Here is a 96,775-nt window from a genome sequence, read left to right on the forward strand (position 1 = left end):
TCATCCTCACCCGCCCCGCGGTCGAGGCGGGGGAGCGGCTGGGCTTCCTGCCCGGCACCCTCACCGACAAGATCGACCCCTACCTGCGGCCGCTTTACGACGCGCTGCACGACATGGTCGACAGCGACTCGATGTCGAAGCTCATGGCGGCCGGGACCATCGAGGTCGCGCCGCTGGCCTACATGCGGGGGCGCTCGCTCAACGACGCCTTCATCATCCTCGACGAGGCGCAGAACACCTCGCCCGAGCAGATGAAGATGTTCCTCACCCGGCTGGGCTTCGGCTCCAAGATGGTCGTCACCGGTGACACCACCCAGGTCGACCTCCCGGGCGGCACCCGGTCCGGGTTGCGGGTGGTCCAGGACATCCTGGCCGACGTCGACGACATCCACTTCTCGCACCTGACCAGCCAGGACGTCGTGCGGCACCGGCTGGTCAGCGACATCGTCGACGCCTACGGCCGCTTCGACGACCGGGCGCGCCGCGCCGGCTCCCGGCGCGAGGCACGGGCTACGCCCCGTCCTGGACCCGCGCCGGAAGAGGGCAGCGGATGATCGAGGTCCTCAACGAGTCCGGGGAGATCCCCTCACCGGTCCCGGAGAGCGAGCTGGCCGACCTCGGACGTCACGTCCTGGACCAGCTGCGGGTCAACCCTCGCGTGGAGCTGATCATCACGCTCGTCGACGAGGACACGATGGCCAACCTGCACGAGCGGTGGATGGACCTGCCCGGCCCGACCGACGTCATGAGCTTCCCTATGGACGAGCTGCGTCCGGGAGGTCGCGGGTCGAGCCACGGCGACGGCGAGGGTGAGCCTGGCGGGGTGCTGGGGGACGTGGTGCTCTGCCCGTCGGTCGCCCGGAAGCAGGCGACGCAGGCCGGGCACGCCGTGGGTGACGAGATGCTGCTGCTGACCACGCACGGCATCCTGCACCTGCTCGGCTTCGACCACGCCGAGGAGGCGGAGCGGCGCGAGATGTTCGACCTGCAGCGCACCCTGCTGCTCACCTTCCTGGCCCACCGGGGTCGCACCACCCGGGCGGCGGACGACGACGTGGTGGGCCAGGCGTGACCACGCTGGTCCTGGTGGCACTGGTGACCACCGTGATCGCCTTCCTGCTCACGGCGGGGGAGACAGCCCTGCAGCGCGTGACCCTCCGCCGGGTGGAGCAGCTCCTCGACGAGGGGCGCTCGGGGGCGCGGGCGCTGCTGCGGATCAGCGCCGACCCGGCCCCCTACCTCGCCGTCGCGGCCTTCGTGCGGGTGGCCGCCGAGGCGGCGACCGCCGTCATGGTGACGGTGGCGGTCGACGTGCTCACCGACTCCCACCTGCAGACCGCGCTCGTCGCGATCGCGATCATGTCGGTGCTCACCTTCGTCGTGGTGGGCGTCTCGCCGCGCACCCTCGGCCGGCAGCACACCGAGTCGGTGGCCCTGGTCGCCGCGCCGGTGGTCCGGCTGCTGCGCCTCTTCCTCGGCCCGGTCGCCAAGCTGCTCGTCGTCTTCGGCAACGCCGTGACGCCGGGACGCGGGTATACCGAGGGGCCGTTCGCGACCGAGACCGAGCTGCGCGAGCTCGTCGACCTGGCGGGGGAGTCCTCGGTCATCGAGGACGACGAGCGGGAGATGATCCACTCGATCTTCGAGCTGGGCGACACCGTCGCCCGCGAGGTGATGGTGCCGCGCCCGGACCTCGTGACCATCAAGGCCGAGAAGGTGCTGCGGCAGGCGATGTCGCTGCTGCTGCGCTCCGGGTTCTCCCGGGTGCCCGTGGTCGGCGAGGACACCGACGACGTGCTCGGGATGCTCTACTTCAAGGACGTTGCGCGGGCGGTCAACAGCCGAGCCGCGTCCGCGGACGCCGTGCCGGTCACCGAGGTGATGCGGCCGGTACAGCGGATCCCGGAGATGAAGCGGGTCGACGACCTGCTCAAGGAGATGCAGCAGGGCCGGCAGCACGTCGCCGTGGTCATCGACGAGTACGGCGGCACGGCAGGGTTGATCACCATCGAGGACATCGTCGAGGAGATCGTGGGGGAGATCACCGACGAGTACGACCGCGACAGCGTCGAGGTGGAGGAGGTCGTCGACGAGGACGGGACGACCCGCACCCGCGTCCCGGCGAACCTGCCGGTGGACGACCTCGCCGAGATGTTCGACGTCGAGATCGAGACCGAGGACGTCGACTCGGTGGGTGGGCTGCTCGCGACCGCCATCGGGATGGTGCCCATCCAGGGTGCGGTCGGCGAGTTCGCCGGTCTGGAGCTGACCGCCGAGCGCATGGCCGGTCGTCGGCGGCGGGTGGCGACGGTCCTGGTCCGCCGGGTTCCCGAGCCGGAGGCCATCGACGACGGCCACGACGATGAGGCCGACGAGGACGACGGCAGCGACCGCGCGGCTGCGACCAGGCGTGGCGAGGGTCACGAGGCAGAGGCCGTCCGTCCTCGCGACCGCGACCGCCCTCGACACCGTGATCGCGACAGAGACCGCCACGACGACGAGGTGAGCACCCGTGTCCGCTGAGCAGACGGCATACCGCGCGGGCTTCGCCTCGCTCGTCGGCCGACCCAACGCCGGGAAGTCGACGCTGACCAACGCGCTCGTCGGGAGCAAGGTCGCGATCACCTCCTCCAAGCCGCAGACCACGCGGCACGCGATCCGCGGCATCCGCACCACCGACAGCTCGCAGCTGATCCTCGTCGACACCCCGGGCCTGCACCGCCCGCGCTCGCTGCTGGGGCAGCGGCTCAACGACCTGGTGCGCGAGACCCTGCTGTCGGTGGACGTCATCGGGTTCTGCCTGCCCAGCGACCAGCGGGTCGGACCCGGCGACACCTTCATCGCGCGCGATCTCGCCGACCTGCACCGGGTCCGGAAGGTGCCCGTGATCGCCATCGCGACCAAGGCCGACACGGTGAGCCGGGACCGGCTGGCCGAGCACCTCGTCGCGATCGACGGTCTCGGCGACTGGGACGCGATCATCCCGTGCTCGGCCACCGGCGGCGACCAGGTCGAGGAGGTTGCCGACCTGCTCGCGGCCCACCTGCCGGTCTCGCCCCCGCTCTACCCCGCCGACCAGATCACCGACGAGACGACCGTGGTGCAGATCGCCGAGCTGGTCCGGGAGGCCGCGCTCGAGGGGGTGCGCGACGAGCTCCCGCACAGCCTGGCCGTGCAGGTCGAGGAGATCGTGCCGCGCGAGGACCGCCCGGCGGACTCCCCGCTGTCGGACGTGCGCGTCAACGTCTTCGTCGAGCGGTCCAGCCAGAAGGCGATCATCATCGGCCGTGGCGGCTCACGGCTGCGAGAGGTCGGCACCGAGGCCCGGCGCGGCATCGAGGACCTGCTCGGCCACCGCGTGAACCTCGACCTGCACGTCAAGGTGGCCAAGGACTGGCAGCGCGACCCCAAGGCCCTGGACCGGCTGGGCTTCTGAGCCGGGGTGGGCTCGCACCGGGGTGAGTCGTGCGCTCAGCCCCGCGTGGGGTAGGGCTCGTCCCGCCCCGAAGGGATGAGCCGGGTCTGCTCACCGCAGGCGGTGCAGCGATAGGTGAACCGGACGGTCATGCCGTGCCACTGGTCCTCCACGACAGGGCCCTCGCCGGGGTCGTCGGCGGTGCGCTCGAAGTCGAGGCTGTCGCATCGCGCGCAGCGTGCCCGGTGTGAGGTGCCCACCGATCAGCACCGGTCCGTCGGGTCGGCCTCGCGGGCGAGGGTGGCCCGCGGCGGGCGCGCCGCACGGACGGCGTCACCCTGCTCGGGCGGCACGGCGGGCAGCGTGACCCGGCTGCCGTCGGTGAGACGGACGGCGACGTCGGTGGCCCAGCGTCCACCCTCGGTGTCGATGCTCTCGATGTCCGACCACGGGAGAAGCCGTTCTCGGGTGAGGTATCCGCGCACGAGCAGGCCGTCAGCCGTCGCACGGGTCCGCGGACGCACCTGGGCCAGGGCGAGGAGGACGAGCAGGAGGTTGGCGACCAGCCCCACCACCCTGCTGGGGCCCGGTCCCGCGAGGAGCACCAGGACGACCTGCGTCAGCACGAGCACCACGAGCAGAACCGCCAGCAGGCGCCACCACCTCACCCCCGGGCCGGAGAGGACCTGCCACTCGCTGGCCCCGGTGCTCGGACCCTGCTGCTCGCTGCTCACGCCGTCATCGTGCCCCAGGTCGGCATCCGCCGCGCGGTGCGGCGTCTACCTCGGCCGACCCCGGGACGCGACATCGGCATACCTGCGCCCCTGGTCACGATCCGTGGCAGAGTGACGCCTATGAAGAAGCTCCTGAACGACCCCGCCGACGTGGTCGTCGAGGCGCTGGCGGGGATGGCGGCCGCCCACCCCGACCAGCTGCGCGTCGACCTCGACCACAAGCTCGTGCTCCGCGCCGACGCGCCGGTCTCCGGCAAGGTCGCCCTCGTCTCCGGCGGCGGCTCCGGCCACGAGCCGCTGCACGGCGGCTTCGTCGGTCGCGGCATGCTCTCCGCCGCCTGCGCCGGGGAGGTCTTCACGTCGCCGGTCCCCGACCAGATCCTCGCCGCCACGACCGCCGTCGACGGCGGCGCCGGGGTGCTGCACGTCGTCAAGAACTACACCGGCGACGTCATGAACTTCGAGATGGCCGCCGAGCTGGCCGGCGAGTCCGGCATCCAGGTGGAGGCTGTCGTCACCGACGACGACGTCGCCGTGCAGGACAGCCTCTACACCGCCGGGCGGCGCGGCGTCGGCGTGACGGTGCTGCTGGAGAAGATCGTCGGGGCCGCTGCCGAGGAGGGGCAGGACCTGGCGTCCTGCGCCGCCCTGGCCCGTCGGGTCAACGAGCAGGGACGCTCCATGGGGATCGCGCTGACCTCCTGCACCGTGCCCGCGGCGGGGAAGCCGACCTTCGAGCTCGCCGACGACGAGATGGAGATCGGGATCGGGATCCACGGCGAGCCGGGTCGGTCCACGGAGAAGCTCGCGCCCGCCCGGGACATCGCCGCACGACTGGTCGAGCCGGTGGTCTCGGATCTGTCGCTGGAGCGTGGCGAGCAGGTGATCGCCTTCGTCAACGGCATGGGCGGCACCCCGCTGCTCGAGCTCTACCTCATGTACGGCGAGGTGCAGCGCCTCCTGGACGACGCGGGGATCGAGGTGGCCCGGTCGCTCGTCGGCAACTACATCACCTCGCTGGAGATGGCGGGGTGCTCGGTCACGCTGCTGCGCGCCGACGAGGAGATGACGCGCCTGTGGGACGCTCCTGTGGACACTCCCGGCCTGCGATGGGGAGGATGAGCACATGGCTGACCTGAACTCATTCCAGGCGTGGATCGCCGCCTGCGCCGCAGGCATCGACGAGCGCGCCGACGACCTGACCGAGCTCGACCGTGCCATCGGCGACGCCGACCACGGCAGCAACATGAGGCGCGGCTTCGGCGCCTGTGCCCAGCTCGCCGAGCAGGAGGACTTCACGAGCGTGGACGCCTACCTGAAGAAGGTCGGCATGACGCTCGTGAGCACCGTCGGCGGCGCCTCCGGCCCGCTCTACGGCACCTTCTTCCTGCGTCTCGCCGGGCCGTTGGCCTCCAGCGAGGACATCGGTCCCCGTGAGTTCGGGCAGGCCCTGCGGGCCGGGGTCGAGGGCATCGTGGCGCGCGGCAAGGCCGAGGCGGGCGACAAGACCATGTATGACGCGCTGGCACCCGCGCTGGAGGCCTTCGACGAGACCTCGGCCACCGGCGCCGGGCTGGGGGAGTCGCTGCAGGCGGCCGCCCGGGCCGCCGCAGAGGGCCGGGACGCGACCGAGCCGATGATCGCGCGCAAGGGTCGCGCCTCCTACCTCGGCGAACGCAGCGCCGGACACCAGGACCCCGGCGCCACCAGCGCCACCGTGCTCATCGAGGCCGCCGCGCAGACCCTGTCGTGAGCGTCTCCCGATGATCTCGCTGGTCGTCGTCTCGCACAGCCGCCCCCTGGCGCGGGCGGCGGCGGCGCTCGCCGCGGAGATGAGCTCGGCCGAGGGGCCCGCCGTCGAGGTCGCCGCCGGGCTGGACGAGGACACGACCGGCACCGACGCCCTCGCCATCTCCGAGGCGGTCACCCGTGCCGACGCCGCGAGCGGCGGCGAGGGCGTGCTCGTCCTGCTCGACCTCGGCAGCGCGGTGCTGTCCGGCGAGATGGCCCTCGAGATGCTCGAGCCCGAGGTGGCCGAGCGGGTGCGGCTCAGCGCCGCGCCGCTCGTCGAGGGGCTCATCGCCGCCGTGGTCGCCGCCGGCACCGGGGCGGACCTCGACGCCTGCGCCGCCGAGGCGGTCCGAGGTCTCGACGCGAAGCGCACCCACCTCGCGAGCCCGGCGCGGCGGATCAGACGCCGGGCGACGCCCAGGGCGAGGCCGCGGACGACCCCTGCGAGTGGGGCTGCATCGAGGTGTCGGTGACGGGTGAGCACGGGCTGCACGCTCGCCCGGCCGCACGGCTCGTCACGACGGCCGGAGCCGTGTCGCCGGGGACCCGGGTGCGGGTGCGCAACCAGACGACCGGCACCGGGCCGGTCGACGCGCTCAGCCTGAGCGGGGTGGCGACGCTCGGGGCACAGCAAGGACACGTGCTGCGCGTCGAGGCCACGGGAGAGCAGGCCGAGCAGATCCTCGCGCAGATCGCCGACCTCGCCCGTACCGCCTTCGGGGACGAGCCGGGACCCGCCGAGCCGATGGCCGATGTGGAGACGCCCGCCCCGGCGGTCTCCGAGGAGCCGGGGGTGGCCGGGTCCGGGCTGGAGGCGGCCATGGGGCCGGCCGTGCTCGACCAGACCGTGCCGGAGCCGCGGGACCTGGAGACGGGATCTCCCGCGGAGGAGCGGGGGCGGCTGGGCGAGGCCGTGGACGAGGCATTCGACCGGCTGCGCGAGCTGGCGGGCCACGCCAGGCGCACCTGGGCCAGGGACAGGCGGAAGTCTTCGACGCGCACGCGACCCTGCTGCGCGACCCCGAGCTCAGCGCGGACGCCGACCGGCGCATCGGGGAGGGCCGTCCGGCAGCGCTGGCCTGGCAGGACGCGGTCGACGCCGTGGCGGACAGGTTCGAGCGGCTGCCGGACGCCTACCTGCAGGAGCGGGCGCAGGACGTGCGGAGCATCGGGGAGCGCGTGATGCGTCTCCTGCTGGGGGTCACCGAGCCCGAGTCGCTGGGCGAGGGGATCCTCGTCGTCGACGAGCTGGATCCCGCACTCGCCATCTCGCTGGACGCGGCCGAGATCCAGGGGGTGGTGACCCGACGCGGGGGCGGGCTGGGTCACGGCGTGCTCATCGCGCGGGCCCGTGGCGTCCCGGTGCTCACCGGGGTGGGGGACCGGGCGGCCGTGACAGCGGGCACGATGATCGCCTTCGACGTGCGCTCCGGGCGGCTCGAGATCGACCCGCCGGCCGAGGTCCAGGCGGCCTTCGGCGACATGCTGGACCGGCGCCGCCGCGAGCGCGAGCGCGCCCTGGCCGACGCCCACCTGCCGGCCCTGACCAGGGACGGGGCCAGGGTGGCAGTGAAGGCCAACGTCTCATCGGTGGCCACCGCCCGCCTCGGAGCGGGGCTCGGTGCGCAAGGGTCGGGGCTGGTGCGGACCGAGGCCGTCTTCGCCCAGTGGCACCGGGCGCCGACCGTCGAGCAGCAGGTGGAGGTCTACACCGCCATGGCGGAGGCCTTCGCACCGCACCCGGTGACCGTGCGCACGTGGGACGTCGGCGGCGACAAGCCGCTGGACTTCATCCCCGTCGCCGAGGAGGCCAACCCCTTCCTCGGGGTCCGGGGCATCCGCGCCTTCCGTGACGACCCAGGTCTCCTGCTGGACCAGCTGGAGGCGCTGTGCCGGGTGGCGCGGACCCACCGGATCAACGTGCTCTTCCCCATGGTCACCTCGGTCGACGATGTCGACTGGTCCCGGGCCCGGCTCCAGGAGGCCGCGCGTCGCGTCGGTCTGTCCGCCCCGCCGCACCAGCTCGGGGTCGGCATCATGGTCGAGGTCCCGGCGGTCGCGGTGCGGCTCACGCGGCTCGCCCGGGGGCTGGACTTCGTCTCGATCGGCACCAACGACCTGAGCCAGTACACCCTCGCCGCGGAGCGCGGCAACCCTGCAGTGAGCAGGTGGTCGGACGCGCTGGACCCCGCGCTGCTCCAGCTCGTGCGCTACATCTGCGACCGTGCGCCCCAGGGCGTCGTCGTCAGCGTCTGCGGAGAGCTCGCCAGCGACCCGGACGTCGCCGGGTTGCTCGTCGGCCTCGGGGTGCGCGAGCTCAGCGCCTCGCCGAGCGCGGTGCCCACCGTGAAGGCCCGGCTGCGGACCGTGTCACTGCGGGAGCTGCAGGACCTCGCCGCCGGTGCCGTCGCGGCCCGCGACGCCGCCGCGGTGCGTGAGCTCCTGCTCACCGCTCCCTGAGACCTCTCAGCGGACCCCGCGGGGGCGGAACTGGATGCTGATGCGAGGGCCCACCGGGGTGGTCGTCTTCGGCACACAGTGGTCCCAGGTGCGCTGGCACGACCCGCCCATGACGAGCAGGTCGCCGTGGCCGAGGACGTGCCGGATGCTGGCGCCGCCGCCCCGCGGCCGCAGGAGCAGCGCCCGGGGTGCGCCCAGCGAGACGATCGCGACCATCGTGTCCTGGTCCTTGCTGCGCCCGATCCGGTCCCCGTGCCAGGCCACGCTGTCGCGGCCGTCGCGGTAGAGGCACATCCCTGCCGAGACGAAGGGCTCGCCGAGCTCGTCGGCATACCTCGTGCTGAGGTCCACCCGGGCCCGCTCCAGCACCGGGTCCGGGAGCCGCTCGCCCTCGCGGTAGAAGCGCAGCAGCCGTGGCGTGGTCACTTGCTTGTCCCACATCTGGCGCTCCTCCCCGTGCCACTCCACGCCCGCGGGACCACCGAGCGCGAGCCGGGTGAAGAGCTCGTCGGAGCCGGTCAGCCACCCGGGCCGGACGTCGACCCAGGCGCCGTGGTCGAGCCGGGTGCGCCGCAGCGCCTCCAGCGGGCGGAGGCCGACCTCGTCGACCTGGTCCAGCAGCGAACCCTGCAGCATCATCACCTCAGTATGGAACACGTGTTCGATCTGCGCCAGGGATCGGGCGGTGTGCCGCGCCGACCGCCGCCGGGGGCGTGGTGGGACACTGGGGTATGCCCACCTACCGTGACGCCGCGATCGTGCTGCGCACCTACAAGCTGGGCGAGGCCGACCGGATCGTCATCCTGCTCGGACGCACCCGGGGCCGCATCCGTGCCGTCGCCAAGGGCGTCCGGCGCACGTCGAGCAAGTTCGGCGCGCGGCTCGAGCCGGGGATGGTCGTCGACGTGCAGTGCTACGAGGGCCGCAGCCTCGACACCATCACCCAGGCCGACGGGCTGGCGCCCTACGGCGACACGATCTCCCGCGACTACCCCTCCTGGACCGCGGCCAGCGTCATGCTCGAGACCTGCGAGCAGCTGACGGAGGAGGGCACGCCCGCGCTGCAGCACTTCCGGCTGCTCGCCGGTGGGCTCGCCGCGCTCGCGGGGGGCGAGCACGACCCGCGCCTCGTGCTCGACTCCTACCTGCTGCGTGCGCTGGCGATCGCCGGGTGGCGCGCCAGCTTCGCCGACTGCGCCCGCTGCGGCATGACCGGTCCGCACCGCGCCTTCCACGTGCCCTCGGGCGGGGTCGTGTGCCCGGTCTGCCGGCCACCGGGGTCCACCGCCCCGGCACCGGAGACCCTCGCCCTGCTGGGGGCACTGTTCACCAGCGACTGGACCGTCGCCGACGCCAGCCAGAGCAGGCACCGGGGCGAGGCGAGCGGGCTGGTCGCGGCATACCTGCAGTGGCACCTGGAACGCGGCGTGCGCTCGCTGCGCCACCTGGAGCGGACCCCGTGAGCACGCGGGAGCCGCGGCGGCCCTTCCCGCACCCGTCGGGCGCGACACCGCCCCCCGTCCCGCGCGACCTGGTGCCCCGGCACGTGGCGGTCGTCATGGACGGCAACGGGAGGTGGGCCAACCAGCGCGGCCTCAAGCGCACCCAGGGGCACGAGGCCGGGGAGGCCGCGCTGCTCGACGTCATCGCCGGGGCCATCGAGATCGGCGTCACCTGCATCAGCGCCTACGCCTTCTCCACCGAGAACTGGCGCCGCAGCCCCGACGAGGTGCGCTTCCTCATGGGCTTCAACCGCGCCGTGATCCACCGGCGCCGCGAGGAGCTCGACTCCTGGGGGGTGCGCGTCCTCTGGTCCGGTCGACGGCCGCGGCTGTGGCGCTCGGTCATCTCCGAGCTGGAGTCGGCGGAGCGGCAGACGCGCGACAACGACGTCATCACGCTCAACTTCTGCGTCAACTACGGCGGGCGGGCCGAGCTCGGCGACGCGGTCCGCAGGATCGGCGAGGAGGTCAAGGCCGGCAGGCTCTCGCCGCGCGGCATCGACGAGCGCACGATCGGCCGCTACCTCTACCACCCCGAGGTCCCCGACGTGGACCTCTTCATGCGCAGCTCCGGCGAGCAGCGCACCTCCAACTTCCTGCTGTGGCAGAGCGCCTACGCCGAGATGGTCTTCCAGGACGTGCTCTGGCCGGACTACGACCGGCGCGACCTGTGGGGCGCGATCGAGCAGTATGCCGCGCGCGACCGGCGTTACGGCGGCGCGGTGGATGCCCCCGGCGACTCGGGGTCCTGATCCGCGCGGCCCAGGGAGGCGCGGGGGAGGTCGGGGGCCGGAGGTGGACCGGGGATCCCTCGGCGGGAAGAGGGGTCAGGTCCTCCGGGCGAGGACCAGGTGCTCGGGGGAGTCGGGCGTCGCGGGGGAGCCGTCCCAGTCACCGGTGACCTCGACCACCTCGAAGCCGGCCCGGGTGAGCGAGGCCTCCAGCTCGGCGCGGGTGCGGAAGCGAAGGCTCTCGGGATAGGCGAGGTGGGCCGTCGGCAGGACCGTGTGCCCGGTGTGCGTGACGACCGGACCCCGCGGCTCACCGCTGACCTCGCCGGGCACCTCATCGACCCGCTCGACCTGCACCCACGCCGTCACCTCGCCACCGTCCGGATGCTGGTATGCCGTCCGCGTCGCCTCAGGGGTCCACCGCTCCCAGGCGCGTGCCGCCGGATTCCGGGAGTCGAAGGCGATGTGACCTCCGGGCACGAGGTGCCGGTGCAGGTGCCCGAGCACCTCGTCCCAGCCCTCGTCCGTGGTGAAGTACTGCGTGACGTGCGCCGTCATGACGACGAGGTCGGCAGCCCCGTCCAGGAGAGCGTCGGCATACCCGTGGATCCAGGAGACCGCCTCGGCGCCGGGCTTGGCCCGCGCGACGTCCAGGCCAGCCCGCGCGGGCTCCAGCCCGGTGACCTCGTGCCCGTCCCGCGCCAGCGCGATCGTCAGCGTCCCCGTGCCGCATCCCACGTCGGTGACGCGGCGGGCACCGACGCGTGCCGCGAGGGCGCGGAACCAGTCGTGGTCCCACGTGCCGGAGTTCTCCAGGTCGTAGAGCGCGGCGAGCCGCGGGTCCTCCGGCCACGCGGTCACGTCGAGGCGGCGCAGGTAGCGGCGGCACTGGTGCACCCGGGCGAAGCGCTCCCGCCAGGGCTGCGGGTCTTCGTCCGGCCCGTGGAAGAAGCCCTTGACCGGCGCGCCGAGGTCGAAGGGCGCCTCGAAGCCCTCCTCGCCGTGCGCGTCCGCGTGCTGCTCGTCGCCGCCGCGGTAGACGTGCAGGTAGGTCTCGTCGGCGACGAAGCCGTGCGCGGCATACCAGGAGGTGGCCTCCGGGTCCTCGCGCGTCCAGGCGTCGATCCAGGCGAGGTCGCGCCCCCGCAGCCGGTCCAGTGCCTCGTCCAGGAGCGCCCCGGCGACGCCCGCGCGCTGGTGGTCGGGGTGGACGGCGACGGTGTCGATGGTGGCGACCGATGAGCCCTCGTCCTCCCACAGCTCGACGTCGAGGATGCCGACGACCTCCTCGGGGCCCGGGGTCGTCATCCCCGCCGGCTTGGGTGTCACCGCGACCAGCTGCAGGGACTCGCCCTCGAAGACCGTCCGGTGCGTCTTGACGTCGTCGAAGTAGGACGAGCCGAGGAAAGACAGGGCGCGGCAGCGGAGCCAGGACGGCTCGTCGAGGTCGGCGTAGTCGCGGAGGGTGAAGCCCATGGTGTCGGTGAGGCTAGGTGCCGCCGCGCAAGAGGGCAACGAGTTTCTCTCGTCCGACTGGACGCCGGTGGGTCAACGTCCCGCCGGTTCGTCATCTGAGAGCCTCCTCGAACAGGCTCCGATGTGACGAACCGGCGCAGAGCTGACGAAGCGCTCCCAGTCACGGTCAGGAGCAGTCGCGGCAGGTGCCGAAGATCTCCAGCGTGTGCGCGACGTCGGTGAAGCCGTGCTCGGCGGCGACGCTGTCGGTCCACCGCTCGACGGCCGGACCCTCGACCTCGACGGTCCGCCCGCACGCGCGGCAAACGAGGTGGTGGTGGTGGCCGGTGGAGCACTTGCGGTAGACCGCCTCCCCGTCCCCGGTGCGCAGGACGTCCACGTCGCCGGCGTCGGCCAGGGTGGACAGCGTGCGGTAGACCGTGGCCAGCCCGACCTTGTCGCCAGAGGCCCGCAGCGTGGCGTGCAGGTCCTGCGCGCTGGTGAAGTCCTGGGTCGAGCCCAGGGCGTCGATGACGGCGCTCTGCTGGCGGGTGGGTCGTCGTGGGCTGCTCATCGGTGCACCTCCTCCGGGTCGTCCAGGGTATGCGCGTGGTCCGCGTGCTCGTCGTAGTGGCCCTCGTGCGCCGCGTGCCGGTGGCCGTCGTGGAGGTAGTCGACGTGGTCGCCGTGGGCCACCGACTCGTGGCCGCAGCCCGGGCCGTGCTCGTGCGGGTGCCGTTCGGCGTGCCGGTGACGGGCGGCGGCGAGGGCGCGTCGCGCCGCGCCCGCCGCGACGGCGAGGGCGAAGATCGCGATGGCGAGCAGCACGATCGTGCCGCCGGTGGCGGTGTCCGCGTAGTAGCTCGTGACCACCCCGCCGACCGACGACACCATCCCGAGCACGACACCCCACCAGGTCGCGGCCCGGAAGCTGCCGGAGACCTGCTGCGCGGCGGCGTTGGGGATGATCATGAGCGCGCTGATGAGCAGCAGCCCGATCACCCGCATGGCCACGACGATCGTGACGGCGGTGAGGACCGACAGCGTGATGTTGAGGGCGAGGACGCGCAGCCCGGCGGCGCGGGCATACTCCTCGTCGCCGGCGACCGCGAAGAGCCGCTGCCGCAGGACGGTCACGACCACGACGACGGCGGCGCAGAGCACTGCAAAGAGGCCGAGGTCGGCGCGCGTCGTCGTGGTGATCGCCCCGAAGAGGTAGCCGGTGAGGTTGGCGGTCTGGGTGCCGTCGACGCGGTTGATGATGACCACGCCGGCGGCGATGCCGCCGTAGAACATCAGCGCCAGCGCGATGTCGCCCGACGTGCGGCCGCGCGCACGGACCAGCTCGACGGCGACACCGGCGAGGACCGCGGCCGCCAGGCCGGTCCAGACGGGTGCGCTGTCGGTGATGACGCCGATCGCGACGCCGGCGAGGGCCACGTGCCCCAGCCCGTCACCGATGAGCGACAGCCGGCGCTGCACGAGGAAGATCCCCACCATCGGCGCTGCGAGCCCGACCAGGAGCGCGGCGAGCAGCGCGTTGCGCATGAAGTCCAGGGCCAGCATGTCGCTCATGCCGCCCCCCGTCCCGCCGCGCGGGCCCGCCGCGCCTGGTGCTCGGCATACTCCTGCGGCGTGCCGTCGAAGGTGAGGTGACCGGTGTCGATCTCGACGATGCGGTCGACGACGCCGTGCAGGGCGGCGAGCTCGTGCGTGACGACGAGCATCGTGGTGCCGTCGCGGCCGAGGCGCTGCAGCACCCCGGCGAGCACGGTCTGGCTGGCGCGGTCGACGCCCGCGGTGGGCTCGTCCAGGACGACGACCTCGGGGCGCGCCACGAGGGCGCGGGCGATGAGGACCCGCCGCTGCTGCCCGCCGGAGAGGGTCGCCACGTCGAAGCGTGCCCGGTCCCCGAGCCCGACGGCCTCGAGCGCGCGCTGCACCGCGTCACGGTCGGCGCGACCGGCCGCTCGCCACCAGGGCCGGGAGGCCAGCAGTCCGGTCGCGACGACCTCGGTCACGGTGGCGCGCACCCCGCCGGTGAGGGTATGCCGCTGCGGCACGTAGCCGGGCCGGGTCCGCTCGGAGAGGCGAGACAGCGGTGCGCCGAGGATCTCGACCTGCCCGCCGAGGTGCCGGGAGAGCCCCAGCAGGCCGGTGACGAGGGTGGTCTTGCCGGAGCCGTTGGGCCCGAGGACGGCGACGACCTCGCCGCGGCGGACGGTCAGGTCCACCCCGGAGACGACCGGTGTGCCGTCGTGGCCGAAGGCAGCGCCGGTCAGGGCGAGGACCGGCTCCCTCTCCCCGTTCACGAACAGTCCAGCCCGTCGGACAACACCTGCAGGTTGGCGCGCATGACCGCGAGGTAGTCCTGCCCGGCGGACTCCTCGGTGATGCCCGCCAGCGGGTCGAGGGTCAGCACCTGGGTGCCGGTCTCCTGCGCCACGGTGCGGGCGACCGCATCGTTGAGGATCGGCTCGGCGTAGATGGTCCGCACGTCGAGCTCCTCGACCTGCGCGGTGATCTGAGCCAGCCGGGCGGCGGACGGCTCGGCCTCGGGGGAGAGGCCGGTGATGCCGAGCTGGTGCAGGTCGTAGCGCTGGGCCAGGTAGCCGAAGGCCTCGTGCGTCGTCACGACGTCCCTGCTGGCGCAGTCGGCCAGCCCCTCCACGAACTCCTCGTCGAGGGCCGTCAGCTCGCTGACGAGGGCGGCGGCGTTGGCCTGGTAGTCCTCGGCGTGCGCCGGGTCGACCTCGGCGAACCGATCGGCGACCGTCTCTGCCACGCGCCCGTAGCGCTCCGGGTCGAGCCAGAAGTGCGGGTCCTCCCCGCCGTGGTCGTGGCCCTCGTGCTTTTCCGCGCCGTGCTCGTCGGCCGCGTGCTCCTCGGAGTCCTCGTGCTCGTCGCCGTGCTCGTCCTCCCCGCCGCCGGCGTGCTCCACGTGCTCCTCCTCGGTCTCGTCGAGCGCGAGCAGGTCGGCTGCCGGGGCCACGTCGAGGGCGATGTCCCCGGCCTGGCTGTCCACGGCCTCGTCGACCGCCGCCTGCAGCCCGGCGGAGTAGACCACGAGGTCGGCGCTGCCGAGCGAACCCACGTCGCGCGGGGAGAGCTCGAGGCTGTGCGGATCGACGCCGGGCGGCGTGAGCGACGTCACCGTGGCGTGGTCCCCGGCCACCCGCTCCACGAGGAACTCCACCGGGTAGACGCTCGCGACGACCTGCAGCTCACCGCTCGCGTCACCACCGCTGCTCCCGTCGGTAGCGGCCTCGGTCGCCCCGCAGCCGGACAGCACGAGGGCGAGGGTCACGGTGAGGGCGAGTGCAGGGGTGGGACGCGGCATACCGACAGTCTCACGAGACTGAGAATGATTGTCAAAACGCCAGCGAGCCCGCGCCTCCTGGCGGAGGGCGACCGAACCACCGCGGCCCACCGGCCGCGTCCGGGTGGTCAGCGGGGGACGAGCTGGACCAGGGTGATGGCGAGGAAGAGGAGCAGGACGGCGACCCGCATGAGGCGCTCGACACGGGTCATCCGCGGCCAGGAGAGGTAGAGCAGCCAGCAGACGAAGGCCAGGGCCGAGCCGACCATGACCCACCCCAGGGGACCGCCGAGGATGCCGCCGCCGAGGATGAGCAGCAGCAGCGCGAGGAAGGGCAGCCACACCGGCAGCCGCCCCAGCACCTCCAGCGCCGGCCGGCTGGCCCGCTCGACGTGGAGCCGCACCGGCCCCGGGCCGCGGTCGTCGACCGCGGCCCCCTCGCCGTGCCTGGCCTGGCCACCCTCGCCAGGGCCGGGCGTCGGGTGCGGCTGATCGGGAGTGCTCACCGGACCAGCGTAGTCCGCGGTCGACCCACCGCGGACGGCTCGGGTGGCGTGGGCCGGACGGTCGCCCGCGGCTGCTTAGACTTGGCGGTATGGCTCCCTCCACCGTCGATACCGTCGTGTCCCTGTGCAAGCGTCGAGGCTTCGTCTTCCCCTCCGGGGACATCTACGGCGGCACGCGCTCGGCCTGGGACTACGGCCCCCTCGGTGTGGCGCTGAAGGAGAACATCAAGCGCCAGTGGTGGCGCTCCATGGTCCAGACCCGCGACGACGTGGTCGGCCTGGACTCCTCGATCATCCTGCCCCGCCAGACCTGGGTGGCCTCGGGGCACGTCGGTGAGTTCTCCGACCCGCTCACCGAGTGCCAGTCCTGCCACAAGCGGTTCCGCGTCGACCACATGCAGGAGGCGGTGGCGGAGAAGGCGGCGAAGAAGGGGAAGGACGTGGACCCCGACGACGTCCCGCTGGACGACATCAGCTGCCCCAACTGCGGCAACAAGGCGTGGACCACGCCGCGCGAGTTCAACATGATGCTCAAGACCTACCTCGGGGTCATCGAGGACGAGTCGGGGCTGCACTACCTGCGACCGGAGACCGCGCAGGGCATCTTCGTCAACTTCGCCAACGTGCTCGGCACCTCGCGCAAGAAGCCGCCCTTCGGCATCGCCCAGACCGGCAAGTCCTTCCGCAACGAGATCACGCCGGGCAACTTCATCTTCCGCACCCGCGAGTTCGAGCAGATGGAGATGGAGTTCTTCGTCAAGCCCGGCGAGGACGAGGAGTGGCACCAGTACTGGATCGACGAGCGCACCCGGTGGTACACCGACCTCGGGATCGACAGCGACAACCTGCGCCACTTCGAGCACCCCGCCGAGAAGCTCTCGCACTACTCCAAGCGCACCGTCGACATCGAGTACCGCTTCAACTTCGCCGGCAGCGAGTGGGGCGAGCTCGAGGGCATCGCCAACCGCACCGACTTCGACCTGTCCACGCACGCCGAGCACTCGGGCCAGGAGCTGTCCTACTTCGACCAGGCCAGCGGCGAGCGCTACGTCCCCTACGTCATCGAGCCGGCAGCCGGCCTGTCCCGCTCGCTCATGACCTTCCTCGTGGACGCGTATGCCGAGGACGAGGCCCCGAACACCAAGGGCGGGGTCGACAAGCGCACCGTCCTGCGCCTCGACCCGCGGCTCGCGCCGGTCAAGGTGGCGGTGCTGCCGCTGTCGCGCAACGCCGACCTGACCCCCAAGGCCAAAGACCTCGCGTCGCGGCTGCGGCAGCACTGGATGGTCGACGTCGACGACGCCGGCGCGATCGGCAAGCGCTACCGCCGCCAGGACGAGATCGGCACCCCCTACTGCGTCACCGTCGACTTCGACACCCTCGAGGACCAGGCGGTCACCATCCGCGACCGGGACTCGATGGGCCAGGAGCGTGTCTCCCTGGACCAGGTCGAGTCCTACCTCGCGCAGCGGCTGATCGGCTGCTGAGCCCCGGTGCCCGTGGCGTCCGCGCGAGGAGTTCACGCGCGGAGGCAACCTGCGGGCATACCTGCTGCGTCATGACCCCGTGGGACTGGTTCCTCGCCGGTGACTGATCGCGTCCTCGGCCTGTGGGCTGCTCAGCCGGTGATGAGCGCCACGCCGATGGCCAGCATGACGAGCGCGATGAGCCCGTCGAGGACCTGCCATGAGCGGGGCCGGGACAGCAGCGGGGCGAGGACGCGCGAGCCGAAGCCGAGCAGGCCGAACCACAGGCCGCTCGCGGCGATCAGCCCGGCGTAGTACCACCACCGCCCGTCCGGGCCGTGGGTGTTGGCGATCGAGCCCAGGACGATGACGTCGAGGTAGAGGTGCGGGTTGAGCCAGGTCAGGGCGGCCATCGTGGTGAGCGCCCGGCGCAGCGAGAGCTGGCCACCGCCCGCGCCCGCGACCAGCCCGGCCCCGGGCCGCAGGGCGCGCCACCCGACGTGGAGGCCGTAGCCGATGACGAAGATCCCGCCGCCCCACCGGGCGATGTCGAGGAAGGCCGGCCACTCCTGCACGGCCGCACCGACACCGAGGACCGCCAGGCCGATGAGGACGACGTCCGATGCGGCGCAGAGCACGACCAACGGGCCGACGTGCTGGCGGCGTAGGCCCTGCCGGAGCAGGTAGGCGTTCTGCGCGCCGACCGCGGCGATCAGACCGATGCCGGTGAGCAGGCCGGTGGCGATGAGCGTGACGGTGTCCATGTCTCCACGCTAGGCCCGCCAGTGCCGTGCTCTTGACCAGATCACAGCAAAAGATTCTGCACAACCATTAGTCTTGCTTCACATGGACATCGATCCCGTCGGGCTGCGGACGTTGGCCTCCGTGGTGCGTGAGGGCACCTTCGACCGGGCGGCTCAGCAGCTGCACATCACTCCCTCGGCGGTCTCGCAGCGGATCCGCGCGCTGGAGTCCTCGCTGGGGCAGATCGTGCTCACCCGCACCAAGCCGGCGCGGGCCACGGCGGCCGGGGAGGTGCTCCTCAAGCTGGCCGGTCAGTGGGACCTCCTCGTCGACGAGGCGCTGGGTGAGCTCGTGCCGGAGGCGCGGGAGGGGGTATACCCGCAGGTCGCGGTCGTGGTCAACGCCGACTCCCTCGCCACCTGGCTGCTGCCGGCGCTGGCGCGGGCGCAGCGGGAGCTCGGGATCGTGCTGGAGCTGGTGCGCGAGGACGAGGAGCACGCCTCGGAGCGGGTCCGGGCGGGCAGCGCGCTGGCGGCGGTGACCGCCGACCCGCGCCCGGTCACCGGCTGCAGGCTGGAGCGGCTGGGTGCGATGCGCTACGTCGCGGCCTGCAGCCCGGACTTCCACGCCCGCTGGTTCGCCGACGGGCCGCGGGCCTCCGCGCTCGACGCCGCGCCGATCGTGCGCTTCGACCACAAGGACACGATGCAGCACCGGGTCGCCCGGCGGTGGGCCCGCCGCGGCATCGACCCGCCGGCCCACGTCATCGCGTCGAGCCGGGAGTTCGCCGAGGCGGTGCGCCTCGGGATGGGGTGGGGGCTGATCCCCATGGAGTGGGCCCGGGACTGGCTCGCCGACGGCGACCTGGTGCCGCTCGGCTCTCGGGCCGAGCACGACGTGCCGCTGCACTGGCTGAGCTCACGGTTGCCCTCACGCACCCTGGACGTGCTGACCCGGTGCGTGACGGCGCGGGCCGCGGCCACCCTGGTCCAGCGCTGACCGTCCGACGCCGCGATCCCCTGTGGCCGCCCGGCGGGCTCTCAGCCGGTGATCGAGCCGTCCTCGCCGACGCTCACCGTGACCTCCGGGAGCGCCGCCGCGGCCGGGCCGGCGAGCGGTGCGCCGCTGCCCAGGTCGAAGGTGGAGCCGTGGCAGGGGCAGCTCAGCTCGCCCTCGCCGGGCTCGACGGTGCAGCCCTGGTGGGTGCACACGGTCGAGAAGGCGTGGATCTCGCCCTCGGTCGGCTGCGTGAGGAGCACCGCTTCTCCGGCAGCGGTCGTCGCCGCCAGGGCACCGCCGACCGGCACGTCGGAGACGTTCGCGATCGCCTCGGCACCCTGCTCGGAGGTCTCCCCGGTCTCCGGCCCCGAGCAGGCCGCGAGCGTGGCGACGCCGGCCGCACCCCCGACCGCCAGCACGGCGCGCCGGGTGAGGCACGGGTGGTCGTGGCCGCACCGCGGCCCGGTCGGCTGCCTGGTGGTCATGCCGACACCCAACCGGGCGAACCTGTGGAGGCGCTGTGCGCAGGCCCGGCGGTGACGATGGTCGTCCCGGTGGTGGTGCTGGCGGAGGCGATGCTGCGTCCCCGCGCCGGTCGGGCGATGGGACAATGGGGTCGCCATGACGATCACCGCCCCTGCCCTCCCGCCGCTGCAGATCGGCCCGCACACCATCGACTCGCCCGTGGTGCTGGCACCGATGGCCGGCATCACCAACCGGGCGTTCCGTCAGCTCTGCCGGGAGTACGGCGACCAGGGGCTCGCCGCTGCCGGGTCACCCGACCGGCCCACCCTGTCCGGCTCCGGGTGCCTCTACGTCAGCGAGATGATCACCTCCCGTGCCCTGGTCGAGCGCACTCCGATCTCGATGAAGCTGATCGAGCACGGCGAGGCGGAGACGCCCCGCTCGATCCAGCTCTACGGCGTCGACCCCGGCACCGTCGGGGCCGCGGTGCGGATGCTCGCGGAGGAGGACCGGGCCGACCACGTCGACCTCAACTTCGGGTGTCCGGTGCCCAAGGTGACCCGCAAGGGCGGGGGAGCGGCGCTGCCGTGGAAGGCCGACCTCTTCCGCGGGATCGTCCGCGCCGCAGTGCGCGAGGCGGCGCCGGCGGGCATACCGGTCACCGTCAAGATGCGCGTCGCATCGACGCCGACCACGAGACCTTCCTCGACGCCGGACGCACCGCCGAGCAGGAGGGCGCGGCCGCGGTGGCGCTCCACGCCCGCACCGCCGCGCAGGCCTACTCCGGGCAGGCGGACTGGTCCCGGATCGCCGAGCTCAAGCAGGCCGTCACCTCGATCCCGGTGCTCGGCAACGGCGACATCTGGTCGGCTGACGACGCCCTGGCGATGGTCGAGCAGACCGGCTGCGACGGCGTGGTCGTCGGGCGCGGCTGCCTGGGTCGGCCGTGGCTGTTCACCGACCTCGCGGCCGCCTTCGCCGGCTCGCGGGTGCGGGTGGAGCCCACACTCCGGGAGGTATGCCGGGTGCTGCGCCGGCACGCCGAGCTGCTCGCGGACTTCCACGAGGACGAGGGTCGTGGCTGCCGCGACATCCGCAAGCACATCGCGTGGTACACCAAGGGCTTCCGGGTCGGGGGCGAGCTGCGGCACCGGCTCGGGCTCGTCGACTCTCTCGCCGACCTCGACGAGCTCATCGCCACCCTGGACCTCGACCAGCCCTGGCCGGGGGAGGCCGCCGACGGCCAGCGGGGGCGCGCCGGGTCGCCGCGCGTCGTGGCGCTGCCCGACCGGTGGCTCGAGAGCCGTGAGCTCGACGGGCTCCAGCAGGCCGAGGTCGCGCAGGCCGAGCTGTCGGTCAGCGGGGGCTGAGCGCTTCCACCCTGCGGCACGGCCGGACGGCTCCTACCGTGGGGGACATGGGACAACTTGACGGCAAGAAGGTGGCCTTCCTGGCCACGGACGGATTCGAGGACAGCGAGCTCACCAGCCCGTGGAACGCCGTCGTGGAGGCGGGCGGGAGCGCCCACATGATCGCGCCGGAGGGCGGGTCGATCACCGGGAAGAACGGGCATTCTCAGGACGTGGACGCCGTCGTCGGCGACGCCGACCCCGCGGACTACGACGCGCTCGTGCTGCCCGGCGGCACCGGCAACGCCGACCACCTGCGGATGGAGACCGACGCCGTCGCCTTCGCCCGGCACTTCGGCCAGCAGGCGAAGCCCGTCGCGGTGATCTGCCACGGGGCGTGGATCCTCACCGACGCCGACGTCCTCGACGGGCGGCGGATGACGTCCTTCCCCTCGCTGCAGACCGACCTGCGCAACGCCGGGGCCACGTGGGTCGACGAGGAGGTCGTGGTCGACAGCTGGCTGGTCTCCAGCCGCACCCCGGCCGACCTGGCAGCCTTCAACCGGGAGCTGGTCCAGGCCTTCGGCTCCTGATCAGCGCTCGACCGGGCGCGAGGGGTCGCTGATCCAGTCGCTCCACGAGCCGACGTAGACCGCCGGCCGCGGGCCGACCCCGCGTGCCTCCAGGGCCAGGGCGAGGTGCGCGGCCTGCACCCCCGACCCGCAGTAGACCGCGGTGGGACGGTCGGTGCGCCCGCCTGCCCCGGTCAGTGCGGTGACGACGTGCTCGGCGTCGACGAAGCCCTGCTCACCGACGAGCGAGAGCGCCGGCAGGCTCAGCGCGCCAGGGACGTGGCCGGCGACCGGGTCGATCGTCTCGTTCTCACCGCGGTAGCGGTCGGCGGGCCGGGCATCCAGCAGCTGGCCGCCCGCGGCGAGGTGCTCCTGGACCGCGTCGGCGTCGAGCAGCTCACGGCCGCCGGGTTCCACGACGACGTCGCCCGGCTCGGGCTGGACCGCGCCCCCCTCGACCGGCAGCCCGGCGGCGGTCCACGCGGCGAGCCCACCGTCGAGCACCGCGGCCCGCTCGAGGCCGTAGTAGGCCGCGACCCACCACGCCCGCGCCGCGCCCAGCCCCGGGCCGGCGTCGTAGAACACGACCGGACGGTCGGCGCGGACGCCGGCGGCACGCAGCCCCTCCTGCACCCGCTCCGCCGAGGGCATCGGATGGCGGCCGCCGTGACCGTCGCCGGGGAGCGGGTCGGACAGGACGCCCTCCAGGTCGAGGAAGGCGGCCCCCGGCAGGTGCAGCTCGAGATGGGCCGCCCGGTTGGTCGCGACGCCCGCGCCGAGGCTCCAGCGCACGTCCACGAGCACCGGGCGGTCCGTCTCCGGCCCGACCCGCATGCCCTGCAGCTGCGTGGTCGTGACCAGCGGGCCGGTCATGCCGCCGCCGGCATCGCGTCCAGGGCCGCGCGCAGCGCACCGGCCAGCTCCTGCACCTGCTCGTCGGTCATGACGAAGGCGGGCGAGACCTGGATGGCACCGGCGCCGCACGCGCGGGTCGCCACCCCGTGCCCGCGCACGTCGACGGCGAAGCGCATCGCCGTCGCCGGGTCGGCGAGCTGGATCGCGGCCACGGCACCCAGGCCGGAGCGGACCTCGACGACGTGGTCGTGCCCGGCCAGCGGGGCCAGCTCACGGTGCAGGGTCTGCGCGAGCCGGTCGGCCTCGTCCAGCAGGCCTTCCCGCTCGATGAGGTCGAGGTTGGCCAGGGCCACGGCTGCCGAGGCCGCGTGCCCGGAGTAGGTGTAGCCGTGCCGGAACCAGACCCCGGCCCCCGGCCGGAAGAACGGCTCCCACACGCGGGGTGCGACGAAGACGGCGCCCATCGGGGCATACCCGCTGGTCAGCCCCTTGGCCGTGGCGACCATGTCCGGCTCCAGCCCGAGCGCCGCGCTGGCGAACCACGAGCCGCCGAAACGACCGTAGCCGGTGATGACCTCGTCGGCGACGAAGAGGATGTCGTGCTCGGTGCAGATCTTGCGGACCTCCGCGAGGTAGCCCTCGGGCGGGAGGTAGACCCCGCCGGCGCCGATGATCGGCTCGCAGAAGAAGGCCGCGACCCGGTCGGCGCCCACGCCCTCGATCGTCGACCGCAGGCTCTCCGCGGAGTCCCACTCGACCTGCGCGGTGTCGGGCACCAGCTCGCCGTAGCCCTCGCGGTTGCCCGGGATCCCCGCCAGTGCGGTGCCGGCGTAGTGCATGCCGTGGTAGGCCTTGGAGCGCGAGAGCAGGACGGTCTTGTCCGGGCGGCCCTGCTCGACCCAGTAGCGGCGCGCCATCTTGGCGGCCGTGTCGATGGAGTCCGAGCCGCCGGAGGTGAAGAAGATCTTGCTGCCGGCGACCGGAGCGATGCCCTCCAACCGGTCGGCCAGCGCCACGGTCGTGTCCGGGGCGTAGTCGCCGAAGGTGGAGTATGCCGCAAGGCGGCGCATCTGCTCGGCGGCGGCGTCGGCCAGCTCACCACGGCCGTGGCCGACGTTGGTGAACCACAGCCCCGCCGTCGCGTCGAGGTAGCGCCGGTCGTCCCGGTCGTAGACGTGGACCCCCTCGCCGCGGGTGAGGATCAGCTCGCCGGTCTGCTCGACCGCGCCCATGTCGGAGAACGGATGCCACAAGGTGCCCATGCTCCCGACCCTAGCGCCAGCACCGGACAGGGCCGCTGGGGGCGTGGCAGAGTGAGCACCATGTGCCGCAACATCCGCCCGCTCAACAACTTCGCGCCGCCCGCCACCAGCTCCGAGGTGCAGGCCGCCGCGCTGCAGTACGTCCGCAAGGTCGGCGGCGCGAGCAAGCCCTCGCAGGCCAACGAGCAGGCCTACGCCACGGCGGTCGCCACGATCGCCGCGGCGACGCAGGACCTGCTCGACTCCCTGGTCACGTCGGCGCCGCCGAAGGACCGGGACGAGGAGGCGACCAAGGCACGGGCCCGCGCGGCCAAGCGCTACGCCTCGGCCTGATGGCCTCGCGGGCGGATCGGCTCCGGCACCTGCTCAACTGGGTCAACCTCTCGACGCCGCTCGGTCTCGGCGTCGCCGCCGCGGGTGGTGCCCGGGTCCGTCGTGGTCCCTCCCGGTGCTACCTCGCCGACCACTACCGCTGGTCCTTCCCGGTGGCCGGCGCGTTCACCGTCGGGGACGTCGTCATCAGCCGGCACGACCTCGACGCGCTGCGGGCGCTGCGGCCGGGGCTGCTCGACCACGAGCTGGCGCACAGCCGACAGTGGGCCGCCTGCCTCGGGCTGCCGTTCCTGCCGCTCTACCTCGCCTCGATGGGGTGGTCCTGGCTGCGCACCGGCGACCGCGCGGCGCGCAGCGTCTTCGAGCGCCGGGCCGGGCTGGAGCGGGGCGGCTACGTCGACGTGCCCACGCGGCCGGTCGGCCCGGTGCTGGCGCAGGGCATGCGCTCGCTGCGGGCGGCGGTCACCGGGCGCCGCGGGCTCGACGCCGGTGCCACGGTCGGCAGCGGCGGGCAGCCACGCCGCGGCGGGTGAGGCGCGCGGCATACGCTTCGGGGGTGAGCAGCGAGGGCCAGGGCGGGTATGCCGCGTCCGACCGGGAGCGGTGGCTGGCCGAGGACCCGGCGCAGAAGCGGTCCGACCGGCAGGACTTCGCCCGGGACCGGGCGCGGGTGCTGCACTCGGCGGCGTTGCGCCGGCTGGCGGCGACCACGCAGGTGGTCTCGCCGACCAGCGACGACTTCGTCCGCAACCGCCTCACCCACTCGCTGGAGGTGGCGCAGATCGGGCGGGAGTTCGGCGCGGCCCTCGGGTGCGACGCCGATGTCGTCGACACCGCGTGCCTCGCGCACGACATCGGGCACCCGCCCTTCGGCCACAACGGGGAGGCCGCGCTGGACCGGATCGCCGAGGCTGCCGGGGGCTTCGAGGGGAACGCCCAGTCGTTGCGGGTGCTCACCCGGCTGGAGGCCAAACGCAGCCACGACGACGGTCGTCCCGCCGGGCTCAACCTGACCCGGGCCAGCCTCGACGCCGCGACGAAGTACCCCTGGTCCCGTGGTGCCGGTCCCGAGGGCACGCCGCCCGGCAAGTTCGGCGTCTACCCCGACGACGCGCCCGTCTTCACCTGGGTGCGGTCGGGGGCGCCCACGGGTGAGCCCCACCGCCGGTGCCTCGAGGCGCAGGTCATGGACTGGTCCGACGACGTCGCCTACTGCGTCCACGACGTCGAGGACGCGATCGCCTCGGGCCGCATCGACCCGCGCGCGTTGCGCTCCGCCGACGTGCAGCGGACGGTGGCCGCGCTCGCGCACGACTGGTATGCACCCGACCTCGCCGAGGGTGCGCTCGGCGAGGCGCTGGGGGAGATCCTCGGAACCGGGTGGGTGCCGACCAGCCACACGGGCACCCGCGCCGACCTGGCGGCGCTCAAGGACATGACCTCGCGGCTCATCGGTCACTTCGTGCATACCGTCCAGCTGGCGACGCGCGAGCGCCACGGGCCCGGACCGCTCACCCGGTATGCCGCGGACCTCGTCGTCCCCGACCGGGTGCGCGCCCAGGCGGCCGCGCTCAAGGGTGTGGCGGCTCACTTCGTCATGCTCAGCGAGGAGCGGCGCAGCACCATGGAGCACCAGCAGCAGGTCGTCGCCGAGCTCGTGGAGCACTACGCGACGGACCCGGGGCGGCTGGACCCGTTGCACGCGGAGGCGGTGCGTGCCGCCGAGCAGGCGGGCGAGGACCGGGCACGGCTGCGGGCCGTCGTCGACCAGGTGGCGAGCCTGTCCGACGCGCGGGCGCTGGCCGTCCACGCACGGATGCGGGAGGTCGCATGAGCCTCGTCGAGACCTGGGAGCGACCGGTCGTCGGCGCCCCGATGGCCGGCGGCGTGTCCAGCCCGCTGCTCGCCGCCGCGGTGAGCGACGCCGGCGGGCTCGGGATGCTCGCCGCGGGCTACCGCACGCCCGAGCAGGTGGCGGCCGACCTCGTGCACGTCCGCGACCTCACCGACCGGCCCTTCGGCGTCAACCTGTTCGTGCCGCGACCGCTGGACCGGGCCGCGCTCGAGCCGCGGGTGGACGACTTCGCCGGGCGCATCGCCGGGGAGGCAGCTGCGCTGGGGACCGAGGTGGGCCTCCCGAGCTGGCACGACACCGACCACTGGGAGGCCAAGGTGCACCTGGTGGAGACCCTGGCGCCCCCGGTCGTGTCCTGCACCTTCGGGCTGCCCGGCGCCTCGGTGGTGCAGCGGTGGAAGGGCGCGGGCTGCGAGGTGCACCTCACCGCGACGAGCGTCGCGGAGGCCGTCGCGGCGCAGGCGGCGGGCACCGACGTCCTGGTGCTCCAGGGGAGGGAGGCCGGTGGCCACCGGGGGACGCACGACCCGTCGGTCGAGCCGGAGCCGGTCGACCACCTCGGCCTCCTCGAGGCAGCGCTGCCGCGGCTCGGTGTCCCGGCGGTCGTGGCCGGCGGGGTGACGACGCCCGGTGACGTGCGGCGTGCCCTGGCCGCGGGCGCGGCCGGCGTGCAGGTCGGCACCGCGATCCTGCTGGCGCACGAGTCCGGGGCGTCGAGGACCTACCGGGTGGCGCTGCGGAGTCAGCATCACACCGAGCGGGTGCTCACCCGGGCCTTCACCGGGCGCGTCGCCGGTGCCGTGGCCAACGGCTGGACCCGTGAGTATGCCGATGCCCCCGCCGCCTTCCCGGTCGTGGACCAGCTGACCAAGCCGCTGCGCCGCGCGGCGGCCGAGCAGGGCGACCTCGAGCGCCTCCACGTCTGGGCCGGCTCCGGGTGGCGGGCAGCGCAGGAGCGGCCGGCCGGCGAGATCGTCCGCGAGCTGGCCGGATGACGGACCTGACGGGTCTGCTCCCGGACGGGGTGCGGCTGGGGGATCCGTCGCCGCTGGGCGGGTCGACCCGCTCCGAGGTCACCCGGCATGAGGTGGTGCGGGGACCTGCCGCCTGGGGATCCTCGGTCGTGGTCAAGCGCTTCCTCCCGCAGCCCGAGGGCCGGTCCGCCGCGATGGGCTGGCGCCGGGAGATGGTCGGTCTCCGGCACCTGCGCGGCACCCCCGAGCTGCTCCTCGCCGATGAGGAGGCCCAGGTGCTGGTCATGGAGGACCTCGGGGCAGGGGCCACGCTCGCCGACGCGCTGCTCGGGGCGGACCCCGGGGCGGCCTGGGGGCATACCGTCGCCTGGGCGGGCACGCTCGGCGGCTCCCTGGCGGCCGGGCCGGAGTCGCTGGCCCGCGCGCGCGACGACCTCGGGAGCGCCCTGCTCGCCGAGGACCGCCGGTGGCAGGAGGACTACCCGCGGCGCGGGGTGGAGCACCTGGTCGACGTCGCCGGCCTGCGGTCCGGGCGCGCGGCGGTGGCGCAGGCATTGGACGTCGTCGACGAGCTGCGGCACGACACCGACCGGCACGTGCTGGGGCCCGGGGACGCCTGCCCGGACAACGCGGTGCTCACGCCGTCCGGGGTCCGGCTGCTGGACGTCGAGGGCGCCGGGGTGCGCCACGTGGCCTACGAGGCGGCCTACGCGGCCGAGCCCTTCAGCACCTGCTGGTGCGTCTTCACGCCGCCCGGCGGGCTGACCGAGGCCACCCTGACCGCCTTCACCCGGGAGGCGGAGCGCAGCCTGCCCGGTCTGGCCGCCGACCCCCGCTGGCCGCGGCAGGTGCGTGCGGCGGTGGCGCTCTGGGTGCTCTCCGGCACCCTGTGGCTCCTCGACGGCGCGGTCGCCGACCGCACGATGGCGCCGGAGGGCAGGACCGGCCCGGCCTTCCGGGCGCTGCTGCTGCACCGGTGGGGCTGGGTGGCGCGCGCCTGTGCCGAGGAGCTGCCGGACGTCGCGGCGCTCTGCGAGGAGGCGACGGTGTGGGCGAGGAGGTCGTGGGCGTCCGCGCGCGGCAGGCTGGAGCTGCCCGGCTACCCCGCCTTCGGCGTCGCTCGGTCGCAGCGAGATCCCGCGAACTGAACCATTCGCGGCCCTGGTGCGACATCCTGGTGTGGAGCACGAGAGGAGGCCGCGGTGCTGACGGCGGATCCAGCCTACGGCGAGTTCGTGGCGGCCCGAGGGCCGCGGCTGCGCCGTGCCGCCTACCTGCTCTGCGGTGACGTCGACCTCGCCGAGGACCTGCTGCAGGAGGCCCTCATCGCCCTCGCGGAGAAGTGGGAGAGCGTGGACAACCCGGACGGCTTCGTGCGCCGCGTCATCTACCGCAAGCGGGTCTCGTGGTGGCGCCGCACCCGTCGGGAGGTGGCGGTGGAGCGCCTGCCGGAGCGCGGTATACCTGATGGCGCCGAGGCCCGGGCGCGCGACGACGAGGTGCACGCGGCGCTGCGGACCCTGCCGCCCCGCCAGCGGGCGGCGCTCGTGCTGCGCTATTTCGAGGACCTCACCGAGGCGCAGACGGCGCAGGTCATGGGGGTGCGACCAGGCACGGTGAAGAGCCTGTCGCACCACGCCATCGCCCGGCTGCGCGAGGAGCTGGGCGCGCAGGGGCTCGGGGCGATGCAGGAGAAGGAGAGTCTGGGATGACCGACGAGGTGGACGTCCGGGGCCTGCTCGAGGGTGCGTCGAGGATCGACGGCGACGAGCGGGTCGTCCCGGACGCGCCCTGGGGCGCAGGCCGACGGCGCCGCACCCGCAAGCGGGTGGGCGGCGGGGTCGCGAGCGCGCTGGCGACCGTGGCTGCCGGTGCCCTGGTGTGGCAGACGGGCGTCCTCGGCGGCGGTGACGGGCTCGACGGGGTGGCGGCGGAGTTCCCTCCCGGCGGCACCACCTTCGTCTTCGCCGACGCCGCGACGCCGTCCGCGCAGACCCCCGACCCCGCCGCCCTGTCCGCGGTGACCCCCGTGGACGCCGGCGAGCTGACCGGCACCCGGTGGACCCTGCAGGAGGACCTGTGGCGCGGCGGGGACAGCGCCGAGGTGGTCGGGGCGGACGCCGCGACCGAGCTCGCCTTCCCGGCGGTCGGCGGTGGCTGGGGCGTCTCGGTGGACGGCTGCGGCCAGGCCATGGCCACGGGTGCCCTGCGGCTCGAGCCGGACGGCGCCTTCGCGCCGCAGGAGCTCATGACCACCGACCTCGGCTGCCCGGCGCAGGTGCAGGCGGCGGAGGACTTCTGGATGGAGGCGCTCGCCGGCGGTGGTTCGCTGCACCGGCTCGGCGACGAGCAGGCGGGCCTGCTGCTGCTCACGGTGGTCGCGCCCACGACCGACGAGCCGGTGGCCGCCACGACGCCCGAGCGACCGGCCCCGACCTCGCGCGTACGGACTCCACCAGCCCTGACCCCGACCCGACCGGTGCGGAGCCCGACCCCACCGGCGCAGCGCAGGAGCCGGACCCGCCCGGGCCCACCTCGGTGGAGCCGACGGAGGACCCCGAGGACCCAGCGGACCCCGTCCAGGAGCCGGAGCCGTCGGCGCAGGAACCGTCGCCGCAGGAGACCGAGCCCGTCGCCCCGGTCCCCGTCCCCGGGCCGAAGCCTCCCGTCGTCGACCCGGGCACCGGGGTCGACCCGGGCGGCGGGGCAGGGCCCGAGCTCCCGTGGACCGACCCCGTCGTGCGGACCGAGGGCGGGGGAGGCGTGGCCGCCGGCGGCGCGCTCTACGCCCCGTCGGTGCGGGCCGGTCGCCACGACGGCTTCGACCGCGTCGTCGTGGACCTCACCGGGGCGGGCCCGACGACCGGTCCGGGCTGGGTGGCGTCCTACGAGGCCTCGCCGACCCGCGGCGGGTCAGGTCTGCCGGCGGGGGTGGCGGGGGACAGCGTGCTACAGCTCGTGATCGCGGGCATGGCCTACCCGGCCGAGGGAGACCCGGTCTACGACGGCGGTGACTACGGTCTCGACACCCACTCCCTGGGTGCCGTGGTCGAGGTCATCCGCACCACACCCTTCGAGGGGCAGCTCCAGGTGTTCGTCGGCATGCACGGTGAGCCCCGGCCCTACCGGGTCTTCACCCTCGGCGACCCGTTGCGCCTCGTCGTCGATGTCGACACCGGGGCGGCGGCGACCCCCTGACTGCTCCGAGCCTCGTCGCCAGGCGGGTATGCCGAGGCCCGGGGGCGGCTCAGGAGTCCGGCGCGTCGGGGGTCTGCTCGCCGGCGGCCTCGTCCCGCTGCGCCCACTTCAGCAGCGGCGCGAGGTCGAAGACCGCGTCGTCGATGCCGGCGTGCAGGTCGCCGAGCGCGGCATACCGCTCCGGCATCGTGCGGACCGTGAAGTCGCCTGGCTCGCAGTCGGCGACCTCGTCCCACCGCAGCGGCGCCGAGACCCGCGCGTCGGCTGTCGCCCGCACGGAGTAGGCCGCCGCGATGGTGTGGTCTCGGGCGTTCTGGTTGAAGTCGACGAAGACCTGACGTGGGTCCCGGTCCTTGCGCCACCAGGTCGTCGTCGCGTCGTCGGTGCGCCGCTCCACCTCGCGGGCGAAGGCGAGCGCCGCCCGGCGGACGTCGGCGAAGCCGTGCTCGGGCGGGATCCGCACATACACGTGCAGACCCTTGGAGCCGGTCGTCTTGGGCCATCCGGTCGCGCCCAGCTCGTCCAGCACGTCGTGGGCGACGCCCGCGACCCGGCGCACGGTCGCGAAGTCGCACTCGTCGCCGGGGTCGAGGTCGATCCGCCACTCGTCCGGCTGCTCGACGTGCCCGCGGCGGCTGTTCCAGGGGTGGAACTCCACGCAGCTCATCTGCACCGACCAGACGACCTGCGCCAGCTCGGTGACGCACAGCTCGTCCGCGGTGCGGTTCCAGCGCGGGAAGGTGACGTGCACGGTCTCCATCCACTCCGGGGCGCCGCGCGGCAGCCGCTTCTGGTGCACCCGCTCGCCGCCGATGCCGTCCGGGAAGCGGTGCATCATGCACGGCCGCTCCCGCAGCGCGGTGACGATGCCGTCGCCGACCGCGAGGTAGTAGTGCGCCAGGTCGAGCTTGGTCAGCCCGAGGCCGGGGAAGTAGACCCGGTCGGGGTTGGAGATCCGGACGGTGCGACCGCCCACCTCGACCTCGGTCGCGGGGCTGGTCGCCTTGGGCATGGGCTCAGGCTACGGGCTCGGGGTATGCCGTGCCCGCACCTCCAGGGGTGTCGTGCCCCTGGTCCCTGCGCTCGTCAGGATCGTCCGCCCGCTCCGGCAGCGGAGCGCGCACGAAGAGCGCGAGGACGAGCACGCCGACGGTGATGGCGGTCGCGACCACGAGGCCCGCGCCGATGCCGCCGGAGAGCGCCTCGACCTCGCCCAGGCCGCCGACGCCGAGCTGGTGCGCGCGGGTCTCCATGACGGTCACCACGAGCGCCGTCCCGGCGGCCGCGGCGACCTGCTGCCCGGTGCCGAGCATCGCGCTGCCGTGGCTGTAGAGCCGGTTCGGCAGCGCCCCGAGGCCGGCGGTGAAGCAGGGCGTGAAGATGAAGGCGAGGGACAGGCTGACCAGCACGTGCAGGCCCACCAGGCCCCACCAGGGCACCTGCGTGGCGAGCAGCGCCATCCCCGTCATGCCCGTCGCCAGCCCGATGCCACCGGGGACCACGAGCGGCCGGGGGCCGAACCGGTCGTAGAGCCGGCCGACGGTAGGGCCCAGCAGCCCCATCGCGAGACCGCCTGGCATGAGCATGAGGCCGGAGGCGAGGGTGCTGAAGCCGCGCACCTCCTGGAGCAGGATCGGCAGGAGCAGCATCGCCCCGATGAGCGCCATGAAGGCGAGGCACATGAGGGCGAGCGGCACCGCATAGCGGGTCACCTGGAGCGCGCGCAGGTCGAGGAAGACCAGGGCCTCGTCGCGGCGGGCGAGCCGCAGCTGCCGCCAGGCGAAGACGGCGAGCGCGATGACGCCGACGGTCAGCGAGGTGCCGGGCCCCACCGGACCGGGAGCGCCCTCGCCGAGCGCGCTGAGGCCGTAGACGAGTCCCCCGAAGCCGATCGCGGTGAGCAGTGCGCTCGGCACATCCAGCCGGGCCTCCCGCCCCGGCTCGCTGCCGCGCAGGAGCCGTCCGCCGCCGACGAGCATCGCCGCCGCGATCGGCAGCACGAGGAGGAAGAGCCAGCGCCAGCCGGCGAGCTGCAGGATCAGCCCGGAGACGGGCGGGCCCATCGCCGGGGCCACCGAGATGGCCAGGGTCAGGTTGCCCATGACGCTGCCGCGGCGCTCCGGCGGCACCATCGTCATGATCGTCGTCATGAGCAGCGGCATCATCACCGCGGTGCCGCTGGCCTGGATGACCCGGCCCACGAGCAGGACCGAGAAGGTGGGCGCGAAGGCCGCGGTCGCCGTGCCGAGGATGAAGACGCTCATCGCGAGCAGGAAGGCCGAGCGGATCGACAGCCGCTTCAGCAGCCACCCGGTCATGGGGATGACCACGGCCATCGTCAGCATGAAGCCGGTGGTGAGCCACTGGCCCGCCCCGGCGTCGACGCCGAAGGCCGCCATGAGCGGCGGCAGCGCGTTGATCATCAGCGTCTCGTTGAGGATCACCACGAAGGCGGCCGCCGTGAGCACCCGCAGCACGAGGCGCACCCGCGCGTCGTCCGGCGACGGCGCCTGGGTGGTGGCCTGGACGGACGCGGACATGGAGGTCTCCTGGCGGATCATGGGGGTGGGACAGCCGTGGTCGGGTCAACTCATCGGCGGACGGGGGCATTCCATCCTAGCCGGGCACGGCCCACGTCGTCCCCAGGTTTTCGACCGGCGACGGGGTCGGGGGGCCGGCCGACCTAGACTCGGCAGGACGACGACGGTGAAGGGAGGTGCGCGCGTGCCCCGCATCAAGGACGAGGACGTCAAGGCGGTCAAGGAGCGCGCCTCCATCGAGGAGGTCGTGCGCGAGCACGTGACCCTCCGGACCGCGGGCGTCGGCGCGATGAAGGGGCTGTGCCCCTTCCACGACGAGAAGACCCCGTCGTTCCAGATCCGCACCGCGGTCGGCAGCTACCACTGCTTCGGGTGCGGGGTCGGCGGCGACGTCATCTCCTTCCTCATGGAGATCGACCACCTCACCTTCTCCGAGGCCGTGGAGCGGCTCGCGGACAAGCTGGGGATCACGCTGCGCTACGAGGAGAGCGGACCGGGCGGGCGCGGCCGCGGGGAGCAGGCGCCGGTCGGGCAGCGCACCCGGCTCATGGAGGCGCACCGGGTGGCCGAGGAGTTCTACCACGAGGCGCTGCTGCGCTCGGGCGAGGGACGCAAGGGGCGGGACTTCCTGCGCGACAAGGGTTTCACCGGCGAGCACGCCACCCGCTTCATGGTCGGGTATGCCCCCCGCGAGAGCACCTCCCTGGTCACCCACCTGCGCAGCCGCGGCTTCACCGAGGAGGAGCTGGTCCTCGGGGGACTGGCGAACCGTCGTGGCCGCGGGCTCTCCGACCGGTTCCAGGGCCGGGTGCTCTGGCCGATCCGGGCCATCACCGGCGACACCGTCGGCTTCGGCGCCCGTCGGCTCTACGACGACGACTGGAGCCCGGCGAAGTACCTCAACACCTCCGAGACACCGATCTACAAGAAGACCGGCGTGCTCTACGGCCTCGACCTGGCCAAGAAGCCGATCGCGACCGAGCGGACCGCGGTGGTGGTGGAGGGGTATACCGACGTCATGGCCGCGCACCTGTCCGGTGTGGAGACCGCGGTGGCGACCTGCGGCACGGCCTTCGGCGGTGACCACATCTCCATCCTGCGGCGCATCCTGCGCGACGAGGCCGGGCGGGCGCCGGCCAAGGTGATCTTCACCTTCGACGGCGACGCCGCCGGGCAGAAGGCGGCGATGAAGGCCTTCGAGCAGGACCAGCGCTGGGCGGCCCAGTCCTACGTCGCGGTGGCGGCGGACGGGCAGGACCCCAACGACCTCTGGATCGCGACGAAGGATGCCGAGGGGCAGGAGCAGGGCCGGGCGGTGCGGGACCTGGTGGAGAGCGCCACCCCGCTCTTCGAGTTCGCGGTCCGCACCACCCTCGCGCCCTACGACCTGTCCGAGGCGGCCCAGCGGGTCCAGGCCATGCGTGCCGTCGCCCCGATCCTGGCGCAGATCCGCGACCGCACCCTCCGGCCCGAGGTCGTGCGCGACGTCTCCGGCTGGATGGGGGTCGACCCTGACGTCCTCGCGACCGAGGTGCACCGCGCCCAGAGCCGGCCGGCGCAGGCCGCGCCGCGCACCCCCGCCCCCGACGAGGCCACCCGGGAGGGACCGGAGCAGCCCTCGCTCCCGCAGCCCGACCTGCGCGACCCGGTTCAGGTGGCCGAGCGGCAGCTGGTGCAGGTGGCGCTGCAGTATCCCCTCGCCATCGTCGCCGAGGACATGGACGAGCTCGAGCCCGAGGCGCTGCGCGCGCCGATGCACCGGGCGGTCTGGCACGCGATGCGCGAGGCCGGGGGAGTGCAGGGCGCAGCTCAGCGCAGCGCGCGGTCCTGGGTCGAGGCGGTGCTCGCCGGCACCCCGCCGCCCGTGCACCCGCTGGTGCACGAGCTGTCGGTCGCCATGCTGCCGGACCGGCTGGACCCGGAGACGGGGATGCCGCGCGAGGCCTTCGTCGACTGGCTGGTACTCCGGGTGCGGCTGGCCGGGGTTGAGCAGGAGGTGGCCGATCTGCTCGGCCAGCAGTCGCGGGCGCCGACGGCAGCACCGACAAGCGCAGGTTGGACGAGCGGCTCATGGAGCTGCACCGCGAGCGGGCCCGGCTGCGGGCCAGGATGGAGTGAGACGTGCGGTTCTGGCGCACCAGGCGCATCGGTGAGACGCCGCGTCCCGAGCGCGCGCCGGGCGACCTTCCCGCGCAGGTCCGGCCCGACCTCGCGCCGCGCGAGCAGGTCCTCGCCAGCGCGCAGGAGGACGCGGGAGGCGCCTGGCTGGTGCTCACGACCTTCCGGCTGCTGGAGGTCGGGGAGGACGGTGGGGTGCTGCTGGAGCGGCCGTGGCACGAGGTCGACACCGGAGCGTGGGACCCGGACCTGTGGGCGCTGAGCGTCGCCTTCGTCGACCGGCTGGACGGGCGTCAGTGGGTGCTGCAGCGGCGCACCGGTCCGGGGGCCGTGCCGCAGGTCTTCCGCGAGCGCACCTCGGCCAGCGTCGTCCTGCTGCGCTCGGTCGACCTGGGCCCCCGGCGCGGCGCCCGGGTGACGATCCGCAAGGTCTTGCCGACCCGAGAGCTGGTGGAGCAGGTGCTCTGGGGCCGAGGTGCGGACCAGGAGGACCCCGAGCTGGCGGCGGCGGTCCGGTCGGCCCGCGTCGAGCTGCGCGACCAGGTGGGCCTGCCGCCGGTGCCCTGAGGATTTCGGCGCCCGGGGTGGCTCTTGCTACAGTTTCGGCTGCACGATCCCCTGTAGCTCAATTGGCAGAGCAGCCGGCTGTTAACCGGCAGGTTACTGGTTCGAGTCCAGTCGGGGGAGCGCATTCAAACCCCCTCTGACCAGCAAAAATAGGTTGGAGGGGGTTTCGCGTGGGGGCTACGTGGGAGATGGCCAGCCCCCACAAGACGACGAGGGCGGTCTTGTCAGGGTCCCGTTGGAGGCTGCGTGCGATGCCCGCGGGCCCGCCGCGGCACGCCGAGGAGCCCCTGGCTGTTGCGGACGGCGCCCTGGCCTCGGGCGGCGACCTCGGCGCCTTCACGCTCAGACCGTGTAGTTGAGCGAGGGGAGGGCGCGGCCACTGCACCTACCTCGACACCCCTGCCCATCGCTTCCGGGACGGGCACGACCTGTCTGGGTTGCCGCTGGAGCGGTGCGCCCTCCTGCCGGCGGTGGTCATCGACGCCGCGCCCGGACCCATAGGGGCTGACTCAGTGGCCGGGTAGGACGTCGAGGACGCGGCGGCGCTGTGCGCACCGGATGGGACCGGTACTGGGCCACGGCGCAGTATGGCGACGTCTGGCACCCCCCACCTGACGGAGGACGGCGCGGCACCTCATCGAGGCGGGAGCCCGACTTGTCGGCATCGACTCGGTCACCATCGACAGCTCACTACTGCAGTTCCCCCAAGCGCGCTTCGGACTTGAGCTCGGCGGCGAGACCGCCGCCGGTCGCAGCCTGGGCGAGGGCGCGCCCTAGAGCCGGTGCCTGCTTGAACAGATTGTGACCGGCGACGAAGGAGATGCTGCCTGCCTCCCAGACGGCCACGCCGTCCTCACTCCACGGGAGTTCGGTCACCCAGCAGTGAAGGAAGTCACGCGGCTCCGGGTCGAGGCCGGGCAGTGCTCGCGCTACGTAGTCGTGCGCGCGTTGGTCCAATGACCGAATGGCCGCCGGGTCGATGAACGTGCCGTCGTCGCGGACGCCGACGGTCTGGCTGAGTCCGACCGCATACCGGCTGTTGCCCGGCAGGGGGGCGGCGTAGACGCCGACCTCTCCGAACTCACCACTGCTGTCCTGCAGGCAGGCGACCTGCGCCGGCGGGGCGCTTCTCACGTCGAAGGTCAGCCGCACGTGTGCGGCAAGGCGGACCGGCAACGAGAGGCCGACGCTGCGCGCCAGGCGGGCGGTCTCACGTCCGGCACACACGACCACCTTCGAATGGATGGCAGAGTCGGTGACGCTGCGCACCTCAACCGTCCCATCGGCGCGGTGGTCGATCGAGATCACCTCACCGGTGACGACGGCATCCCCCAGCGCATCCGTGAGTGCCGTGATCGCGGCGCGCGTGCGGATCGCTCCACCTGCCTCGTCGAACATCGCAGGCCCGGAGTACCCCGCGAGCAGCGGCATCCGCTCCGCGAGCTCGTCCGCGTCGATCTCACGTGCCGCCACGCCGACCTTGTCGAGCACTCGCAGCCGTTCGAGCGCGCCGTCGCCGATCGCCACGACGCCGTCTGATGAGACCAGCTCGACGTCGAAGTGCTCGGCCCACTCATCCCATACGGCACGGCTCCCGCGCGCGAAAGTGACGAGTCGCGGGTCGTCGTGGGCATGCCGGAAGATCCGCGACTCGCCTGCGGACTGACCCATCCCGGGCAGACCAGCCTCGTACAACCGCACCGGCACGCCCTGCTCTTGCAGCGCGTACGCCGTCGACAGACCGACGATCCCGCCCCCGATCACTGCTACCTCGGCTGAACGCGTCGTGGCAACGCCGTCGTCAGTTCTTGTCATCGCGGTTCCTCGATCTGTTGGTGATGTGCGATGAGCCGCCAGAGAAGGGGCCGCTGCCACGACGTCAGCGGGCTGTGTCAGCCCGCAGTCACCGCGTGCAGCGACCCCTCCTGTCTGGGCCAGTACTCCCGGTCTGTGGTGTCAGGCGCGGAGCTTGGAGCCCAGCACGTCGAGCTTCTCGATCGTGGGTTCGGAGAACAACGTGCCGGTCTGCTCGCCGAGAGCTACCGCAACAGGGCCGGACAGGTGGGCGTCACGTCCGGCGTCATCGGGGAACACGTCGAAGATGCCAAAGGAGGAGGGCCCGAGGCGGATCGCGAACCACGCGGTGGTCGCCTGCTCGTCCTCGACAAGCGCACGGCCGCTGTCGAGGAACTCCTTCACGTCGTCCTCCTTGCCGGGCACCGCATCAAACCTGACCAGCAATCCCTTGGTCACACTCATAACTTCTCCTCATCCTGTGTCGTGGTGCCCGCGAGTTGGGACACGATCGCCTCGGAGAACGCCGGCAGGTCCTCCGGCGAGCGGCTGGTGATGAGATTCTTGTCGATCACCACGTCCTGGTCGACGACGTCGGCGCCGGCGTTGCGCAGGTCGGTGCGAATGCTCGGGTACGACGTCAGGGTGCGACCCGCGGCCACGCCGGCCTCGATCAACGTCCACGGCCCGTGACAGATCGCCGCCACTGGCTTGCCGCTCTCGACGAAGTCGCGGACGAAGGAAACGGCGCCCTCGTCGACCCGGAGCTGGTCGGGGTTCACCGTGCCGCCGGGAAGCAGCAGGGCGTCGTAGTCGCCCACCGAGGCGTCGGCGACCAGCCCGTCGACGGTGAACGTGCCCGCTTCATCCAGGTCGTTCTTACGGGCCTTGATCTCGCCGTCGTGGATCGAGAGGACCTCGGTCTGAGCGCCCGCGCGGTCCAGTACTTCGCGGGGTTGCTCGAGCTCAACGCGTTCGACGCCGTCGGCGGCGAGGATCGCGACCCTCTTGCCCTGAAGATCTGCTGCCATATCAGTTTGCCTTCTTTCCGTTTGACATGCCGGGCTTGATGACGACCTTGGTCCAACCCTCGGACCTGGAGTCGAAATTCCTGTAGGCGTCGGCAGCCTGATCCAGCGAGATCTCGTGGGAGACGATCCAGGACGGCTTCGCCTTGTCAGCCGCGATGAGGTCTCGCAGCCGGCGGTTGTACCTCTTGACCGGGCACTGACCGTTGCCCATGGTCTGTCCCTTGAACCAGTGGGTGCCGAAGTCGATGGCCGCCTTGCCCTGCTTGGCCAATTCGCCCTTGGCCCCCGGGTCCTCGGGGACGAACACGCCGACGGTGCCGATCCCGCCGGTGAACCGGACCGAGTTGATGAGCATGTTCAAGGTGGCGGCCGGGTCTTCGTTGCCCTCAGGGTCGTGGGCCTGGTAGCCGACACACTCGCAGCCACGGTCGGCTCCGAGCCCCATGGTCTGGTCCAGCACAGCCTGCACGGGGTCGACCTTGGAGTCGTCGATGGCGATCGCTCCGATCTGCTCGGCCAGCGCGAGCCGGTCGGGGTGGCGATCGACCACCATCACCTTCGCGGCGCCCTTGATCGTCGCGGACAGGGCGGCCATCAGTCCCACGGGGCCGGCCCCGGCGATCACGACGCTGTCGCCCGGAATCACGCCGGCCATCTCGGTGGCGTGGTAGCCGGTGGGGAAGATGTCGGAGAGCATGACGTAGTCGTTCTCCTTGTCCTGCGCGTCTTCACCCAGGCGCAGCGCGTTGTGGTCGCCGAAGGGCACCCGGAGCAGTTCTGCCTGCCCGCCGCCGTACGGGCCCATTTCGGCGAAGCCGTAGGCCGCACCGGCGGCCGACGGGTCAGGCTGGGTGGTCAGGCAGTAGTTCGTGAGCCCGCGCTCGCAGTTCTTGCAGAACCCGCACGAGATGTTGAAGGGCAGCACGACCCGGTCGCCCACCTTGACCTTCTCTACTCCGGTGCCGACCTCCACCACCTCCCCCATGTTCTCGTGACCGAACGTCCGGCCCTTCTCGAAGGAGGTCCGGCCCTCGTACATGTGCAGGTCCGAACCGCAGATGTTGGTCGTTGTGACCTTGACCAGCACATCGGTGGGCCGCTCGATCTCCGCGTCCGGAACGTCCGTGACCGCGACATCTTTGGGTCCCTGATAGACGACAGCCTTCATGGCAAATCTCCTATGGTTGTGTGTGGTGACTTTTCGACATCCCTTGCTTTCGGAACGTACCACGAGGAAGTCATGGGCACGGTAGGCCGAAGCCACGGGGGGTGACTTGGGTCGAGTGCACAACTCCCCACACATGCTCCGCCGGTGGGCACAAGGCTGCCCCCGAGAGTGAGTGAGGACCCATGAGTTTCCATGGACTCGAAGTCGATCCCGGGACGCATCTGTGCTGCATGTACCGAGGCGGCGCTCAGGGGGACGAACTGCGAGGTCCCTACGGTGCAGAGGGGCTCCAGGCGGGGCACACGTGCTTGTCGCCGTGAACGACCACAACCCTGATCGGGTCCAGTCCCTGGCGCGTGGGGACTGGCCCAGCCAGCTGATCGTGCGAACGGCGGGGGATCAGGAGTTCACGAAGGACAACGTCGACATCGACGAGATTCTCGCCTGCTGGGACAGGACTGTCCGTACGGCTCTGGACGATCACGGCGCGCCCTTCGTCCGCCTCAGCGCGGAAGCCACCTGGTGGCTCACACAGCTACCGTCCATCGCGGACCTGTTGGGGTCCTGCGACAGCAGGGCCTGCAGTTCGCCGAGCGCACCTACCGCGCCTGGCGCCGGTCCGGGCGCCAGGTCGCGGACCGCTCGGTGCAGGACGCGTGGGTGATGGACACGGTCCGCGAGCTCGCCTGGACCACCGACCCTGCGGGTCGACGCCGGCTCACCCCGGAGGGCCTGTACGGGCGGCCGAAGATGACGGCCCTGGTCGCCCGCAGGATGCCTGCGGTCTCGCCGGGCAGCGTGGACCGGGCGATGCGGGCCCTGGGCCTGTCCGGGATCCGTCGGAGCAAGGGCATCCGGACCACGATCCCGGCCAAGGACGGCGTTCGCGCCGGGGACCTGCTGAACCGCGACTTGACCGCCGCGGCCCCGGACCGGACGTGGGTCATGGACTTCACCTACGTCCGGGCGTGGTCGGGGTGGGTGTACGTCGCATTCGTCGTCGACGTGTACGCCCAGCGCATCATGGCGTGGCACGCCGCCAGCACCAAGGACGTGGACCTGGTCATGACGCCGGTCAGGATGGCGACCTGGCAGCGTGCCCGGGAGGGCCACCCGGTGCTGCCCGGGCAGCTGATCGGCCGCGCCGATGCCGGCAGTCAGACCGGACTCAACCGAGAGCCGGAACCCGTATAGGAGCGACCGCAAAGCTGGGGCGCTTCAGCGCGACGATGGACGCGTCAGCGGACCTGGTCAGGGTGCCGGTACGGGCTACGGGCGTCCGGGTATGTGCAGCGCGCGTCCGGTACATTCCGACCGCACATCTGATGTGTTATGTTCCCGCGCCCTGTGCGGGCGCGGCCGGGGGTCAGCCGCCGGCTCTGGCCTGGGCTCCGAGCGCGGCACCGGCCGCGCGCTGGCCGGCCTGTTCCTCGTCCTGGGTCTGGGCGTCGCCACCGGGGGTGGCGCGGCGCGTGCGCCGCTGGCGGCCCTCGATCCACTCGGCGAGCTTGGTGATCGCGTAGTTGATGAGGATGAAGATGACCGCGGCGACGAGGTAGGCGGCCAGGGTGTTGGCGTTGGCCGAGCCCAGCTGGCGCGTCCGGCTCAGCAGCTCCGGGTAGGTGATGATAGAGCCGAGCGCCGAGTCCTTGGTGATGACGACGATCTGGCTGATCAGCGCGGGGAGCATCGAGGTGAGGGCCTGCGGCACGAGGATTGAGCGGCGCACCTGGGCGGCGGACAGACCGATGGACAGCCCCGCCTCGCGCTGGCCGCCCGGCAGCGAGCCCACGCCGTTGCGGACGATCTCGCAGATGACCGAGGCGTTGTAGAGCACGAGTCCGACGACGACGGCGATGAAGGTCGCGTTGGCCCCGGTGAGCCCCAGGGAGTCCATGAGGCGGACCATCGTGGAGTTCTTCACCAGCATCTGCCACGTGAAGATCATCATGATGAGCACGGGGACGGCCCGGAAGAACTCGACGAAGACGCCGCTGGCCCACCGCACGGGGGCGATGTCCGACATGCGCAGCATGGCCAGGGCGATGCCGAACACCATGGACAGCACGACGGCCACCGCGGCCGCCTGCAGGGTGGCCAGCAGCCCGGGGAGGAGGTAGAAGGTCCAGGTGTTGCTCTCCAGGAACGGCGTCCACTTCGCGGCCTCGAACTGGCCCCTGGTGGCCATCCGGATGAGGACGAGCACCAGCAGGCCCAGGAGCACGAGGGTGCCCAGCACGCCGTAGAGGAGGTGGCGGGCCCGTGCCTTGGGCCCGGGGATGTCGAAGAGGACCTGCTGCGCGCTCATCGCTTCACCGCCAGCTTGGCGGAGAGCCAGCTCGTGCCGAGCCCGACCGGCAGGGTGAGGATGACGAAGCCGATGGCGACGATGAGGAAGATGAGGATGCCGGCGTCCGGGCGGAACTCCATCATGTTGCGCATCTGGTAGGCGATCTCCCGGTTGCCGATGGCCACCGCCACGGTGGTGTTCTTGATGAGGGCGATGAGCACGTTGCCGATGGGGGTGATGCCACCCCGGAACGCCTGGGGCAGGATCACCTCGCGCAGGCTCTGGCCGAAGCCGAGGCCGATGGAGCGAGCGGCCTCGCTCTGGCCCACAGGGATGGTGTTGACCCCGGAGCGGATCGCCTCGCAGATGAACGCCGCGTGGTAGACGGTCAGGCCCAGGACGGCGAGCCAGAAGTTGTTCTCGAGGATGAAGTTGGGGTTGTTTTCGCGAGGCACGAACTCGATCCCCAGCTGCAGCCACAGGCCGAGGTTGGCGAAGACGATGATGAGGGTCAGCGGGGTGTTGCGCAGGAGCGTGACGTAGGTGGCGCCGAACCAGTTGAGCACCGACACCGGAGCCAGGCGCAGGATCGCCACGACGGTCCCCAGGACCAGCGCCAGCACGAAGGACACGGCCGCGAGCCTGATGTTGAGCCAGAACGCCCCGATGACGTTGAACTGCTCGATGAGCTCCAGCACGGGCTGCTCCCTCCAGCGTGGTGGCTGCGCCGGGGCCGCGTGGGCCCCGGCGCAGCGAGACGGGTCAGTCAGTCAGGCACTCAGGCGCAGTGACCGCCGGCCTCCGGCGGGTTGAGGTCGGCGTTGGGGGTGTAGTCCGCCGCGCCCAGGTTGTCCTCGATGATCTGGTCCATGGTGCCGTCCTCCCACAGGCCGTTGAGGATCTCGTTGATCTCCTCACACTGGTCGGAGCCCTGCGGCAGGCCGACGCCGTAGTTCTCCTCGGAGAAGGTGTTGCCGACGACCTTGAACTGGCCGGCGTACTCGTCCTGGGCGGCGAAGCCGGCGAGGATCGTGTCGTCGGTCGTGAGGGCGCCGATCTGGCCGGAGGCCATGGCCTCCATGCACTCGGAGTAGCTGCCGTACTCCTGCAGCGCCACGCCGTACTCCTCGTTGACCCGGGCGGCCGAGGTCGACCCGGTCACCGAGCACAGGATGGCGTCGCCCATGGAGTCCGGGCCCTCGATGTCGCTGTCGGTCGGCACCAGGAGGTCCTGGCCGGCGACGAAGTACGGACCGGCGAACTGCACCCGCTCCTTGCGCTCGTCGGTGATCGAGTAGGTGGCGAAGATCATGTCGACCTGGTCGGACTCCAGCAGGTCCTCGCGCTGGGCGGAGATCGCCTCCTTCCACTCGATCTGGTCCTCGGTGTAGCCGAGCTCCTCGGCGACCGCCTTGGCGACGTCGACGTCCATACCGGTCGGGTCGCCGCCCTCGTTGAGGCCGAGGCCCGGCTGGTCGAACTTGATGCCGATGGTGACGGTCTCGCCGTCGGTGCCGCCCTCAGCCGCACTCTCCTCGCTGGACTCGCCGCCGCCGGCGTCGGCCTCGCCCCCGTCGTCACCGCCGCAGGCGGCGAGGGTCAGGGAGGCGGCGGCCGCGAGCGCGGCGATCCGGAAGGTGGTGGAACGCATGGGATCTCCTTGTGTCGTTGCTGGTCAGTGGGTCAGTAGTTTGCCGAGGAAGTCCTTGGCACGGTCGGACTTCGGGTGGGTGAAGAACTCCTCCGGGGTGTTCTCCTCGACGATGGCTCCGTCGGACATGAAGACGACGCGGTCGGCGGCCTTGCGGGCGAAGCCCATCTCGTGGGTGACGACGATCATCGTCATCCCGCTTTTGGCCAGGCTGGTCATGACGTCCAGGACCTCGTTGATCATCTCCGGGTCCAGCGCCGAGGTCGGCTCGTCGAAGAGCATCACGGTGGGTTCCATCGCCAGCGATCGGGCGATCGCGACGCGCTGCTGCTGGCCGCCGGAGAGCTGGGCGGGGTACTTGTCCGCCTGGTGGTCCACGCCGACGCGCTCGAGCAGCTCCATGGCGCGGGCCTTGGCCTCGGCGCCCTTCTTCTTGCGCACCTTGATCGGCCCCATCGTGACGTTCTCGAGGATCGTCTTGTGGCTGAAGAGGTTGAAGCTCTGGAAGACCATGCCCACGTCGGCCCGCAGCTTGGCCAGCGCCTTGCCCTCGCTGGGCAGCTCGTCGTCGTGGATGGTGATCGTGCCGGACTCGTAGGACTCCAGCCGGTTGATGGTGCGGCACAGCGTCGACTTGCCCGAGCCCGAGGGCCCGATGACGACGACCACCTCACCTTCGTGCACGGTCAGGTTGATGTCCTGGAGCACGTGCAGGTCGCCGAAGTGTTTGTTGACGTCCTTGAGCACGACCAAGGGTGCGCCCAGGCCGGAGCCGGGCGACTCACGGGAGTCGGTCATGTCGCGCACCCTAGACGGGCCTGCCCCTGAAGATGGGCAACTCGCGGTGGTTGTCACCGCATTGTGACCTTCGGCCGTCCCCGACCTGGACGAGGTTGTGCACCGGAAACCGGGTCGACAGGGCTGCGTGACATGCACATCCTTGCCCAGGTCGGCCGCCGGTGGGCCAGGTGGGGCTTGAACCCACGACCGACGGATTATGAGTCCGCTGCTCTGACCGGCTGAGCTACTGGCCCTTCGGCTGGTCAGTCTAGGTGGGCGGGGGAGCGGGTCGGCACGCGCGGTGGCCCTCACCCGCCGGGCTCACTGCCGCAGGTAGGACTCCAGGTGGTCGCGCTCGGCCTCGAGCGCGTCGAGCCGGGCCTTGACGACGTCGCCGATCGAGACGATCCCCTCGAGCCGGCCGTCCTGGACGACGGGCAGGTGCCGGAAGCGGCCTTGCGTCATCGTGGTGGCCAGGTGGGTGAGGTCGTCGTCCATGGTGCAGGTCTGCACCGAGGTCGTCATGAGCTCGCTGAGCGCGGCCCCGCTCCCGGCGCCGCCGCGCAGGTGGTGGACGACGTCGCGCTCGGAGACGATGCCGGCCACGTCCTCGCCGTCCAGCACCACGACGGCACCGATCTTGTGGTCGTCGAGCACCTCGAGCAGCTCGGCGAGCGTGGCCGTGGCGGGCAGGGTGGCGACCGTGCTGCCCTTCTTCTTGATGAGGTCCGCGACGCGCATGGCGTGAAACTAGCAGACGGCTGACGTCGCGTCACCCGTTCTGACGCGGTGCTCCTGTGACGGGTGGGACGACACGAATCTGCCGATGCACTTGCTCCTGCGGTGACGAGAGAGCATGATGGGGCTCAGCACGCGGTCTACGTGCGTATGTTGCTGGTCGCCGCCGGTGGTCGAGGTCGTTGGGGAAGATGTCCCTCACCACACAGGAGGCCAGGATGTCCGCTGTCATGCCACGAGTCATGACTCGCGGGGTGGTGTTTATTCACTCCACCCCGACCGCGTTGTGCCCGCACATCGCCTGGGCGATCGAGGGTGTCCTCGACACCCGGGTCTCGCTGGACTGGGTCACCCAGCCTGCCGAGCCGGGCACCATGCGCACCGAGTTCGCCTGGACCGGCGAGGCCGGCACCGGTGCTACCATCGCCAGCGCCATGCGCGGCTGGGACGGCCTGCGTTACGAGGTCGTCGAGGAAGCCAGCCGCGGGAGCGACGGCGTGCGGTGGACGCACACCCCGGGCCTGGGGCTGCACACCGCCCGGTTGTCCGCCAACGGCGACGTCGTCGTCAACGAGGACCGTCTCCGGACCATCATGGAGTCCGCCGCCGGGTCGGCCGCCACGCTGACCGCGGAGCTGGACCGGGCGCTCGGGGCGGCGTGGGACGCCGAGCTCGAGACCTACCGGCACGCCGGAGAGGGAGCACCCGCCACCTGGTTGCACAAGGTCGGCTGACGACGGACCGGCGCGGCCGCCTGTGAGGCAGCGCCGTCCCCTCAGTCGCGCGGTCCAGCCCGCCCCGCCGCCACCGCCGCGTGGACGTCGAGCATCCGACCTGCGCTCACCGGCCAGCTGAACCGCTCCGCCGCCGCCCGGGCCCGCGCCCGCGCGTGCCGCCGCCGCAGCAGCTCCTCGACGCCGTCCGCGAAGGCCGCGGGCGTCGAGGGCTTCACCACGCCCCCGTCGCCGACGACCTCGTGCAGCGCGCCCTCGTCGCAGCACACGACCGGTATGCCGCAGGCCAGGATCTCCAGCGCCGCGAGCCCGAAGGTCTCCAGCGGCCCCGGCGAGATCGCCAGGTCGGCGCGACCCAGTTCGGCCGCCAGCTCACGGCGGTCGGTGATGTAGGAGTGGAAGGTCACCGGCAGGTTCCGCGCCCGCGCGACGAGCTCGTCCAGCATCGGCCCGGCGCCGAAGACGGTGAGCTCCACCTCGTGCCCGCGGCGCACCAGCTCGCGGACCGTCTCGATGGACAGCGCCGGGTTCTTCTCCCGGGAGAGCCGGCTGCAGTGGGCGAGCCGGATCGGCCCGTCCTGTCCCGGGACTGGCCCGTCGGTGAGCTCGCGCACCGGGGTGAAGACGTCGACGTCGACCCCCAGCGGCACCACCTCCGCGGCCAGCCCGTTGCGGTGGAACTCCTCGGCGGCGAAGCGGCTCGGGCACACGATGGCGTCGTAGTCGTGCGCGCTGAGCCGGTTGATGACGTCGGCCGCCCAGTGCGAGGGCCGCTCGGGCACCGGGGTGCGGCGCACCATGATGCCCGTCATGTTCTCGTGGCTGATCATCACCGAGCCGATGCCCCGGCGCCGGGCCCAGCGGCCCATCCACCGGGTCGTCGACCGGTCGGACACCTCGAGGGCGTCCGGGGCGATCGCGTCCATGAGCCGCGCCAGTCCGACCCGGCTCCACATGAGGGAGTAGCCGGTGCCCGGCACCGGTCGCGCCGGCACGCGGTAGACCAGCCCCTGCTCCTCCTCGGAGATCTCCGGGCCCGGCCCCGGGATGATGAGCGAGGCCCGGTGCCCGGCCTGCTGGTAGAGCTGGCCCCAGTGCCGCAGCGCGGTCTTGATGCCGCCGGAGGTGGGGCTGACGAAGTTGGCGACGCGCAGGATGTGCATGACGCGGGCCGCCTATGCCGCCAGGGCGCTCAGGACGCCGAGGTGAAGGTCAGCGCAACGTTGACACCGCCGAAGCCGAAGGCGTTGTTGAGGGCCGCGACCTGACCCTCCGGCAGCGCCCGCGGCCCGCCGGTGACCACGTCGAGGTCGATCTCCGGGTCCTGCTCGTCGAGGTTGATCGTCGCCGGCACCTGTCGGTGGTGCAGCGACATCACCGTCAGGACCGCCTCCAGCGCTCCGGCCGCGCCGAGCAGGTGGCCGGTCATCGACTTGGTCGCGGTCACCGCGATGTCGGAGGTATGCCCGCCGAAGGCCCGGTGGATCGCCTTGGTCTCGGCGACGTCGCCGACCGGGGTCGAGGTGGCGTGCGCGTTGATGTGGGCGATGTCGCCGGTGGCCAGACCCGCGTCGCGACGGCCTCCTCCATGGCCCGCGCGGCGCCGGCGCGTCGGGCTCGCCCGCGGTGATGTGGTAGGCGTCGGAGGACATGCCGACGCCGTCGAGGTAGGCGTAGATCCGCGCCCCACGTGCCCGGGCGTGCTCCTCGGCCTCGAGCACCATGACGCCGGCACCCTCGCCCATGACGAAGCCGTCGCGGCCCACGTCGTAGGGGCGCGAGGCCGCCTGCGGGTCGTCGTTGCGCCCCGAGAGGGCGGTCATGGCGGCGAAGGCGGCGATGCAGACCGGGTGGATCGCCGCCTCGGTGCCCCCGGCGACCATCATGTCGGCGCGGCCGGTGCGGATCATGTTGAGGGCCAGGCCCATCCCCTCGGCGCCCGAGGCGCACGCGCTCACCGGGCAGTGCGCGCCGGCGCGGGCGGACAGGTCGAGCGAGACCGCGGCCGCCGGGCCGTTGGGCATGAGCATGGGGACGGTGAGCGGGAAGACCCGGCGCGGGCCCTTCTCCTTGAGCACGTCCCACTGGCTGAGCAGCGTGTGCACGCCGCCGATGCCGGAGCCGATGGCGACGCCGAGTCGCTCCGGCTCCAGCTCCGGGGCGCCGGCGTCGGCCCACGCCTCCCGCGCGGCGATGAGCGCATACTGCCCGGAGGGGTCGTTGCGCCGCACCTCGACCTTGGCCAGCGTCTCCAGCGGGTCGGTGTGGATGGCCCCGGCGAAGGTCACCGGCAGCTCGTGCTCGGCGACCCAGTCCTGGGTCAGCGTGTCGATGCCCGAGCGCCCGGCGGTGATGGCCTCCCAGGTCTGCGGTGCGGTGCCGCCGACGGGCGTCGTCGCGCCGAGGCCGGTCACGACGACGCGGCGCGAGGTCTGGGTGGTGTCGGTCATGGGCGGCGGCCTCCTGGGTTGCTCGGCGGTCGAGAAGGATGGTGGCGGCTACCTCGAGGGTGTGCCGCGGGCTGGCCGACCCGGCGGCGCCGTCCTGGGCGACGCCGGGTCGGGCGGGTCGGTCCGGTCAGCCCTGGTTGTTGGCGATGTAGGACACCGCGTCCTTGACGTGCGTGAGGTTCTTGACCTCGTCGTCGGGGATGCGGACGCCGAACTTGTCCTCGGCGTTGACGACGATCGTCATCATCGAGAGGGAGTCGATGTCGAGGTCCTCGGTGAAGGACTTGTCCATCTGGACCTCCTCGGCCTCCAGCCCGGTCTCCTCGTTGACGATCTCGGCCAGACCCTCGAGGATCTCCTGCTCGCTGCGTGCCATGTGCTTCCTCCTAGCGTTGGGACCATTGCCGACCCGGATCGTTGCTCACCCGCCGGGCCACGGGAGTCAGTGTGCCGCGCTCAGGGCATCTCCACGACCTGGGCGGCGTAGACCAGCCCGGCGCCGAAGCCGATCTGCAGCGCCAGGCCGCCGTGCGGCGCCTCGCCCTCGTCGAGCATGCGGCTCATCGCCAGCGGGATGGACGCGGCCGAGGTGTTGCCGGTCTCGGCGATGTCCCGGGCGACCGGGACGTGCGGCGGCAGGTCGAGCGCCTTGACCATCGCGTCCGTGATCCGCATGTTGGCCTGGTGCGGGACGAAGGCGGCGAGGTCCGCCGGCGTGATGCCCGCGGCCTCGACCGCCTGCTGCGCCACCGGGGCCATCGAGAAGACGGCCCAGCGGAAGACGGTCTGCCCCTGCATGACGAAGGCCGGCCAGGCGATCCCGGCCTCGCGGCCCTCCGCCTCCATCTCGGGCCGCAGGTCGGTCCACGACTCGCGCTGGGTGATCGCGTCGGCGCGGTCGCCGAGGCTGCCCCAGACCGTGGGCCCGATGCCGGGGCGGTCCGAGACGCCCACGACCGCCGCGCCCGCGCCGTCGCCGAAGATGAAGGCCGACCCGCGGTCGTGCTTGTCGGTGAAGTCGGAGAGCTTCTCGACCCCGACGACCAGGACGGTGTCGGCGGTCCCCGCCCGGACCATGTCGTTGGCCAGGCTGATGGCGTAGCAGTAGCCCGCGCAGGCGGCGGAGAGGTCCATCGCCGCCGGGTCCTCGATGCCCAGCCGGTGCGCCAGGATCGGGGCGGCCGCGGGCGTCTGCAGCGGGTGGGTGACGGTCGCCATGAGCACCGCGTCCACCTGGCCCGGCTCGAGCCCGGCCCGGTCCAGCGCCTGACGCGAGGCGGCCTCGGCCATGTCGACGACACTCTCGTCGTCCCGCGCGAAGCGCCGGGTGACGATGCCCGAGCGCTGCCGGATCCACTCGTCGCTGGACTCGATGAACTGCAGGATCTCCTCGTTGGTGACCACCCGCTCGGGGCGGTAGCCGCCCAGGCCGAGGATGCGGGCGTGGCGCAGCGTGGTCGGGGCCGACAGGGTGGGGGTGCTCACGGTCGGATCCTCCTGGGTAGGCGTGGTGGGGCGGGCGGTCGTGGTGCTCAGGCGGCGCCGTGCTCGCGGACCATGCGGGCCGCGGCCTCGAGGTCGTCGGGGGTCCTGAGCGCCAGGGTCTCGACCCCGCGCATACCCCGCTTGGCGAGACCGACCAGCGTGCCCGCCGGCGGCAGCTCGATCAGCCCGGTGACCCCCATGTCGAGGAAGGCCTCCATGGTGAGGTCCCAGCGGACCGGCCCGGCGACCTGGGCGACGAGGCGGCGCAGCACCTCGGTGCCGTCGGCGACGACCCGGCCGTCGGCGTTGGACAGCAGCGGGATGCGCGGGTCCTGCGGGCGCAGCGTCTCCGCGTGCCGGGTGAGGCGGTCGGCGGCGGGCTGCATGTGGTGGGTGTGGAAGGCGCCGGCGACCGGCAGCGGGATCACCCGGGCACGGTGCGGGGCGTCCTGCTCCAGGGCGGCGAGCTGGTCGGTCGTCCCGGCGGCGACCACCTGGCCGGCGCCGTTCATGTTGGCGGGGGTCAGGCCGTGGCGCTCCAGGACCTCGGCGACCTCGTCGGGGTCGCCGCCGACCACGGCCGCCATGCCGGTGGGGGTGAGGGCGGCCGCCTCGGCCATCCCCAGCCCGCGCTCGCGGACGAAGCCGACGGCGTCGTCGGGGGTGAGGACCCCCGCGATCGCCGCGGCGGTGATCTCCCCGACGGAGTGGCCGGCGGTGGCCGAGACGTGCCGGGGGAGGTCCTCGCCCTCCAGCACGAGCGGCAGCGTGGCCAGGCCGGCGCTGACGATGAGCGGCTGGGCGACCGCGGTGTCCTTGATGGTCTCCGCGTCCGAGGTGGTGCCGTGGGTGACGAGGTCGAGCGAGGCCGCGGCGGCCAGCGCGTCGACCCGCCCCCGCACGGAGGGCTCCTCGAGCCAGGGGGCGAGGAAGCCGGGGGTCTGAGAGCCCTGTCCGGGCGCGACGATGACGAGCACGCCCCTACTCTGCCGGTGAGACCCTCCATCGGGCGACACCAATACGCACGATGATCGGGGTCCTTCGTTGTGCACATCCTCCAAATCCCCACCGACCGACACACGGGGTGTCGGGTCGGCTCTCGACGGGGGTGGGTCAGCGGCCGCCGCGCCACAGGCGCGGGCCGCTGCCCATGCGGCCGAGGGCCAGGGCGACCTGCAGGACCCAGGCGTCGCGCGCGGTGTGCGGGTCGAGCCCGACGACCTCGCCGACCCGGCGCAGCCGGTAGCGCACCGTGTTGGGGTGCAGGAAGAGCAGCCGGGCGGTGGCCTCCAGCACCATCCCCTGGTCGAGGTAGGCCTGGACCGTGTCGAGCAGCGCCGAGGGGTGGTCTCGGAGCGGGACGTAGACCCGGTCCACGAGGACGCGTCGCGCCGGCCCCTCGCCGAGCAGCGCCCGCTCCGGGAGCAGCTCGTCCGCCGCCACCGGCCGGGGCGCGCCGGTCCACGCCGGTGCGGCGTCGACCCCGGAGAGCGCGGCCCGGGCGCTGCGCCCGGCGGCGAAGAGGTGCGGCACGCGGGGCCCGACCACGACCGGGCCCTCGCCGAAGGAGTCCACGAGCCGCAGCGCGTCGGCCGCGGGGTCGGTCGTCCCCCCGAGGACGCAGACCAGGCGCCGGTCGTGACCGGCCGCCAGGCACCGCAGGCCGAGCGCCCCGGCCGCCGCCCGCAGCTCCGCGACGACGGGCGTGGGGTCGCCGGCGGGCAGGACCCCCGCGACGACCGCCACGTCGCTCACGGCCTCCCACCCCAGCTCGGCGGCCCGCGAGGCCATCGCGTCGTTGGCCTCGCCACGCACCACCGCGTGCACCACCAGGGTCTCCAGCCGGGTGTCCCAGCCGCCGCGGTGGTCGGCGGAGCGGGCATACAGCTCGGCGGCGGCGAAGGCGATGTCCCGCGCGTAGCGCAGCACCGCCTCGCGCAGCGCCGGCGCCTCCTGCGCCGTCACCAGCTCGGGCACCGCGTCCTCCACGGTCGCGATGGCGGTGCGCGCGAGGTCGAGCGTCTGCGCCAGGGTGATCGTGCCCGCCAGGCTGGGCGGCGCGGCGGCGAAGACCTGCCCCGGCGGGTCGGTGCGGGCGCCGTCGGCATACCAGTCCAGCAGCGCCGAGATCCCCGCCTGGGCGACGAGCCCGACCCAGGACCGGTCCGCGGCGCCGAGCTCGCGGAACCACTGGTGCTCGGCCTCCATCCGCCCGGTGGCACGGGTGGCGAGCTCGCCCGCGCGGCGGGGCAGGCTCTCTCGTGTGGACGGGGGCACCGCGCGAGCCTAGCGCCGCGTGCTCGCCCGATGGGACAGGATCGGGGTATGCCGACCACCGCACCCCTCGTCCTCGGTCACCGCGGCGCCAGCGGCTACCTCCCCGAGCACACCCTCGCGGCCTACGAGCTCGCGGCCCGGCAGGGTGCCGACCACCTGGAGCTGGACCTCGTGCCGACCCGGGACGGCGTGCTGGTGGCCCGGCACGAGAACGACATCTGGGGCACCACCGACGTCGCCGACCACCCCGAGCTCGCCGCCCGCCGACGCCGGGCGGTGGTCGACGGCAAGGAGGTCGACGGGGTCTTCACCGAGGACCTCACCCTGGAGGAGCTGCGCACGGTCCGTGCCCGCGAGCGACTGCCCGCGCTGCGCGGCACCGAGCACGACGGTGAGTGGCCGGTGCCGACCTTCGCCGAGATCATCGAGCTGCGCGCGCGGCTGAGCGACGAGCTCGGCCGGCGGATCGGGCTCTACGTCGAGCTCAAGCACCCCACCCACCTCGCGGCGGCCGGCCTGCCGCTGGAGGAGCGGATGCTGGCCGACCTGGAGGCCGGCGGTCTGCTGGGGGAGGAGGGCCGTGAGGCGGTGTGGGTGCAGTGCTTCGAGCCGGGGAGCCTGCGCACCCTGCGGGAGCGGCTGGGGTCACCGCTGCGGCAGGTGCTCCTGGCCACCGCCTTCGACGACGTGCCGGCCGACCTCGTGGCGGCCGGCGAGCGGCGCACGTATGCGGAGCTGCTGTCGCCGGAGGGGTTGCGCGGTCTCGAGGGCGTCCTCACCGGCGTGGGCCCGAGCAGGACGATGGTGCTGCCCCGGACGCCGGAGGGCGCGCTGGGGGAGCCGACCTCGCTCGTCGCGGACGCGCATACGGCTGGGCTGGTCGTCCACGCGTGGACCTTCCGCGCGGAGAACCGCTTCCTGCCGACGCCGCTGCGCAGCACCGGACCGGACGGCTCACCGGGGCCGGACCGCCAGCACGGCGACCTGGCCGCGGAGGTGCGGGCGCACCTGGCGGCCGGGGTGGACGGCATCTTCACCGACCATCCCGACCTCGTGGTGCAGGCGGTGCGCGACCCCAGGGCCTCGGGGGCTGAGCGCAGCCTCAGGCGTCGCCGCCGACGTTGCCGGACGTGCCGGCCGTCACGTCGAGCAGGCGGTACTTCTCCGCCGCGTCCTTGGCGACCTGCGGGTCGATCTCGCCGCGGTCGGCGAGCATCTGCAGCGCCTTGACCGCCATCGACGGGCCGTCGATGTGGAAGAACCGGCGGGCCGCGGCCCGGGTGTCGGCGAAGCCGAAGCCGTCGGCACCGAGGGAGTAGTAGTCCTCCGGCACCCACGGGGCGATCTGGTCCTGCACCGCCCGCATGTAGTCGCTCGTCGCGATGACCGGCCCGGTGCCCTCGGACAGGCGACGGGTGACGTAGGGGACCCGGCGCTCGGCGTCGGGGTCCAGGAAGGCGTCCTCGTCGCAGGACATCGCCTCGCGCCGCAGCTGCGACCACGAGGTGACCGACCACACGTCGGAGGTCACGCCCCAGTCCTCGCGGAGCAGCTCGGCTGCCTCCAGCGCCCACGGCACCCCGACGCCCGAGGCGAGCAGCCGCACGTGCTTGCCCTCCTGCGGCTCGTCCGCGGCGATCCGGTGCATCCCGGCGACGATGCCCTCGGCGTCGACGTCCTCGGGCTGGGCCGGCTGCTGCATCGGCTCGTTGTAGACGGTGAGGTAGTAGATGAGCTCCTCGGGGTTCTCGCCGTACATCCGCTCCAGCGCGTCGGGGAGGATGTGCGCCAGCTCGTAGGCGTAGGCCGGGTCGTAGGAGACCACCGCCGGGTTGGTCGAGGCGAGCAGCGGGGAGTGGCCGTCGGCGTGCTGCAGCCCCTCTCCGGTGAGCGTCGTCCGGCCCGCGGTCGCGCCGATCATGAAGCCCTTGGCGAGCTGGTCGGCCGCGGCCCAGATGCCGTCGCCGGTGCGCTGGAAGCCGAACATCGAATAGAAGATGTAGAACGGCACCATCGGCACCTGGTGGGTGTCGTAGGACGTGCCGGCCGCGCTGAAGGCGGCCACCGACCCGGCCTCGTTGATCCCGACGTGCAGGATCTGGCCCTGCTCGGACTCCTTGTAGGCGAGCATGAGGTCGGCGTCGACCGAGGTGTAGTTCTGCCCGTGGACGTTGTAGATCTTGGCCGTCGGGAAGAAGCTGTCCATCCCGAAGGTGCGGGCCTCGTCGGGGATGATCGGCACGATGTGCTTGCCGAACTCCTTGTCGCGCATCCACTCCTTGAAGATGCGGACCAGGGCCATGGTCGTGGCGACCTCCTGCTTGCCCGACCCCTTCTTGGCCACGTCGTAGACCTTCTCCGCCGGCAGCGGGAGCGCCGTGCGGGCGGGCTCCCGCTTGGGCAGGTAGCCGCCGAGGACGCGGCGCCGCTCCTGGAGGTACTGGATCGCCTCGTCGTCCTGACCCGGGTGGTAGTAGGGCGGGGCGTAGGGGTCGGCCTCGAGCTGCTCGTCGGTGATCGGGATCTTGAGGCTGTCGCGGAAGGCCTTGAGGTCGTCCAGGCTGAGCTTCTTCATCTGGTGGGTGGCGTTGCGACCGGCGAAGCGGGTGCCCAGCGAGTAGCCCTTGATGGTGTGCGCCAGGATGACCGTCGGCTGGCCGGTGTGGTTCATCGCGGCCTGGTAGGCGGCGAAGACCTTGTGGTAGTCGTGGCCGCCGCGCTTGAGCCGCCACCAGATGTCCTCGTCGCTCCAGTCCTTGACCAGCTCCTTGGTGCGCGGGTCGCGCCCGAAGAAGTGGTCTCGGATCCAGGCGCCGTCGTTGGCGCGGAAGGTCTGGAAGTCACCGTCCGGCGTGGTGTTCATGAGGTTGACGAGGGCGCCGGAGGTGTCGTTCTCGATGAGGTCGTCCCAGCCGCGGCCCCACAGCACCTTGATGACGTTCCACCCGGCGCCGCGGAAGAAGCTCTCCAGCTCCTGCACGATCTTGCCGTTGCCGCGCACCGGGCCGTCCAGCCGCTGCAGGTTGCAGTTGACCACGAAGGTGAGGTTGTCCAGCTCGTCGTTGGCGGCCACCTGCAGCAGGCCGCGCGACTCCGGCTCGTCCATCTCGCCGTCGCCGAGGAAGGCCCAGACGTGCTGCTGGCTGGTGTCCTTGAGGCCGCGGTTGTGGAGGTACTTGTTGAACGACGCCTGGTAGATCGCGTTCATCGGCCCGATGCCCATCGAGACCGTCGGGAACTGCCAGAAGTCGGGCATCGAGCGCGGGTGCGGGTAGGAGGGGATGGTCCGGACGTCGTCGCGCAGGCCCTTGCTCTTCTCCTGCCGGAAGCCGTCCAGGTCGGTCTCGGTGAGCCGACCCTCCATGAAGGCCCGGGCGTAGATGCCGGGGGAGGCGTGGCCCTGGAAGAAGATCTGGTCACCGCCGCCCTCGTGGTCGCGCCCGCGCCAGAAGTGGTTGAAGCCGACCTCGGTCAGGGTGGCCTGCGAGGCATACGTGGAGATGTGCCCGCCGACGGAGATGTCCGGGTGCTGGGCGCGGTGCACCATGACCGCGGCGTTCCAGCGGATCCAGGCGCGGTAGCGCCGCTCCATGTCCTCATCGCCCGGGAAGGTCGCCTCCTGCTCCGGGGTGATGGTGTTGATGTAGTCCGTGGTCGTGAGGGAGGGGATCCCCACCTGCGAGTCGCGCGCGCGCTCCAGCATCCGGAGCATGAGGTAGCGAGCACGCTGCCGGCCGCCGCTGTCGATCGCCGCGTCCAGCGAGTCCAGCCACTCCTGCGTCTCCTCGGGGTCCGAGTCCGGGACCTGGGTCGGGAGGCCGTTCAAGATAGGGCCAGTGGAGCGCTCCTGCGTCATCAGGGTTGATCCTTCCTCAAGGGGTGACCGCTCCAGTCTGTCACGACCGCTGACGTGGCGTCCGCCGCCCGGGTGCGGGCTGCCTTTGCCTCACGCCGGGCCGCGTGCTTGTCTTGTCACACCATGGACGAGCAGACCAGGACGGAGCAGCAGGCCGACGGCGAGGACCAGGGGGCCGACCCCCTGGTGGGACTCATGCGCAAGCTGGGGCTGCGCGAGGAGCAGATCGTCGTGGAGTACGGCGACGACGAGGACACCGAGCCCGGGGTCCGCGACGCGGCGGCCCAGGTGGTGGGCAGCCCGGTCGAGGGCGAGTCCTACGACGGGGTGGTCGACGTCGTGCTGCTGTGGTGGCGCGACGGCGAGGGCGACCTGGCCGACGAGCTCATGGACACCCTGACGACGCTCGAGGAGGGCGGCTCGATCGTCCTGCTCACCCCGGGCGCGGGCGCGAGGACCGGGTGCCGGCCGCCGACGTCCAGGACGCCTGCACGACCTGCTCGATGGTCGCCTCGGGTGCGGTCAACCTCGGTGGCTGGATCGGCCAGCGGCTGGTGGGCCGCAAGTGAGCGTGAGCGTGACGGGTTCGGCATACCCGCAGGTCGGCGAGCGCGCCCCGGAGCTGAGCCTGGTCGACCAGGAGGGCGCCACCCGGACCCTCTCCGAGGTCGTGCGCGACCGGCACGCGCTGCTGGTCTTCTACCCCTTCGCCTTCTCCTCGATCTGCACCGGCGAGCTGCTGGAGATCCAGCTCAACGTCGACGAGTTCGTCAACGACCGGGTGCAGGTCTACGGCATCTCCTGCGACCCGGTGCACGCGCTGCGGGCCTGGGCGGCGCGCGAGGGCTACCGCTTCCCGCTGCTGTCCGACTTCTGGCCGCACGGCGAGGCGGCGCGGGCCTACGGCGTCTTCGACGAGGAGTCCGGTATGTCGGTGCGCGGCACCTTCCTCGTCGACCCGACGATGACGGTGCGCTGGAACCTCGTGCACCCGCCCGGCGAGGCGCGCGAGATCGGCGCGCTCCACCGGGCCGTGCGCGACCTGTAAGAATGACGCACACTCCCTCGGGAGAGGGGCCTGTAGCTCAGTTGGTAGAGCGCCGCGTTTACACCGCGTAGGTCGTCGGTTCGAGCCCGGCCGGGCCCACGTGAACGCCACCGCACCCGGAGCCGACGTGCGGCTCGCCGACGTCGTGTCCGTCCTGGAGCAGCTCTACCCCCCGGCCACCGCGCAGTCCTGGGACCAGGTCGGCCTCGTCGCCGGTGACCCCGAGCAGCCGGTGCGGCGCGTGCTGCTCGCGGTGGACCCCACGCTCGACGTCGTCGCGGAGGCCGTCGCGGTGGGCGCCGACCTGGTGATCACCCACCACCCGCTGCTGCTGCGCGGCATCCACTCGGTGGCGACGACGAACGCCAAGGGGGCCACCGTCACCGAGCTCCTCGTGAACGACGTCGCCCTCTACTGCGCCCACACCAACGCCGACGTGGCCGACCCGGGGGTCGGGCAGGCCCTCGCGAGCGCCTGCGGGCTCGCGGCCACCGAGCCGCTGACGGTGAGCGAGGACCAGGAGCTCGGACGGGTGGGCGAGCTGGCCGAACCGGTGACCCTGCGCGCCTTCGCCGAGCGGCTGGCCGCGGCCCTGCCCGCCAGCGCCGGGGGCGTGCGGGTGAGCGGCGACCCCGACGGTCAGGTCTCGCGGGTGGCGCTGCTCGGCGGGGCGGGTGACGGCGAGTTCGCCGCGGTCCGGCGGGCGCGGGCCGACGTCTACGTCACCGCCGACCTGCGGCACCACCCCGCGCTGGAGGCGCGGGAGGAGGCGCGCGCGGCGCAGCGCGCCGGTGGTGCGGGCACGCCCTACCTCGTCGACGCGGGTCACTGGGCCAGCGAGTGGCTCTGGCTGCCGGGGCTGCGCGAGCTGCTGCGCAGCCGGCTCGACGTCCAGGTCGACCTGTCCACGTGCGCACCGACCCCTGGGACTTCGTCGTCGGGTGCGATGATCGCCCCCGGCGACCCGACGCCCCCGATCGACCCGAGCGAGGAGCACTGACGTGAAGGCCTCCCCCCAGATGCAGTCGCGCCTGCTGGAGCTGCAGGAGCTCGACACCACCCTGGCGCAGCTGGACCACCGGATGCGCAGCCTGCCCGAGCAGGTCGACATCACCCGGATGGAGGGCGAGGCGCCCGGGCTGGAGGCGGACGTCGTGCGCACGGGGACCGAGGTCGGTGACCTCGAGCGCGAGGTCGCCAAGGCCGAGGCCGCCGTGCAGCAGGTGCGCGACCGCGCCGCCCGGGACCAGCAGCGCCTGGACGCCGGCACCGGGAGCGCGAAGGACCTGCAGGGGCTGCAGCACGAGCTGGAGTCGCTCGCCCGCCGTCAGGGCGTGCTCGAGGACGAGGAGCTCGAGGTCATGGAGCGGGTCGAGCAGGCCCAGGCGGCCGAGCGCAACGCCACCACGGCCCGTGACGAGCACGCGGCACGCCTGGCGGAGCTGCGCGCGGTGCGTGACGAGAAGGCGGCGGGCATCACCGCCGAGCGGGAGCAGGTCGCCGCGGGGCGTGAGGCCATCGTGGCCGACCTGTCCGACGAGCTGGTCGCGCTCTACGAGCGGATGCGGGCGCAGACCGGGTCGGGCGCGGCGCCGCTGCAGCAGCGCCGGTGCGGGGGCTGCCGGCTGGAGCTCAACGCGGTCGACCTGGGACGGATCGCGGCGGCTGCCGAGGACGAGGTCGTCCGCTGCGAGGAGTGCGGCCGGATCCTGGTGCGGACGGCGGAGTCCGGCCTGTGACGGCGCGCGTCCCCGTCGGGCCACCGGACGGCGGGGGCGAGGGGGACGGCGGGACGGCTGCCGAGGTCGAGACCTATCTGTCGGACGAGACCGTCCCGGTGCTGGACGGGCCGACCCGGCTGGTCCTCGTGCGGCACGGGGTGACCGACTTCACGGTGCAGCACCGGATGGACGGGCGCGGGGGAGCCGACCCGGGCCTCAACGCGCAGGGACGGCGTCAGGCCGAGGCGGCCGCCGGTGCCGTCGCGGCGCTCCTGGGTCGCGCCGAGCACGGCCCGCCCCGCGTGGTGACCTCGTCGCTGGCGCGGGCCCGCGAGACGGGGGACCTGGTCGCCCGCGCGCTCGGCGTGGAGCCGGACGTGGACCGCGACTGGGACGAGCAGGGCTTCGGCGACTGGGACGGTCGGGCCATGCCCGCCCTGGCGGCGCAGGCCCCCAAGGATCTCGCGCGGCTGCGCAGCGACCGTGACTTCTCCCGGCCGGGTGGGGAGTCCCGTCGCGAGCTGGACCAGCGGGTGGCCGGGGCGCTCGACCGTGCCGTGGCCGGGGGCGGGACCGTCGTCGTCGCCACGCACCGGGTGGTGATCATGTCCGTCCTCTGCCGGCTCCTGGGCGTCGACCACGAGCGCGGCTGGAGCATCGCGACCGGCCCTGCCTCGCTCAGCGCGGTCGAGCTCTGGCCGGACGGCGGGATGCAGGTGGCCTTCGTCAACGACACGCACCACCTGCACGACCTGACCTGATCTCATCGCGACCGGCCTGGCCTGCCCGGACCCGGCCTGCCCACCTCTGGTCTGCACCTGTCTGCCCTGGCCGGGCCGAGCCGCGTCTGGGAGCCGGTTCGTCACTCAGGAGCCTCCTCGCTCGACACCGACCCGGCCGTCATGACGCCCGCATACGGCTACTTCCCGCTCCCCGAGGGCGAGGTCTTCACCCACGACGACGGGGTGACCTACACCGACGGCGACACCAGCGCGATCACCCAGCCGCGCAACGTCGAGTGGAGCCACTCCGTCTCCGAGATCCTCATGGCGCTCGTCGATGCCGGCCTGCAGGTCGTGTCCGTCGGCGAGCACCAGGACCTGCCGTGGCCGCAGCACCCGTCGATGACGGTCGAGGGAGACGCGTGGGTGCTGCCCGAGCCATGGCGCTCGCAGGTGCCGGTGGCGCTCAGCGTCGTCGCCCGCCGGCCCTGAGCAACCATTCGCGGCGCTCGGTCGGGTGGTGCGGGCGGGCCGCGGCTGCTCAGGCGGGCTGGACGTCCAGCGTCCACGGCGCGCCGGTGCGCGACGGCTCGTGCAGCGCGACCTCGAAGGCCGGCATCAGCAGGTCGAGGAGCGCGGCCGGCCGTCGCGGGTCGGCGGAGGTCTGGCACAGCGCCCGCGCCACGAGGCCGCGGGTGTGCTTGGCCATGTGCGTGGCGCCCGGCACGCGCACCTGGACCCAGCGCTCGGCCAGGCGCCCGGAGGGTGCCCAGGCGGCGGCATACGTGCTGGAGCGGCAGTCCACGACGAGCCCGCGCCCCGCCTCGGCCGACAGCACCGGGTCCAGCAGCGGGCGCCAGAACGACGCGAGCGGCCCGGTGCCCGGGAGGTTGACGGCCATCGACAGGCGGTAGGGCGCGAGCCGGTCGGTCATGCGGACCGAGCCGTAGAGCGCGGAGACGACCCGGAGCCGGGAGCCGGCGCGACGCGAGGAGGCGGCGTCGAGCGAGCCGAGGTCGAGCGCGTCGTAGAGCACCCCCGTGTAGAGGTCGCGGGCCGGCAGCGTGGGGGCGTCGTGCAACCGGGTGTTGCGCCCGATCTCGTCGGTGAGGTTGGGGCTCACACCCAGCGCGCGGGGGCGTCCGCAGCCGCGCTCACGTCGCGCAGCGCGTCCGCCACCTGCTGCCGTGCTGTGGTGAGCCCAGCGGCGCTGAGCCGCTCCCAGCGCAGCGGCGCGCCCCGCGTCCGGGTCGCCTTGGTCTCGGACGGGGGGAGCAGGATCAGCACCGCGCCAGGGTAGGTCAGGTGTCGGGGGCGACACGTAGGGTGTCGGCCATGGTCGAACGCGCAACCACCCTCGCCTGCGACCCGTCCGCGTCGGACACGGGGCGCCTGCTCACGCAGGCCTTCGAGCAGATCCGCACCGACCTCGAGGTGCGGCAGACCTTCCCGGACGCGGCGCTGGCCGAGGTCGAGCAGGGCGTCGCCGCGCCCGAGCTCCCGGAGCGTGACGAGACCGCCCTGGAGCTCATCACCATCGACCCGCCAGGCTCCATGGACCTGGACCAGGCGATGCACATCACCCGGGACGGGGAGGGCTACCGGGTGCGGTATGCCATCGCCGACGTCCCCGCGTTCCTCGCCGAGGGCGGTGCGCTGGACGCGGAGACGCGGCTGCGTGGGCAGACGATCTACTGCCCGGACACGCGGGTGCCGCTGCACCCGCCGGCCCTGAGCGAGGAGGCGGCGAGCCTGCTCCCGGACGCCGTGCGACCGGCATACCTCTGGGACATGCGGCTCACGGCGCAGGGGGAGCGCAGCAGCGCCGAGCTCTACCGCGCGATGGTGCGCTCGCGTCGGCGCTACACCTACGACGAGGTGCAGGGGCTGGTCGACGGCGGCGAGGCGGAGGAGACGCTGCTGCTGCTCAAGGAGGTCGGTGAGCTGCGGATCGCCCGCGAGATCGACCGGGGCGGAGCCAGCCTGCCGATGCCCGAGCAGGAGGTCGGGGTGGGCGAGCAGTGCGAGTACGACCTCACGCTGCGCCCGCTGCTGCCCGCCGAGGACTGGAACGCCCAGATCTCGCTGCTCACCGGCATGGTCGCCGCCCGCATCATGCTCGACGGTGGCGTGGGCATCCTGCGCACCATGCCCGAGCCGACCGACGGCGCGGTCGCCCGCTTCCGCCGGGAGGTCGAGGCGCTCGGCGCCAGTTGGCCGGAGGGTATGCCGTACGGCGAGTTCCTCCGCACGCTCGACAAGGGCGACACCCGTCACCTCGCCATCGTCAACGCCGCGACCTTCCTCTTCCGTGGCGCGGGCTACACCGCCTTCGACGGCGAGCTGCCCCCGGAGGACGAGCAGGTGCAGTCGGCCATCGCCGCCCCCTACGCCCACGTGACCGCGCCGCTGCGCCGGCTCGTGGACCGCTTCGGGCTCGCGGTGTGCGCGGCCCTGAGCGGGGGCCGCGACGTCCCGACCTGGGCGCGCGCGGCGTTGCCCGACCTGCCCGACGTCATGGAGGAGACCGGTCGCCGCGCCAAGGCCGTCGACCGGGCGTGCGTGACCGCTGTCGAGGCGGCCGTGCTGAGCGACCGGGTCGGCGAGGACTTCGAGGCGGTCGTCGTCGACGGGGTCGACGGCGGCCGCGTCCGGGTGCAGCTGCTCGACCCGCCGGTCAGCGATGTCGCCATCGGCAGCGCCCGGCTCGGCAGCGCGGTGACGGTCCGGGTCGAGCGGGCCGAGATCCTGGCCGGCGAGGTGGACCTGCGGATCGTGGGCCGGGACGACGGGTGAGCCGCGTGCCGCAGGCCCCCCGGGTCGTCGCGACCGACTGCGATGGCACGCTGCTGCGCTCCGACGGCACCGTCTCGCCCTATACCCGTGACGTCCTCGACCGGTGCTCCGAGGCAGGAGTGGTGGTCGTGCTCGTGACGGCCCGTCCGCCCCGGTGGATGCACGAGCTGGGTGACCTGGGCGTCACCGGCTTGGCCCTGTGCGGCAACGGCGCCTTCACCTATGACGTCGCCCGCCGCGAGGTGGTCGGCCACCGGCTGATCGGTGCCGACCTCACCGGCCGGCTGCTCCAGGACATCAAGGAGGGTGTGCCGGGTGCGCAGCTCGCGACCGAGTCCCTGCGCGGCTTCGCGCGGGAGCCCGACTTCGAGCGGGCCAGCGGACGGATCGACGGCGAGTGGCTGCGGGGGAGCCTGGGTGAGCTGGCGGCCGAGCCGGCCGGCAAGATCCTCGTCCGCCACGACGGCTGGGAGACCGAGGAGCTGAGCGCGCGGGTGGCGCAGGTCGTCGGCGACCGGGCGGAGGTGGCCCACTCCGGCGCGGTGCGGATGGCCGAGGTCACCGCCAGCGGCGTCACCAAGGCCCTGGCCATCTCGACCTGGTGCGCCGAGCAGCGCCGGCCGGTCGACGCCACCGAGGTCTGGGCCTTCGGCGACATGCCCAACGACATCCCGATGCTGGAGTGGGCCGGACGCGCGCACGCCGTGGCGAACGCGCATACCGACGTGCTCGCCGTCTGCGACGAGGTGGTCGCGAGCAACGACGAGGACGGCGTCGCCCGCGCCCTGGACGCGCTGCTGCGGGGTGGATGAGCCGGCCGGTACGCCGGGTTCTGTCCCCTCGCGCCGTCGCCGGCACTGCGAGGGTGGCGACCATCCATCTCGGACGTGCGTCACCGCACGCCTCCAGCGGCCTACCCGTGCGCTCGGGCGGGCAGCCCTCGGACGCGCACTGTCTGGCCTTGCTCCAGGTGGGGTTTACCGAGCCACGCCAGTCACCTGGCGTGCTGGTGGTCTCTTACACCACCCTTTCACCCTGACCCGCCACGAGGGCGGGCGGTCTGCTTTCTGTGGCACTGTCCCGCGGGTCGCCCCGGGTGGCCGTTAGCCACCACCTTGCCCTGTGGAGCCCGGACGTTCCTCGACGGGTCACCACGAGGGTGCCCGCCGCGGCCGCCTGGCCGACTCATCCACGGCGAGGATCATACCGGTGCCGGGAGGGCCTGGCGTCCTCTCGACCAGACGTAGACTCGGTGCGCGTGACGACCCGCCAGCCCGCGCCCGCCGACCTGCGTCGCTGGCGCCGCCACCTCGCCGACGAACGCGCCAACATCCAGGTCTTCCGCGACGTCGCCGCGCGCCGGCAGGGGGAGGAGCGCGACATCCTGCTGTCGCTCGCGCGGGCCGAGGAGCGGCACGCCGGGCACTGGATCGAGCTGCTGGGGGACCACGCGGAGCCCCCGCCGCGGGCCAACCTCAGCCACCGGGTGCAGGCCTGGCTGGCACGACGCTTCGGCATGGTCTTCGTGCTCGCGCTGCTGCAGCGGTCGAAGTCGGACAACCAGTATGCCCAGGAGCAGGACGCGGCGACCTCGATGGCCGCGGACGAGCAGGTCCACGAGGAGGTGCTGCGCGGCCTCGCCGCCCGAGGTCGGCTGCAGCTGTCCGGCAACTTCCGTGCCGCCGTCTTCGGTGCCAACGACGGTCTGGTCTCCAACCTGGCGCTCATCATGGGCATGGCCGGCACGGGCGTGTCAGGGGCGGTCGTCCTGGCGGCCGGCATGGCCGGGCTCCTGGCGGGGGCGCTGTCGATGGGGGCGGGGGAGTACATCTCGGTCCGCTCGGCGCGGGAGCTGCTCTCCGCCTCGCAGCCCGCCACCGGGACCCACCGGGCGCTGGGGGAGCTGGACCTGCAGACCAATGAGCTCGAGCTCGTCTACCGCGCCCGGGGCATGGACCGGGACCACGCCCGCGCCCGGGCCGCCGACGTGCTGGGGCAGGTCGCCCGGGCCGGGCACGCGCCGGAGGACGCCGTGCCGGCGGCGGCGACGGACGCCGACGACCAATACGCCGTCCTCAACCCCTGGGGCGCGGCGCTGGCCAGCTTCGGCTTCTTCGCCTCCGGCGCCCTGATCCCGGTGCTGCCCTACCTGCTCGGCGCGTCCGGGCTGGTCGCTGCAGGGATCGCGATGCTCCTGGTCGGGCTGGCGCTGCTCGTCACCGGCGCCGTGGTCGGCGTCCTCTCCGGGGCCTCGCCCCTGGCCCGGGGGGTGCGCCAGCTGCTCATCGGGTATGCCGCCGCCGTCGCCACCTACCTGCTCGGCCTGGCCTTCGGCGCCGCCGGCATCGGCTGACCGCCCGCGACCGGCCGCACGCTCTGTGTCGTTGGCCGCAAGCTGTGCGCCGACGGGCCGCACGGCCTGCTCAGAAGCGCGTCGCCCCGGCCCCACGCAGGTCCAGCAAATCGACCCCACCGTCGGCGCCGAAGTCACCGAGGTGCTTCAGGTACATCGCGCGGCCCCGATCGTTGAGCAGCCCGTCGTGGATCGGGACGATCCCTCGCGCCGGCGCGAGGCGTCGCACGAAGGCGATGCTCTCGGCGACCTTGCCCCAGGGCGCGCTGACCGGCACGCACAGCAGGTCCACCTGACCCGGCTCTCCGTCCAGGGCGTCGCCCGGGTGGTAGAGCACCGGCTCGCCCTCGGCGCGGATGACGACGCCGGTGTTGCCGACGCGCGGCACGTAGGGGTGGTTGTCGGCGTGCCGCTCGCCCACGCCGGTGAGCATCACCCCGGACCCGCCGAGCTGGACCGACCGGCCCGCGCCGAGGACCTCGACCCGGTCGGCATACCCCGCCTCGACGACCTTCCCAGCGGTCTCGGCCTCCATGAGCACCCGGGCGCCGGGGTTGGCGCCGAGCAGGTCGTCAGCCCGCTCGGGGTCGAGGTGGTCGGCGTGCTGGTGGGTGACGACCACCGCGGTGAGGTCGCGCAGCCCGTCGAAGTCGGAGAAGGCGCCCGGGTCGACGAGGATGCGCTCCCCGGCGACCTCGACGAGCAGGCAGGCATGTCCGAGGTGCGTGATCTGCATACCTCACTGTAGGCACCCAGGGCCTACCCTTGGGGCCCGTGGAGTTCCTCAACGGCACCGAGCCGGTGCACGACCTGACCTACAACGACGTCTTCATGGTGCCGTCCCGCTCGTCGGTGACCTCGCGTCTCGACGTCGACCTGACCACCGCCGACGGCACCGGGACCACGCTGCCGCTCGTCGTGGCCAACATGACGGCCGTCGCCGGGCGCCGGATGGCCGAGACCGTCGCCCGTCGCGGTGGCATCGCCGTCCTCCCGCAGGACATCCCGCTGCCGCAGGTGCGGGCGACGATCGAGCAGGTCAAGGCCAGCCACCCGCTCTACGAGACCCCGATCACCGTCGACCCCGCCGCGCCGGTGGCGCAGATGCTCTCGGTGATGTCCAAGCGGGCCCACCGCGCCGCGGTCGTCGTCGAGGACGGTGCCCCGGTCGGCATCGTCACCGAGGACGACACCGAGGGGGTGGATCGCTTCGCCTCGGTCCGGGACGTCATGGAGCCACCGCGGGTGGTCCTCGAGGACGGGGTCGACCCTCGGACCGCCTTCGACCAGCTCGAGCAGACCCGGGCGGGGATGGCGCCGGTCGTCGTCGACGGCCGGCTGCTCGGCGTCCTCACCCGGACCGGCATCGTCCGCTCGGGGATCTACACCCCTGCGCTGGACGGCGAGGGACGCCTGCGCGTGGGCGCCGCCGTGGGGATCAACGGGGACGTGCGGGCGAAGGCCGCCGACCTGCTGGCCGCCGGTGCCGACGTCCTCGTCGTCGACACCGCCCACGGGCACCAGGACAAGATGATCGACGCGCTGCCGCTCGTGGTCGCGGCCCGTGACGCGCACGAGGAGCGCACCGGGGTCCGGGTGGCCGTCGCCGCCGGCAACGTCGTCTCCCGCGCCGGCACCGAGGACCTCGTCGCGGCCGGTGCCGACATCGTCAAGGTGGGCGTGGGCCCCGGGGCGATGTGCACCACCCGGATGATGACGGGCGTGGGACGCCCGCAGTTCTCCGCCGTCCTCGAGTGCGCGGACGCCGCGCGGGAGCTCGGTGCGCAGGTGTGGGCGGACGGTGGCGTGAAGTACCCCCGCGACGTGGCCCTCGCGCTGGCCGCCGGCGCCGCCTCGGTCATGGTCGGCTCGTGGTTCGCCGGCACGCTGGAGTCGCCGGGCGACCTCATCCGGGATACCGACGGGCGGCACTACAAGGAGTCCTTCGGTATGGCCTCCGCCCGGGCGGTCCGCCACCGCACCCGGGAGATGTCGGCCTTCGACCGCGCCCGCGCGGCGCTCTTCGAGGAGGGCATCTCCTCCGGGCGGATGTTCGTCGACCCGGCCCGGCCGGGCGTCGAGGACCTCATCGACCAGATCGTCTCCGGGGTCCGTTCGGCCTTCACCTACGCCGGGGCGCGGACGATCGGGGAGTTCCACACCACCGCGGTGGTCGGCATCCAGGGTGCCGCGGGCTACGACGAGGGGCGCCCCCGGCATACCTCCTGGTGAGGGGGCGGGCGCCCGACTGTGCGCCGGTATGCCGTCTCCGAGCCCGCTCGTCAGCTGAGAGCCTCCCCGAGCAGGCTCACGAGTGCCGTCGAGGCGCGCGGACGACGCGCCCGTCGTCCACGATGCGGTACTGCGGGACGACCACGAGACCGAGGTCGGCGAGGAGCAGCCGGAGCAGGGTCTCCCCGGGTGACTCGCTGCTGGCATCGGCGAGTCGGATCGCCGCCCGCGCGCCACCGATCCCCGTCACGTGGACCTGCCGCTCCAGCGCCGCGTCGAGCTCGTCGACGGTGACCAGCTCGCGGTGCAGCGCCCGCCACGCGGGTCAGGAGCTTGCGCTGCACCAGGCGCCGCAGCACCTCGCGGTTGAAGCCGAGGGCCGCCGCCTCCCGGGTGGTGACGACGTGGTGGTGCGTGGTGAGGAAGGCCTGGAGCTCGGGGTGCATGGGTCCACGCTGTCGCACCGGCGTCCAGACGAGGGGGGACGCACGGAGGCGCTGGACTGGACCGAACCCGCGGCCCTCAGCCCAGGTGCTGCGCCTGCCAGGCGGCGCCGATGATGCCGGCGTCGTTCTTCAGCTGGGCCGGCACGATGGGCGCGCGCGTGTGCAGCAGCGGAAGGTACTTGTCCGCCTTCTTGGAGATGCCGCCGCCGACGATGATGAGGTCGGGCCAGAGCAGGTCCTCCACGTGGGAGTAGTAGCGCTGCAGCCGGTCGGCCCAGTCCTCCCACGACAGGTCCTCGTTCTCCCGGGCGCTGCTCGCGGCGCGCGTCTCCGCGTCGTGCCCGTCCAGCTCCAGGTGGCCGAGCTCGGTGTTGGGCAGCAGCTCGCCGTTCATGAACAGCGCGGTGCCGATCCCGGTGCCGAGCGTGGTCAGCAGGACGACGCCGTCGTTGCCCCGCCCCGCGCCGTAGTGCATCTCCGCGACGCCCGCGGCGTCCGCGTCGTTGACGACGTGCACCTGCCGCCCGACCCGCTCGGTGAAGAGCGCGTCGGCATCGGTGCCGATCCAGGACTGGTCGATGTTGGCCGCGGTCCGCACCGTGCCGTGGTGCACGACGGCCGGGACCGTGATGCCCACCGGCTGCTTCTTGCCGATCTCGTCCTCGAAGTGCTCGACGATCTCGGCGACGACCTCGGCCACCGCCTCGGGCGTCGACTCCTCCGGCGTCGGGATGCGTTGCCGTTCGGTCGCGAACTCGCCCTCCTTGAGGTCGACCGGTGCCCCTTTGATGCCGCTGCCACCGATGTCGATGCCCAGACCGTGCTTCTTTGCCATGGTGTCCTCCCTCGTCACAGACCTTCCGGGAGTATGCCGCAACGTCAGCCCACGCGACACCGGGACCCGCTCAGGGCAGCGTGAGGATCTCCGCGCCGTCGTCGGTGATGAGCAGCGTGTGCTCGAACTGCGCGGAAGGTCGGCCGTCCGCGGTGAGCACCGTCCACCCGTCCGCCCACTCGGTCCAGTCCGGGGTGCCGAGGTTGAGCATCGGCTCGATCGTGAAGGTCATCCCGGGTTCGATGATCGTCGCGTAGTCCGGCGCCGCGTCGTAGTGCGGGATGACCAACCCGGAGTGGAACGCCTCGCCCACCCCGTGCCCGGTGTAGTCCCGCACCACGCCATACCCGAAGCGGCCGGCGTAACTCTCGATGACGCGACCGATGACGTTGATCTCGCGCCCCGGCCGCGCCGCCCTGATGGCCCGCGCGAGCGCCTCGCGGGTCCGCTCCACGAGCAGCCGGGTCTCCTCGGCCACCTCGCCCACGAGGAAGGTCGCGTTGTTGTCGCCGTGGACCCCGCCGAGGTATGCCGTGATGTCGATGTTGCAGATGTCGCCCTCGCGCAGCTCCCGGTCGTCCGGGATGCCGTGGCAGATGACCTCGTTGACCGAGGTGCACAGCGACTTGGGGAACCCCCGGTAGCCCAGCGTGGAGGGGTAGGCGCCGTGGTCCAGCAGGAACTCGTGACCGACCCGGTCGATCTCGTCGGTGGTGACCCCGGGCCGGACCAGCTCGCCGCAGGCCTGGAGCGCCTGCGCCGCGAGCCGCCCGGCCACGCGCATCGCCTCGATGGTCTCGGCGTCCTTGACCTCGGACCCGCGGAAGGGGGCGGGGGCGGGGCGGTCGACATACTCCGGGCGGACGATCGAGCCCGGCACCGGGCGGCGCGGGCTGACCTGTCCGGGGGCGATCGGGGTGAGGGTGGGCATAGGGTCGAGTCTAGGTGCCGCCGGAGCCCCGGCGGCACGCAGTCGGCATCGCCTTCGGAGGTCAGCAGATGGAGTACTGGTTCAACACCAAGTCCGGTCAGGTGCAACGCGGCGACGACCCGGACCTCCCCCGCAGCGGCGACCTCATGGGTCCCTACGACAGCGAGCAGGAGGCCTCCCGGGCCTACGAGATCGCGGCGGCGAAGACCGAGAAGTGGGACGAGGAGGACCGCGAGGACGACGACTGGGACAGCAACCCGCTGAACGACCAGAGCTGAGGCGCCCCGGGCGTGCTCGCCCTCAGCGGTGCAGCTTCGGCCGCACCTCGGCGCCGAAGACCTCCAGCCACTGCTGCTGGTTGCGCCCGACGTTGTGCAGGTAGACCCGGTCGAAGCCGAGGTCGAGCAGGCCCTGGATGTGCGCGCGGTGCACGTCCGGGTCGCTGGAGATGACCATCCGTCCCTCGAAGTCCTCGGGGCGCACCAGCTGGGCCATCGCGGCGAAGTCGTGCGGGGAGCGGATGTCGGCCTTGCCGAACTTCATCCCGCCGTTGGGCCACTGCGTCATCGCGTTGTCCAGCGCCTGGTCGTCGGTCTCCGCCCACGACAGGTGAAGCTGCAGCACCTTGGGCATCGACTCCGGGTCCTTGCCGGCCTCCCGTGCCCCGTCGGCGAAGCGCCCCAGGAGCATCTCGATCTTCTCCCGCGGCGCGCCGACGGTGATGATGCCGTCCGCGTGCCTCCCGGTCTTCTTCGCGTTGACCGGCCCCGCGGTCGCCACGAGGATCGGCGGCGCGCCTCCGGCATCGTCCACAGCCGGGTGGTCTCCATCCGGAAGAACTCCCCGGCGAACTTCGTGTCCTTGTCGGCCAGCGAGGCGTCGAAGAGCTGGCGGATCAGCTCGACCGCCTCGAACATCCTGCGGGACCGCTCACCGGCCTCGGGCCAGTAGCCACCCAGGACGTGCTCGTTGAGCGCCTCGCCGGCGCCCACCCCGAGCCAGCTGCGCCCGGGGTACATCGCCTCCAGCGTCGCGGCCGCCTGCGCCACCACCGCCGGGTGCCAGCGGAAGCTCGGGCAGACGACCCCCGGCCCCAGGTCCCCGGTCGTGCGCTCGCCCACCGCGGTGAGGACGTTCCACACGAAGGCGGACTGCCCCTGGCTCGGCACCCACGGGGCGAAGTGGTCCGCCGCCATGCACCCGGAGAAGCCGTGCTCCTCCGCCGCCGCGGTGAGCGCCACGGCCTCGGAGGGGTGGAACTGCTCCAGCATCGCGGCATACCCGACGGTGAGATCGCTCATGCCGCCCAGGGTATGCCGACGTCCGACACCCGGCAGCCGAGCGGGGCGTAGCGTGCCCGGGGTGGATGAGGTGCTGGTCGAGCGGGTCCTGCGCGCGGTGGAGCAGGTGCCGCGCGGGCGCGTGGTCTGCTACGGCGACCTCGCCGCGCTCGTCGGCATCGGCCCGCGCCAGGTCGGGTCGGTCATGCGGCACTGGGGCGGCAACGTCACCTGGTGGCGGGTGACCAACGTCGCCGGGGACCTCCCGGCCGAGCTCCTGGCCCGGGCCCTGCCGCACTGGCGGGAGGAGGGCATCGCCCTCAAGCCCGCCGGCTCGGGCTGCCGGTTCGTCGAGCACCGGGCCGATCTGGGGCGGCTGGGGGAGGACTACGCCCGGGCGGCGGCCGACCTCGACGATGCGGCAGGATGAGGCCATGAACCGCCAGCAGGAGTATGTCCTCCGCACCATCGAGGAGAGGGACATCCGGTTCGTCCGGCTGTGGTTCACCGACCTCATGGGCACCCTGAAGTCGGTCGCCGTGGCCCCGGCCGAGCTCGAGCAGGCGTTCACCGAGGGCATCGGGATCGACGGCAGCGTCATCGAGGGCTTCACCCGGGTCTACGAGGCGGACATGATCGTCCAGCCGGACGCCGACACCTTCCAGGTGCTGCCGTGGCGGGACCGCACCGCCCGGATGTTCTGCGACATCAACATGCCCGACGGCACCCCCGCGGCGACCGACTCGCGCAACATCCTGCGCCGCACCCTGGACCGCGCCGGGCAGCAGGGGTTCACCTTCTACACCCATCCCGAGATCGAGTTCTACCTGTTCAAGGAGCCCTACGACCGCACCCTCGGGCCGGCGCCGGTGGACCAGGCCGGCTACTTCGACCACGTCGCCCGCGGCGACGGCCACGACTTCCGGCGCGCCGCGATCGAGATGCTGGAGCAGATGGGCATCTCGGTCGAGTTCAGCCACCACGAGGGCGGCCCGGGGCAGCAGGAGATCGACCTGCGCTACGCCGACGCGCTGTCGATGGCGGACAACATCATGACCTTCCGCACCGTGGTCCGGGAGGTGGCGCTGCACGAGCAGGCCTTCGCCACCTTCATGCCCAAGCCCCTGGCGCAGCAGCCGGGCTCGGGCATGCATACCCACGTCTCGCTGTTCGAGGGCGACAGCAACGCCTTCTACGAGCCGGGAGCCAGCTACGAGCTGTCCCAGACCGGCCGCCGGTTCATGGCTGGTGTCCTCGCGCACAGCCGGGAGATCTGCGCGGTCACCAACCAGTGGGTCAACTCCTACAAGCGGCTCTGGGGCGGCGGGGAGGCCCCGGCCCACGTGTGCTGGGGGCACAACAACCGCTCCGCGCTGGCGCGGGTGCCGATGTACTCCATCGGCAAGGGCCACTCCCGCCGGGTCGAGGTGCGCTCCATCGACGCGGCCTGCAACCCCTACCTCACCTACGCCCTCGTCCTGGCCTCGGGGCTGCGCGGCATCCAGGAGGCCTACGACCTGCCGCCCGAGGCCGAGGACGACGTGTGGGTGCTCACCGACGCCGAGCGGCGGGCCATGGGCATCGACCCGCTCCCGCAGAGCCTCGGCGAGGCGGTGGCGGTGATGGAGGAGTCCGAGCTGGTCGCCGACGTCCTCGGCGAGCAGGTCTTCGACTTCTACCTGCGCAACAAGTGGCAGGAGTGGGGCGACTACCGCTCCCAGGTCACGCAGTTCGAGCTGGACCGCTACCTGCTCCACCTGTGAGCGAGGGGTATGCCGTGTCCTCCGCCGAGCGCGATCCTCGCCCCCGCACAGACGCGGCTGCCCCCGCGGAGCCGGGCGCGGTGGGCGCCACCGCGCTCGCGCGGGGCGGGTTCCAGGACCTGCGCCGGGCCGGCAGGCTGCTGGAGGAGGTGCTGGGGCGGCTGCGCGACGGCGGGTCCGACGACGTCGAGGACGTCGACGTGGCCTCGCTGGTCGCCGATCTCGGCGCGACCGCCGAGCCGGACGTCGCGCTGCTCCTGCTTGTCCGGCTGCTGGACCCCCGCTCGACCGGGGCCGACGGCAGCCGCACCGACGAGACGACCCTGCCGGTCGTCCGCGCCGGCGGGGAGCCGCGGCAGCGGCTGCTGACCCTGCTCGGTGGCTCCCAGGCCCTCGGGGAGTCGCTGCTGCGGCACCCCGAGCACGTGCGCGACGTGGCCGAGGGCGAGCTGCCCGAGGCCGGGCAGATCGTGGCGGCCGTCCGTGGGCGCGCAGGCCGGGAGGGAGCCGACGCGCTGCGGGTGGCCTACCGGCGCCAGCTGCTCCGCGTCGCGACCGCCGACCTCGTCTCGGCGGACCCGGTCGCGCTGCTGCCCGCCGTGGGTGGGGCGCTGGCCGACCTGGCCTCGGCGGCCCTGGAGGCTGCGCTGCTGCTCGCCCGGGAGGAGGTGGACGGGGAGCAGACCTGCGACGTCTGCATCATCGGGATGGGCAAGACCGGCGGCCGCGAGCTCAACTACCTCTCCGACGTCGACGTCATCGTCCTCGCGGCGCCGCGGGGTGACGCGCCGGAGCGCGAGGCGCTGGAGGTCGGGGGTCGCCTGGCCAGCGCGGTGATGCGCATCTGCGGCGAGTCCACCGCCGAGGGCTCGCTGTGGCAGGTCGACGCGGCGCTGCGGCCGGAGGGCAAGCACGGGCCGCTGGTCCGGTCGCTGTCCTCGCACCGGGAGTACTACCAGCGCTGGGCCAAGACCTGGGAGTTCCAGGCACTGCTCAAGGCGAGGGTGGTGGCGGGGGACGGCGAGCTGGGCCAGCGGTGGCTGGACATCGTCGAGCCGATGGTGTGGGACGCCGCGGGCCGGGACAACTTCGTCGACGAGGTGCAGTCGATGCGCCGCCGGGTGGAGCAGCACGTCAAGCGCGACGAGGTGGAGCGGCAGATCAAGCTCGGCCCCGGTGGGCTGCGCGACATCGAGTTCAGCGTCCAGCTGCTCCAGCTCGTGCACGGCCGGGCGGACCCGAGCCTGCGCTCGCGCACCACGCTGGAGGCGCTCGCGGCGCTGCGCGACGGGGGCTACGTCGGCCGTTCGGACGCGCGCAGCCTGGACGAGGCATACCGGCTGCTGCGCTGCCTGGAGCACCGGGTGCAGCTGCACCGGATGAAGCGCACCCACCTCATGCCGACCGGTGAGGCCGAGCTGCGTCGCCTCGGCCGGCTGCTGGGGGAGCGGGGCGAGGCGGACCGTGCCGTCACGCAGCGGTGGAAGGCGGTGCGGCGGGAGGTGCGCCGCCTGCACGAGCGGCTGTTCTACCGGCCCCTGCTCTCGGCCGTCGCCCGGCTCTCCAGCGATGAGGCGCGGCTTTCGACCGAGGCCGCCCGGGAGCGTCTGGCCGCGCTCGGGTTCCGCGACCCGGCCGGCGCGATGCGGCACCTGGAGGCGCTCACCGAGGGCGTCAGCCGCAGGGCCACCATCCAGCGGCACCTCCTGCCGGTCATGCTCTCCTGGTTCGCCGACGGCGCCGACCCGGACGCCGGACTGCTCGCCTTCCGCCGCATCAGCGACGCCCTTGGCACGACGCACTGGTACCTCGGGATGCTGCGCGACGAGGGCAGCGCCGCGCAGCGTCTGGCGCGCGTCCTCTCCTCCAGCCGGTATGCCGTCGACCTGCTCATCCGCAGCCCCGAGACGGTCTCCCTCCTCGGTGACGAGACCGAGCTGGTGGCGCCGGACAAGGACGCCCTCGTGGCCCGGATGAGCGCCGCGGCGCAGCGGCAGGCCAGCGCCGAGGAGGCCTTCGCCTCGGTGCGGAAGGTGCGGGCGCGCGAGCTGGTCCGGATCGTCCTCGGCGACCTCGCTGCCGGCTGGGAGGGGCCGCAGGTGCGCCAGGCGCTGAGCGACCTCACCGACGCCTACCTCGAGGGGGCGCTCGGCGTCGCCACGCGCCGGGTGCTGGCACGGCGCGAGGAGGAGGCCGCGATGGTCATGCTGCTCGTCGGCATGGGCCGGCTCGGCGGTCGCGAGGTGGGGTATGCCAGCGACGCCGACGTGATGTACGTCTACGACGTCGTCGGCGACGACCCCGAGCTGGCGGCCCAGCAGGCCGGTGACGTCATCGCCGAGCTGCGCCGGGGGTTGTCCGGCCCGGGACCGGACCCGGTGCTCGAGCTGGATGCCGACCTGCGTCCCGAGGGCAAGGGCGGGCCGCTGGTCCGCAGCCTCGAGGGATACCGCACCTACTACGAGCGATGGTCGGCCGGCTGGGAGTCGCAGGCGCTGCTGCGTGCCCGACCGGTGGCGGGGGACCGCGGACTGGGTGAGGCCTTCACCGAGATGGTGCGACCGCTGCGCTGGCCCGAAGGGGGGATCGGGGACGCCGCGGTCCGCGAGATCCGCAAGCTCAAGGCCCGGATGGAGGCCGAGCGGTTGCCCCGGGGTGCCGACCCACGGACCCACCTCAAGCTGGGGCTGGGCGGGCTGTCGGACGTGGAGTGGGTGGCCCAGCTGCTGCAGCTCCAGCACGCGCACGAGCACGCCGGTCTGCGCACGACCAGCACCATCGACGCCTGCGGGCCGCGGGCGAGGCCGGGCTGCTGACCGAGCGCGACCTGCACCCGCTGCTGGTGGCCTGGGCCACCGCCTCTCAACTGCGCGACGCCGGCATCGTCTGGCGGGGGCGCGCCGTGGATAGCGTGCCCAGCGACCTGCGCGACGCCGAGGGGATGTCCCGGGTCATGCGCCGGGAGCCGGGTCAGGGTGCCGCCCTGGCCCAGGACTGGCGCCGGATCGCCCGACACTCCCGCGAGGTGGTGGAACGGCTGCTCTACGGCAACCGACCGCCGCGGCACGAGGAGGCGGAGTCCGGGGACGCGCCCACGCGGCCCCGTTTCGGCGGGGGCGCCCGACGCGGCCCACCGCGCGACCGCCGCACCGACGGCTTCGGTCGCCCACGGGTGTCCTCCCCGCCGCGGTCGGCGGGGCACTTCCCGACCCCGCGCCAGGACCCGTTCGGCCGGTCGCGGGGCACGCGCCGTGGCGAGGGCGGGAGCGGCCCCACCGATCCGTAGGATGACTGCGTGACCCCTCCGCCCACGACCGCCAGCGACGCCGCGCGATCGGCCGGGCTCCTGCTGTCGGCCGGGCCGCGCGCCGAGGTCGACACCTGGGTGGGGGCGAGCGTCGTGCCCGTCACCGTCGTGCCGCTGGAGGGGTGGACGGCGGTGGTGACCCGAGGCGGCTCGCAGGCCGGACCGCCCTACGAGGACGGTGGCCTCGTCAGCGCCTGCCGCGCGCTGCCCGCCAGGGCGGCACCCGGGCTGGGCTTCTTCGAGGTCGACGGCCGCGCCCTGGTCACCGTCCACGGCGGGGGTCGGCGCCGACGCGTGCGGTGGGTCGTCTGGGAGCCGGAGCAGGGGCTGCTGCGCCCGCCGGGTCTCGACCTGGCCGGTCCGGCCGAGCTGGTGCGGCTGGCCGGTGCGGACCCGGGCACCCGGGACGAGCTGGTGGAGCTGCTGCACGAGACGAGGGTGCGCCCCGCCCTCATGCTCCAGGCGGTCATGGCCACGCTCGGGCTCCCTGGCACCCGGCTCGTCGAGGAGCCCGCCCGCGCCGACGACCTGCCCGGCGCGGTCCGGGTCGTCCCCGACCGCCGGCAGGTCGAGTGGTTCGAGGACGCCGTGCGCGACTCGGTGCGGCTCCGGCAGGAGCTGGGCGTCCTGTCGTGACGGGGACGCTGAGCCTGCTCCCGGCCGTGGACGTCGCCGGTGGCCGGGCCACCCAGGTGCGTGCCGGCCATGCGGACGCCCCCGCGGCCGTCGCCGCGGCGATGGTGGACCAGGGCGCGACGATGCTGCACCTCGTCGACCTCGACCGGGCCTTCGGCCGCGGGGGGGACCCGGACCTCATGACCGAGCTGCTCGACGGCATACCCGTGCCGGTGCAGCTGTCCGGAGGCATCGCCACCGAGGCCGACGTCAGGTGGGCGGCCGGCACCCGGGCCCGGCGCGTCGTCCTCGCCAGCTCGGCGCTGGCCGACCCCGAACTAGTCGAGTCCGCCGCAGCGGCACTGGGGGAGCGGCTGGTCGTCGCGGTCGACGTCCGGGACGGGCAGGTGGTCGCCCGCGGCACCCCGCTGGTCCTCGGGCCGCCGGAGCACGTCCTCGGCGACCACCCGGTGCTGCGGGACGGCGGGGTGCGCGTGCTCGTCGCCGACGCCTCCCGGGACGGCCGACGCACCGGCGCCGACCTCGACCTCTTCGCCTCCGTCGCCGCGCTGGTCGGGTCGCCGGTGACCGCCTCCGGTGGTGTGGCCGACCTCGAGGACGTCGTCCGGCTGCGCGAGTCGCCCGCGGTCGACGAGCTCGTGCTGGGCGCCGCGCTGCACGAGGGCGCCTTCACCCTGACCGACGCCCTGGAGGTCTGCTCGTGAGCCACCGCTTCGCCGACCACCGGGCGCAGGACGGCGCCGACACCGCCGGGACCCCGTGGTCCGGACGCACCCTCACCGGCACCGGCTTCGACGGTGACACCGGGGCCGCCGACGAGCGCCTCTCCCGGCTGCTCGGCGGCGTCGACCCCGAGCCGGCTGCCGAGGACGTCGTTGCCGCGGTGGCCCGGGCGCGGTTGATCGTCCCGGTCGTCGCGGTCGCCGGCGAGGTCGACACCTCCTCGGGCATCCCCGCCGACGCGAGCAGCGACATGGCCTCGGTCACCCTCGTCGCGCCGGACGGGCAGCGGGCGCTGCCGGCCTTCACGAGCACCGCGGCGCTCGGGGCGTGGGACCCCCAGGCCCGCCCCGTCCCGGTCACCGCCCAGCGCGCGGCGCTGGCCGCCGTCCAGGAGGGCTGCACCGTGATCCCCCTCGACCTGGCCCCCGCACCCGGTCCACCGGCCTACACGCTGAGCTGGTCGATGGTGTGGGCCCTCGCGATGACCCGCGACTGGGTGCCCGCGCACCGGGACGAACAGGTGGCCGCTGCCGTGGCGGCCACGGTCCAGCAGGAGGAGGACGTCGTGGCGCACCGGCTCGCCGGGTCCGGCGGGGAGCTCGTGGTCGAGCTCGGTCTGCGCCCGGGCCTCTCCGGGCCGCAGGTGCAGGCACTCGTCACCCGGGTCGGGCAGGCTCTCGCGGTGGACGCCGAGACCCGTGCGCGCATCGACGCCGTCACCTTCCGGCTCGCCACCGCCTGAGCCTGCGACGACCGACGCACCACGTGGAGGGATCCCGGCACGCGGGAGCGCCCCACCGGCCGCGGTGCGGCGGTGGGCGCTCCAGTCGATCTGCGGCGTCGGCGCGCCGCCGGGTCAGCGGTGGCTGCCGACCAGGTCCGACCGGGACTCGCCCAGGGACTCGACCTGCGGCGTGCCGCCGTCGCTCTCCCGGACCTCGGCCTCGGCGGCGATCAGCTCGATCCGCTCACCCACGCCCTGGTGGATGTTCCGCCAGTACTCGTAGACCCGCTCGCGGATCATCGGGTCGCAGGCGCCCATCATGCCGCCGACCGTCTGGGCGAGGCGCTCACGCTGGGCGTCGTCGTAGACCTCGCCCACCAGGAGGGCGGCCTGCCCGGTGTCGCTGTCGTCCTCACGCAGGTCGTAGGCCTGGCGGACCAGCTCGCCGTCCGCCTCCCAGCCGTTCTCCACCGGGCCGGTCCGGTCCGACCAGGGGCGACCGTAGGAGTTGGTGACGTAGGTGGGCTGGCTCCCCGAGTGCAGGTAGGCCATCGGCCCGTCGAACTGGTAGGCGTTGACCTGCACCTTGGGCTGGTTGACCGGGAGGTGGGTGAAGTTGGCACCGATGCGGTGACGCTGGGCGTCCGGGTAGGAGAACACCCGGGCCAGCAGCATCTTGTCGGGGGAGACGCCGGTGCCGACCACCTGGTTGGACGGCGAGAACGCCACCTGCTCGATCTGGGCGAACCAGTTCTCCGGGTTGCGGTTCAGCGTCATCCGGCCCACCTTGACGAGCGGGTAGTCCGAGTGCGGCCACACCTTGGTGAGGTCGAACGGGTTGTAGCGATAGGTCTTGGCCTCGTCGTACGGCATGACCTGCACGAACAGGGTCCAGCTCGGGTGGTCCCCACGGTCGATCGCCTCGAAGAGGTCACGCCGGTGGTAGTCGGCGTCCGAACCGGCGAGGCGGTCCGCCTCCTCGTTGCTGATGTTGTGGACGCCCTGGTCGCTGTGCCAGTGGTACTTCACCCAGAAGCGATCACCCTGCTCGTTGACCCACATGTAGGTATGCGAGGAGTAGCCGTTCATCTCGCGCCACGTCCTGGGCAGCCCGCGGTCGCCCATGAGGTAGCTCACCTGGTGCGAGGACTCGGGGTTGGCGGTCCAGAAGTCCCACTGCATGTTGGGGTCGCGCAGCCCGCTGTCCGGCGTGCGGCGCTGGGAGCGGATGAAGTTCGGGAACTTCAGCGGGTCGCGGACGAAGAAGATCGGGGTGTTGTTGCCGACGATGTCCAGGTTGCCCTCGTCGGTGTAGAAGCGGACCGAGAAGCCACGCACGTCGCGCCAGGTGTCCGGGGAGCCCTGCTCGCCGGCCACGGTGGAGAAGCGGCTGATGACCTCGCTGCTGGCGCCGGGCTGGAAGATCCCGGCCTTGGTGTATGCCGTGACGTCTTCGGTCGTCTCGAAGGTGCCGAAGGCGCCGGAGCCCTTGGCATGGGGCAGGCGCTCCGGGACCTTCTCGCGGTCGAAGTGCGCCAGCGCCTCGACGAGGCTGACGTCGTGCAGCATGAGCGGGCCGTTCGGCCCGACCGAGAGGCTGTTGCGGTCGGAGTCGTGCGGCGCGCCGTTGGTGGTGGTGCCTCCGGTGGGCTCGGGGCCCTCGCCGGAGTGCTCGGCGTTGATGTATCCGGGGTAGGTCATACCTTCTCCTTGGTGGTGGTGGACATGCGGGCAGCTGAGGGGTCGGGTCGCAGTCCGGGCACAGGCCCCAGTAGATGACCTCGGCCTCGTCGACGTCGAAGCCGACCGAGAGGGCGGGGGCGGGGTCGAGGCAGGGGGCCGAGCCGACGGCGCAGGGGACGTCGACGAGGACGTCGCAGGAGCGGCAGACGACGTGGTGGTGGTTGTCCCCGAGGTCGAGCTCGTAGCGGGCGACGGCGTGGGCCGGCTGGATGCGGCGCACCAGGCCCGCCCCGCACAGGACGGACAGCACGTCGTAGACCCCCTGGACGGAGATCCCCTCGGCGCGCCGGCGCGCGAGCGAGACCACCTGGGCGGCGTCCGCGTGCGGGTTCTCCTGCAGCAGGCCGAGGACCGCCAGCCGGGGGCGGGTCACCCGCAGCCCGGCACCACGCAGGGATGGGGCGAGGTCGGTCGTGCTCATGCACTGATCCGACCACCACAACTTGAACCACTCAAGTTAGGGGAGACTGACCGGTCGCCTCCGCCGGTGATCGCGCCGCGCATCGCAAAGGCCGGGCAAAACCTGGGTATGGAGTTGGTCAAGGGCCTTGTGATGCACCTCACCCCCTCCTAGCGTGAATCGCACGAGTGGCGCCGGGGGAGGCGCACAGAGGGTAGAGAGGTGACGGGTGACGGTGACGGACGGCATACCTTCGCGGGTGCCCGCTGCGCCGGTGCCCGAGGGGCACACCGAGACCGAAACCGTCATGGTGGTCGTGCTCTCCGAGGCGACCGCCGGTCACCTCGCCAGCCTGGCCGGGGCGGGCTGGCCCGGCACCGTCCTCGTCGTGGGCTCGGTGGCCGAGGCCCGCGAGGCGCTCGCCGGCGACGTCCCGGAACGACTCTCGCAGCCCGGCGGCCTCCGGCTGGACGCCGACAGCCGCAGCGTGGTGCACGCCCCGGAGAGCGAGCAGCTCACCCCCCTGGAGTACGGCCTGCTCGAGGCCCTGCTTGCCGACCCCGGCCGCGTGCTCAGCTTCGCCGACCTCACCAGCACGGTGTGGGGGACGACGTACACCGGCGACTGCTCCCACCTCCACGCCGTCGTGCGGCGGCTGCGGGTCAAGCTCGAGGCCGTCTCCGCCCCGGTCCACCTCGCCGCCGTGCGCGGCGTCGGCTTCCGGCTCGCGCCCCTGGCGCCGCTGCGCGGAGGTGCCCTCAGGAGCCTGTGACCGGGAGGGAGATCGGCGTCCGGCAGGGGCGTCGATCCAGTGCTGTCCGGCCGGATCCGGGGACCCGCCAACTACCCACTTTGTGCACGTGTTGCCCACGTCCTGTCGTTGTTCTGCGCACAGCCGCTCCCTAGGTTCGACCAGTCAGGGTGACGTAGGTCACCCGACATACACCTCAACCGAGAGGACAGTTGATGCATTCGAATCACCGACGACGCTGGTGCGCAGGTCTTGCCGCCGGCGCCCTCGTTGCCTCAGGGCTGGCGGCCACGGTGCCGGCCGTGGCGGCACCAGGGGGGCTCGAGCCGAGCCTGGACGACAAGATCGACGCCCAGGTCGACGAGCAGGTGGCGAGCGGGGGGCGGGCCGATGTCTGGGTGCGCTTCGCCGCGCGTCCCGACCTGAGTCAGTTCTCCACGATCCAGGACTGGGACAAGCGCGGTCAGGCCGTCGTCGATGCTCTGCAGGCATCGGCCGACGCCAGCCAGGCCGACCTCAAGGAACAGCTGGACACGCAGGACGTGGACTACCAGGCGTTCTGGGCCACCAACTCCATCCGGGTCGGCGGCGCGGACCTGGACCTCGTGACCTCGATGGCCTCGGCCGGCGGGGTGGAGGGGATCTACCCGACCCTGACGATCGAGGTGCCGGACCTCAAGGAGGAGGACCAGCAGATGGCCCCGGCGGCCGTCGAGTGGGGGGTCGACGACATCAACGCCCCGGCGGTGTGGGAGGGCCTCGGCATCCGGGGCGAGGGGGTCGTCGTCGCCTCGATCGACACCGGCGCCCAGTTCGACCACCCCGCCCTGGTCAACGCCTACCGCGGCAACAACGGTGACGGCACGTTCGACCACGACTACAACTGGTTCGACGCCGCGGGCACCTCGCCCGACGCGCCCGCCGACAACGACGGGCACGGCACGCACGTGACCGGGACGATGGTCGGCGACGACGGCGGGGACAACCAGGTGGGGGTGGCGCCCGGGGCGAAGTGGATCGCGGCCAACGGCTGCTGCCCCACCGACGCCGCGCTCATCGCCTCGGGCCAGTGGATGCTCGAGCCGCGCGACCTCGAGGGTGAGAACCCGGACGTCTCGAAGCGCCCCCACGTCATCAACAACAGCTGGGGCACCCAGGGCCCCTCGACGGCCCCCTTCATGGAGGACGTCATCGAGGCCTGGGCGGCGAGCGGCCAGTTCGGCGTCTTCGCCAACGGCAACAGCGGCCCGGCCTGCGAGAGCGCCGGTTCGCCCGGCAGCCGCATCGTGGCCTACTCCGTGGGCAACTACAACAGCGGTCACACCATCTCCGGGTCCTCCGGACGCGGTGCGGGTCAGGACGGCGAGATCAAGCCGAACATCTCCGCACCCGGCAGCGCGGTCCGGTCCTCGGTCCCCGGCAACGGGTATGCCGTCTACTCGGGCACCTCGATGGCCTCGCCGCACGTGGCGGGCGCGGTGGCGCTCGCCTGGTCCGGGGCGCCCGCCCTGGTGGGCGACGTGGACGGCACCCGAGGGCTGCTCGACGGCACGGCCGTCAACACCGAGGACCTGCAGTGCGGTGGCACGGCCGAGGACAACAACGTCTTCGGCGAGGGACGGCTGGACGCCCTCGAGCTGGTGAACTCGGCGCCGATCGGCGACGCGGGCACCCTGGAGGGCACCGTCACCGACGCCGCCAGCGGGGACCCGCTGCCGGACACCTCGGTGGACATCGTCGGCCCGATCGAGCGCAGCACGCTCACCGACGAGGAGGGCACCTACCAGGCCCAGCTCTCGGCGGGTGACTACGACCTCACGATGAGCAAGTTCGGCTACGCCACCGCCACGGCGAGCGCCACGGTCACGGCGGGCGAGACCACCACGGTGGACGCCGCGCTGGACCCGGTCGCGAGCGGTGCGGTCACCGGCACGGTCACGGACGGCTCGGGATACGGCTTCCCGCTGTATGCCCGCGTCAGCGCCGAGGGCACGCCGGCGGCGACCTTCACCGACCCGGAGACGGGTGAGTTCTCGCTGGACCTTCCCGAGGGGGAGACCTTCGACCTCACGGTGCAGGTCCAGTACCCGGGCTACACGGCGCCGACCGTCGAGGCCACCTCCGGTGACTCCCTCGACGTCTCGGTCCCGGTCGACTCGGCCACCTGCATCGCGCCGGGGTACGACTTCGTCGTCGACGGTGTCACCGAGAGCTTCGACGGGACCACCGCGCCCGAGGGCTGGGAGGTCGTGGACAACGCCGGCACCGGCGAGGTCTGGGCCTTCGACAACCCGGGCGGTCGGGACAACCTCACCGGCGGCGAGGGCAACTTCGCCGTCCTCGACTCCGACTTCTACGGCTCGGGCGGATCGCAGGACAGCCTGCTGATCAGCCCCAGCGCGACATGTCGGACCTGTCCGAGCCGGTGGTCGCTTCCGCCAGGACTGGTACTCCCTCGGTGACGACCTCGCCGACGTCGAGGTCAGCCTCGACGGTGGAGAGACGTGGACCACGGTGCTGTCCCAGGACGCCTCGGTGCGTGGGCCGGACGCGCAGGTCATCCCGCTGCCCGACGCGGCCGGCGAGAGCGACGTCCGGGTCGCCTTCCACATGTACCAGGCGGAGTACGACTGGTGGTGGGAGGTGGACGACGTCTTCCTCGGCAACCGCGTCTGCTCGCCCACGGGCGAGGGCGGCTACGTGGTCGGCAACGTCTACGCCGAGGAGGACGGCACCGGCGTCGTGGGCGCCACGGTGACCAACCTCGACGTGCCGGAGGAGACCGCGCTCACCACGGCGACGCCGGCGGACGAGAACCTCGACGACGGCTTCTACTGGTTGTTCTCGGGCACCCCGGGGACCCACCCGTTCGAGGCCAGTGCCCGCGGCTACTCCTCGGTCACGCAGGACGTCACGGTGGAGGACTCCGCCGCCGTCCGGGCCGACTTCAGCCTGGGGTCCGGCTTCATCGAGGTGGACACCGACGAGATCGAGGTCTACCAGCCGCTGGGCTCGGAGCGTCGCCACCGGGTGACGTTCACCAACACCGGGTCCGGGTCGGCCGAGGTCACGCTGACCGAGCAGGCCGGCGGGGTGGAGATCCTCCGCGTCGACGGCAGCCGGGACACGATGGGTCCCGCCGCCGAGGGCGAGGGTGGTGAGGTGGTCTCGCTGGACGTGGAGACCTCGCTCGGCGCCGCAGCCTCCGGCATGGGCAAGGCCGGTGCGGCCGACCCGCTGCGGGTCGCCGCCGATCCCTGGACGCCGCTGGGCAACTACCCGCGCGTGGCCATGGACAACCGCGTCGTCAACCTCGACGGCACCTGGTACACCCTCGGCGGGACGACCGGCACGGCCGCCTTCGCGGACGTGAACCGGTACGACGCCGAGGGCATGGCCTGGACCGCGGTCGCGCCTCTGCCCGAGGCCGCCTCGGCGGTCACGGCAGGATCCGTCAACGGGCAGATCGTGTCCAGCGGCGGCTGGGTCGACGGTGGCGTGTCCACCGCCACCCACGTCTACGACGCGGGCGCGGACGCCTGGACCGGCGGGGCCGACGCCCCGGTCGCGGTCTCGGCTGCCGGGACCGCCGTGGTGGACGGGCTGCTGTACTCCGTCGGTGGGTGCACCACCGCGGACTGCCTGCCGGCGACCGACGCGGTGATGGCCTACGACGCGGGAGCGGACAGCTGGACCCAGCTGGCCGACTACCCCGTGGCGGTCGCCTTCGCCTCGTGCGGTGGCGTCGACGGCCAGGTGATCTGCGCCGGAGGCAACGACGGAGCCGGCGGCATCGCCGAGAGCTACGCCTACGACCCGGGTGACGACTCCTGGACCGCGCTGCCGGACGCCCCGGTGGACGTGTGGGCCGGGCAGTCGGCCGGCGCCAACGGTCAGATGATCGTCAACGGCGGTGTCCAGGGCGGCGCGGTCACGAACGCGAGCTTCGCGTTCGACGGTGCCAGCGGCGACTGGGTCGAGATGCCGGCCAGCAGTGCGGCCGTCTACCGCGGAGGTGCCGCCTGCGGCATCGCCAAGGTCGGCGGGTCCACCGGTGGTTTCACCCCGATCGACGTGGCCGAGCAGCTGCCCGGCTACGACGACTGCGGCGCCACCGGCGCCGACGTCGACTGGCTGACGGTGGACCCGATGGAGTTCACCATCGAGCCCGGCGACCGGGTGCGGGTGCGGGTGACCACGGACGCCAACGTGGCGCAGCCGGGTGACTACACCGCGGGCATCGGCATCCGGACCAGCACCCCGCAGGACCTGGACCCGATCGACGTGACGATGCATGTCAATCCGCCGCGCAACTGGGGCAAGCTCCAGGGCAGCGTGGAGGGTGTCGAGTGCGACTCCTCACGGGTCGGGCTGGGCGGTGCCGTCGTGGACCTCACGCCGCGACGGGGCGACCACGCCGCTACAGCCTCCTCACCGAGGAGGACGGCTCGTACGCCTACTGGGTGCTCACCAACAGGTACCAGGCGATCGTCGCCAAGGACGGCTACCGACCGACCGTGGACGAGATCCGCGTGCCCCGCGGGCGGATCGTGACGGAGGACTACGCCCTCCGCAAGATCGGCTGCTGAGCAGGCGCTGACACCGGCGTATGCCGGTGGCAGGCCCGCCTCGACCACGGTCGGGGCGGGCCTGCCGTCTGCTAGAATGATGAATCGACCAGTCGGGCGCCACGGCGTCCGACGTGCAAGAGGGGCTCAGCTCCCACCCGCGCCGACCTCCGGGTCGCCGGGTCCGACACGGTCCGCCACCGCCTCCGAGCGGCGGCTGCAGCGCATACCTGCGGGTGTGCGTGCTGCGCCGGACCGTGGGGGACAGGCCTCTTGCGCACCAGGTGCCAGGAGGCCTTTCTGTGCCCGGGGTCGTCAGACACGACGACGAAGGAGCAGGCACATCAGCGAGCCTCGCATCAACGACCGCATCCGGGTCCCGGAAGTGCGGTTGGTGGGCCCCAACGGGGAACAGGTCGGCATCGTGCGCGTCGAGGACGCGCTGCGGCTGGCGGCCGAGGCCGACCTCGACCTGGTCGAGGTCGCCCCGATGGCGCGCCCCCCGGTCGCCAAGCTCATGGACTACGGCAAGTACAAGTACGAAGCGCCATGAAGGCCCGGGAAGCCCGCAAGAACCAGGTCAACACGGTCATCAAGGAGATCAAGCTCCGACCGAAGATCGACGACCACGACTACGGCACCAAGAAGGGCCACGTCGTGCGCTTCCTCAAGGCCGGCGACAAGGTCAAGGTCACCATCATGTTCCGTGGCCGCGAGCAGTCCCGGCCCGAGCTCGGCTTCCGGCTGCTGCAGCGCCTGGCCGAGGACGTGGCCGAGCTCGGCCACGTGGAGAGCGCCCCGAAGCAGGACGGCCGCAACATGGTGATGGTGCTCGGGCCGACCGCCAAGAAGGCACAGGTCCGGCAGGCCAAGCGGCGCGACGCCGAGCGCACCCAGGCCGCGTCGGACGAGGCCACGCTCGCCACCGACCCGCAGTGAGGTGCGGGGCCCAGCGGCCCCGGACCCACGGCATACCCCAGGACCACGCCCGGCACCCCGGGCGGAGACGACGAAGGAGATCGGCTCATGCCGAAGATGAAGACCCACAGCGGTGCCAAGAAGCGCTTCCGCGTCACCGGCTCCGGCAAGATCATGCACCAGCGTGCACGCCACGTGCACAAGTTCCAGGAGCGCACCAGCCAGGCGGCGCGCCGGCTCGTGAACGACAAGGAGGTCGCCCCCAGCGACGTCCGCAAGGTCAAGAAGATGCTCGGCCTCTGAGCCGGCACCCCTGAAACTTCCCACCCCCAGCACTAGTCAAGGAGTACTCACGTGGCACGCGTGAAGCGGGCGGTCAACGCCCACAAGAAGCGTCGGGTCGTCCTGGAGCGCGCCAGCGGTTACCGCGGGCAGCGCAGCCGGCTCTACCGCAAGGCCAAGGAGCAGGTCACCCACAGCCTGGTCTACAGCTACAACGACCGTCGCGCCCGCAAGGGTGACTTCCGTCGCCTCTGGATCCAGCGGATCAACGCCGGTGCGCGCGCCAACGGCATGACCTACAACCGGTTCATCCAGGGCCTCAAGGCCGCCGGTGTCGAGGTCGACCGCCGGATGCTCGCCGAGCTCGCCGTGCACGACGAGGCGGCCTTCACCACCCTCGTCGAGCTCGCCAAGGCCAACGTGCCGGCCGCGGGCGAGAAGGCCGAGTCCGCCGCCTGAGCCACGGCGCACGACGCCTGACCCCGGCACCACCGACGCCCCGGCGCATGAGCGACCCCGACCAGCCGCTGCTGAGCAACCCTCGCAGCGAGCGGGTCCGGGCGGTCGCCGCGCTGGGGCGTCGTGCTGCCCGGGAGCGCTCCGGCACCTTCCTGGTGGAGGGGCCGCAGGCCGTCCGGGAGCTGCTGCGGCACGCCGCGGGGCGGGCCCGGGCGGTCTACCTCACCGACGAGGCGGCACAGCGGCACCGCGAGCTGGTCGACACCGCCGTGGCCGCCGGGCGGCCGGTCCACCGCGGCACCGAGCAGGTGCTGGCGGCGATGGCCGACACCGGTTCGCCCCAGGGCGTCCTGGCGGTCGCCGAGCGGGTCGACGTCCCCCTGGCGCGGGCGCTGGACGCGGTGGGGGAGGACGGCTTCGCGGTGGTGCTGACCCACGTGCGCGACCCCGGCAACGCGGGCACCGTGCTGCGCGGGGCCAGTGCCTTCGGGGCCGACGCGGTGCTGGTCAGCGACGCCTCGGTCGACGTCCACAACCCCAAGGTCGTGCGCTCCACGGTCGGCGCCCTCTTCCACCTGCCGGTGAGCGTGGGCACGCCCGTCGGGGAGCTGCTCGCGGCCTGCCGGGAGCGGGGCATCCGGCTGCTCGCTGCGGACGGCTCCGGCGAGACCGTGCTGCCGGATGCCGGGCTCACCGGCCGGCACGCGTGGGTCATGGGCAACGAGGCCTGGGGGCTGCCGCCGGAGGTGAGCTCCGGCTGCGACGCGCGGGTGCGCATACCCATCACCCGCGCCGAGTCGCTCAACCTGGCCATGGCCGCCACCGTGTGCCTGCACGCCTCCGCCGCCGCGCGATCCCGCCTCCCGTGATCCCGTCCCGACCGGGCGACGCCGGTGGGTGTCGGACGAAACCCGGTCGAGGGTCGGACCGGTCCGCACCTAGACTGGCCGCCGTGTCTGCAGCCGATGCCCCCGACCCGACCGACGGTATGCCTGCTCCCCATGTCCCCGATCTCGCGCCCGAGACGGTCGACGGTCACGTCATGGGGGCGCTGATCGCCATCGAGCGGGCCGCCGACCTGGACCAGCTCAAGGCCGTCCGTCTGGCGCATGCGGGTGACCGGTCACCGCTCGCCCTGGCCAACCGCACCATCGGCTCGCTGCCGGGCTCGGAGAAGGCCGCGGCGGGCAAGCTCGTCGGCCAGGCCCGGGGTCGGGTCAACCAGGCCCTCGCCGCCCGGCAGGTCGAGCTGGAGGCCGAGCGCGACGAGCGGATCCTCGTCGAGGAGGCGATGGACCTGACGGTCGCCCCGGGTCGTCGGCCGCTCGGCCGACGGCACGTGCTCACCGTCACCGCCGAGCGGATGGCCGACGCGATGGTCGGCCTGGGCTGGGAGATCGCCGAGGGGCCGCAGGTCGAGGCGGAGTGGTTCAACTTCGACGCGCTCAACTTCGACAAGGACCACCCGGCCCGGCAGATGCAGGACACCTTCTTCGTCGACCCGGCCAAGGCCGGGCTGGTGCTGCGCACCCACACCTCGCCCACCCAGGCGAGGTCGCTGCTGGACCGCGGCGTCCCGCTCTACGTCGCCGTCCCCGGCAAGACGTTCCGCACCGACGAGCTGGACGCCACGCATACCCCCGTCTTCCACCAGCTCGAGGGCATCGCGATCGACGAGGGCCTGACCATGGCCCACCTCAGGGGCACGCTGGACCGGCTCGCCGAGGCGATGTTCGGCCCCGGGATCGTCAGCCGGTTGCGCCCCGCCTTCTTCCCCTTCACCGAGCCGAGCGCGGAGATGGACTTCCGCTGCTTCGTCTGCCGCGGTGAGGACCCAGGCTGTCGGACCTGCGGCGGGACCGGCTGGATCGAGTGGGGCGGCTGCGGGATGGTCAACCACAACGTGCTGCGCGCGGCCGGGGTCGACCCGGAGCGCTACCAGGGCTTCGCCTTCGGGATGGGCGTGGAGCGGACCGCGATGTTCCGCCACGGCATCGCGGACATGCGGGAGCTGATCGAGGGAGACGTGCGCTTCAACGCGCAGTTCGGGATGGAGATCTGATGCGGGTTCCGGTCGACTGGCTCGGCGACTACGTCACGCTGCCCGAGGGCGTCACCGGCGAGCAGATCGCCGCCGACCTCGTGGCCGTCGGTCTCGAGGAGGAAGGCGTGCACACCAGCGGTGTCGGCGGCCCGCTCGTCGTCGGCCGGGTCCTCGAGATGACCCCCGAGGAGCAGAAGAACGGCAAGACGATCAACTGGTGCCAGGTCGACGTCGGAGCCGCGAACGGCACCGGCGAGCCGCAGGGCATCGTCTGCGGCGCCCACAACTTCGGCGTCGGCGACCTCGTCGCCGTCATCCTGCCCGGTGGCACGCTGCCGACCCCGCAGGGGCCGCTGACGATCAGCGCCCGCAAGACCTACGGCCACGTCTCGGCCGGCATGATCTGCTCGGTCCGCGAGCTGGGGATCGGGGAGGACCACGACGGCATCCTCGTGCTGCCCCGGCTCCTGCCCAATGAGGTCGTCGCCGGGCTCGCGCCGGGGGACGACCTCATCGGCGTCCTCGGGCTGGACCGCGAGACCGTCGAGGTCAACGTCACGCCAGACCGCGGTTACTGCTTCTCGGTCCGCGGCATCGCGCGGGAGTACTCCCACTCCACCGGTGCGGTCTTCACCGACCCCGCCTCGCTCGCCGTGGACGCCGGCAGCGGCGAGGGGTATGCCGTCCGCCTCGCCGACGAGACGCCGCTCGAGGGGGTCGCCGGGTGCGACCGCTACCTGGCGCGGGTCGTGCGCGACATCGACCTGACCCGCACCACGCCGGAGTGGATGGCCCGCCGTCTCACCCAGGCCGGCATGCGGCCCATCGGGCTCGCCGTGGACGTCACCAACTACGTCATGCTCGCCCTCGGGCAGCCCCTGCACGCCTTCGACCTGGCCACGCTGCACGGTCCGGTCGTGGTGCGACGGGCCCGTCCGGGGGAGCGGCTGACCACCCTGGACGACGTGGACCGCGCGCTCGACCCCGAGGACCTGCTCATCACCGACGGCGGCGAGCGGGTGCTCGCGCTGGCCGGGGTCATGGGCGGCGAGGACGGCGAGGTGACGCCCGGCGTCACCACCGACGTCCTCATCGAGGCGGCCCACTTCGACCCGCGGACCGTCGGACGCACGTCGCGCCGGCACAAGCTGTCCAGCGAGGCGGCGAAGCGCTTCGAGCGCGGTGTCGACCCGGACGTGACGGCTGCCGCGGCCCAGCTCGCGGTCGACCTGCTGGTCGAGCACGGCGGGGGCACCGCCGACCCGGCGATCACCGACGTCGACCAGCGTGCCGAGCGGGCCGCGATCGAGCTCGACCTGACCATGCCCACCGCCTACGTGGGCGTCAACTACTCTTTCGACCGGGTGCGCGAGGTGCTCGTGATGATCGGCTGCGAGGTCTTCGACACCGACGACCCGCGCCGGGTGTCGGTGGTCGCCCCGAGCTGGCGGCCGGACCTCACCGACGCGCCGACCCTCGTCGAGGAGGTCGCCCGGGTCGACGGCTACGACAAGATCCCCTCCGTGGTGCCCCGCGCCATCGGTGGACGCGGCCTCACCCACGGGCAGCGTGCGCGGCGCGCCGTCGCGACGGCCCTCGCCGGGCAGGGCCTGCAGGAGGTGCTGACCTACCCCTTCGTCGGCGCCGACCGTTTCGACGAGCTGGGGCTCGCCGAGGACGACCCGCACCGGCAGGCGGTCCGGCTGGCGAACCCGTTGTCCGACGAGGCGCCCCTCATGCGGACCGCGCTGCTGCAGACCCTGCCGGAGGCGGTGCTGCGCAACGTCTCCCGCGGCAACCGCGACGTGGCGCTCTTCGAGATCGACACCGTCACCCACCCCGAGCCGGACGCGATGGCCCCGGTCCCCGGGGTCGGTGAGGTCCCCGCCGACGACGTCCTGGCGCAGATCCGCGGTGCGGTCCCGGCGCAGCCCTGGCACGTCGCCGTGATGGCGGCCGGGCAGGCCGACCGCGCCGGATGGTGGGGCCGGGGCCGCCCGGTCGACGTGGTCGACGTGGTCGGCTGGGCGCACGCGGTCGCGGACGCCCTCGGGGTCGAGGTCCGCCGGCAGCAGAGCACCCGCGCGCCCTTCCACCCGGGCCGCTGCGTCGACCTGACGCTCCCCGACGGCACCCGCGTGGGCTGGGCCGGCGAGCTCCACCCGAAGGTGGTGCAGCGGCTGGGCCTGCCGGACCGGACCAGCGCCGCCGAGCTCGACCTCGACGTCCTCGTGCGCGCCAGCGACCACCGCACGCAGGTCGCCCCGCTGTCCACCCATCCCGTGGCGACCTCCGACGTCGCGCTCGAGGTCCCCCGTGGGGTCCGCTTCAGCGAGGTCGAGCGGTCGTTGCGGGAGGGGGCGGGCACACTCCTGGAGAGCCTGGAGCTCTTCGACGTCTACGCGGGGGACCAGGTGGCGCAGGACAAGCACTCGCTGGCCTGGCGGATGCACTTCCGCGCCCCGGACCGGACGCTGACGACCCAGGAGGTCAACGCCGCCCGCGACGAAGCGGTGGGCCGTGCGGTCGCCGACCACGAGGCGGTGCAGCGGTGACGCAGCAGCGGGTCGCCCTGGTCACCGGCGCCTCGCGGGGCATCGGCGACCTCGCGGCGCGCGCGCTGCGCGACGCCGGCTGGGCGGTGGTGGGGCTGTCCCGCTCGGGCACCGTCGCGGACGGCGCGCGGGGTATGCCGTGCGACGTCACCGACGCCGACCAGGTCGCCTCGGTCGTCGCGGCGGTCGTCGAGCAGCACGGGCGGATCGACCTGCTCGTCAACAACGCCGGTCTCATCGAGACCGAGGTGCCGTTGTGGGAGTCCGACGTGGACGAGTGGTGGCAGGTGATGGTCACCAACGTCCGCGGCCCCTACCTGCTCACCCGCGCGGTCGTGCCGCACATGATCGCCGCCGGCGGCGGCCGCGTCGTGAACCTCAACTCCGGGGCCGGCACCCGCGAGCGGGCCGACCTGACGGCATACTGCGCGTCCAAGTCGGCGCTCGCCCGGATCACCGGCGGGGTGGCGCAGGCCGGCGCGGAGCACGGCGTGCACGCCTTCGACCTGGCGCCCGGCGTGGTCGAGACCGACATGACGCACGCCATGCGGATGCACGAGGGCCGCACCGAGTGGACCGCCCCCGAGGACGTCACCGCCCTGCTCCTGGCCTTCGCCGAGGGGGAGCTGGACGGCTTCTCCGGGCGGATGGTCCGGGCCGGCGCCGACGACCTCGACACCCTCCGCGAGTGGTCCCGCCGTGGCCTGGGGGAGGGGGCGCGCATGCTGCGGCTGCGGCCGTGGGGCGAGGATGACCCGCTGGCCGCGCCCCGGTGAGCGAGTTCGGCGTCCGGCTCAGGTGGGCGGACCTGCCGGAGCGGGTGCACGACTGGGCAGAGCAGGTGCTGGGCGCGCGGGTGGTCCGGGCCGACTCGCAGCCCACCGGCTTCTCGCCGGGATCGGCAGACCGGGTGGAGACCGCGGACGGGCGGCGCGCCTTCGTCAAGGCCGTGAGCAGCGGGCAGAACCCGGACTCCCCGGGGCTGCACCGCCGGGAGGTCGCGGTGCTGCGCAGCCTGAGCCACGACGGTCTCGCTGTCGCCCCGGCACTCCTGGGCGCCTACGACGACGGCACCTGGGCCGCGCTGCTCACCGAGGAGGTGGACGGTCGGCACCCGCAGGCCCCGTGGAGCACCGCCGAGCTGGCGGCCACGCTCGACGCCCTGGGCGAGATCGCCGGACACCGGGCGCCGCGGCCTGGCCCGACCTCGCCGCCGAGCTGGCGGGCGAGTTCGGCTGCTGGGCACGCCTCGACGCGGACCCGCCGGAGCACCTCGACCCCTGGGTGACGGCGCGGCTGGACCAGCTGCACGAGCTGTCGCGGCGCACGGTGGACCGGTTGCGTGGCGACGCGGTGGCCCACACCGACGTGCGGGCGGACAACCTGCTGGTCCAGCCCGACGGACAGGTGCGCGTCGTCGACTGGCCCTGGGCCAGCCGAGGAGCCCCGTGGTTCGACGCGGCGTCGCTGCTCATCGATGTCCGCGCCGTCGGCGAGGTGGACCTGGCTGCGCAGCTGCCCCGCATCGAGGCGCTCGGCGCGACCCGCGAGGACGTCCTCGGGGTGGTCGCCGGGCTGGGCGGATTCCTGCTCGACGTGGCCCGTCGCCCGCCCGTGCCCGGCCTGCCGACGCTGCGCGCCTTCCAGCGGTCCCGCGGCGAGGCGGCGGTCGCTCTCCTGCGCGAGCTCTGGCCGGACTGAGGTCCACGACCGCGTCTGGACGCCCCGAGGTCACTCGCGAGCCTGTTCGATGAGGCTCCCGGATGACGAACCGGCGACCAGAGCGGCCCAGCCGACACGACCGCATACTCATGCAGTGGGCTGTATAGTCGTGCAGCGTGACCTCCATCCCCATGACCCGCGCCGCGCGGCACCAGCGCATCTCCGACCTGCTGGAGCGGCACGCCGTCGGGTCCCAGGGACAGCTCCTGGACCTGCTCGGGGAGGACGGCATCTCGGTCACGCAGGCGACGCTGTCGCGGGACCTCGTCGACCTCGAGGCGGTCAAGGTCCGCCGCGGCCGCCAGCTGGTGTATGCCGTGCCAGGGGAGGGCGGCGACGCCACGCCGCGCCCGGCCCAGGACGCGAGGGAGGTCAGCCACCGGCTGGCACGGCTGTGCCAGGAGCTGCTCGTGAGCGCGCGCTCGGTGGGCAACCAGGTCGTGCTGCGCACGCCCCCGGGGGCGGCGCAGTTCCTCGCCTCGGCGATCGACCGCAGCGACGCCCCGGACATCCTCGGGACCATCGCCGGCGACGACACGATCCTGGTCATCACCACCGACCTCGACGGCGGCCCGGCGACCGCCGAGCGGCTGCTCGGACTCGCCGCGGAGCCCGAGCACTGAGACCGCGGGCCGGTCAGGGACAATGGCCGACATGACCGTGAGCCTGTGGGGAGGCCGCTTCACCGGCGGCCCCAGCGACGCCTTGGCAGCCCTGAGCAAGAGCACGCACTTCGACTGGCGGCTGGCGCCGTACGACCTGGCCGGGTCGCGTGCCCACGCGCGGGTCCTGCACCGCGCGGGCCTGCTGTCGGACGAGCACCTGGAGGCGATGCTCGCCGCGCTCGGGCGGCTCCGGGCCGACGTGGACGCGGGCACCTTCGTGCCGCTGCCGGAGGACGAGGACGTGCACACGGCCCTGGAGCGGGGCCTCATCGAGCGTGCCGGCGCCGACGTCGGGGGTCGGCTGCGCGCCGGCCGCTCCCGCAACGACCAGGTCGCGGCGCAGTTCCGCATGTACCTGCGTGACCAGGCCCGCTTGCTCGGCGCGAAGGTCCTGGACGTCGTGCAGGCCCTGGTCGACCAGGCCGCGGCCCACCCGGACGTCGCGATGCCGGGGCGCACCCATCTCCAGCACGCGCAGCCGGTCCTGCTGGCCCACCACCTGCAGGCGCACGCCTGGGCGCTGCTGCGCGACGTCGAGCGGCTCGTCGACTGGGACGCGCGGGCGGCGGTCTCGCCCTACGGGTCCGGCGCGCTCGCAGGCTCCTCGCTCGGACTCGACCCGGTCTCCGTCGCGCACGACCTCGGGATGCCGCGGGCCGCCGAGAACTCCATCGACGGGACCGCCTCGCGCGACTTCGCCGCCGAGATGTCCTTCGTGCTGGCCATGGTGGGGGTGGACCTGTCCCGGCTCAGCGAGGAGGTCATCCTCTGGGCGACCGCCGAGTTCGGCTTCGTCACGCTGGACGACGCCTTCTCGACCGGTTCCAGCATCATGCCGCAGAAGAAGAACCCCGACGTCGCCGAGCTCGCCCGGGGCAAGGCCGGCCGGCTCATCGGTGACCTGGCCGGGCTGCTGGCGACCCTCAAGGGGCTGCCGCTGGCCTACAACCGTGACCTGCAGGAGGACAAGGAGCCGGTCTTCGACGCGGTCGACACGCTGGAGGTGCTGCTGCCGGCCGTGTCAGGCATGGTCGCGACCCTCCAGGTCCACGAGGAGCGGCTGGAGGAGCTCGCGCCGCAGGGCTTCTCCCTCGCCACGGATGTCGCGGAGTGGCTGGTCCGCCAGGGCGTGGCCTTCCGGGTCGCCCACGAGGTCGCCGGCGCCTGCGTCCGCACGTGCGAGGAGCGGGGGATCGGCCTGGCGGACCTGGACGACGACGACCTCGCGGCCATCAGCGAGCACCTGACGCCCGGGGTCCGCTCGGTGCTGTCCGTGCCCGGGTCACTGGCCTCGCGCAACGCCCACGGCGGCACGGCACCGGTCCGGGTGACCGAGCAGCGCGCCCACCTGCTCAAGCAGGTGGCCCGGTTGCGGCACTGGGTCGGCGAGCTGCCCGTCGTCCGCGACTGAGCCGGTGGCCGGTCACCGTCGGTGGACCCGGGCGGAGCTGGCCGGTCCGGTGCTGGACGTGGCGCCGCTGCTCCTCGGGAGCCTGCTGGTCCACGGTCCGGTGACGCTCCGGATCACCGAGGTCGAGGCGTATGCCGGCACCGATGACCCGGGGTCGCACGCCTTCCGCGGCCCGACCCCGCGCACCCAGGTGATGTTCGGCCCGGCCGGTCACCTCTACTGCTACTTCAGCTACGGCATGCACTGGGCCGCCAACGTCGTCACGGGCGAGGCGGGCCGGGCCTCGGCGGTCCTGCTCCGCGCCGGGGAGGTGGTCCGCGGCGACGAGGTCGCTCGCGAGCGGCGGCAGCGTGCCCGCCGGTCCGCCTCGGTGGTCACCGACCGGGAGTTGGCGCGCGGACCGGGCAACCTGGCGCGCGCGGTCGGCCTGGGCCGGGAGCAGGACGGCCTGGACCTCTGCGCGGCCGGGGCACCGGCATACCTCACGCATCCGGAGCCGGCGAGCCGGGCACCGGTGGTGCGGCGTGGTCCCCGGGTGGGCGTCAGCGGTGAGGGTGGGTCCGGGCGCCGCTACCCGTGGCGGTTCTGGCTGGACGACGAGCCGACGGTCTCGACCTACCGGGCCGCCGTGCGCCGCTAGGCTGTGCGGGCGGCGTGGCCGGACGGCCACGCCCCGCCGACGAAAGGACCGGGAACGGTGACCAACATCCTCGACGAGCTGCAGTGGCGTGGCCTGTTGGCGCAGACCACCGACGAGGCCGCGTTGCGCGAGGCACTCGAGGAGCCCGTCACGGTCTACTGCGGGTTCGACCCGACGGCGCCCTCGCTGCACTTCGGCAACCTGGTGCAGCTGGTCGTGCTGCGCCACCTGCAGCGGGCGGGGCACCGCGTCATCTGCCTGGTGGGTGGCTCGACCGGGCTCATCGGCGACCCCAAGGCCACCGCCGAACGCACCCTCAAGACCAAGGAGGAGGCGGCGGCCAACGTCGCCCGCATCCAGGAGCTGGTCGGGCCGTTCCTAAAGTTCGGCGGCGACAACCCGGCGCTCATGGTCAACAACCTGGACTGGACCGCCCCCCTGAGCGCGCTGGACTTCCTGCGCGACGTCGGGCAGCACTTCCGGGTCAACCAGATGATCCGCAAGGACGCCATCGCGGCGCGGCTGGAGAGCCAGGAGGGGATCTCCTACACCGAGTTCAGCTACCAGCTGCTGCAGGGTCTGGACTACCTGCACCTCTACCGGGAGTACGGCTGCACGCTGCAGACCGGCGGCCAGGACCAGTGGGGCAACCTCACCGCAGGGGTGGACCTCATCCACCGGGTGGAGGGAGCCGCGGTGCAGGTGCTCACGACTCCGCTCCTGACCGACGAGAACGGCATGAAGTACGGCAAGTCGGAGGGCAACGCGGTCTGGCTCTCGGCCGACATGACCTCGCCCTGGGCCTTCTACCAGTACTGGATCAACGTCGCCGACTCCGAGACGCCCAAGCTGCTGCGCGTCTTCACCGACCGCACCCCGGAGGAGATCGCCGGTCTGGAGGAGTCAGCACGCGAGCGGCCGCACCTGCGCGACGCGCAGCGGGCGCTGGCCGCCGACGTCACCACCCTGGTCCACGGGCAGGAGGCGACGCACCAGGTCGAGATGGCCAGCCAGGTCCTCTTCGGGCGCGGGGACCCGCACGCGCTGGACGAGCAGACGTTGCGGGACGCCACCGCCGAGCTCCCGGGCGCCGAGGCACCGGCGGGCACCCCGCTCGTCGACGCCCTGGTGGTGACCGGCCTGGCCGACAGCAAGGGCGCGGCCCGCCGGCTCCTCGCGGACGGGGGAGTCAGCGTCAACAACCGCAAGACCGGCGACGCAGAGCTCTCGCTGGCCGAGGACGACTTCCTGCACGGCCAAGTGGTGCTGCTCCGCCGTGGCCGCAAGAGCCTGGCAGCGCTCCGAAAGGCCTCCTGACCTGCGGATTTGGCTGCACGGGGAGACCTGACCTAGAGTTGCTCTTCGCCGCACCGACAGGGAGGCACGGACACCGCACAGGTGGCCGGTCCCGGGTCTGGCAGCACGCCTCTCGACCTCTGGCAGACGCCAGGGAGCGAGTTTGACTCGCATGAGTCGGGATGCGTAACCTTGAAGGAAGAAAGCCCCGGACATCACGGCGCCACAAACGCCGGATCATGGTGTGTGTCCGATTCTTGAGAACTCAACAGCGTGTTTGTTTTTTGATGCCATGTTTGTTTGGCCATGGCACTGGTCACCCCCGTGGTTGGTGTTGTGG

Annotated in this window: 93 protein-coding genes, 3 tRNA genes, 1 other RNA gene and 9 pseudogenes (1 of these 106 only partly in view); 64 read left to right on the forward strand and 42 right to left on the reverse strand. The window is 72.9% G+C overall.

Features of this window, described 5'->3' with window-relative positions; genetic code table 11:
• The 4 genes in view from BJF80_RS16275 to era are tightly spaced (each overlapping or abutting the next) and all read left to right on the forward strand, a layout consistent with a single transcriptional unit that may run on beyond the window.
• Positions 1 to 554 carry the 3' portion of a PhoH family protein gene (locus BJF80_RS16275; RefSeq protein ID WP_075815175.1) on the forward strand. The gene continues 505 nt to the left of window position 1, outside the view, so only the last 554 of its 1,059 coding nucleotides appear in the window; the start codon falls outside the window, past its left edge; its stop codon occupies positions 552 to 554.
• Entirely contained in the window at positions 551 to 1,072 is a 522-nt protein-coding gene (gene ybeY, locus BJF80_RS16280; protein WP_075815177.1) for an rRNA maturation RNase YbeY, read from the forward strand. The genes BJF80_RS16275 and ybeY overlap by 4 nt, the downstream gene beginning before the upstream one ends.
• On the forward strand, positions 1,069 to 2,523 hold the full coding sequence (locus tag BJF80_RS16285; RefSeq protein ID WP_075815179.1) for a hemolysin family protein: 1,455 nt from the start codon (positions 1,069 to 1,071) through the stop codon (positions 2,521 to 2,523). Before ybeY ends, BJF80_RS16285 begins: the two co-directional genes overlap by 4 nt.
• Positions 2,513 to 3,436 carry a GTPase Era gene (era, locus tag BJF80_RS16290; RefSeq protein WP_075815181.1) on the forward strand — a complete coding sequence of 308 codons (924 nt, stop codon included), beginning with the start codon at positions 2,513 to 2,515 and terminating at the stop codon, positions 3,434 to 3,436. The genes BJF80_RS16285 and era overlap by 11 nt, the downstream gene beginning before the upstream one ends.
• 35 nt (positions 3,437 to 3,471) lie before the next feature.
• On the opposite strand, the gene BJF80_RS16295 is transcribed toward era, so the two are convergent.
• Together BJF80_RS16295 and BJF80_RS16300 are read right to left on the reverse strand one after the other, a co-directional pair.
• Positions 3,472 to 3,675, reverse strand: coding sequence for a hypothetical protein (locus BJF80_RS16295; RefSeq protein WP_075815183.1), 204 nt, complete (start codon positions 3,673 to 3,675; stop codon positions 3,472 to 3,474).
• A gap of 3 nt (positions 3,676 to 3,678) precedes the next feature.
• Positions 3,679 to 4,149 (reverse strand): PH domain-containing protein, encoded by a 471-nt coding sequence (locus BJF80_RS16300; RefSeq protein ID WP_075815185.1) that lies wholly within the window; start codon positions 4,147 to 4,149, stop codon positions 3,679 to 3,681.
• 120 nt (positions 4,150 to 4,269) lie between these two features.
• Here BJF80_RS16300 and dhaK point away from each other — a divergent pair, with 120 nt between their 5' ends.
• The 5 genes and pseudogenes from dhaK (at position 4,270) to ptsP (ending at position 8,400) form a co-directional block, all read left to right on the forward strand.
• The gene (gene dhaK, locus BJF80_RS16305) at positions 4,270 to 5,271 is read left to right on the forward strand and encodes a dihydroxyacetone kinase subunit DhaK (protein WP_022925622.1); all 1,002 of its coding nucleotides are present in this window, start codon (positions 4,270 to 4,272) and stop codon (positions 5,269 to 5,271) included.
• Positions 5,272 to 5,275: 4 nt separating this feature from the next.
• Positions 5,276 to 5,902, forward strand: a complete 627-nt coding sequence (dhaL, locus tag BJF80_RS16310; RefSeq protein WP_075815187.1) for a dihydroxyacetone kinase subunit DhaL — start codon at positions 5,276 to 5,278, stop codon at positions 5,900 to 5,902.
• A gap of 10 nt (positions 5,903 to 5,912) precedes the next feature.
• Positions 5,913 to 6,413 (forward strand): dihydroxyacetone kinase phosphoryl donor subunit DhaM, encoded by a 501-nt coding sequence (dhaM, locus tag BJF80_RS17980; protein WP_083673758.1) that lies wholly within the window; start codon positions 5,913 to 5,915, stop codon positions 6,411 to 6,413.
• A pseudogene (locus tag BJF80_RS20570) lies at positions 6,410 to 6,586 on the forward strand (HPr family phosphocarrier protein); the annotation flags it as partial. The gene dhaM and the pseudogene BJF80_RS20570, both read left to right, overlap by 4 nt.
• Before the next feature lie 365 nt (positions 6,587 to 6,951).
• Positions 6,952 to 8,400, forward strand: a complete 1,449-nt coding sequence (gene ptsP, locus BJF80_RS17990; RefSeq protein WP_237767677.1) for a phosphoenolpyruvate--protein phosphotransferase — start codon at positions 6,952 to 6,954, stop codon at positions 8,398 to 8,400.
• 6 nt (positions 8,401 to 8,406) lie between these two features.
• Here ptsP and BJF80_RS16320 read toward each other — a convergent pair whose 3' ends face one another.
• Positions 8,407 to 9,039, reverse strand: coding sequence for an alpha-ketoglutarate-dependent dioxygenase AlkB (locus BJF80_RS16320; protein ID WP_075815189.1), 633 nt, complete (start codon positions 9,037 to 9,039; stop codon positions 8,407 to 8,409).
• A gap of 92 nt (positions 9,040 to 9,131) precedes the next feature.
• Here BJF80_RS16320 and recO point away from each other — a divergent pair, with 92 nt between their 5' ends.
• Both recO and BJF80_RS16330 read left to right on the forward strand, forming a co-directional pair.
• A complete protein-coding gene (recO, locus tag BJF80_RS16325) occupies positions 9,132 to 9,863 on the forward strand; it encodes a DNA repair protein RecO (RefSeq protein ID WP_022925618.1) in 732 nt (243 codons plus the stop codon).
• A complete protein-coding gene (locus BJF80_RS16330) occupies positions 9,860 to 10,654 on the forward strand; it encodes an isoprenyl transferase (RefSeq protein ID WP_075815191.1) in 795 nt (264 codons plus the stop codon). Before recO ends, BJF80_RS16330 begins: the two co-directional genes overlap by 4 nt.
• Positions 10,655 to 10,729: 75 nt before the next feature.
• On the opposite strand, the gene BJF80_RS19425 is transcribed toward BJF80_RS16330, so the two are convergent.
• The 6 genes from BJF80_RS19425 to BJF80_RS16365 form a co-directional block, all read right to left on the reverse strand.
• Positions 10,730 to 12,109, reverse strand: coding sequence for a GNAT family N-acetyltransferase (locus tag BJF80_RS19425; protein ID WP_202817239.1), 1,380 nt, complete (start codon positions 12,107 to 12,109; stop codon positions 10,730 to 10,732).
• Positions 12,110 to 12,275: 166 nt separating this feature from the next.
• Positions 12,276 to 12,662 (reverse strand): Fur family transcriptional regulator, encoded by a 387-nt coding sequence (locus tag BJF80_RS16345; RefSeq protein WP_022925615.1) that lies wholly within the window; start codon positions 12,660 to 12,662, stop codon positions 12,276 to 12,278.
• Positions 12,659 to 13,663: a metal ABC transporter permease gene (locus tag BJF80_RS16350; RefSeq protein WP_075815193.1), complete on the reverse strand. Its 1,005-nt coding sequence runs from the start codon at positions 13,661 to 13,663 to the stop codon at positions 12,659 to 12,661. The genes BJF80_RS16345 and BJF80_RS16350 overlap by 4 nt, the downstream gene beginning before the upstream one ends.
• Positions 13,660 to 14,400, reverse strand: coding sequence for a metal ABC transporter ATP-binding protein (locus tag BJF80_RS16355; RefSeq protein ID WP_075815195.1), 741 nt, complete (start codon positions 14,398 to 14,400; stop codon positions 13,660 to 13,662). Before BJF80_RS16355 ends, BJF80_RS16350 begins: the two co-directional genes overlap by 4 nt.
• Complete coding sequence (locus BJF80_RS16360; protein WP_075815197.1) at positions 14,397 to 15,428, reverse strand: metal ABC transporter substrate-binding protein; 1,032 nt, start codon at positions 15,426 to 15,428, stop codon at positions 14,397 to 14,399. The genes BJF80_RS16355 and BJF80_RS16360 overlap by 4 nt, the downstream gene beginning before the upstream one ends.
• A gap of 107 nt (positions 15,429 to 15,535) precedes the next feature.
• Positions 15,536 to 15,913: a DUF6703 family protein gene (locus tag BJF80_RS16365; protein ID WP_083652930.1), complete on the reverse strand. Its 378-nt coding sequence runs from the start codon at positions 15,911 to 15,913 to the stop codon at positions 15,536 to 15,538.
• 89 nt (positions 15,914 to 16,002) lie between these two features.
• Between BJF80_RS16365 and BJF80_RS16370 the strand changes: the two genes are divergently transcribed.
• The gene (locus tag BJF80_RS16370; RefSeq protein ID WP_075815199.1) at positions 16,003 to 17,400 is read left to right on the forward strand and encodes a glycine--tRNA ligase; all 1,398 of its coding nucleotides are present in this window, start codon (positions 16,003 to 16,005) and stop codon (positions 17,398 to 17,400) included.
• 131 nt (positions 17,401 to 17,531) lie between these two features.
• On the opposite strand, the gene BJF80_RS16375 is transcribed toward BJF80_RS16370, so the two are convergent.
• Positions 17,532 to 18,143, reverse strand: coding sequence for a LysE/ArgO family amino acid transporter (locus BJF80_RS16375; protein ID WP_075815201.1), 612 nt, complete (start codon positions 18,141 to 18,143; stop codon positions 17,532 to 17,534).
• 82 nt (positions 18,144 to 18,225) lie between these two features.
• Here BJF80_RS16375 and BJF80_RS16380 point away from each other — a divergent pair, with 82 nt between their 5' ends.
• A complete protein-coding gene (locus BJF80_RS16380; protein WP_075815203.1) occupies positions 18,226 to 19,122 on the forward strand; it encodes a LysR family transcriptional regulator ArgP in 897 nt (298 codons plus the stop codon).
• Positions 19,123 to 19,163: 41 nt separating this feature from the next.
• On the opposite strand, the gene BJF80_RS16385 is transcribed toward BJF80_RS16380, so the two are convergent.
• On the reverse strand, positions 19,164 to 19,607 hold the full coding sequence (locus BJF80_RS16385; RefSeq protein WP_075815205.1) for a QcrA and Rieske domain-containing protein: 444 nt from the start codon (positions 19,605 to 19,607) through the stop codon (positions 19,164 to 19,166).
• Between the two features lie 136 nt (positions 19,608 to 19,743).
• Between BJF80_RS16385 and dusB the strand changes: the two are divergent.
• A pseudogene (dusB, locus tag BJF80_RS16390) lies at positions 19,744 to 20,957 on the forward strand (tRNA dihydrouridine synthase DusB).
• 47 nt (positions 20,958 to 21,004) lie between these two features.
• Complete coding sequence (locus tag BJF80_RS16395; protein ID WP_022925605.1) at positions 21,005 to 21,529, forward strand: type 1 glutamine amidotransferase domain-containing protein; 525 nt, start codon at positions 21,005 to 21,007, stop codon at positions 21,527 to 21,529.
• On the opposite strand, the gene BJF80_RS16400 is transcribed toward BJF80_RS16395, so the two are convergent.
• Both BJF80_RS16400 and BJF80_RS16405 read right to left on the reverse strand, forming a co-directional pair.
• A complete protein-coding gene (locus BJF80_RS16400; protein ID WP_028131126.1) occupies positions 21,530 to 22,381 on the reverse strand; it encodes a sulfurtransferase in 852 nt (283 codons plus the stop codon). It abuts the gene before it with no gap.
• Positions 22,378 to 23,625: an aminotransferase family protein gene (locus tag BJF80_RS16405; protein ID WP_075815208.1), complete on the reverse strand. Its 1,248-nt coding sequence runs from the start codon at positions 23,623 to 23,625 to the stop codon at positions 22,378 to 22,380. The genes BJF80_RS16400 and BJF80_RS16405 overlap by 4 nt, the downstream gene beginning before the upstream one ends.
• 60 nt (positions 23,626 to 23,685) lie before the next feature.
• Here BJF80_RS16405 and BJF80_RS16410 point away from each other — a divergent pair, with 60 nt between their 5' ends.
• The 7 genes from BJF80_RS16410 to BJF80_RS18005 all read left to right on the forward strand — a co-directional run bounded on the left by BJF80_RS16410 (position 23,686) and on the right by BJF80_RS18005 (position 29,985).
• The gene (locus tag BJF80_RS16410) at positions 23,686 to 23,958 is read left to right on the forward strand and encodes a DUF2277 domain-containing protein (RefSeq protein ID WP_075815389.1); all 273 of its coding nucleotides are present in this window, start codon (positions 23,686 to 23,688) and stop codon (positions 23,956 to 23,958) included.
• Positions 23,958 to 24,491, forward strand: coding sequence for a hypothetical protein (locus tag BJF80_RS16415; protein ID WP_075815210.1), 534 nt, complete (start codon positions 23,958 to 23,960; stop codon positions 24,489 to 24,491). Before BJF80_RS16410 ends, BJF80_RS16415 begins: the two co-directional genes overlap by 1 nt.
• Positions 24,492 to 24,514: 23 nt before the next feature.
• On the forward strand, positions 24,515 to 25,792 hold the full coding sequence (locus tag BJF80_RS16420; protein ID WP_075815212.1) for a deoxyguanosinetriphosphate triphosphohydrolase: 1,278 nt from the start codon (positions 24,515 to 24,517) through the stop codon (positions 25,790 to 25,792).
• Positions 25,789 to 26,808 (forward strand): nitronate monooxygenase, encoded by a 1,020-nt coding sequence (locus BJF80_RS16425; RefSeq protein WP_075815214.1) that lies wholly within the window; start codon positions 25,789 to 25,791, stop codon positions 26,806 to 26,808. The genes BJF80_RS16420 and BJF80_RS16425 overlap by 4 nt, the downstream gene beginning before the upstream one ends.
• Positions 26,805 to 27,935: a phosphotransferase family protein gene (locus tag BJF80_RS16430; RefSeq protein WP_075815215.1), complete on the forward strand. Its 1,131-nt coding sequence runs from the start codon at positions 26,805 to 26,807 to the stop codon at positions 27,933 to 27,935. The genes BJF80_RS16425 and BJF80_RS16430 overlap by 4 nt, the downstream gene beginning before the upstream one ends.
• Positions 27,936 to 27,989: 54 nt before the next feature.
• On the forward strand, positions 27,990 to 28,499 hold the full coding sequence (locus BJF80_RS16435) for a SigE family RNA polymerase sigma factor (RefSeq protein ID WP_022925598.1): 510 nt from the start codon (positions 27,990 to 27,992) through the stop codon (positions 28,497 to 28,499).
• Between the two features lie 1,123 nt (positions 28,500 to 29,622).
• Positions 29,623 to 29,985 (forward strand): AMIN-like domain-containing (lipo)protein, encoded by a 363-nt coding sequence (locus tag BJF80_RS18005; protein ID WP_527251120.1) that lies wholly within the window; start codon positions 29,623 to 29,625, stop codon positions 29,983 to 29,985.
• Between the two features lie 49 nt (positions 29,986 to 30,034).
• Here the strand turns inward: BJF80_RS18005 and ligD are convergent, their stop codons facing one another.
• The gene (gene ligD, locus BJF80_RS16445; RefSeq protein ID WP_075815217.1) at positions 30,035 to 30,997 is read right to left on the reverse strand and encodes a non-homologous end-joining DNA ligase; all 963 of its coding nucleotides are present in this window, start codon (positions 30,995 to 30,997) and stop codon (positions 30,035 to 30,037) included.
• A 4-nt stretch (positions 30,998 to 31,001) separates the two neighbouring features.
• Positions 31,002 to 32,525: an MDR family MFS transporter gene (locus BJF80_RS16450; protein WP_143553794.1), complete on the reverse strand. Its 1,524-nt coding sequence runs from the start codon at positions 32,523 to 32,525 to the stop codon at positions 31,002 to 31,004.
• Positions 32,526 to 32,709: 184 nt separating this feature from the next.
• On the opposite strand from BJF80_RS16450, the gene dnaG reads away from it, so the two are divergent.
• The 4 genes and pseudogenes from dnaG to BJF80_RS21705 all read left to right on the forward strand — a co-directional run.
• Positions 32,710 to 34,905 (forward strand): DNA primase, encoded by a 2,196-nt coding sequence (gene dnaG / locus BJF80_RS16455; protein ID WP_237767672.1) that lies wholly within the window; start codon positions 32,710 to 32,712, stop codon positions 34,903 to 34,905.
• The gene (locus BJF80_RS16460; RefSeq protein ID WP_237767673.1) at positions 34,839 to 35,210 is read left to right on the forward strand and encodes a hypothetical protein; all 372 of its coding nucleotides are present in this window, start codon (positions 34,839 to 34,841) and stop codon (positions 35,208 to 35,210) included. The genes dnaG and BJF80_RS16460 overlap by 67 nt, the downstream gene beginning before the upstream one ends.
• Positions 35,211 to 35,257: 47 nt before the next feature.
• Positions 35,258 to 35,330, forward strand: a tRNA-Asn gene (locus BJF80_RS16465).
• Between the two features lie 266 nt (positions 35,331 to 35,596).
• Positions 35,597 to 35,734: pseudogene (locus tag BJF80_RS21705) on the forward strand (hypothetical protein); the annotation flags it as partial.
• A 166-nt stretch (positions 35,735 to 35,900) separates the two neighbouring features.
• Here the strand turns inward: BJF80_RS21705 and BJF80_RS16475 are convergent.
• The 4 genes from BJF80_RS16475 to BJF80_RS16490 form a co-directional block, all read right to left on the reverse strand.
• Positions 35,901 to 37,025: an NAD(P)/FAD-dependent oxidoreductase gene (locus BJF80_RS16475; RefSeq protein WP_187344387.1), complete on the reverse strand. Its 1,125-nt coding sequence runs from the start codon at positions 37,023 to 37,025 to the stop codon at positions 35,901 to 35,903.
• A 141-nt stretch (positions 37,026 to 37,166) separates the two neighbouring features.
• Positions 37,167 to 37,469 (reverse strand): putative quinol monooxygenase, encoded by a 303-nt coding sequence (locus tag BJF80_RS16480; protein ID WP_075815225.1) that lies wholly within the window; start codon positions 37,467 to 37,469, stop codon positions 37,167 to 37,169.
• Complete coding sequence (locus tag BJF80_RS16485) at positions 37,466 to 38,035, reverse strand: type 1 glutamine amidotransferase domain-containing protein (RefSeq protein WP_075815227.1); 570 nt, start codon at positions 38,033 to 38,035, stop codon at positions 37,466 to 37,468. Before BJF80_RS16485 ends, BJF80_RS16480 begins: the two co-directional genes overlap by 4 nt.
• Before the next feature lies 1 nt (position 38,036).
• Entirely contained in the window at positions 38,037 to 39,203 is a 1,167-nt protein-coding gene (locus BJF80_RS16490) for a glutathione-independent formaldehyde dehydrogenase (RefSeq protein WP_075815259.1), read from the reverse strand.
• A gap of 522 nt (positions 39,204 to 39,725) precedes the next feature.
• Between BJF80_RS16490 and BJF80_RS16495 the strand changes: the two genes are divergently transcribed.
• Positions 39,726 to 40,397, forward strand: coding sequence for a DDE-type integrase/transposase/recombinase (locus BJF80_RS16495; RefSeq protein WP_143554164.1), 672 nt, complete (start codon positions 39,726 to 39,728; stop codon positions 40,395 to 40,397).
• A gap of 172 nt (positions 40,398 to 40,569) precedes the next feature.
• Here the strand turns inward: BJF80_RS16495 and BJF80_RS16500 are convergent, their stop codons facing one another.
• From BJF80_RS16500 to BJF80_RS16525, 6 genes are all read right to left on the reverse strand, one after another.
• Positions 40,570 to 41,511 (reverse strand): amino acid ABC transporter permease, encoded by a 942-nt coding sequence (locus BJF80_RS16500; protein WP_075815301.1) that lies wholly within the window; start codon positions 41,509 to 41,511, stop codon positions 40,570 to 40,572.
• Positions 41,508 to 42,191 (reverse strand): amino acid ABC transporter permease, encoded by a 684-nt coding sequence (locus BJF80_RS16505; protein ID WP_075815303.1) that lies wholly within the window; start codon positions 42,189 to 42,191, stop codon positions 41,508 to 41,510. Before BJF80_RS16505 ends, BJF80_RS16500 begins: the two co-directional genes overlap by 4 nt.
• Before the next feature lie 80 nt (positions 42,192 to 42,271).
• The gene (locus BJF80_RS16510; protein WP_022925585.1) at positions 42,272 to 43,144 is read right to left on the reverse strand and encodes a glutamate ABC transporter substrate-binding protein; all 873 of its coding nucleotides are present in this window, start codon (positions 43,142 to 43,144) and stop codon (positions 42,272 to 42,274) included.
• A 24-nt stretch (positions 43,145 to 43,168) separates the two neighbouring features.
• Positions 43,169 to 43,942 carry an amino acid ABC transporter ATP-binding protein gene (locus tag BJF80_RS16515; protein WP_022925584.1) on the reverse strand — a complete coding sequence of 258 codons (774 nt, stop codon included), beginning with the start codon at positions 43,940 to 43,942 and terminating at the stop codon, positions 43,169 to 43,171.
• Between the two features lie 162 nt (positions 43,943 to 44,104).
• Positions 44,105 to 44,178 (reverse strand) — tRNA-Ile (locus tag BJF80_RS16520).
• A 67-nt stretch (positions 44,179 to 44,245) separates the two neighbouring features.
• A complete protein-coding gene (locus tag BJF80_RS16525) occupies positions 44,246 to 44,665 on the reverse strand; it encodes a CBS domain-containing protein (RefSeq protein ID WP_075815305.1) in 420 nt (139 codons plus the stop codon).
• 227 nt (positions 44,666 to 44,892) lie between these two features.
• On the opposite strand from BJF80_RS16525, the gene BJF80_RS16530 reads away from it, so the two are divergent.
• The gene (locus BJF80_RS16530; RefSeq protein WP_028131125.1) at positions 44,893 to 45,396 is read left to right on the forward strand and encodes a DUF3145 domain-containing protein; all 504 of its coding nucleotides are present in this window, start codon (positions 44,893 to 44,895) and stop codon (positions 45,394 to 45,396) included.
• A 41-nt stretch (positions 45,397 to 45,437) separates the two neighbouring features.
• On the opposite strand, the gene BJF80_RS16535 is transcribed toward BJF80_RS16530, so the two are convergent.
• From BJF80_RS16535 to BJF80_RS16560, 6 genes and pseudogenes are all read right to left on the reverse strand, one after another.
• On the reverse strand, positions 45,438 to 46,559 hold the full coding sequence (locus BJF80_RS16535; RefSeq protein ID WP_075815307.1) for a glycosyltransferase: 1,122 nt from the start codon (positions 46,557 to 46,559) through the stop codon (positions 45,438 to 45,440).
• 29 nt (positions 46,560 to 46,588) lie between these two features.
• A pseudogene (gene fabF / locus BJF80_RS16540) lies at positions 46,589 to 47,846 on the reverse strand (beta-ketoacyl-ACP synthase II).
• 127 nt (positions 47,847 to 47,973) lie between these two features.
• A complete protein-coding gene (locus tag BJF80_RS16545; protein ID WP_022925579.1) occupies positions 47,974 to 48,222 on the reverse strand; it encodes an acyl carrier protein in 249 nt (82 codons plus the stop codon).
• Positions 48,223 to 48,302: 80 nt separating this feature from the next.
• Positions 48,303 to 49,331, reverse strand: a complete 1,029-nt coding sequence (locus BJF80_RS16550; RefSeq protein ID WP_022925578.1) for a beta-ketoacyl-ACP synthase III — start codon at positions 49,329 to 49,331, stop codon at positions 48,303 to 48,305.
• 47 nt (positions 49,332 to 49,378) lie between these two features.
• A complete protein-coding gene (locus BJF80_RS16555) occupies positions 49,379 to 50,308 on the reverse strand; it encodes an ACP S-malonyltransferase (RefSeq protein ID WP_075815309.1) in 930 nt (309 codons plus the stop codon).
• A gap of 136 nt (positions 50,309 to 50,444) precedes the next feature.
• Positions 50,445 to 51,608, reverse strand: coding sequence for a PucR family transcriptional regulator (locus BJF80_RS16560; protein WP_075815311.1), 1,164 nt, complete (start codon positions 51,606 to 51,608; stop codon positions 50,445 to 50,447).
• A gap of 48 nt (positions 51,609 to 51,656) precedes the next feature.
• Here BJF80_RS16560 and BJF80_RS16565 point away from each other — a divergent pair.
• A pseudogene (locus BJF80_RS16565) lies at positions 51,657 to 52,649 on the forward strand (glycerophosphodiester phosphodiesterase family protein); the annotation flags it as partial.
• Between the two features lie 61 nt (positions 52,650 to 52,710).
• Here BJF80_RS16565 and aceE read toward each other — a convergent pair.
• Positions 52,711 to 55,464, reverse strand: a complete 2,754-nt coding sequence (aceE, locus tag BJF80_RS16570) for a pyruvate dehydrogenase (acetyl-transferring), homodimeric type (protein WP_075815313.1) — start codon at positions 55,462 to 55,464, stop codon at positions 52,711 to 52,713.
• 195 nt (positions 55,465 to 55,659) lie between these two features.
• Between aceE and BJF80_RS20575 the strand changes: the two are divergent.
• From BJF80_RS20575 to BJF80_RS16605, 7 genes and pseudogenes are all read left to right on the forward strand, one after another.
• Positions 55,660 to 55,869, forward strand: a pseudogene (locus tag BJF80_RS20575) (DUF3052 family protein); the annotation flags it as partial.
• A 166-nt stretch (positions 55,870 to 56,035) separates the two neighbouring features.
• The gene (locus BJF80_RS16580) at positions 56,036 to 56,512 is read left to right on the forward strand and encodes a peroxiredoxin (protein WP_237767674.1); all 477 of its coding nucleotides are present in this window, start codon (positions 56,036 to 56,038) and stop codon (positions 56,510 to 56,512) included.
• Positions 56,513 to 56,538: 26 nt separating this feature from the next.
• Positions 56,539 to 56,611: transfer RNA gene (locus tag BJF80_RS16585), tRNA-Val, on the forward strand.
• 1 nt (position 56,612) lies between these two features.
• Positions 56,613 to 57,512, forward strand: a complete 900-nt coding sequence (locus BJF80_RS16590; protein WP_075815315.1) for a Nif3-like dinuclear metal center hexameric protein — start codon at positions 56,613 to 56,615, stop codon at positions 57,510 to 57,512.
• 1 nt (position 57,513) lies between these two features.
• Positions 57,514 to 58,251, forward strand: coding sequence for a zinc ribbon domain-containing protein (locus BJF80_RS16595; protein WP_075815317.1), 738 nt, complete (start codon positions 57,514 to 57,516; stop codon positions 58,249 to 58,251).
• A complete protein-coding gene (locus BJF80_RS16600) occupies positions 58,248 to 58,994 on the forward strand; it encodes a histidine phosphatase family protein (protein ID WP_075815319.1) in 747 nt (248 codons plus the stop codon). The genes BJF80_RS16595 and BJF80_RS16600 overlap by 4 nt, the downstream gene beginning before the upstream one ends.
• Positions 58,995 to 59,135: 141 nt before the next feature.
• Complete coding sequence (locus tag BJF80_RS16605) at positions 59,136 to 59,447, forward strand: hypothetical protein (RefSeq protein WP_022925564.1); 312 nt, start codon at positions 59,136 to 59,138, stop codon at positions 59,445 to 59,447.
• 49 nt (positions 59,448 to 59,496) lie between these two features.
• On the opposite strand, the gene BJF80_RS16610 is transcribed toward BJF80_RS16605, so the two are convergent.
• Positions 59,497 to 60,078, reverse strand: a complete 582-nt coding sequence (locus tag BJF80_RS16610) for a YaaA family protein (protein ID WP_321166433.1) — start codon at positions 60,076 to 60,078, stop codon at positions 59,497 to 59,499.
• On the reverse strand, positions 60,075 to 60,242 hold the full coding sequence (locus BJF80_RS21330; protein ID WP_321166434.1) for a hypothetical protein: 168 nt from the start codon (positions 60,240 to 60,242) through the stop codon (positions 60,075 to 60,077). The genes BJF80_RS16610 and BJF80_RS21330 overlap by 4 nt, the downstream gene beginning before the upstream one ends.
• 48 nt (positions 60,243 to 60,290) lie before the next feature.
• On the opposite strand from BJF80_RS21330, the gene BJF80_RS16615 reads away from it, so the two are divergent.
• Both BJF80_RS16615 and BJF80_RS16620 read left to right on the forward strand, forming a co-directional pair.
• Positions 60,291 to 61,751 carry an RNB domain-containing ribonuclease gene (locus tag BJF80_RS16615; protein ID WP_075815321.1) on the forward strand — a complete coding sequence of 487 codons (1,461 nt, stop codon included), beginning with the start codon at positions 60,291 to 60,293 and terminating at the stop codon, positions 61,749 to 61,751.
• 5 nt (positions 61,752 to 61,756) lie between these two features.
• A complete protein-coding gene (locus BJF80_RS16620) occupies positions 61,757 to 62,563 on the forward strand; it encodes an HAD family hydrolase (RefSeq protein WP_075815395.1) in 807 nt (268 codons plus the stop codon).
• Here the strand turns inward: BJF80_RS16620 and rnpB are convergent.
• Positions 62,557 to 62,939, reverse strand: an RNA gene (gene rnpB / locus BJF80_RS16625) — RNase P RNA component class A. The genes BJF80_RS16620 and rnpB overlap by 7 nt on opposite strands.
• Positions 62,940 to 63,009: 70 nt before the next feature.
• On the opposite strand from rnpB, the gene BJF80_RS16630 reads away from it, so the two are divergent.
• Positions 63,010 to 64,104: a VIT1/CCC1 transporter family protein gene (locus BJF80_RS16630; RefSeq protein ID WP_083673768.1), complete on the forward strand. Its 1,095-nt coding sequence runs from the start codon at positions 63,010 to 63,012 to the stop codon at positions 64,102 to 64,104.
• A gap of 70 nt (positions 64,105 to 64,174) precedes the next feature.
• Here BJF80_RS16630 and BJF80_RS16635 read toward each other — a convergent pair whose 3' ends face one another.
• On the reverse strand, positions 64,175 to 64,840 hold the full coding sequence (locus tag BJF80_RS16635) for an MBL fold metallo-hydrolase (protein ID WP_075815325.1): 666 nt from the start codon (positions 64,838 to 64,840) through the stop codon (positions 64,175 to 64,177).
• 38 nt (positions 64,841 to 64,878) lie between these two features.
• Between BJF80_RS16635 and BJF80_RS16640 the strand changes: the two genes are divergently transcribed.
• Positions 64,879 to 66,336, forward strand: a complete 1,458-nt coding sequence (locus BJF80_RS16640) for a GuaB1 family IMP dehydrogenase-related protein (RefSeq protein WP_075815327.1) — start codon at positions 64,879 to 64,881, stop codon at positions 66,334 to 66,336.
• A 76-nt stretch (positions 66,337 to 66,412) separates the two neighbouring features.
• Here BJF80_RS16640 and BJF80_RS18975 read toward each other — a convergent pair whose 3' ends face one another.
• The 3 genes from BJF80_RS18975 to map all read right to left on the reverse strand — a co-directional run bounded on the left by BJF80_RS18975 (position 66,413) and on the right by map (position 68,548).
• Entirely contained in the window at positions 66,413 to 66,586 is a 174-nt protein-coding gene (locus BJF80_RS18975) for a hypothetical protein (protein WP_158068556.1), read from the reverse strand.
• Positions 66,587 to 66,858: 272 nt separating this feature from the next.
• Entirely contained in the window at positions 66,859 to 67,617 is a 759-nt protein-coding gene (ppgK, locus tag BJF80_RS16645; RefSeq protein ID WP_022925557.1) for a polyphosphate--glucose phosphotransferase, read from the reverse strand.
• Positions 67,618 to 67,687: 70 nt separating this feature from the next.
• A complete protein-coding gene (gene map, locus BJF80_RS16650; RefSeq protein ID WP_075815329.1) occupies positions 67,688 to 68,548 on the reverse strand; it encodes a type I methionyl aminopeptidase in 861 nt (286 codons plus the stop codon).
• A gap of 14 nt (positions 68,549 to 68,562) precedes the next feature.
• Between map and BJF80_RS16655 the strand changes: the two genes are divergently transcribed.
• On the forward strand, positions 68,563 to 68,826 hold the full coding sequence (locus tag BJF80_RS16655; RefSeq protein WP_237767675.1) for a hypothetical protein: 264 nt from the start codon (positions 68,563 to 68,565) through the stop codon (positions 68,824 to 68,826).
• Positions 68,827 to 68,848: 22 nt separating this feature from the next.
• Here the strand turns inward: BJF80_RS16655 and BJF80_RS16660 are convergent.
• Positions 68,849 to 69,849, reverse strand: a pseudogene (locus tag BJF80_RS16660) (TIGR03557 family F420-dependent LLM class oxidoreductase).
• A 61-nt stretch (positions 69,850 to 69,910) separates the two neighbouring features.
• Between BJF80_RS16660 and BJF80_RS16665 the strand changes: the two are divergent.
• The 7 genes from BJF80_RS16665 to BJF80_RS16695 are packed head-to-tail and all read left to right on the forward strand — an operon-like array spanning position 69,911 to position 76,999.
• Positions 69,911 to 70,258, forward strand: a complete 348-nt coding sequence (locus BJF80_RS16665; protein ID WP_075815331.1) for an MGMT family protein — start codon at positions 69,911 to 69,913, stop codon at positions 70,256 to 70,258.
• A 4-nt stretch (positions 70,259 to 70,262) separates the two neighbouring features.
• The gene (locus BJF80_RS16670) at positions 70,263 to 71,591 is read left to right on the forward strand and encodes a glutamine synthetase family protein (RefSeq protein ID WP_075815333.1); all 1,329 of its coding nucleotides are present in this window, start codon (positions 70,263 to 70,265) and stop codon (positions 71,589 to 71,591) included.
• The gene (locus BJF80_RS16675; protein WP_321166435.1) at positions 71,588 to 74,407 is read left to right on the forward strand and encodes a bifunctional [glutamine synthetase] adenylyltransferase/[glutamine synthetase]-adenylyl-L-tyrosine phosphorylase; all 2,820 of its coding nucleotides are present in this window, start codon (positions 71,588 to 71,590) and stop codon (positions 74,405 to 74,407) included. The genes BJF80_RS16670 and BJF80_RS16675 overlap by 4 nt, the downstream gene beginning before the upstream one ends.
• 26 nt (positions 74,408 to 74,433) lie before the next feature.
• Positions 74,434 to 74,877 carry a hypothetical protein gene (locus tag BJF80_RS21335; RefSeq protein ID WP_075815337.1) on the forward strand — a complete coding sequence of 148 codons (444 nt, stop codon included), beginning with the start codon at positions 74,434 to 74,436 and terminating at the stop codon, positions 74,875 to 74,877.
• A gap of 9 nt (positions 74,878 to 74,886) precedes the next feature.
• Entirely contained in the window at positions 74,887 to 75,534 is a 648-nt protein-coding gene (locus tag BJF80_RS16685) for a hypothetical protein (protein WP_075815339.1), read from the forward strand.
• Positions 75,531 to 76,238, forward strand: coding sequence for a 1-(5-phosphoribosyl)-5-[(5-phosphoribosylamino)methylideneamino]imidazole-4-carboxamide isomerase (locus BJF80_RS16690; protein WP_075815341.1), 708 nt, complete (start codon positions 75,531 to 75,533; stop codon positions 76,236 to 76,238). The genes BJF80_RS16685 and BJF80_RS16690 overlap by 4 nt, the downstream gene beginning before the upstream one ends.
• Positions 76,235 to 76,999 (forward strand): SseB family protein, encoded by a 765-nt coding sequence (locus tag BJF80_RS16695; protein WP_075815343.1) that lies wholly within the window; start codon positions 76,235 to 76,237, stop codon positions 76,997 to 76,999. The genes BJF80_RS16690 and BJF80_RS16695 overlap by 4 nt, the downstream gene beginning before the upstream one ends.
• A 114-nt stretch (positions 77,000 to 77,113) precedes the next feature.
• Here the strand turns inward: BJF80_RS16695 and BJF80_RS16700 are convergent, their stop codons facing one another.
• Both BJF80_RS16700 and BJF80_RS16705 read right to left on the reverse strand, forming a co-directional pair.
• A complete protein-coding gene (locus BJF80_RS16700) occupies positions 77,114 to 78,682 on the reverse strand; it encodes a catalase (protein WP_083673770.1) in 1,569 nt (522 codons plus the stop codon).
• A 172-nt stretch (positions 78,683 to 78,854) separates the two neighbouring features.
• Positions 78,855 to 79,145: pseudogene (locus BJF80_RS16705) on the reverse strand (Fur family transcriptional regulator); the annotation flags it as partial.
• A 208-nt stretch (positions 79,146 to 79,353) separates the two neighbouring features.
• On the opposite strand from BJF80_RS16705, the gene BJF80_RS16710 reads away from it, so the two are divergent.
• The 16 genes and pseudogenes from BJF80_RS16710 (at position 79,354) to tyrS (ending at position 96,456) form a co-directional block, all read left to right on the forward strand.
• A complete protein-coding gene (locus BJF80_RS16710; RefSeq protein ID WP_143553792.1) occupies positions 79,354 to 79,896 on the forward strand; it encodes a winged helix-turn-helix domain-containing protein in 543 nt (180 codons plus the stop codon).
• Positions 79,897 to 80,177: 281 nt separating this feature from the next.
• A complete protein-coding gene (locus BJF80_RS19430) occupies positions 80,178 to 82,337 on the forward strand; it encodes a S8 family serine peptidase (RefSeq protein ID WP_202817240.1) in 2,160 nt (719 codons plus the stop codon).
• 52 nt (positions 82,338 to 82,389) lie between these two features.
• Positions 82,390 to 84,429: a carboxypeptidase regulatory-like domain-containing protein gene (locus BJF80_RS19435; RefSeq protein WP_202817241.1), complete on the forward strand. Its 2,040-nt coding sequence runs from the start codon at positions 82,390 to 82,392 to the stop codon at positions 84,427 to 84,429.
• Between the two features lie 357 nt (positions 84,430 to 84,786).
• Positions 84,787 to 85,382: pseudogene (gene infC / locus BJF80_RS16720) on the forward strand (translation initiation factor IF-3).
• 87 nt (positions 85,383 to 85,469) lie between these two features.
• Positions 85,470 to 85,664: a 50S ribosomal protein L35 gene (gene rpmI, locus BJF80_RS16725; protein ID WP_022925542.1), complete on the forward strand. Its 195-nt coding sequence runs from the start codon at positions 85,470 to 85,472 to the stop codon at positions 85,662 to 85,664.
• A 51-nt stretch (positions 85,665 to 85,715) separates the two neighbouring features.
• Positions 85,716 to 86,102 (forward strand): 50S ribosomal protein L20, encoded by a 387-nt coding sequence (gene rplT, locus BJF80_RS16730; protein WP_022925541.1) that lies wholly within the window; start codon positions 85,716 to 85,718, stop codon positions 86,100 to 86,102.
• Between the two features lie 47 nt (positions 86,103 to 86,149).
• Complete coding sequence (locus BJF80_RS16735) at positions 86,150 to 86,971, forward strand: TrmH family RNA methyltransferase (protein ID WP_075815347.1); 822 nt, start codon at positions 86,150 to 86,152, stop codon at positions 86,969 to 86,971.
• 119 nt (positions 86,972 to 87,090) lie between these two features.
• Positions 87,091 to 88,164 (forward strand): phenylalanine--tRNA ligase subunit alpha, encoded by a 1,074-nt coding sequence (pheS, locus tag BJF80_RS16740; protein WP_075815350.1) that lies wholly within the window; start codon positions 87,091 to 87,093, stop codon positions 88,162 to 88,164.
• Positions 88,164 to 90,701: a phenylalanine--tRNA ligase subunit beta gene (pheT, locus tag BJF80_RS16745; protein ID WP_075815352.1), complete on the forward strand. Its 2,538-nt coding sequence runs from the start codon at positions 88,164 to 88,166 to the stop codon at positions 90,699 to 90,701. The genes pheS and pheT overlap by 1 nt, the downstream gene beginning before the upstream one ends.
• On the forward strand, positions 90,698 to 91,477 hold the full coding sequence (locus BJF80_RS16750; RefSeq protein ID WP_075815354.1) for an SDR family oxidoreductase: 780 nt from the start codon (positions 90,698 to 90,700) through the stop codon (positions 91,475 to 91,477). The genes pheT and BJF80_RS16750 overlap by 4 nt, the downstream gene beginning before the upstream one ends.
• Positions 91,474 to 91,989, forward strand: a complete 516-nt coding sequence (locus BJF80_RS19440; RefSeq protein ID WP_202817242.1) for an aminoglycoside phosphotransferase/kinase family protein — start codon at positions 91,474 to 91,476, stop codon at positions 91,987 to 91,989. Before BJF80_RS16750 ends, BJF80_RS19440 begins: the two co-directional genes overlap by 4 nt.
• Positions 91,986 to 92,402, forward strand: coding sequence for a phosphotransferase family protein (locus BJF80_RS19445; RefSeq protein WP_202817243.1), 417 nt, complete (start codon positions 91,986 to 91,988; stop codon positions 92,400 to 92,402). Before BJF80_RS19440 ends, BJF80_RS19445 begins: the two co-directional genes overlap by 4 nt.
• A gap of 152 nt (positions 92,403 to 92,554) precedes the next feature.
• The gene (argR, locus tag BJF80_RS16760; protein WP_075815356.1) at positions 92,555 to 93,046 is read left to right on the forward strand and encodes an arginine repressor; all 492 of its coding nucleotides are present in this window, start codon (positions 92,555 to 92,557) and stop codon (positions 93,044 to 93,046) included.
• A gap of 22 nt (positions 93,047 to 93,068) precedes the next feature.
• A complete protein-coding gene (gene argH, locus BJF80_RS16765) occupies positions 93,069 to 94,499 on the forward strand; it encodes an argininosuccinate lyase (protein WP_075815358.1) in 1,431 nt (476 codons plus the stop codon).
• A 4-nt stretch (positions 94,500 to 94,503) separates the two neighbouring features.
• On the forward strand, positions 94,504 to 95,139 hold the full coding sequence (locus BJF80_RS16770; RefSeq protein WP_075815360.1) for a DNA-3-methyladenine glycosylase: 636 nt from the start codon (positions 94,504 to 94,506) through the stop codon (positions 95,137 to 95,139).
• 57 nt (positions 95,140 to 95,196) lie between these two features.
• Positions 95,197 to 96,456: a tyrosine--tRNA ligase gene (gene tyrS, locus BJF80_RS16775; RefSeq protein ID WP_075815362.1), complete on the forward strand. Its 1,260-nt coding sequence runs from the start codon at positions 95,197 to 95,199 to the stop codon at positions 96,454 to 96,456.
• The last annotated feature ends 319 nt before the right edge of the window (positions 96,457 to 96,775 follow it).

The sequence above is a fragment of the Serinicoccus sp. CUA-874 genome, from assembly GCF_001942225.1.
Classification (GTDB): Bacteria; Actinomycetota; Actinomycetes; order Actinomycetales; family Dermatophilaceae; genus Ornithinicoccus; species Ornithinicoccus marinus.

Coding starts and splice junctions, on each gene's coding strand:
- ybeY (WP_075815177.1), top strand. CDS start 551: ATGATCGAGGTCCTCAACGAGTCCGGGGAGATCCCCTCACCGGTCCCG.
- dhaK (WP_022925622.1), top strand. CDS start 4,270: ATGAAGAAGCTCCTGAACGACCCCGCCGACGTGGTCGTCGAGGCGCTG.
- dhaL (WP_075815187.1), top strand. CDS start 5,276: ATGGCTGACCTGAACTCATTCCAGGCGTGGATCGCCGCCTGCGCCGCA.
- dhaM (WP_083673758.1), top strand. CDS start 5,913: ATGATCTCGCTGGTCGTCGTCTCGCACAGCCGCCCCCTGGCGCGGGCG.
- BJF80_RS16320 (WP_075815189.1), bottom strand. CDS start 9,039: ATGATGCTGCAGGGTTCGCTGCTGGACCAGGTCGACGAGGTCGGCCTC.
- recO (WP_022925618.1), top strand. CDS start 9,132: ATGCCCACCTACCGTGACGCCGCGATCGTGCTGCGCACCTACAAGCTG.
- BJF80_RS19425 (WP_202817239.1), bottom strand. CDS start 12,109: ATGGGCTTCACCCTCCGCGACTACGCCGACCTCGACGAGCCGTCCTGG.
- BJF80_RS16345 (WP_022925615.1), bottom strand. CDS start 12,662: ATGAGCAGCCCACGACGACCCACCCGCCAGCAGAGCGCCGTCATCGAC.
- BJF80_RS16350 (WP_075815193.1), bottom strand. CDS start 13,663: ATGAGCGACATGCTGGCCCTGGACTTCATGCGCAACGCGCTGCTCGCC.
- BJF80_RS16360 (WP_075815197.1), bottom strand. CDS start 15,428: ATGCCGCGTCCCACCCCTGCACTCGCCCTCACCGTGACCCTCGCCCTC.
- BJF80_RS16370 (WP_075815199.1), top strand. CDS start 16,003: ATGGCTCCCTCCACCGTCGATACCGTCGTGTCCCTGTGCAAGCGTCGA.
- BJF80_RS16375 (WP_075815201.1), bottom strand. CDS start 18,143: ATGGACACCGTCACGCTCATCGCCACCGGCCTGCTCACCGGCATCGGT.
- BJF80_RS16380 (WP_075815203.1), top strand. CDS start 18,226: ATGGACATCGATCCCGTCGGGCTGCGGACGTTGGCCTCCGTGGTGCGT.
- BJF80_RS16385 (WP_075815205.1), bottom strand. CDS start 19,607: ATGACCACCAGGCAGCCGACCGGGCCGCGGTGCGGCCACGACCACCCG.
- BJF80_RS16395 (WP_022925605.1), top strand. CDS start 21,005: ATGGGACAACTTGACGGCAAGAAGGTGGCCTTCCTGGCCACGGACGGA.
- BJF80_RS16400 (WP_028131126.1), bottom strand. CDS start 22,381: ATGACCGGCCCGCTGGTCACGACCACGCAGCTGCAGGGCATGCGGGTC.
- BJF80_RS16405 (WP_075815208.1), bottom strand. CDS start 23,625: ATGGGCACCTTGTGGCATCCGTTCTCCGACATGGGCGCGGTCGAGCAG.
- BJF80_RS16410 (WP_075815389.1), top strand. CDS start 23,686: ATGTGCCGCAACATCCGCCCGCTCAACAACTTCGCGCCGCCCGCCACC.
- BJF80_RS16415 (WP_075815210.1), top strand. CDS start 23,958: ATGGCCTCGCGGGCGGATCGGCTCCGGCACCTGCTCAACTGGGTCAAC.
- BJF80_RS16425 (WP_075815214.1), top strand. CDS start 25,789: ATGAGCCTCGTCGAGACCTGGGAGCGACCGGTCGTCGGCGCCCCGATG.
- BJF80_RS16430 (WP_075815215.1), top strand. CDS start 26,805: ATGACGGACCTGACGGGTCTGCTCCCGGACGGGGTGCGGCTGGGGGAT.
- ligD (WP_075815217.1), bottom strand. CDS start 30,997: ATGCCCAAGGCGACCAGCCCCGCGACCGAGGTCGAGGTGGGCGGTCGC.
- BJF80_RS16450 (WP_143553794.1), bottom strand. CDS start 32,525: ATGTCCGCGTCCGTCCAGGCCACCACCCAGGCGCCGTCGCCGGACGAC.
- BJF80_RS16475 (WP_187344387.1), bottom strand. CDS start 37,025: ATGACAAGAACTGACGACGGCGTTGCCACGACGCGTTCAGCCGAGGTA.
- BJF80_RS16480 (WP_075815225.1), bottom strand. CDS start 37,469: ATGAGTGTGACCAAGGGATTGCTGGTCAGGTTTGATGCGGTGCCCGGC.
- BJF80_RS16485 (WP_075815227.1), bottom strand. CDS start 38,035: ATGGCAGCAGATCTTCAGGGCAAGAGGGTCGCGATCCTCGCCGCCGAC.
- BJF80_RS16490 (WP_075815259.1), bottom strand. CDS start 39,203: ATGAAGGCTGTCGTCTATCAGGGACCCAAAGATGTCGCGGTCACGGAC.
- BJF80_RS16500 (WP_075815301.1), bottom strand. CDS start 41,511: ATGAGCGCGCAGCAGGTCCTCTTCGACATCCCCGGGCCCAAGGCACGG.
- BJF80_RS16510 (WP_022925585.1), bottom strand. CDS start 43,144: ATGCGTTCCACCACCTTCCGGATCGCCGCGCTCGCGGCCGCCGCCTCC.
- BJF80_RS16515 (WP_022925584.1), bottom strand. CDS start 43,942: ATGACCGACTCCCGTGAGTCGCCCGGCTCCGGCCTGGGCGCACCCTTG.
- BJF80_RS16525 (WP_075815305.1), bottom strand. CDS start 44,665: ATGCGCGTCGCGGACCTCATCAAGAAGAAGGGCAGCACGGTCGCCACC.
- BJF80_RS16530 (WP_028131125.1), top strand. CDS start 44,893: ATGCCACGAGTCATGACTCGCGGGGTGGTGTTTATTCACTCCACCCCG.
- BJF80_RS16535 (WP_075815307.1), bottom strand. CDS start 46,559: ATGCACATCCTGCGCGTCGCCAACTTCGTCAGCCCCACCTCCGGCGGC.
- BJF80_RS16545 (WP_022925579.1), bottom strand. CDS start 48,222: ATGGCACGCAGCGAGCAGGAGATCCTCGAGGGTCTGGCCGAGATCGTC.
- aceE (WP_075815313.1), bottom strand. CDS start 55,464: ATGACGCAGGAGCGCTCCACTGGCCCTATCTTGAACGGCCTCCCGACC.
- BJF80_RS16605 (WP_022925564.1), top strand. CDS start 59,136: ATGACGCCCGCATACGGCTACTTCCCGCTCCCCGAGGGCGAGGTCTTC.
- BJF80_RS16615 (WP_075815321.1), top strand. CDS start 60,291: ATGGTCGAACGCGCAACCACCCTCGCCTGCGACCCGTCCGCGTCGGAC.
- BJF80_RS16635 (WP_075815325.1), bottom strand. CDS start 64,840: ATGCAGATCACGCACCTCGGACATGCCTGCCTGCTCGTCGAGGTCGCC.
- ppgK (WP_022925557.1), bottom strand. CDS start 67,617: ATGGCAAAGAAGCACGGTCTGGGCATCGACATCGGTGGCAGCGGCATC.
- map (WP_075815329.1), bottom strand. CDS start 68,548: ATGCCCACCCTCACCCCGATCGCCCCCGGACAGGTCAGCCCGCGCCGC.
- BJF80_RS16670 (WP_075815333.1), top strand. CDS start 70,263: ATGAACCGCCAGCAGGAGTATGTCCTCCGCACCATCGAGGAGAGGGAC.
- BJF80_RS16700 (WP_083673770.1), bottom strand. CDS start 78,682: ATGACCTACCCCGGATACATCAACGCCGAGCACTCCGGCGAGGGCCCC.
- rpmI (WP_022925542.1), top strand. CDS start 85,470: ATGCCGAAGATGAAGACCCACAGCGGTGCCAAGAAGCGCTTCCGCGTC.
- BJF80_RS16735 (WP_075815347.1), top strand. CDS start 86,150: ATGAGCGACCCCGACCAGCCGCTGCTGAGCAACCCTCGCAGCGAGCGG.
- pheS (WP_075815350.1), top strand. CDS start 87,091: ATGCCTGCTCCCCATGTCCCCGATCTCGCGCCCGAGACGGTCGACGGT.
- pheT (WP_075815352.1), top strand. CDS start 88,164: ATGCGGGTTCCGGTCGACTGGCTCGGCGACTACGTCACGCTGCCCGAG.
- argR (WP_075815356.1), top strand. CDS start 92,555: ATGACCCGCGCCGCGCGGCACCAGCGCATCTCCGACCTGCTGGAGCGG.
- argH (WP_075815358.1), top strand. CDS start 93,069: ATGGCCGACATGACCGTGAGCCTGTGGGGAGGCCGCTTCACCGGCGGC.